The organism is Biformimicrobium ophioploci (genome assembly GCF_030270605.1).
Classification (GTDB): Bacteria; Pseudomonadota; Gammaproteobacteria; order Pseudomonadales; family Cellvibrionaceae; genus Biformimicrobium; species Biformimicrobium ophioploci.
Map to the genome: position 1 here is coordinate 1 of NZ_BSYJ01000003.1, position 115,343 is coordinate 115,343.

At 58.5% G+C, this 115,343-nt stretch carries 94 protein-coding genes and 1 other RNA gene (1 of these 95 running past the window's edge); 49 read left to right on the forward strand and 46 right to left on the reverse strand.

Annotation, left to right across the window (positions count from 1 at the left end; genetic code table 11):
* Positions 1-507: 507 nt before the first annotated feature.
* The 6 genes from QSJ80_RS06765 (at position 508) to QSJ80_RS06790 (ending at position 10,155) form a co-directional block, all read left to right on the forward strand.
* Positions 508-1,110: an HNH endonuclease gene (locus tag QSJ80_RS06765; protein WP_285763667.1), complete on the forward strand. Its 603-nt coding sequence runs from the start codon at positions 508-510 to the stop codon at positions 1,108-1,110.
* A 67-nt stretch (positions 1,111-1,177) separates the two neighbouring features.
* Positions 1,178-2,977 carry an FAD-dependent oxidoreductase gene (locus QSJ80_RS06770; RefSeq protein WP_285763668.1) on the forward strand — a complete coding sequence of 600 codons (1,800 nt, stop codon included), beginning with the start codon at positions 1,178-1,180 and terminating at the stop codon, positions 2,975-2,977.
* A 36-nt stretch (positions 2,978-3,013) separates the two neighbouring features.
* Positions 3,014-4,882 carry a 2-oxoacid:acceptor oxidoreductase subunit alpha gene (locus QSJ80_RS06775; RefSeq protein WP_285763669.1) on the forward strand — a complete coding sequence of 623 codons (1,869 nt, stop codon included), beginning with the start codon at positions 3,014-3,016 and terminating at the stop codon, positions 4,880-4,882.
* Positions 4,879-5,928 (forward strand): 2-oxoacid:ferredoxin oxidoreductase subunit beta, encoded by a 1,050-nt coding sequence (locus QSJ80_RS06780; protein WP_285763670.1) that lies wholly within the window; start codon positions 4,879-4,881, stop codon positions 5,926-5,928. Before QSJ80_RS06775 ends, QSJ80_RS06780 begins: the two co-directional genes overlap by 4 nt.
* Before the next feature lie 286 nt (positions 5,929-6,214).
* Complete coding sequence (locus QSJ80_RS06785; protein WP_285763671.1) at positions 6,215-7,924, forward strand: amidohydrolase; 1,710 nt, start codon at positions 6,215-6,217, stop codon at positions 7,922-7,924.
* A gap of 233 nt (positions 7,925-8,157) precedes the next feature.
* Positions 8,158-10,155 (forward strand): hypothetical protein, encoded by a 1,998-nt coding sequence (locus tag QSJ80_RS06790; protein WP_285763672.1) that lies wholly within the window; start codon positions 8,158-8,160, stop codon positions 10,153-10,155.
* On the opposite strand, the gene QSJ80_RS06795 is transcribed toward QSJ80_RS06790, so the two are convergent.
* From QSJ80_RS06795 to QSJ80_RS06825, 7 genes are all read right to left on the reverse strand, one after another.
* Complete coding sequence (locus QSJ80_RS06795; RefSeq protein ID WP_285763673.1) at positions 10,149-11,153, reverse strand: D-alanine--D-alanine ligase; 1,005 nt, start codon at positions 11,151-11,153, stop codon at positions 10,149-10,151. The two genes, QSJ80_RS06790 and QSJ80_RS06795, sit on opposite strands and share 7 nt — an antisense overlap.
* A gap of 30 nt (positions 11,154-11,183) precedes the next feature.
* Positions 11,184-12,035 (reverse strand): penicillin-insensitive murein endopeptidase, encoded by an 852-nt coding sequence (gene mepA, locus QSJ80_RS06800; RefSeq protein WP_285763674.1) that lies wholly within the window; start codon positions 12,033-12,035, stop codon positions 11,184-11,186.
* A 34-nt stretch (positions 12,036-12,069) separates the two neighbouring features.
* Positions 12,070-13,158 (reverse strand): histidinol-phosphate transaminase, encoded by a 1,089-nt coding sequence (gene hisC / locus QSJ80_RS06805; RefSeq protein ID WP_285763675.1) that lies wholly within the window; start codon positions 13,156-13,158, stop codon positions 12,070-12,072.
* A gap of 63 nt (positions 13,159-13,221) precedes the next feature.
* On the reverse strand, positions 13,222-14,265 hold the full coding sequence (locus QSJ80_RS06810) for an FHA domain-containing protein (protein ID WP_285763676.1): 1,044 nt from the start codon (positions 14,263-14,265) through the stop codon (positions 13,222-13,224).
* Positions 14,256-15,557 carry a S1C family serine protease gene (locus QSJ80_RS06815; protein WP_285763677.1) on the reverse strand — a complete coding sequence of 434 codons (1,302 nt, stop codon included), beginning with the start codon at positions 15,555-15,557 and terminating at the stop codon, positions 14,256-14,258. The genes QSJ80_RS06810 and QSJ80_RS06815 overlap by 10 nt, the downstream gene beginning before the upstream one ends.
* Before the next feature lie 169 nt (positions 15,558-15,726).
* Entirely contained in the window at positions 15,727-17,544 is a 1,818-nt protein-coding gene (locus QSJ80_RS06820; protein ID WP_285763678.1) for a trans-sulfuration enzyme family protein, read from the reverse strand.
* A gap of 37 nt (positions 17,545-17,581) precedes the next feature.
* Positions 17,582-17,752 (reverse strand): hypothetical protein, encoded by a 171-nt coding sequence (locus QSJ80_RS06825; protein WP_285763679.1) that lies wholly within the window; start codon positions 17,750-17,752, stop codon positions 17,582-17,584.
* Positions 17,753-18,102: 350 nt separating this feature from the next.
* On the opposite strand from QSJ80_RS06825, the gene QSJ80_RS06830 reads away from it, so the two are divergent.
* Positions 18,103-18,561, forward strand: coding sequence for a DP-EP family protein (locus tag QSJ80_RS06830; protein ID WP_285763680.1), 459 nt, complete (start codon positions 18,103-18,105; stop codon positions 18,559-18,561).
* On the opposite strand, the gene QSJ80_RS06835 is transcribed toward QSJ80_RS06830, so the two are convergent.
* The 14 genes from QSJ80_RS06835 to QSJ80_RS06900 form a co-directional block, all read right to left on the reverse strand.
* A complete protein-coding gene (locus QSJ80_RS06835; RefSeq protein ID WP_285763681.1) occupies positions 18,562-21,078 on the reverse strand; it encodes a serine/threonine-protein kinase in 2,517 nt (838 codons plus the stop codon).
* Positions 21,079-21,174: 96 nt separating this feature from the next.
* Entirely contained in the window at positions 21,175-23,784 is a 2,610-nt protein-coding gene (locus tag QSJ80_RS06840) for a serine/threonine-protein kinase (protein ID WP_285763682.1), read from the reverse strand.
* A complete protein-coding gene (locus QSJ80_RS06845) occupies positions 23,771-25,156 on the reverse strand; it encodes a serine/threonine-protein kinase (RefSeq protein WP_285763683.1) in 1,386 nt (461 codons plus the stop codon). The genes QSJ80_RS06840 and QSJ80_RS06845 overlap by 14 nt, the downstream gene beginning before the upstream one ends.
* A 13-nt stretch (positions 25,157-25,169) precedes the next feature.
* Positions 25,170-26,132 (reverse strand): FHA domain-containing protein, encoded by a 963-nt coding sequence (locus QSJ80_RS06850; RefSeq protein WP_285763684.1) that lies wholly within the window; start codon positions 26,130-26,132, stop codon positions 25,170-25,172.
* A gap of 221 nt (positions 26,133-26,353) precedes the next feature.
* Positions 26,354-27,562, reverse strand: a complete 1,209-nt coding sequence (locus QSJ80_RS06855) for a methyltransferase (protein WP_285763685.1) — start codon at positions 27,560-27,562, stop codon at positions 26,354-26,356.
* A gap of 64 nt (positions 27,563-27,626) precedes the next feature.
* Positions 27,627-28,814, reverse strand: coding sequence for an ABC transporter permease (locus QSJ80_RS06860; RefSeq protein WP_285763686.1), 1,188 nt, complete (start codon positions 28,812-28,814; stop codon positions 27,627-27,629).
* A gap of 2 nt (positions 28,815-28,816) precedes the next feature.
* Positions 28,817-29,974, reverse strand: coding sequence for an ABC transporter permease (locus tag QSJ80_RS06865; protein WP_285763687.1), 1,158 nt, complete (start codon positions 29,972-29,974; stop codon positions 28,817-28,819).
* Positions 29,971-30,669 (reverse strand): ABC transporter ATP-binding protein, encoded by a 699-nt coding sequence (locus QSJ80_RS06870; protein WP_285763688.1) that lies wholly within the window; start codon positions 30,667-30,669, stop codon positions 29,971-29,973. Before QSJ80_RS06870 ends, QSJ80_RS06865 begins: the two co-directional genes overlap by 4 nt.
* Positions 30,670-30,726: 57 nt before the next feature.
* A complete protein-coding gene (locus QSJ80_RS06875) occupies positions 30,727-31,764 on the reverse strand; it encodes an efflux RND transporter periplasmic adaptor subunit (protein WP_285763689.1) in 1,038 nt (345 codons plus the stop codon).
* A 134-nt stretch (positions 31,765-31,898) separates the two neighbouring features.
* On the reverse strand, positions 31,899-33,365 hold the full coding sequence (locus tag QSJ80_RS06880) for an Hsp70 family protein (protein WP_285763690.1): 1,467 nt from the start codon (positions 33,363-33,365) through the stop codon (positions 31,899-31,901).
* A gap of 90 nt (positions 33,366-33,455) precedes the next feature.
* Positions 33,456-34,871: a patatin-like phospholipase family protein gene (locus QSJ80_RS06885; RefSeq protein WP_285763691.1), complete on the reverse strand. Its 1,416-nt coding sequence runs from the start codon at positions 34,869-34,871 to the stop codon at positions 33,456-33,458.
* Between the two features lie 71 nt (positions 34,872-34,942).
* A complete protein-coding gene (locus QSJ80_RS06890; protein WP_285763692.1) occupies positions 34,943-36,214 on the reverse strand; it encodes an OmpP1/FadL family transporter in 1,272 nt (423 codons plus the stop codon).
* A 131-nt stretch (positions 36,215-36,345) separates the two neighbouring features.
* Positions 36,346-39,171 carry a 7TM diverse intracellular signaling domain-containing protein gene (locus tag QSJ80_RS06895; RefSeq protein ID WP_285763693.1) on the reverse strand — a complete coding sequence of 942 codons (2,826 nt, stop codon included), beginning with the start codon at positions 39,169-39,171 and terminating at the stop codon, positions 36,346-36,348.
* A 96-nt stretch (positions 39,172-39,267) separates the two neighbouring features.
* A complete protein-coding gene (locus QSJ80_RS06900; RefSeq protein ID WP_285763694.1) occupies positions 39,268-39,708 on the reverse strand; it encodes a c-type cytochrome in 441 nt (146 codons plus the stop codon).
* 177 nt (positions 39,709-39,885) lie between these two features.
* Between QSJ80_RS06900 and ggt the strand changes: the two genes are divergently transcribed.
* From ggt to QSJ80_RS06915, 3 genes are all read left to right on the forward strand, one after another.
* Positions 39,886-41,559 (forward strand): gamma-glutamyltransferase, encoded by a 1,674-nt coding sequence (ggt, locus tag QSJ80_RS06905; RefSeq protein WP_285763695.1) that lies wholly within the window; start codon positions 39,886-39,888, stop codon positions 41,557-41,559.
* A gap of 329 nt (positions 41,560-41,888) precedes the next feature.
* A complete protein-coding gene (locus QSJ80_RS06910) occupies positions 41,889-44,219 on the forward strand; it encodes a DUF1631 family protein (RefSeq protein ID WP_285763696.1) in 2,331 nt (776 codons plus the stop codon).
* A 259-nt stretch (positions 44,220-44,478) separates the two neighbouring features.
* Entirely contained in the window at positions 44,479-44,961 is a 483-nt protein-coding gene (locus QSJ80_RS06915; protein WP_285763697.1) for an acyl-CoA thioesterase, read from the forward strand.
* 49 nt (positions 44,962-45,010) lie between these two features.
* Here the strand turns inward: QSJ80_RS06915 and QSJ80_RS06920 are convergent, their stop codons facing one another.
* From QSJ80_RS06920 to QSJ80_RS06930, 3 genes are read right to left on the reverse strand one after another with little or no spacing between them, the layout of a single operon-like run.
* Complete coding sequence (locus QSJ80_RS06920) at positions 45,011-46,432, reverse strand: cryptochrome/photolyase family protein (RefSeq protein WP_285763698.1); 1,422 nt, start codon at positions 46,430-46,432, stop codon at positions 45,011-45,013.
* A 24-nt stretch (positions 46,433-46,456) separates the two neighbouring features.
* Positions 46,457-47,194: an SDR family NAD(P)-dependent oxidoreductase gene (locus QSJ80_RS06925; protein WP_285763699.1), complete on the reverse strand. Its 738-nt coding sequence runs from the start codon at positions 47,192-47,194 to the stop codon at positions 46,457-46,459.
* Complete coding sequence (locus QSJ80_RS06930; RefSeq protein WP_285763700.1) at positions 47,184-48,203, reverse strand: YbgA family protein; 1,020 nt, start codon at positions 48,201-48,203, stop codon at positions 47,184-47,186. The genes QSJ80_RS06925 and QSJ80_RS06930 overlap by 11 nt, the downstream gene beginning before the upstream one ends.
* Positions 48,204-48,279: 76 nt before the next feature.
* Between QSJ80_RS06930 and QSJ80_RS06935 the strand changes: the two genes are divergently transcribed.
* The 8 genes from QSJ80_RS06935 (at position 48,280) to QSJ80_RS06970 (ending at position 58,385) form a co-directional block, all read left to right on the forward strand.
* A complete protein-coding gene (locus QSJ80_RS06935) occupies positions 48,280-48,816 on the forward strand; it encodes a lipocalin family protein (RefSeq protein ID WP_285763701.1) in 537 nt (178 codons plus the stop codon).
* Positions 48,817-48,949: 133 nt separating this feature from the next.
* Entirely contained in the window at positions 48,950-49,630 is a 681-nt protein-coding gene (locus QSJ80_RS06940) for an ABC transporter ATP-binding protein (protein ID WP_285763702.1), read from the forward strand.
* The gene (locus QSJ80_RS06945) at positions 49,618-50,580 is read left to right on the forward strand and encodes an HlyD family secretion protein (protein WP_285763703.1); all 963 of its coding nucleotides are present in this window, start codon (positions 49,618-49,620) and stop codon (positions 50,578-50,580) included. Before QSJ80_RS06940 ends, QSJ80_RS06945 begins: the two co-directional genes overlap by 13 nt.
* Positions 50,577-51,608, forward strand: coding sequence for an HlyD family secretion protein (locus tag QSJ80_RS06950; RefSeq protein ID WP_285763704.1), 1,032 nt, complete (start codon positions 50,577-50,579; stop codon positions 51,606-51,608). The genes QSJ80_RS06945 and QSJ80_RS06950 overlap by 4 nt, the downstream gene beginning before the upstream one ends.
* Positions 51,605-52,816, forward strand: coding sequence for an efflux RND transporter periplasmic adaptor subunit (locus QSJ80_RS06955; protein ID WP_285763705.1), 1,212 nt, complete (start codon positions 51,605-51,607; stop codon positions 52,814-52,816). Before QSJ80_RS06950 ends, QSJ80_RS06955 begins: the two co-directional genes overlap by 4 nt.
* Positions 52,816-54,087 (forward strand): ABC transporter permease, encoded by a 1,272-nt coding sequence (locus tag QSJ80_RS06960; RefSeq protein WP_285763706.1) that lies wholly within the window; start codon positions 52,816-52,818, stop codon positions 54,085-54,087. The genes QSJ80_RS06955 and QSJ80_RS06960 overlap by 1 nt, the downstream gene beginning before the upstream one ends.
* 39 nt (positions 54,088-54,126) lie before the next feature.
* Positions 54,127-56,619, forward strand: a complete 2,493-nt coding sequence (locus tag QSJ80_RS06965) for an acyl-CoA dehydrogenase (protein ID WP_285763707.1) — start codon at positions 54,127-54,129, stop codon at positions 56,617-56,619.
* Positions 56,620-56,675: 56 nt separating this feature from the next.
* Positions 56,676-58,385: a Na/Pi cotransporter family protein gene (locus QSJ80_RS06970; RefSeq protein WP_285763708.1), complete on the forward strand. Its 1,710-nt coding sequence runs from the start codon at positions 56,676-56,678 to the stop codon at positions 58,383-58,385.
* A 30-nt stretch (positions 58,386-58,415) separates the two neighbouring features.
* Here the strand turns inward: QSJ80_RS06970 and QSJ80_RS06975 are convergent, their stop codons facing one another.
* A complete protein-coding gene (locus tag QSJ80_RS06975) occupies positions 58,416-59,297 on the reverse strand; it encodes a MaoC family dehydratase (RefSeq protein ID WP_285763709.1) in 882 nt (293 codons plus the stop codon).
* A 116-nt stretch (positions 59,298-59,413) separates the two neighbouring features.
* A complete protein-coding gene (locus QSJ80_RS06980) occupies positions 59,414-60,097 on the reverse strand; it encodes a type 1 glutamine amidotransferase domain-containing protein (RefSeq protein WP_285763710.1) in 684 nt (227 codons plus the stop codon).
* Positions 60,098-60,248: 151 nt separating this feature from the next.
* Here QSJ80_RS06980 and QSJ80_RS06985 point away from each other — a divergent pair, with 151 nt between their 5' ends.
* Entirely contained in the window at positions 60,249-61,106 is an 858-nt protein-coding gene (locus tag QSJ80_RS06985) for a hypothetical protein (protein ID WP_285763711.1), read from the forward strand.
* 77 nt (positions 61,107-61,183) lie between these two features.
* Here QSJ80_RS06985 and QSJ80_RS06990 read toward each other — a convergent pair whose 3' ends face one another.
* Together QSJ80_RS06990 and QSJ80_RS06995 are read right to left on the reverse strand one after the other, a co-directional pair.
* Complete coding sequence (locus QSJ80_RS06990; protein ID WP_285763712.1) at positions 61,184-63,097, reverse strand: DUF885 domain-containing protein; 1,914 nt, start codon at positions 63,095-63,097, stop codon at positions 61,184-61,186.
* 194 nt (positions 63,098-63,291) lie between these two features.
* A complete protein-coding gene (locus tag QSJ80_RS06995; RefSeq protein WP_285763713.1) occupies positions 63,292-65,202 on the reverse strand; it encodes a DUF885 domain-containing protein in 1,911 nt (636 codons plus the stop codon).
* A 177-nt stretch (positions 65,203-65,379) separates the two neighbouring features.
* On the opposite strand from QSJ80_RS06995, the gene QSJ80_RS07000 reads away from it, so the two are divergent.
* Positions 65,380-66,579, forward strand: a complete 1,200-nt coding sequence (locus QSJ80_RS07000) for an APC family permease (RefSeq protein WP_285763714.1) — start codon at positions 65,380-65,382, stop codon at positions 66,577-66,579.
* A gap of 71 nt (positions 66,580-66,650) precedes the next feature.
* Positions 66,651-67,382, forward strand: coding sequence for a glutathione peroxidase (locus tag QSJ80_RS07005; protein WP_285763715.1), 732 nt, complete (start codon positions 66,651-66,653; stop codon positions 67,380-67,382).
* A gap of 51 nt (positions 67,383-67,433) precedes the next feature.
* Here the strand turns inward: QSJ80_RS07005 and QSJ80_RS07010 are convergent, their stop codons facing one another.
* Together QSJ80_RS07010 and QSJ80_RS07015 are read right to left on the reverse strand one after the other, a co-directional pair.
* Complete coding sequence (locus QSJ80_RS07010; protein WP_285763716.1) at positions 67,434-68,912, reverse strand: serine hydrolase domain-containing protein; 1,479 nt, start codon at positions 68,910-68,912, stop codon at positions 67,434-67,436.
* Between the two features lie 277 nt (positions 68,913-69,189).
* Complete coding sequence (locus tag QSJ80_RS07015; protein WP_285763717.1) at positions 69,190-69,975, reverse strand: outer membrane protein OmpK; 786 nt, start codon at positions 69,973-69,975, stop codon at positions 69,190-69,192.
* Positions 69,976-70,269: 294 nt separating this feature from the next.
* Here QSJ80_RS07015 and QSJ80_RS07020 point away from each other — a divergent pair, with 294 nt between their 5' ends.
* Complete coding sequence (locus tag QSJ80_RS07020; protein ID WP_285763718.1) at positions 70,270-70,611, forward strand: zinc ribbon domain-containing protein YjdM; 342 nt, start codon at positions 70,270-70,272, stop codon at positions 70,609-70,611.
* A gap of 23 nt (positions 70,612-70,634) precedes the next feature.
* Here QSJ80_RS07020 and mnhG read toward each other — a convergent pair whose 3' ends face one another.
* From mnhG to QSJ80_RS07085, 13 genes are all read right to left on the reverse strand, one after another.
* Positions 70,635-70,952 carry a monovalent cation/H(+) antiporter subunit G gene (gene mnhG, locus QSJ80_RS07025; protein WP_285763719.1) on the reverse strand — a complete coding sequence of 106 codons (318 nt, stop codon included), beginning with the start codon at positions 70,950-70,952 and terminating at the stop codon, positions 70,635-70,637.
* A complete protein-coding gene (locus QSJ80_RS07030) occupies positions 70,942-71,280 on the reverse strand; it encodes an MrpF/PhaF family protein (RefSeq protein WP_285763720.1) in 339 nt (112 codons plus the stop codon). The genes mnhG and QSJ80_RS07030 overlap by 11 nt, the downstream gene beginning before the upstream one ends.
* On the reverse strand, positions 71,280-71,753 hold the full coding sequence (locus tag QSJ80_RS07035; RefSeq protein ID WP_285763721.1) for a Na+/H+ antiporter subunit E: 474 nt from the start codon (positions 71,751-71,753) through the stop codon (positions 71,280-71,282). The genes QSJ80_RS07030 and QSJ80_RS07035 overlap by 1 nt, the downstream gene beginning before the upstream one ends.
* 19 nt (positions 71,754-71,772) lie before the next feature.
* Positions 71,773-73,278 (reverse strand): Na+/H+ antiporter subunit D, encoded by a 1,506-nt coding sequence (locus tag QSJ80_RS07040; protein ID WP_285763722.1) that lies wholly within the window; start codon positions 73,276-73,278, stop codon positions 71,773-71,775.
* Positions 73,279-73,285: 7 nt separating this feature from the next.
* A complete protein-coding gene (locus QSJ80_RS07045; RefSeq protein WP_285763723.1) occupies positions 73,286-73,666 on the reverse strand; it encodes a Na+/H+ antiporter subunit C in 381 nt (126 codons plus the stop codon).
* Position 73,667: 1 nt separating this feature from the next.
* Positions 73,668-74,087 carry a Na+/H+ antiporter subunit B gene (locus QSJ80_RS07050; RefSeq protein ID WP_285763724.1) on the reverse strand — a complete coding sequence of 140 codons (420 nt, stop codon included), beginning with the start codon at positions 74,085-74,087 and terminating at the stop codon, positions 73,668-73,670.
* Positions 74,084-76,351, reverse strand: a complete 2,268-nt coding sequence (locus QSJ80_RS07055) for a putative monovalent cation/H+ antiporter subunit A (protein WP_285763725.1) — start codon at positions 76,349-76,351, stop codon at positions 74,084-74,086. Before QSJ80_RS07055 ends, QSJ80_RS07050 begins: the two co-directional genes overlap by 4 nt.
* A 60-nt stretch (positions 76,352-76,411) precedes the next feature.
* Positions 76,412-77,956 carry a glycoside hydrolase family 10-like protein gene (locus QSJ80_RS07060; RefSeq protein ID WP_285763726.1) on the reverse strand — a complete coding sequence of 515 codons (1,545 nt, stop codon included), beginning with the start codon at positions 77,954-77,956 and terminating at the stop codon, positions 76,412-76,414.
* A 217-nt stretch (positions 77,957-78,173) separates the two neighbouring features.
* Positions 78,174-78,529: a transfer-messenger RNA gene (gene ssrA / locus QSJ80_RS07065) on the reverse strand.
* Between the two features lie 71 nt (positions 78,530-78,600).
* On the reverse strand, positions 78,601-79,245 hold the full coding sequence (locus QSJ80_RS07070; RefSeq protein ID WP_285763727.1) for a glutathione S-transferase family protein: 645 nt from the start codon (positions 79,243-79,245) through the stop codon (positions 78,601-78,603).
* A gap of 99 nt (positions 79,246-79,344) precedes the next feature.
* Positions 79,345-80,691, reverse strand: a complete 1,347-nt coding sequence (locus QSJ80_RS07075; RefSeq protein WP_285763728.1) for a sodium-dependent transporter — start codon at positions 80,689-80,691, stop codon at positions 79,345-79,347.
* Between the two features lie 84 nt (positions 80,692-80,775).
* Entirely contained in the window at positions 80,776-81,252 is a 477-nt protein-coding gene (gene smpB / locus QSJ80_RS07080; protein WP_285763729.1) for an SsrA-binding protein SmpB, read from the reverse strand.
* A 60-nt stretch (positions 81,253-81,312) separates the two neighbouring features.
* Complete coding sequence (locus QSJ80_RS07085) at positions 81,313-82,743, reverse strand: sodium-dependent transporter (protein ID WP_285763730.1); 1,431 nt, start codon at positions 82,741-82,743, stop codon at positions 81,313-81,315.
* Positions 82,744-82,969: 226 nt separating this feature from the next.
* On the opposite strand from QSJ80_RS07085, the gene QSJ80_RS07090 reads away from it, so the two are divergent.
* The 3 genes from QSJ80_RS07090 to QSJ80_RS07100 all read left to right on the forward strand — a co-directional run bounded on the left by QSJ80_RS07090 (position 82,970) and on the right by QSJ80_RS07100 (position 84,649).
* Positions 82,970-83,407, forward strand: a complete 438-nt coding sequence (locus tag QSJ80_RS07090; protein WP_285763731.1) for a type II toxin-antitoxin system RatA family toxin — start codon at positions 82,970-82,972, stop codon at positions 83,405-83,407.
* 42 nt (positions 83,408-83,449) lie between these two features.
* Complete coding sequence (locus QSJ80_RS07095; RefSeq protein WP_285763732.1) at positions 83,450-83,782, forward strand: RnfH family protein; 333 nt, start codon at positions 83,450-83,452, stop codon at positions 83,780-83,782.
* A gap of 162 nt (positions 83,783-83,944) precedes the next feature.
* Positions 83,945-84,649 carry an RT0821/Lpp0805 family surface protein gene (locus tag QSJ80_RS07100; protein WP_285763733.1) on the forward strand — a complete coding sequence of 235 codons (705 nt, stop codon included), beginning with the start codon at positions 83,945-83,947 and terminating at the stop codon, positions 84,647-84,649.
* Positions 84,650-84,766: 117 nt separating this feature from the next.
* Here QSJ80_RS07100 and QSJ80_RS07105 read toward each other — a convergent pair whose 3' ends face one another.
* The gene (locus tag QSJ80_RS07105) at positions 84,767-85,114 is read right to left on the reverse strand and encodes an outer membrane protein assembly factor BamE (RefSeq protein ID WP_285763734.1); all 348 of its coding nucleotides are present in this window, start codon (positions 85,112-85,114) and stop codon (positions 84,767-84,769) included.
* Positions 85,115-85,261: 147 nt separating this feature from the next.
* Between QSJ80_RS07105 and fur the strand changes: the two genes are divergently transcribed.
* Both fur and QSJ80_RS07115 read left to right on the forward strand, forming a co-directional pair.
* Entirely contained in the window at positions 85,262-85,669 is a 408-nt protein-coding gene (fur, locus tag QSJ80_RS07110) for a ferric iron uptake transcriptional regulator (protein ID WP_285763735.1), read from the forward strand.
* A 100-nt stretch (positions 85,670-85,769) separates the two neighbouring features.
* A complete protein-coding gene (locus QSJ80_RS07115) occupies positions 85,770-86,600 on the forward strand; it encodes a crotonase/enoyl-CoA hydratase family protein (protein WP_285763736.1) in 831 nt (276 codons plus the stop codon).
* Between the two features lie 6 nt (positions 86,601-86,606).
* On the opposite strand, the gene recN is transcribed toward QSJ80_RS07115, so the two are convergent.
* Positions 86,607-88,262 carry a DNA repair protein RecN gene (recN, locus tag QSJ80_RS07120; protein ID WP_285763737.1) on the reverse strand — a complete coding sequence of 552 codons (1,656 nt, stop codon included), beginning with the start codon at positions 88,260-88,262 and terminating at the stop codon, positions 86,607-86,609.
* 158 nt (positions 88,263-88,420) lie between these two features.
* On the opposite strand from recN, the gene grpE reads away from it, so the two are divergent.
* The 16 genes from grpE to QSJ80_RS07200 all read left to right on the forward strand — a co-directional run bounded on the left by grpE (position 88,421) and on the right by QSJ80_RS07200 (position 108,037).
* The gene (grpE, locus tag QSJ80_RS07125; RefSeq protein ID WP_285763738.1) at positions 88,421-89,005 is read left to right on the forward strand and encodes a nucleotide exchange factor GrpE; all 585 of its coding nucleotides are present in this window, start codon (positions 88,421-88,423) and stop codon (positions 89,003-89,005) included.
* A 136-nt stretch (positions 89,006-89,141) separates the two neighbouring features.
* Complete coding sequence (gene dnaK, locus QSJ80_RS07130; protein WP_285763739.1) at positions 89,142-91,079, forward strand: molecular chaperone DnaK; 1,938 nt, start codon at positions 89,142-89,144, stop codon at positions 91,077-91,079.
* Between the two features lie 137 nt (positions 91,080-91,216).
* The gene (dnaJ, locus tag QSJ80_RS07135; RefSeq protein ID WP_285763740.1) at positions 91,217-92,338 is read left to right on the forward strand and encodes a molecular chaperone DnaJ; all 1,122 of its coding nucleotides are present in this window, start codon (positions 91,217-91,219) and stop codon (positions 92,336-92,338) included.
* A 480-nt stretch (positions 92,339-92,818) separates the two neighbouring features.
* Complete coding sequence (locus tag QSJ80_RS07140; RefSeq protein WP_285763741.1) at positions 92,819-93,157, forward strand: hypothetical protein; 339 nt, start codon at positions 92,819-92,821, stop codon at positions 93,155-93,157.
* A 311-nt stretch (positions 93,158-93,468) separates the two neighbouring features.
* On the forward strand, positions 93,469-93,954 hold the full coding sequence (locus QSJ80_RS07145; RefSeq protein WP_285763742.1) for a DoxX family protein: 486 nt from the start codon (positions 93,469-93,471) through the stop codon (positions 93,952-93,954).
* A gap of 65 nt (positions 93,955-94,019) precedes the next feature.
* Positions 94,020-94,991 (forward strand): glutathione S-transferase family protein, encoded by a 972-nt coding sequence (locus tag QSJ80_RS07150; protein WP_285763743.1) that lies wholly within the window; start codon positions 94,020-94,022, stop codon positions 94,989-94,991.
* A 14-nt stretch (positions 94,992-95,005) separates the two neighbouring features.
* Positions 95,006-95,887 (forward strand): pirin family protein, encoded by an 882-nt coding sequence (locus QSJ80_RS07155; RefSeq protein WP_285763744.1) that lies wholly within the window; start codon positions 95,006-95,008, stop codon positions 95,885-95,887.
* An 83-nt stretch (positions 95,888-95,970) separates the two neighbouring features.
* On the forward strand, positions 95,971-96,768 hold the full coding sequence (gene dapB / locus QSJ80_RS07160; protein WP_285763745.1) for a 4-hydroxy-tetrahydrodipicolinate reductase: 798 nt from the start codon (positions 95,971-95,973) through the stop codon (positions 96,766-96,768).
* A 140-nt stretch (positions 96,769-96,908) separates the two neighbouring features.
* The gene (locus QSJ80_RS07165) at positions 96,909-97,538 is read left to right on the forward strand and encodes a YfiR family protein (RefSeq protein WP_285763746.1); all 630 of its coding nucleotides are present in this window, start codon (positions 96,909-96,911) and stop codon (positions 97,536-97,538) included.
* Between the two features lie 351 nt (positions 97,539-97,889).
* Positions 97,890-99,041: a glutamine-hydrolyzing carbamoyl-phosphate synthase small subunit gene (gene carA, locus QSJ80_RS07170; protein WP_285763747.1), complete on the forward strand. Its 1,152-nt coding sequence runs from the start codon at positions 97,890-97,892 to the stop codon at positions 99,039-99,041.
* Positions 99,042-99,201: 160 nt separating this feature from the next.
* A complete protein-coding gene (gene carB, locus QSJ80_RS07175; RefSeq protein ID WP_285763748.1) occupies positions 99,202-102,438 on the forward strand; it encodes a carbamoyl-phosphate synthase large subunit in 3,237 nt (1,078 codons plus the stop codon).
* Positions 102,435-102,911, forward strand: a complete 477-nt coding sequence (greA, locus tag QSJ80_RS07180; RefSeq protein WP_285763749.1) for a transcription elongation factor GreA — start codon at positions 102,435-102,437, stop codon at positions 102,909-102,911. Before carB ends, greA begins: the two co-directional genes overlap by 4 nt.
* A 107-nt stretch (positions 102,912-103,018) precedes the next feature.
* The gene (locus tag QSJ80_RS07185; protein ID WP_285763750.1) at positions 103,019-104,320 is read left to right on the forward strand and encodes an NCS2 family permease; all 1,302 of its coding nucleotides are present in this window, start codon (positions 103,019-103,021) and stop codon (positions 104,318-104,320) included.
* Positions 104,321-104,483: 163 nt separating this feature from the next.
* The gene (locus tag QSJ80_RS07190; RefSeq protein ID WP_285763751.1) at positions 104,484-105,896 is read left to right on the forward strand and encodes a hypothetical protein; all 1,413 of its coding nucleotides are present in this window, start codon (positions 104,484-104,486) and stop codon (positions 105,894-105,896) included.
* A gap of 98 nt (positions 105,897-105,994) precedes the next feature.
* Complete coding sequence (locus QSJ80_RS07195; protein WP_285763752.1) at positions 105,995-106,894, forward strand: glycerophosphodiester phosphodiesterase family protein; 900 nt, start codon at positions 105,995-105,997, stop codon at positions 106,892-106,894.
* A gap of 252 nt (positions 106,895-107,146) precedes the next feature.
* Positions 107,147-108,037, forward strand: coding sequence for an MBL fold metallo-hydrolase (locus QSJ80_RS07200; RefSeq protein ID WP_285763753.1), 891 nt, complete (start codon positions 107,147-107,149; stop codon positions 108,035-108,037).
* A gap of 93 nt (positions 108,038-108,130) precedes the next feature.
* Here the strand turns inward: QSJ80_RS07200 and QSJ80_RS07205 are convergent, their stop codons facing one another.
* Positions 108,131-109,180, reverse strand: coding sequence for a 3-hydroxyacyl-CoA dehydrogenase (locus QSJ80_RS07205; RefSeq protein WP_285763754.1), 1,050 nt, complete (start codon positions 109,178-109,180; stop codon positions 108,131-108,133).
* Between the two features lie 222 nt (positions 109,181-109,402).
* Between QSJ80_RS07205 and QSJ80_RS07210 the strand changes: the two genes are divergently transcribed.
* The 6 genes from QSJ80_RS07210 to QSJ80_RS07235 all read left to right on the forward strand — a co-directional run.
* Positions 109,403-110,491: a DUF937 domain-containing protein gene (locus tag QSJ80_RS07210; RefSeq protein ID WP_285763755.1), complete on the forward strand. Its 1,089-nt coding sequence runs from the start codon at positions 109,403-109,405 to the stop codon at positions 110,489-110,491.
* Positions 110,492-110,660: 169 nt separating this feature from the next.
* On the forward strand, positions 110,661-111,116 hold the full coding sequence (locus tag QSJ80_RS07215) for an aminoacyl-tRNA deacylase (RefSeq protein WP_285763756.1): 456 nt from the start codon (positions 110,661-110,663) through the stop codon (positions 111,114-111,116).
* Between the two features lie 151 nt (positions 111,117-111,267).
* Positions 111,268-112,494: an acetyltransferase domain-containing protein gene (locus QSJ80_RS07220; RefSeq protein WP_285763757.1), complete on the forward strand. Its 1,227-nt coding sequence runs from the start codon at positions 111,268-111,270 to the stop codon at positions 112,492-112,494.
* A gap of 118 nt (positions 112,495-112,612) precedes the next feature.
* The gene (locus QSJ80_RS07225) at positions 112,613-113,848 is read left to right on the forward strand and encodes an MFS transporter (protein WP_285763758.1); all 1,236 of its coding nucleotides are present in this window, start codon (positions 112,613-112,615) and stop codon (positions 113,846-113,848) included.
* 78 nt (positions 113,849-113,926) lie between these two features.
* Positions 113,927-114,406, forward strand: coding sequence for a glutathione peroxidase (locus tag QSJ80_RS07230; RefSeq protein WP_285763759.1), 480 nt, complete (start codon positions 113,927-113,929; stop codon positions 114,404-114,406).
* Between the two features lie 201 nt (positions 114,407-114,607).
* A protein-coding gene (locus QSJ80_RS07235; RefSeq protein WP_285763760.1) for a 2-isopropylmalate synthase crosses the window boundary here: on the forward strand, positions 114,608-115,343 show its 5' end (the start). Its footprint extends 818 nt past the window's final position; 736 of the gene's 1,554 nt are visible here — the first part of the coding sequence; it begins with the start codon at positions 114,608-114,610; its stop codon lies off the right edge, out of view.

A 115,343-nucleotide genomic window follows, 5' to 3' on the forward strand; every position in this document is an offset into this window, starting at 1 on the left:
CTCGGGCTAGGAAGCTTGAGCGGCGTTTTTACTTTTGGCGCAAGCATAATCCATTCCGTTGTACAGCCAGGCTTGCCTCTCCGTCTATTTACGCGCCACTTTTTCCTCCGAATGACGCTTCTATCCCCTATTTTTATGGGCCTCGGTTTACTATTGATTGGTATTCATCCTTTGTTTGTACCCGCGTTTTCCGGTGCGGAGCGCACGGACCGGGTGAGATGAGCAAGACGACAAAGACGAGTCAGACGGCTAAGACGAGTAAGACAAGTAAGAAAAGGAGGGTCGCGCGTTCAGCGTTCGAGCCAGGAACTACAGCAGGCATCCGACTGCTTCCTTTCGCTGGATAGGAGGCCCGCACTGGGATGACGGTCCTATAGGGCCCGCTGTCACCATCGCGGCCGATCGCGCGCCCGTGGCCCATGCCAACGCAGCCTTATTCTCAAGAGCCCTGGAGGATCATTCCTCCGGGGCTTTTTTTGCGGTTCGCCACGTGGCGGGAGCGGGCGCATGACAGCCCAGCCGAGAATCCTGCGCCTGAACCTGGCGGGACAGCCACTGGAATGGCTGGGCTGGGAGCAGGCGGCATGCCTGTATGTGCGCGAGCTGGTTACCTGGGAGCTGGGCGGCATTGTGCGTCGGGTACAGGGTGGTACCAACCGCCTTACCGGCAAGCGTTCGCAGTTGCAGCTGGCATCGATCATTGCCTGCGGTGGTGCGCGTATTGCGGAGCCCAGGCGTCGCCCGCCACTGACCAATGCCGCGTTGTTTCTGCGTGACGGTCGCTATTGCCTGTACTGCGGTAACCGTTTTTCCGCAGCGGCGCTGACGCGGGATCATGTACATCCAATTTCCCGCGGTGGGCGCGACATTTGGGAAAACGTTGTGAGTGCCTGCCGGCGTTGTAACCAGTTCAAGGGCAATGCCCTGCTGCAGGAGCTGGATATGGAGCTACTGGCGCTGCCATTCTGTCCGAATGCTGCGGAATACCTGGCGCTGGTGAATGGTGACCGGATACGCGGGGACCAGATGGCATTCCTGCGCTCGCAATTTAACAAGCGGCGTGAGGCGCGCTGGTCCAGGTTTGGCCCGGACTCGGTTTGCATCCTCTAGGGCCGCACTAAAAAAATTAACGCAATTCGTATTTGAATTACGGCGCATACCAACAACAGGTAGAAAAATGGTTAAAGCCACGGATACGGCCAATCCCGAATACTTCCACCGCGTGGTGGATTGCCAGTATGCCTGCCCGGCACACACGCCGGTGCCCGAATATATCCGCCTGATCGCGGCGGGACGCTACACCGACGCCTACATGATCAACTGGGAATCCAATGTGTTTCCCGGCATCCTCGGCCGCACCTGTGACAGGCCTTGTGAGCCCGCGTGCAGGCGTGGTCGTCTCGACCAGGAGCCGGTGGCGATCTGCCGCTTGAAACGTGTTGCCGCCGACATGAAGGAGTCTGTGAAGGCGCGCCTGCCGCAGCCAGTGCAGGAAAAGAACGGCAAGCGCGTGGCGCTGGTGGGGGCCGGACCGGCTTCCCTGACCGTTGCGCGGGACCTGTTGCCGCTGGGTTATGCGATCGATATTTATGACGAGCAGCCTGCGGGCGGCGGTTTCATGCGTAGCCAGATTCCATCCTTCCGTCTGCCCGAGGAAGTGCTGGATGAGGAAGTGGGTTACATCCTGGACCTGGGCGCCGTCACTCACTTTAACCAGCGGGTAAACAGCCTCAAGGGTCTGCTCGCCGAACAGTACGACGCGGTCTTTATCGGCAGCGGCGCGCCGCAGGGGCGCGACCTGCAGCTGCCCGGGCGTGCGGAAGCCGATGCCAATATTCATTTGGGTATCAACTGGCTGGCCAGCGTTGCGTTCGGGCACACGGAGTCGATTGGCAAGCGGGTTATCGTGCTGGGCGGTGGCAACACTGCCATGGACTGCTGTCGTACTGCACTGCGGATGGGCGCCGATGAAGTAAAAGTGGTCGTGCGCAGCCCGCGCCCGGAAATGAAAGCCTCACCCTGGGAAATCGAGGATGCCGAGCGCGAGGGCGTGCCCATGTTGCAGAACCATGTGCCGCTGGAGTTCGTGCTGGAAGAGGGGCGTCTGGTGGGCATGCGCTTTGACCGTGTGCGCCCCGTATACGCTGACGATGGCCGCCGTACCCTGGTGTCCCTCGGCGAGCCGCCGGTACTGATCGAGTGCGACGACGTCTGTGTCGCAATCGGCCAGGACACTGCCTTCCCCTGGATCGAGCGCGACATCGGCATCGAATTTGACCAGCACGATCGCCCGATCGTCGACAAGGCCAGCTTCCAGTCCAGCCTCGGTAACGTATTTTTCGGTGGCGATGCCGCCTTCGGGCCAGAAAACATCATTACCGCTGTGGCACATGGCCACCAGGCGGCGGTTTCTATCGACCTGCTGTTGCGGGGGCAGGACGTCAACCTGCGGCCACCGCCCGGTACCAACCTGATCAGCCAGAAAATGGGCCTGCAGGAATGGACCTATGACAGCGCCGTCGCCATGGATGAACGCTACCGCGTACCACACCGGGACGTGGCGGAAAGCCTGCATAACCGCAAGCTGGAAGTGGAGCTGGGGTTCGAGGCCGCCAGCGCATTCCGGGAGGCGCAGCGTTGCCTGAACTGCGATGTGCAGACCGTCTTTACCGAGACCAAATGCATCGAATGTGATGCGTGCATTGATATCTGCCCGACCGACTGCCTCACCTTTACGCCAAAAGCGGAGACGGAAAAGGAATTGCGGCAGGTTACACGCGTGCCCGCGCGCAACCTGGAGCAGCCGCTCTATGTCTCGGATGACCTGCCTACCGGGCGGCTCATGGTGAAGGACGAGGATGTATGCCTGCACTGTGGTCTCTGTGCGGAGCGCTGCCCCACCGCTGCCTGGGATATGCAGAAATTTCTTTACCACGTGACCAAGGCTGGTGAGGCCAGGGCAGAAGAAGCGGTGTAGGAAACATCGTTGCAGGATCATGCAAGCAGGAAAAACATGAAAACGATCAGTGCGCTCAATGATTTTGTTGTTCGCTTTGCCAATGTCAACGGTACCGGCAGCGCGAGTGCGAACAACCTTTTTGCCAAGGCTATTTTCCGGATGGGGATTCCGGTTTCCCCGAAGAATATCTTTCCTTCCAATATCCAGGGGTTGCCAACCTGGTATGAGGTTCGGATCAGCGAGTCGGGTTATACCGGCCGACGCGGCGGTGTGGATATGGTGGTGTGCGTCAATCCGCAGAGCCTGCCGGAGGACATTGCCAGCGTGGAGCCGGGCGGCTTTTTCCTGTATGACAATTCCAAACCGCTGCACGATGAGCATCACCGCGACGATATCCACTACCTCGGCATACCGCTTACCAGCATCTGCCTGCGGGAGTATACGGATCCGCGCCAGCGGCTTCTGTTCAAGAATGTCATCTATGTGGGCGCGCTGGCGGCGCTACTGGATATCGAGTTCCCGGTCCTGACCGGACTGATCGAGGACCAGTTCAAGGGCAAGGAAAAACTGCAGGCGCCCAACGTGCATGCGCTGGAGCTTGGCTATAGCTATGCACGCGAACATTTTGACTGTCCGTTGCCAATCCGGGTGGAGCGGCGCGATAGTATTGGCGAGCGCATCCTGGTGGATGGCAATACCGCCACCGGGTTGGGCGCCATCTATGGCGGTGCGACACTCGCTGCCTGGTACCCCATCACCCCGTCTACCTCGGTGGTGGAGGCGTTCGAGAAATACTGTAATCGCCTGCGAATCGACCCGGGTACCGGCAAGAAAAATTTCGCCGTGGTGCAGGCAGAGGACGAGCTTTCCGCAATGGGGATGGCCATCGGTGGTGGCTGGAACGGGGCGCGTGCCTTTACCGCAACTTCCGGCCCCGGTATTTCATTGATGAGTGAATTCCTGGGGCTTGCCTATTTTGCCGAGGTGCCGGCGGTACTGGTGGATGTTCAGCGGGCTGGCCCCTCAACCGGTATGCCGACCCGCACCCAGCAATCCGACATTCTTGCCTGCGCCTACGCTTCCCACGGCGATACGCGCCACCCGCTGTTGATTCCGTCGTCGCCGCAGGAATGCTTCGAATTTATGGCACAGGCCTTCGATCTTGCCGAACAGTTGCAGACCCCGGTCATCCTGCTCAGCGATCTGGATCTGGGCATGAACGATCACCTGTCCGAGCCGCTGCAGTGGCATGAGGGCCGCAAGTTCCGCCGCGGCAAAGTGCTCGATCACGATCAGCTGGAAGCGCTGGAGGAGCCATTCGGGCGTTACCTCGATGTGGACGGTGATGGTATCCCGCAGAGAACCCTGCCGGGCACGCATCCAACCCGGGGGGCATTCTTTACCCGCGGTACTTCCCGTGATGAATATGCGCGCTACACGGAAAAGAGCGATGCCTATGTCAAAAATATGGACCGACTCACGCGCAAGTGGCAGACGGCGCGCACCATGGTGCCCGCATCGCGGTTGCAGGAGTCGGCCGTGGCCACCAGCCTGGGGGTGCTGTTCTTCGGCACCAGCCGAGAATCCACCCTGGAAGCGGTGGACCAGCTCGCGGCAGAAAATATTTATCTCGACTGCCTGCAGCTGATGGCATTCCCATTCGACGATATTGCCGAGCGCTTTATTGAATCCCACAGCATTGTCTTCGTTGTCGAGCAGAACCGGGATGGCCAGATGCGCAGCCTGATTATGAATGAACTGAATGCGGCACCGGAAAAGCTGGTGCCGGTATTGAATTATGATGGCTACCCGATTACCGCGCGCTTTGTGGCGGATGCCATTGCGGTCAAACTCTCGCGGGAGCCGCAGGGCGAAACTGTCGGCAAGAAAGTGGTAGGAAAAGTTGTCGGAGGTGCACTATGAGTTACCTCAAGCCCGGGTTCAGTCACCCGCATCACCAGCAGAACAACCTTGGCCTGTATCGCAAGGATTATGAGGGCGCACTTTCCACACTGTGCGCGGGATGTGGCCACGACTCTGTCAGCGCCGCGATTGTGCAGGCCTGTTTCGAGGCAGATGTGGAGCCACACCGCGTAGCCAAATTGTCGGGAATCGGTTGCTCCTCCAAGACCCCGAACTATTTCCTCAACCATGCCCACGGCTTCAACTCCGTGCATGGCCGTATGCCGTCTGTTGCGACGGGTGCGTGTATGGCCAACCGCGAACTGATTTACGTGGGGGTCAGCGGTGACGGCGATACCGCGTCCATTGGTATGGGCCAGTTTGCGCATGTGGCGCGGCGCAACCTGAACATGGTTTACCTGGTGGAAAATAATGGTTGCTACGGTCTGACCAAGGGGCAGGACTCCGCCACAACGGATATGGGCTCTGTCAGCAAGGCCGGCAGGGCTTCGCCGTTCGAGTCCATCGACCTGGTAGCACTTGCCCTGCAGCTGGGGGCAACCTATGTGGCGCGCGGCTTCTCCGGCGACAAGGAGCAGCTGGTGCCACTGATCCGGGGGGCGCTGGCACATCGCGGTTTTGCCTTTATCGACATTATTTCCCCCTGTGTGACGTTCAACAACAACCCGGGTTCGACCAAGGGTTACGAGTATGTGCGCGAGCATATGCAGGCGGTGGGGCAGGCGGACTTCATTCCGGTGCGCGAGGAGGTCACGGCCAGTTATGAGCCGGGCTGTTCTGTGGAAGTGGCGCTACACGATGGCTCTGTATGCCTGAACAAGATTGATCCTGAACTGGATATCAGTGATCGCGCCAGTGCGCTGCGCCTGCTGGATAGCTACAAGGAGCGCGGCGAGATCCTCACCGGACTTTTGCATGTGGATCGCGATTCCGAGGATTTGCACGATACGTTGGAGACCGCGGACCGGCCGCTGCGGGACCTTTCCGAGCAGGACCTGTGCCCGGGGCAGGTGGCGCTGGACAGTATCAACCAGAGTTGCCGATAGATTTTCCATGAACAGGCCCCTGGGCGGTCGCTCGTCCGTTTGGGCATTTCGAAAACGCATAAATACATCCATGTAGCTCCGGCGCGCATGTCCATGTGCGCGACGGTTTCGAAATGCCCGCTCGGCCGGGCAACCTGCGGTTCACATATTTGTGATTCATCGCCCCCAAAGCGCCCTTGCCGAAAGATTTTCTAGTTTAATCACGTTAAAATCCGCGCCAATTCCTGCCCGCAGGCGCGCTTTCGCTCCCGTTGGTCAATACTGATACGAACAAGGGGGCCTTTTCATGCCGGGTAGTTCGGGCATTGCAGCGAGGTTGCTGCTGCTGTTTCTTGTCTTTCTGGTTGGTAGCTGTGTCACACCACGGCCGACCGGCACCGCTGACACCATCCTCCGCGGCGGTACCCTGATCACCCTCGACGACAAATACAAGGATGCCACTGCCATCGCGGTGCAGAACGGCCGCATCCTTGCGGTCGGCAGTGAGGCCGATATGGCCGCCTATACCGCATCCCATACCGAATTCATTGAACTGGAAGGGCGCACGCTGCTGCCGGGCTTTATCGACGCCCACGGGCACCTGATCCAGCAGGCGATGGCACGTGCTGTCGCCGGTCTCAAGCCGCCACCGATGGGCACGGTCCGCGATATCAGCAGCCTGCAACAGAAGCTGCGTGAGGACGGCAGTAATCACCCCGGCGGCAACTGGATCCTTGGCTTCGGCTACGATGAACGCCAGCTGAAAGAGCGGCGCCATCCCACTCGCTGGGACCTGGACCGGGTCAGCAATACCCGGCCGGTAGTGGCGGTGCACCTGTCGGGCAGGATTGCGGTGGTGAACAGCGTGGTGCTGCAGAAGCTGGGACAGCAGGCCTACAACCCGGTAGCCGGTGCGATATTCCGCAAGGACCCCAGGACCGGCCAGCTGAACGGGGTGATCGAGGAGCGCGCAATGGATGTGATTGCGGACCTGATCCCGGCTCCCAGTGCGCTCAAGGCCGTGGGCATCCTGAAGGAAGTGCAGGACGACTATCTGGCGGCGGGCATTACCACGGTGCAGGATGGCTGGGCGACCCTGAGCGCGATTAAGCTGTACCGTGCCGGCGCAGATTTCGGCATGCTGAACCTGGATATCGTCGCCTACCTGCCTGCGAGCACCCTGGATATGGTGGATGCAGACGATTACCGGCCGGAGCCCTACGAGGGTCGTTTCCGCATTGGCGGGGTCAAGATGGTGGTGGATGGCAGCAGTCAGCTTGGCAGTGCCTACCAGAATGCACCCTACATGAAGGTGTCGGCCAAAACGGGGGATCGCGGCTTTCTGCTGACCCGTGAGGAGCAGCTGGACCTCTGGCTGCGCCGGTATGCCCAGCAGGGTTGGCAGCCGCTGATCAGTGCCAGCGGTGACGCCGCGATCGATACCGCCATTGAGGCGATCGACAAGGCCGGGGGTGGCGAGCGCCTTTCCAGCCCGGTGATGGTCGCGCCACAACTGATGAGCAGGGCTCAGGCACGCAAACTGGCCAAACAGGACGTGGCGATCTCTTTCTCGCCAGTGCAGATTTACTACTGGAGCGACTGGCTGGCGGAAATCCTCGGTACCGAAAGGGCGCGCGCATTCGGTCCGGTTGCCACTGCCATTGATGCCGGTGCCCTGGTCACGTTGAACAGCGAAACCCCGGCGGCCGGACCGGACATGATGCAGCTGATCTGGAGTGCGGTGACGCGCGCCAATCGCGATGGTGTGAGCCAGCCCAGTGACGAACGTATCAGCGTGGAGCAGGCGCTGCGCGCCGTGACGCTGGACGCGGCGCGCCAGTATGGCGAGGGTGAGCAGAAAGGTTCACTGACGCCGGGCAAGAGCGCGGACTTCGTCATACTCGAGCAGAACCCGCTGCAGGTCGATGAGGCGGCCCTGCCCGCGATCGAGGTACACAGCACCTGGAAAGACGGTGAGCAGGTCTACCCGGAGGAAGATCCGCTGGGCTTTTTCTGACCATTCCCCCAACCCGCCAGTCACCCTGACAGGGCCAGTTCGCGATTCGCAAATGGCGCGTGACTGGCCGCCTACGGTTGCCACTCAACTATGTTGCATAAAGCCACTATGGATTTATGCAACGAATGCGGCGACTGACAACAAGCTATACTCCTGGCGTCTTTTTTATTTACCGGAGAGTCATTCGATTCGCACGCGGTAAAGCGGTCCTTTTTTTCCTTCTTCTGGCGAGTTTGCTGGCCGCTGGTTGCGATAAAAGCTCCAGCAGTGATTCGCCGCCGCCCCCAACCCCGGTTACGCCGACCACCACCGGCGGCAATACAGGCACTGATACAGGCGTTGTCCCCGTAGCCGGCACCGGCGACCTGACCCTGTCCGGGCAGGTAACCTATGACAGGGTGCCACATTCCGGAACCAGCCTCTGCTATGGCTGCACACGCCGGGAGCCGGTACGCGGTGCCGAGGTGGACCTGTTGGGTGCCGGTGGCGAGCGTCTCGCCCGCACCCGCACGGATGCCAACGGTAATTATGCATTCAGGGTGGACCCCGGCTTGCGGGTTCAGGTGCGGGTCAATGCACGCTATGCCAGTGCCGGTGTGCCCGGCTGGGGATTCAGCGTGACGGATAACACCAGCGGCAATGCGCTCTATGTGCTCGATGGCGAGTTGGCAGACAGCGGCGAGTCTGACAGTACGCGCAACCTGCATGCCCTCTCCGGCTGGGGCGGTGATGGTTATAGTGGCGAGCGCGCCGCAGCCCCCTTTGCCATTCTCGACACCAGTTACCAGTTCCTGCAGGCTTTGCTCGCCATGAATGGTGAGCTGGTATTGCCGCCGATGCAGTTGCGTTGGAGCGTGAACAATCGACCTGTCAGTGGCAGCACCAATATCAGTACCGGCGCTTTCCCCAGCAGTTTTTTTACCGGCGGCAATGTCTACCTGCTGGGTGCGGAGAACGTTGACACCGAGGAGTATGATCCCGCGGTCATCCTGCACGAGCTGGGTCACTACCTGGAAAATGCACTGGCCCGCTCCGATTCCATGGGGGGCTCTCACGCTGTCGGCCAGGTCCTGGATATGCGCGTGGCCTATTCCGAAGGCCTGGCGACCGCCATTGCCGGCCTTACCGGCAACTTCTCCATGTATATCGATTCCACCGGTAACCGCCAGCAGGGCGGGTTCCGCTTCCCGATCGACACCAATCCCTACGGCGCGAAAGGCTGGTACAGCGAGGGCAGCGTACAGACCCTGATTTACCAGCTGCTGCGAGACCCCGCCGGGCCCGGTATCCGTGGCCTGCTGGAAACCTTTGCGGACAGCGGTTACCGCAACACCGAAGGCATGATGTCCATTTACCCGTTCCTGCACCGGATGCGCGCACTGTACCCGGATTTCGTCCAGACCATCGATGCCATGGCGGCACAGCATGAGGTCTTTGGCAGCGGTGTATTCGGCGAGAACGAAACCAATGGCACCCTGGATCTGCCGGTGTATGGGGCACTGGTGCCCGGTGTGAGCCAGGTTGGCTGCAGCAGTAACGGTTACGGCGAGTACAACAAACTGGGCAACCGGCGCTATTACCGCCTGGCTTTATCGTCGCGCCGGCAGCTGGATATCGAGGCGATGGACAGCGCCGGCGGCAATTCTGACCCGGATATCATCGTCTACCGCCGGGGGCGGCCGGTGGCACGTGCCAATGGCAGTGCGAGTGGCGTCGAACGACTTTCGACGACCCTGTCTGCCGGGGAGTATGTGGTGGAACTGCACGACTATAACAATCTCGACAACGAGGGCAGCACCGGTGGTGAAACCTGTTTCGACCTGAGTGCGCGCAAGCCCGGTGCCACCGTATCCATGGCGGCGCAGCCGGCCAGGCTGGATAACGCGGGCGCTACCGCCAGGCTGCCGGTCAAGCTGTTCAGTGCACCCGGCAGCCAGTTACAGGTGCAGGTGACGGCGCAGGACGGGCTCAGCCTGGGCCAGAGTGAGTACTGGCTCGATGGCAGTGGCGAGATAGAAATCGATCTGGTGGCGATGACACCGGGGCAGCACTTTGTCGACCTGCATGTGCAGCAGGTGGATCGCCATGGTCGCCACAGCCACCAGAGTGTGAGTGTGCCGGTACAGGTCGGCGCGCCGGTATCCATGGGCGACCCGGTACAGGCAGGGCGCCTGCAACAGCAGGGCGATGTGGTTTACCGGGTCATGCGGGCACAGGAGCAGCGCTACTGAGCGCGCGCCAGCCGCCGCACCTGGCTACAGAGGTAATCGGAATAATCAGTGCCCGCGTTCATTACCATCTTTGGGAACATGGAGATCGGGGTCATGCCGGGAAAGGTATTGATCTCGTTCAGGTAGATGTCGCCGTCCTCGGTGAGGAAAAAATCCACCCGTGACAGGTCCTTCAGTTTGAGGCTTTCGAATACCCGGTAACTGTATGCCTCGATGGCATCGAGCTGTTTCTGCGACAGCCCCTCCGCCATGACCTGGGTGGAGGAGTGGCTGCCTTCCGAGTACTTTTCTTCGTAGGTATAGAACGTATCTGCCGGTGCCAGGATTTCCCCGGGCGGTGTGGCATGGATGGCACCCTTGTATTCGTACACGGCCACTTCCAGTTCGCGGGCACGTACGGCCTGCTCGATCAATACAAACGGCGAGTAGCTGAAGGCTTCGCGCAACGCCTTGTCCAGCTCGCCGCCATCGCTGACCTTGTAACAGCCGACGGATGAACCCTGGTTGGAAGCCTTTACAAAAATGGTGCCCCAGCGCGCGAGCGCTTCACGGGCTTTGTCGAAATCGGTTTTGTCGAGTCCGGTGATGAATTCATAGGGGGTGTTGGGCACACCCAGTGCGGTGAACCAGAGCTTGGAGGTGACCTTGTTGAAGCAGATCTTGCTGGCCTCAGGGCCGCAGCCGAAGTAGGGCACGCCCTGCATTTCCAGCGCGGACTGGAAATCGCCGGTTTCTCCCGGGTAGCCGTGAATGGATGGCACCACGCAGTGCACCGGCCAGTTGTCGGCGCCGTCGTTTGCGCGAAGTACACCGTGCTGCAATAGCCATTCTTTCTGCCCGGCATCGAGCAGGCGGCCATCTGCGGTCATCTCCACGCGGCGCAGCGCAATATCATCGGCCTGCAGCTGCTGCGCGATAAAGTCCGCCGTGCGCAGCGACACCTCGTGTTCGCTGCTGCCGCCGCCACAAACCAGTAATGTATGGATTTTTTCTGTCATAGGTTCGGCTAATTGGGTGCCGCTCGTCGATCAGGGTGCCGCCAGTACCGCCTTGCACTGCTGTGGCAGCTCCGGCTTCTTCGGCGGCTTCGGGTCCTTTTTCTTCTCGCCTCTTAAGATTGCATAAAAGTCGTCGCTAAACCACCACTTGAGGCCGCCACATGGGTCGCCCTTCGGTGGCGCCTGTGGCTTGCAGTTATTCTGTCCTTCCGGGCACTTCAGGCGCACATGGAAATGGTAATTGTGTCCCCACCAGGGGCGCACCTTGCGCAGCCATTCCTTGTCACCGGTTTCACGCTTGCACATCTGGCGCTTGATGGTGGGGTGTACAAAGATACGCTCGACGCGGTCATCGCCGGAGGCGAGGCGCAGGATGCCCAGGTATTTGTCGTCCCAGTTCTTGTCGATCAGCTTGTGCTGGCCGGCATCCGCCAGTGGCGTGGGCGGCATGGAATTGCGTTCTTTGTCGGTGAGCGGGCGCTCCTCCGCGCGCGGGTCCTGGTGGAACCAGATGTCTGCATCGAGCCCGCCCTGATGACTGGCGTGACCGCTGGTAAATGGGCCGCCGCGCGCCATGGCAATATCGCCGATCAACAGGGTGCCGAGCCCGGCCTCGTGTACATTGCCAGCGAAGTCCTTGAGGAAACGCACCATCACCGGGTTGCCGAAGTGGCGATTGCGCGCGGTACGGACCAGCTGGAAACCGGTGCCCTCACGGGGCATCTGCTCGGCACCATCGAGGCAGCCGTTGGTATAGGTGCCAATGGTCTGCGGGATACGCTGGGTGGGGTTTTTCTTCGCCTCCCAGGGGTTATTTGCCGCCGCCGGCCCTGCAACGAGGGCGGCGAACAGCAACAACAGTGGGGTTTTGCGGGGGATCATCCGGCGCCTTTTAAACCGTGATTACTGGAAGCAATTATAGGTCGCCCAGAAGCCGCTCGACGGCGCCCAGGAAGGTGTCCATTTCCGCGTCAGTACCGATGGATATCCGCAGGAAATTGCTGATGCGGGGCTTGTCGAAGTGGCGTACCAGCACACCTGCCTTGCGCAGGCCCGCATAGATTTCCGCGGCCGCCACTTTACCGTGCTGCGCGAACACAAAATTCGCCGCCGACGGCACCACGTCGAAACCCAGTGCGGCGAGTCTTTCGCTGACGCGCTCGCGGGTGCTGATCACCTTGCCAGTGCAGTCATCAAGCCAGTCGCGGTCACCGATGGCCGCTTCCGCAACCACCTGGGTCAGGGTGTCGATGGGGTAGGAGTTGAATGAGTTCTTGGCGCGATTGAGGCCGGTGATCAGGGCCGGGTCGCCCAGTGCATAGCCGAGGCGCAGGCCCGCCAGCGAGCGGGATTTGGACAGGGTCTGCACCACCAGCAGGTTGGGGTAGCGGTCGATCAGCTGTGCGGCGCTTTCGCCGCCAAAGTCGATATAGGCCTCGTCGACCAGCACCACCCGGTGCGCATAAGCTTCGAGTAGATTTTCAATGTCGGCCAGGCCAAGCAGGCGCCCGGTGGGCGCATTGGGGTTGGCGATGATCAGGCCGCCGGCTTCTGCAGCCGCCCCAGCCAGCGCGTCTACATCGAAACTGAAATCCTGGCACAGTGGTTGTGTGCGGAAAGGCACCTCGAAGAACTGGCAGTAAACCGGGTAAAAACTGTAGGTGATATCGGCAAACAGCAGCGGCTGCTCGCGCTTGAAGAATGCATAGAACGCATGGGCCAGCACCTCGTCGGAGCCGTTGCCGACGAAAACCTGTTCTGGCACCAGGTCGAACTGGCCGGCGATGGCCTTGCGCAGGCTCAGCGATTCCGGGTCCGGATAGAGACGCAGCGCTTCCAGGTGTGCATCGCCCGCCAGTGCGTGTGCCACCCGCGGCGAGGGCGGGTAGGGGTTTTCATTGGTATTCAGCTTGACCAGCTTTTCGCCGCGAGGCTGTTCGCCGGGCACGTACGGCGACAGCCGGGTGACGGCCTCGCTCCAGAAAGGGCTACTCGTAACGCTCAAGGGGGTGCTCTCTAAAATCCTGGTGATCCGCAGCGCCTGCATCCTGCGCTGCGGTGCGGCAAGTCAGTTTTGCGGGGCTCCGACCTCGCTTTCTTCCGGCGCGCCATTCTTTGCCACGCTTTCTGACTTGTCTTCTTTCTTCGGTTTTTTCTCTGGCAGCTCGATATCGAACAGCTCGTCGGAACGGTCGATAAACTCCTCCATGCTCACAGGCGGGCGCAGGCGCCGGCTGTCGTGCTTGAGAGTGGTGGAGTATACCGGGCGGCCGACAAAATCACTGTCGAACTGCGCACGTTCAATGGCGCCGAGGCCGAGGAAGCCCCACGGGACTACCAGGCTGACCACCCAGCGCCAGGTCGGGGTCAGGTTCAGCGACAGGTACAGTGCCAGCCACAGCGCCGCGGGCAGCAGTATGCCAAGTATCAGCATATTCAGGGTTGGGCCGCTGTCACCCAAAGAGAAGTTGAAGTGCAGCAGGCCGGACAGCCATTCCCAGCCGGTGAACAGCAGTGCCACCAGGCTGATGATGGCGAAGTGTGCAAGGAAACGGCTGTCCTGTCGCACCAGGTAACCGAGGAACGACCAGACGCTTGCATAGATGGCAAGGCCCAGAAAAGTGGTCACCAGCATCTGCAGGTTGTCCTTCCACTCAATCTCGGTGGCCTGGGACAGGTAGTTATCCGCCAGGGTGGTGCCGCCGATCAGCAGCAGCAAAATAGTCAGGACCGCCGGGTGGGCAATACGCTCGATAAAGTCTTCCATCGAGTGCAATGGCTGTGCCGGCGCAACTTCCGCAGCGCTGTCCACCAGGCGCAGGTGGGTTTTGCCGATGATCAGTTCGTCGCCGGATTCGATCACACGGGGCCCTTCGACGCGCTTGCGACGCGCGCGGCCGTGGCGGTACCAGGTGCCGTTGAGCGTATCCAGGTCCTGCAGGCGGATGCCCTCTTCGTCGCGGGTCAGGCGCAGGTGATGTGCGTCCAGGTGGGTGTCGCCCAGGATCAGGTCGTTGTCATAAGCGCGACCGATGGTTGCGCTCTCGCCTTCGAAGCGGTGGCGTTCGGAAACCCGGCCGATCTTGTTCAGTACTTCAATAATCAGTGCCATTGGATTTCACTCGTAAACTTGCGGGTAAAGGCGTCGGCGGATTCACGGGTAAAGCCGGACAGGGTGAAATGGCTGACCAGGCCCTGGTTGTCGTGGTCCACGGTCAGGCTGAGGTAGAAGATGTCATACAGGTCCGGGTAATCGCGGTAGCGACGCACGCAGTAGGTAGTGCGCGCAATCACCGGGCTCTCTTCGGCCTGCTCTTTACTCGTGCGCGGCTGCTCGGTGAACTGTTGCTGGCACTGGAAGTTGCTCACGTCGTCCTCACCGGCGCGATTGCCGGGGAAGAAGCTACTCATCTGGCGCTCGTACTCGCTGTAGAAGCGGGTGGGGCTGAGGTCACTCGCGTCGAGCCAGAAAAACTCGTACTCGACACGGCCGGTGTTGAACTCGTCCGCGAGGTATACGGTGTCCTGGCCGGTGCAGCCCTTGTCGATGCGGCGTACCGGGTTGTCCTCGTCTTCCTCGCTGCTGCGGCCCCAGCACTTGATGGCCGGTACCACTTCACCAACCACATAGGCATTGCCCAGCTGGCGACGCTGCCAGTCTGCAGACAGCACGTTGTCCATGATGTGCTGCTGGTTGTCCTTGAGCTGCTTGTAGATCACCTTCTTGAAGTCGGAAACCGGCGCCTGGCGCTGCTCGTAGTCCCGCTTCAGTTTCGCCAGTTTATCGACCGGGACCAGGAAGCTGATCTGGTTGCCGGCGGTGGCAACATTGATGCCCACCACTTCGCCGCGGGTATTGATGACCGGGCCGCCACTCATGCCGGGGTTTACCGAGCCGGAAAAGTGGATGCGGTCGTAAAAGCTGCCGGAGGCAATACCGTTGTAGGTGCCGGGAACCACGGTGGTGCCCAGGTCCAGCGGGTTACCCATGGCGACGATGATTTCGCCGCGGCGCGGGGTCTCTTCTGCCAGTGCCAGAAAGTCACGGCCGGCCTCGTCGTGGCGCAGCAGGGCCAGGTCGTTGATGACGTCCACGTCGAGCAGTTCCAGCTTGCCCTTACTGCCGTCTTCCATCAGGTATTCCAGCCGGTATTTGCCCGGGTGGCGGATGAACTCGGCGATCACGTGGTAGTTGGTGGCAACCAGCCCGTCGGCGCGGATCTGGAAGCCCGAGCCCAGTCCGGACTTGGAGTTGGAGGACTTCTCGATGATACGGATCTGGTAAAGGCTGTCGCGGTGGTCGCGGTACAGTTCCTCATAGCCTTCGGCGTGAACCCTGCCGGACACCAACAGGACCAGCGCGACAGAGGTATATACAAGCTTGGAAAATATGCTTCGGGACATCGCTTTTCTTATATTCGCGCGATCTCACCACCGGGCCTGAACCCGTGCGGCCGCCGCGCCGTACTGTAATAGGTTCTGGTTACAGAATAACCAGAGTGCGTTACAGCATAGTACGGCGATTGGCGGGGGGCGGCAAGTTGCCGGCCCGGCGGCTGCCTGCGAATTTCCGCTAGGAAAGGTAGGTCTCCACGCCGGGCATGGCCTCGGCAATGCGCCCGTGAATTTCCGTATAGACACCGCGGAACAGGTTGTCTGCCTCCTCGGGCGACATGAACTTCTCGCTGAACCCCGGTGCGACCGGGTCCAGGTGCATGCGTGCGCAGAGGATGAAGTGTGCAATCAGTTCCGCCACGTTCTCGTCGCCCACCGATATGCGTGTGGTGGTGGGGTAGATGGCGGCATCGCGCATGGCTTCCGGTGACAGCTCCGAATGCGAGGTGAGCGCCGGGCACAGCACCATAGTGTTGGTCTGGCCGATACTGACCTGCTGCGAGAAGGCCGGCTCCAGCGTGTCGAAGAAACGCTTGAAGGCTTCCACCGGGATCTGCGCCGCTTCCATGTCGATGGTAAACAGTGCAGAAGGCAGGCCGTGGCGCAGCAGCTGTGCGCGGACCCGGCTGTTTTCATTTTGCGGTACCGCGTGCGAGTTGACCCGGATATCCGGGTGGCTGGCGAGGAAGCGCGCCAGGCAGGTGGCATTGATGCCCTTGCGCACCATGCGCAGCTCCAGGGTGCGGATGCCCTGCAACACCTCGAACGCCTTGTCCGCATCCAGAAAGGCGCCCTTGATGTAATACACATCCCAGAACATGGTCTGCTCCCAGGAGATATCACCCACGCTATCCCCCTTGGGGATAAACATACGGTGGTTCTCGCCGATCACCACGCCGGCGGTGGCGGCGCCGGAGCCGGAAATGTCCTTGGTGTAGCTGTGCACCACAAAATCCGGCCGCTCGATCTTTTCTGCACGTTGCAGTGGCTGGTACAGGATGGGGGTGGCCAGGGTGGAATCCAGGCTCACCAGTAGCCCCGCTTCGTGCGCGATGCGGCTGATGGCCGGCACGTCCAGCATATAGCCGTGCGGGTTACAGGGGGACTCGAGGTAAACGTGTGCGCGCTTGCCCGCTGCCAGTTGCTCGGCCTTTTCCTCGAGCACCTGATCCATAAATTGCTGGAATTCCTCACCGCTGTAGCCATCGAACCAGCACAGCTCGATCGCCATCTTGTCCTTGCGCGCAAAGTGGTCCTGCAGCAGCTGGTGCACGCCACCATAGATGTTGCGGCTCACGATCAGGATATCGCCATGGCGCAGCTGGTTGGACAGCAGCGCATCGATGGCGGCCATACCGGAATTGAAATTCCAGGCCAGGTACTCTCCAGCATGGGGGCCGCACTCCAGGTCCACAATCGTATTCGCGAGAGAGATGGAAGTGGGGTTGAGCAGGCGCGAATAGATCTGGTGCGTGGGTTCCTTGCCCTGGAAAGCGTCATCGATCCATTCGGTGCAGGCATAGATATAGGTGGCGGTGCGCACGATCACCGGGGTGGCAGAGAAGATTGCCGGCACATTGTCGAACAATGGGTAGCCGCCACGCGCCGCACTGCTGAAACCTTCGCCCTGCAGGCTCTGGAAACTCTTGCGCATGGGGTTCTGCAGCGTATCCAGCAGCTTGGCCAGCTGGAAGCTCATAAAGCGCTTGGCATTGAAGAACGCGATACGGTCGCTGCGGTCCAGCTTGTCGATACAGTCCTGGGTAAGTTGCCACAGCTCGGCGATATTGGCCTGCGCGCTGTAGAGCAGTTGCGCGGTGGCGCCGAGCAACTGACCCTGCTCGCTGTTCGGGTTAATACCGAAGTGGGACAGCTGTTCCATTGCCAGCGCGCTGGCACTGGCGGCCTGGGTGGTGTTGCGCCGCGGCGAGAGCAGGCGGGCGCTCTGTACCTGGGCAGGGGACATCTGCGAAGCGGGAGTATTTGTTATTGGCATGATTTTCTACCCGAAATGCGGCTGGTCTTGTTCAGAGTTATAGCAGGAAAAAGGTTTCAGTTGAAACCAGTGTCTTGCTGCCCGGTAAACCGGCCTGCCAGGCTTCTGTAATGCGCAGTAATCGACATTGCCGGGGGAGGCGCATAAATTCCACCATCAGATGGGTGCAGTTGCCATCGCCGGGCTTTCTCGCTGTCCGGTGCGGCATATCCATCAGCTTCCGACGGACCGGAGGTGAGCTGAAAAGATACGGCAAGGGACGCAACGCCGGATCGACTGTCACGGGTTCAGAGCCTACTGCCTGTAACAGTGGATGCGATCCACCGGTGCAAGGAAGCACCAAACTCGCTCTTGATAGTGTTGTGAGGTACCCGTTGATGGTTGGGACCATCTGCACCTTCAACCGGCATCGCGTAAGTGGTGCCGGTTTTTTTTATGGGCAGCCGTGATTACAGTGCTGCACAATCGGATTTCGGCGGTTCGGCAACTACTGTATGCTGGGCCGGCCATCGGCAATGAACATGTAATGGATCAAATAAAAAATACAGGAGTGAACTCATGAGCGATTTAGTGTCGACCGCAGATCTGATAGTGCCAGAAAATGGTGCTGCGCAGGTGGATTACACCCTGACCCCTGCTGGAGATGGTGAGCAATGGACCTTAACGAATGCTCAAGGCATTGCGGTAGAGACCATCACTATTGATTTTGAGGGGGTGAAGGAAGGCGGTAGTGAAAAATCCGGTGTTGCGACCCTGAAAGTCAAAATGGAAAGCACAAGTCTAAGATTTGCTGAGAATGGCAGCTCGGACGGACTCGAATTTTGTGGCGAGGTTAACGAGGGGAAAAAAGCGCTGAAGAAGTCAGAAATCACCTCTGATGACGGCCGTACCCTCAGCATCAAGGTAAAGGCCAAGAAAAAAAGTCGGGCCAACTTCTCCTATAAGTGGCTGGCCGTGGACGGGGCCGGAACCCCTGTTTGTTCTGCGGACCCCAAGATTATTGTTCAGCCCCAGTAATCATTCGCATACCTTGCTGATACCTGGACGTGTTGCGCCCGTATGGGCGCATACTTGCCGGTATGCTGGCAGGTAAAAGAAACGGTAGTCCATCCCCTGCTCGAGCAATTCCTGCAGGTAGAAGGCTGCGGACTGATAGTCCTCCGCGAGCGAGAAGATCTGGGTCGCAAAGTACTTAACATAAGTATCTTCGGGCTGCTCTTTGAGCAGAGCCAGAATTTTCGCAGAAGCTTCCGAGACGTCTCCAAGATAAGCCAGGGATGTTGCGTGATAAATGCGCTCCTCAAGGTCTTGCTTGCCAGACGTCTTGTCTTTTATGTGTGTGAAAGTCTCCAGGGCTTTTTCTTTTTCACCCACCATTATGTAGGCTTCTGCCAGGTTACCCAGCACAGAAACATAGTCTGGCGCAAGTGAAAGTGCCTTCAGGTAGGTGACGAGTGCCAGCTGATGGTTGCCCTGTAGTGCTTGCGCGGCCCCGAGGTTTGAGTAGGTGTACACATTCCTGAAATCCTCCGGAATGGCATTGATCAGGCGCTCACCTTCCTCAAAATTTCCGGTCTCGATATGAATGGCAGACAGGGTTCCATAAGACTGCCAGTGTTCTGGATGCAGAGCGATGTTTCTTTGCAGCGTAGCGGACACGCCATCGTAGTCACCACTGCCGAACTGGTTCAGGGCAATCAAATAGTAGTTTTCCGCAGAGGGGTTCATGGCTGCAGCTTTTTGTGCGAAAACAATACCATTCGTATAGTCCCCGTGCCCGTATAATACCCTTGAGTAGCTGGCCAGTAGGTTATGGTCGGGGTTTTTGATTGCGTTTATTTTTTCGCCAGCTTGAAGGAGTTGGTGCTCATTTGCTTTATTGCTGAGAAGCTTCACTTCCAGTTCGATGATGAATTCTTCAGGCAACTTGTTTTGCAGCGCCAGATCGAGAAGCTGATAAGCCCTTTCCAGTAGCTCCGGATCTTTAGAGGTACTGTAAAGTCCGGTAGCGACCTCGATGGCGGAGCGGTAAAGCTCTTCATTTGTTGGATAACGACGAATCAGGGAACGCAGCTGATGTAGATCCTCAGCCTTTACGTCCAGGTTTTTCAGGCGTGAAAGGATATCGAGATAGTGGGGGTAATCTCCTTCATCCATCATGCGCTGTTCAGAGCCATCTTTGAGGTAGGAGGCCTCAAACAGGCCTGCGGCAACATCCTGGATGCGGCTTGCAGATTCCGCTTTTCGGTCCGGGAGTATGACGAAGTGGTTGTCGTTGAGTATCAATCCATTGGATGGTGACAGTTGCTGTAACTCGGTCTGGCAACGCTGCTCGGCGCACTCAAGCCGCGCAAAGAGTGCATGGGTTACGCCTTTGTCACGTAATGCTTTGAGCTGCTCGTCCAGATTCTGCTCTTCTTTGGGGCTAAAGCTCACCAGGGCGGTATTTTTCAGTTGGTTGGCGGCGCTTCCCAGGGCCTGTCGGACCATGGCCTTTGTGAGTGCAGGTGCGTCGCCTTCAATTTGCGGTGGGAGTATGGCGATATATTGCGGTTCCAAGCGTGTCACATATTCCCATCCCAGATATCCCCCGGCGCCGATGATTACCGTAGCAGCGGCAGTCGCAACTCTTCGCCAGAAAGGGTTCTTCGGCTTGCGCAGCAGCTCTGTTACCGTAGCGGAGATCTCCCCCTCGGTATTGTTTGTCGGTACTCCACGCAGAAGCAACAGCGCCTGTGTGACAAACTCGATATTGTCAGGGCGTTTTTCCGGTTTTTTTTGCAGTAGCCTGTCGAGCAAAGATTCCAGCGGCGCCGGGATATTCGGCCAGGCCTGTTTTGGCGGCACCGGGGGTTCATTGATGACCCGGTTGGAGTAGGCCAGCGCATTGGATTCATCCCCGAATGGCTTGCTGCCGCAGATCAGTTCATAGGCAATCACGCCAAAGCTGAAAATATCACTGCGCGCATCCAGCTCCTGCCCCAGCGCCTGTTCGGGCGACATGGCCGTGACGGTACCGGCAATATGGTCTGCGGCAGTGATGGTGGCGCTGGGCAGCTGGCGGGACTTGGCGATGCCAAAATCGGTGATTTTTGCATCACCGCTATTGGTGATGAGGATATTGTCGGGCTTTAAATCACGATGGATCATGCCCATATCATGGGCCTTTTCCAGGCCCTTGGAGATTTGGATTAACAAATCGATTTTGTCAGAGAGCGGGGCATTGTGCTCGCGCATCCAGTGTCGCAGGGTGCTGCCCTCCACATACTCCATCACAAGCGCCAGTTGGCCACTCTCGTCAATGACGTCATGCAGTTGCACGATATTGGGGTGATTGAGCTGTGCCAGCAGCTGTGCCTCGCGGCGGATACGGGCCTCGGCATTGCCGCTGGTGGCTTCTGCCTTGAGGCACTTGATCGCGACCTTGCGACCAAGCCTGGGGTCCCGGGCAAGGTAAACAACGCCCATACCACCTGCCCCCAGAGTGGATTCAATCTGGTAGCGGCCGATGTATTGCGGAGTTGCAGTGTCCATAATATCTCTTTTTTAACTCTATCCCGGGTGGAACACTTTGGCTGATCTGGTGTAATTTATCCTGCCGGCACCTCGATTGATAGCTTCCCTGGCAGGTTAGCCGTGTTTGCCACCCGCGTGACATACCGCCGGGTAGGCATCGCGAATACTCTCAAAAGCGCTGTCCCCGCAGACCCGGTCAAAATAGGGGGTGCTGAACCATATCGGGCTCAAGCCCTGTTCGATGGTCTTGCGGATATACACTTTGGCCGAGGTAATGTCCTCGGTGAGGATATAAATCTGAGCGCGGTTGTAGTTCATAAAGAAATCATCCGGGGCAGAATTCTGTGCAGTCAACAGCGCAGTAATGGCTTTTTCGTGGTCGCCAATCAGCGCCCATGCCCTGGCGACCATTAGCTGGCCCTCCCAGTCTGTGCGCTCCCCCAGAATGGCTAGCGCCGCACGCGCCTCTTCCAGAGCGGCTTCTTCATCGCCCTGACCCACTGCGATTTCTGCGAGGTAAAGCGACAGCTCAGCATCCTGTGGAGACAGGGCTTGCAGCTGCCTGAAGCAGGTATTTGCGTGATCGAATTGCCGCTCCACGTAATAGGCAGTGCAGAGGTTGAAAATATCAATGGGGCTGCGCTTATCCGGATGTATTTCGGTAAGCAGTTCGATGGCCCGGGCGGGGTGTCCGCTGTCCATTTCCGTCGCCGCCAGCAGTGAGGTCACCTTGTTGTCTTCCGGTGCTAGCAGGCGCGCTGTGGCCAGAAGTGTGCGGGTTGCGGTGTGGTCACCAATGGCAGAGTAGGTGCGAGCCATTTCATAGGTGTACAGATAGCTTGGTCGTAACCGCGCGGCACTGCGGATGGCAGTCAGCGCATCTTCGTACTTGCCGCGACGATAATGCCACTGGTAGAGCAGGTGATAGAAGCCCGCCCGGTCTTCGAAATTCCGCTCCAGCTGCGCGAGGCTGGCCAGTACCTCGGCCTCATTGTCCCGCAGGATTGCCAGGCGCAGCCAGGCGCGCTGCCAGGCGGTATTCTTTTTTATTTCCGGCGGCGCCTGCCACAGGAAGTGTTGCAGGTCGTCGAGTACGTTGTAGTCCTTGAATTGCCCATAGTGCTCGATGGCAAGCCCTGCGTAGAGGTCATAGACAGGGCTGAAGGTCGGCGCAGCCTCGCGCAGGCCCTCCAGTTCATCCATCATGCTGCCCAGCTCGCGCAGGCGGTTCTTGCGCGCAAGCACAGCCAGGTAGCGGCGGTAATCCGCTTCCGAGATTTCCAGGCTGGTTGCACCCTCCTGAACCGGTGCCTCGGGCAGGAGGGTATCCAGCTGGTGCTGCAGCAGGTAATAGTTCTGCAGCGGGTCGTCGAGCTCGACCGTTGTCTTGCTGGTTTTGTAGGGGATATCCAGACCGGCTTGGTACAGGTTGATCTCCACTTCGCACTGGCTGCGCTGGCAGGCAACTACCGGTTGTATCCAGTGTTGTGCCCCGGCCCAGGCGGCCCGCTGTGTAGCCGGCAAGGATTCCAGGCCCTCCAGTTCATAGTCCGGTACCAGGCTGAGCCCGCGGCGCAGCGACAGGTTGCGGCGCAGGTTGGCGCGCAGGCTGTTGTCGAGCAGGTTTCTGTGCTCGGCGCTGAGGTCACTATCTCTGAACTCGGTGGGCTCGAGAGTGACGTAGTTGCCGCCGCTCCGCGCGTGTAGAGGGTTCTGGTAGTCCCGCAGCAGGAAAGCGGCAGAGGCAGTCGCGATCGCGGTAATTCCAGCCAGTGCCCAGAGCTTTTTTGTCTTGCGGCGTCGGCCTAGGCCCGCAAGGCTACTGGAAAAGTAGATGTCGGCGGTCTGGGTATCGCTGAGATCAAAATCTGCCGGTGCATCCGCCGGCATTTCATCGGCGATACGCTGCAGGCATGTCTCGACCTCGGCGGCGCTAGCGGGGCGCTTGTCTGCGGTCTTGGCCAGTAACTGCTCGAGAAGCCGGTAGAGTGGCTTCGGCAGGCCCGGTACCAGCTTTGCCGGCGGTATCGGGTCCGAGTGGATAATGCGGTCCACGATCACAATGGGGTTGGCATGCTCGCCGAAGGGGTGCTGACGGCAGATCAGTCGGTACGCCAGTAGCCCGAGTGCGAACAGGTCACAACGATGATCCAGCGGCATGCCCAGCGCCTGCTCCGGTGAGAGAGCGGAGAAGCTGCCGGCGACGTGGTTCTCCCGGGTTAGCTGGTCGTTACTGGTTTCGCTGGAGGCGATGCCAAAGTCACTGATCTTGGCAGTGCCGTCACTGGCGATCAGGATGTTTTCCGCTTTCAGGTCCCGATGCACGATCCCTGCCGCATGGGCTTTTTCGAGACCTTTGCAGATCTCGGCAAGGATCCGCAGTTTCTGTTGCAGGTTGGTCTCGTGCTCACGTAGCCACTGCCGCAGGTTGGCACCTTCGACATATTCCATGACCAGTGCGAGGCCGTGCTCGCTCTCCACCACATCGTAGATCTGCACGATATTGGGGTGGTTCAGCTGTGCCAGCAGCTGCGCCTCGCGGCGGATACGGGCTTCTGCCTGGGTGCCGGTCTTGTCCTTGCGCAGCAGCTTGATGGCGGCATTGCGTTGCAGGCGCTGGTCCCTGGCCAGGAAAACCTGCCCCATGCCGCCGCGGCCGAGGCAGCGGACGATTTTATAACGGCCGATGGATTCCGGTGTGGTGTGGTAATCAGGAGTCTGCATACTGCTCCCCGCTGCCGATGTCGCCCAATAGCTGGTCGACGATGCGTGCCAGCGGTTCAATATTGTCGTGTGGTTTTGGTACCAGCAGCGTGTCACTGCGACTGGTGAGGACTTTACCGCTGGCGCGCTCTACAAGGTCCAGGGTGGCGATACAGCGCTCCCTGGTGCAATCCAGCCGGCTATAGAGTGTCAGTGGTGCCGCGCGAGGGGGCGCCTGGACCGTAATGCCGGAGTTTCTTCCGACCGCTTTATGGAGATGTTCCTCAGCGACTTCCGCTACGGCAGCGCGTTCGGCGGGCGGCAGGGAGCCGCTGACCCTGACCGGCGGCAAGCCCAGTGCCATTTTTCCGGACTGGACGCCGGTCCGCTCCAGCCAGTTCGGCAGCCACAGCGCCGCGAACAGCATCACCGCGCAGCTGAGGGCAATCACGAAAAGAGTGGTGTGGTTGATCATGCTTTGGCGCGCGCCCGGGAAACTTTGCTCACCAAAAAAAGCTTCTGTGGTGGCCGAGGCGGTCTCGGTGAGTTCTGTCTCCAGCGCCTCGCGGGCCTGCTGCTGGATTGCAGCCAGCTCCTCGGCAACGAGGGCAGCACTGAGCGGGCGCTTCTCGGGGTCTTTTTCCAGCAACTGATCCAGCAGCTTCGATAGCCCGCGGGGTAAACCTTTTATAACGCTGCCCGCGGCGGGATGGCGCGCGTGAATAATTCGGTCCACGATGACAATGGGGTTGGGATTATTGCCGAACGGCCCCTGGCCGCACAGCAACCCATAGGCCAGCATGCCAAAGGCGAACAGGTCGCAGCGCGGGTCCAGCTCCGCACCCAGTGCCTGCTCGGGCGACATTGCGTAGTAGCTACCGGGTACCCGGTCCTGGGTGAGTCCGCTTTCCTCGTTGAAGCTCCGGGCGATACCGAAGTCCACGATTTTCACCGCGCCGTTTCGCTTTACCAGCACGTTATCCGGCTTCAGGTCTCGGTGAATAATGCCGTTGGCGTGTGCCCTGGTCAGGCCGCTGGCAATCTGCACCAGCAGGCTGAGTTTCTGTGAGAGGGTGGGGTGGCGATAGGTTTGCCATTCCGTGAGCGTTTCACCCTCTACAAACTCCATGACCAGTGCACAACCGGTATCAGTTTCCAGTACGTCGTAGATCTGGGTAATGGCCGGGTGATTGAGTTGCGCCAGCATCACCGCTTCCCGGCGAATGCGCTGTAACGAAACCGGTTCGGAATGCTCCGGGTCAAGTTGCTTGATGGCTACTTTGCGGCCCAGGCGCTCGTCCAGTGCGGCGAACACCCTGCCCATACCGCCACTGCCGAGCTCTTCAAGGGTCCGGTAGCGATCGCCGATAGGTGGAACCGGGGTTTCTGGCATGCTCGAAGCCTGGTCAGACTTGTTCTGTTTCCAGGACTTCCTCGCCTTTGCGCATCAGGATCTTGTTGCAACCAATGCGGATCTCACCGGCCCGCCGCTGCAACAGGTTGGCAGCATCGATGGTATCCGGCACCGCCTCTTCTATCTGGCGGCGCAGGCGGAAAATCTGGATGTTGATATGGTTGTGCGCAAGCCCCAGCTCCTGCGCCAGCACATCCATGGCAATCCAGCCCTGGGACTGCTCGTCCAGGCCTTTTTGCTGGTCCTGGTAGCGGCAGCGTGCCAGATGCAGAAGCAGGTAGTGGTGTGTGCGCCTTTGCAGGTCGGCTTGCAGCTGGTCGTGCACCAGCTTCAGGGAAACATGCTCTTCATTGAGGCTGACATCGAACTGCAACTGGAATGCGTTGATATCGAGCTTGTTGAGCGCCAGCTCCTGCGTCGGCCGCTGGTGGTCCGGCAGGAACAGCTGCCAGCTGCGGCCACCCGCGCGAACGGTCTCGCCATGTTCAATAACAGCGGGTTCATGGGCAAGGCCGTGCACCAGGGACTCCAGTAGCCATTGCCCGCTGGCCGGGTTGAAATACAGGGCGGCTTCCGGCTCATCCCTGTCGGGGAGCATCACGTAATTACCGACCGGAGTGGCTTCGCCGCTGTCTTCATCAAGCAGCAGGGGGGTGGGTGGCTCAAGGCTTTCAACCCGCCAGGCGGGGTTCCCCGGGCGGCCAAAGCGAATTTCATCGCCGACGCTCAGTTCCTGGTTGCGCGCGGGCACCAGCTGCTGCTTATTGATCCAGGTGCCATTACGGCTCAGGTCGCGCAGGCTCCAGTGGTCACCATTCCAGAGGATGGCGGCGTGGATGCCGGAAATTTCCGGGGTCGCGATACAGGTGTCCACCACGTCGGTCTTGCGACCAATTGTGTGATGGGTCATCAGATAGACGCGCGCATGTGTTTGCGGGTTACGGATGCTGGCCATAACGCGAATAAGTCCCCCAAGTGCGGCATGTTGCAGGCGGCTGCCAGATGGCGGGTGCCTGCTTGTTATATGTCTTATGGCAGTTGTTTATACCGTAAGGGAGTGTAATTGCAACAGTGTTGCGATGGGTTATTACAAACTGATACCAAGGTACAATATGTTGTGCAGTTTTCTGCACCTGAATTGGTATTCCGGTCGGAACTTGATCACAAAATTGCCTGTCAGCGGTGTGCATCCAACAGCAGGTTGCGTGGGGTCAGTGCGGGTGGACAGAATTGCAGCAGCCGACACTGGTAGCCGTTTTCCTCGAGGAACAACACCCGGTCCAGTGCCAGCCAGACTTCCAGCGGGCGCCGGAACAGCATCCGCACCAGGTCCTCGCGGGAGCGTTGCCGGAAAAGCGCCAGCCCCTCACGTTCGAACCGGAAGAAGTCGAGGTTTTCTGCCAGGGATAACCCCTTCAGCTCGGCGCAGTGCCGGCAGAACGCTTCAAAGCTGCCTTTCAACAGGCGGGTGGGCAGCGACGGTACAGGCATATATTGCCCAGTGCCGGTGATTTGCTGCTGCAGGGCGTCGAACCCCAGGCGCCAACTCTGCATCTGTGCGCGTTGTCGCCGTTGCCTCGCCGGTGCTGTTTCTGTCTGGCGCACCGCGTTGCGCAATTCTTCGCGTGTGAGGTGCAGGCCTGTAACCCGGCCACTGCCGGACATGGGTTGGTACTGTTCGGGACCGTAAAGGTGATAACAGCAGGGCGACAGGGAAATCCGGCATGTGCCTGCATCTACTCCCTTTTCCAGCATGGTGACATGTAGTCCTCCACAAGCATGTAGGCCGAGCAGGTGGGTTTCCGGTTTGAGCCAGACGGCACTGGGCTCCGCAAGCACATCGCACTCGTGCAGGGATTGCGGGTAATCCAGCTTGCGTGCCAGTTCCTCCCCTTCTCGTACCAGGGTGCTGTCAATTTCCAGCGTATCGACCCGGCTACCGTAGCAGGCGTGCAGGTAACGCCCGAGATGCCCTTTGCCACCACACCACTCCACGACCTGCTGGCCGGCATCCCCGAGTGCGGTGCCGAAGGCGCGGATCTGGTCCGCCTTGCGCCCGGGTACCCCCACATGCCAGCGGCTTGCCCCGGCCGCATCGCCATGTAGTGCGGTGACGGCGGAATGCAGTGGCAGCTGGTGACGTTCAAGCGCGCAAAGGTGTTGCAGCTCGGCGGTAAATGGCAGGAACGGGCTGAAAAAGTCCTGCAGTTGCTGGTCGCACCCCTGCAGGAGGTCGACCTGCTCATCGCTCAGGGCCTGCAGGGCGTCATGAAGCGCAGGGTGCTGCCACTGGCGCGGCTCACCCTTGAAGGGTACCGGGCGCCAGAAGTGGGCTTCTTCACTGAGCAGTGCACCGAGCTGCTGGAAACGTTGGAGGTGTGACAAGGGGCAATAACCGCGTAAAAACCGTACCGGTTAATTTTACGCGGTTAGTGCCAGATGTGCTGCATCAGCCGTTGGCGCGGAATGCAGCCACCACCGGGATGCGCGAAGCACGCCAGGCCGGGAAGAGGCCGCTGAGCAGGCCGATCACCAGTGCCATGACCATGCCGCGGGCCACCAGATCTGTGGATAGTTCGAAGCTGAATACCACCTGGGTGAAGCTGCCGCCAAGCGTGGAAGCGCTCATGCCATCGAACAGCAGGAAAGCCGCCAGGGCGCCGAGCAGCCCGCCAGCAGCAGCGAGCAGCATGGCTTCGGCAAGGGTTCCGGCAAAAGCGGACAGGTTGCTGAAACCCAGGGCGCGCAGGGTAGCGATCTCCCCGGTGCGTTCCGCTACCGATGTGTACATGGTATTCAGTGCACCGGCCAGTGCACCAAGAGCCATGACGACGCTAATGAAAAGCCCGAAGAACGCCATATAGCGCAGCTGTTTGCCCTGCTCGGCGAAGAAGCTGGCTTCTGTTTCCACGTCCAGATTCAGGCGTGGATCCTGGGCAATGTAGTCACGGATTGCGTCGATGGAAGCAGAAGATTCAATTCGCGCGCGAATGGTCTGGTAGCTGCTTCCGCGGTTATACAGACTCTGGATAACCTTGGCATCGGCCCAGGCCTCGCTCTCGAAGACGTTGCCGCCCGTGCCGAAGATGCCCACTACCGTCCAGACGTTCTTGCCGAAACGGAGCTCCGAGCCCACGCTAAAGCCTTCAAACTGGGAGGCAACACCGGCACCGACCACCATTTCGTTGGTGCCGGGGGTAAACATGCGTCCCTGCTGTATTTCGAAACCCTTGCGCATGCCTACGCCGGTGACATCGAGCCCGCGCAGAGGGAGGTTGGCTTCCGTCTGCGACGATTTCTTGATCCCGTCGAGAATGACATACAGCTCCGCAGACACCTGCGGCGTATTGCCCTCCTTGAGTACGCCCGGAGCATCGCCAACCAGGTTGACCTGTTCGCGGGTGACGGTGCTGTTTATTTCGGATGCCGATCCACTGCGGGTGAAAATTGCCACGTTGTCCGAGCCTGCGCCCTCCAGTGTGGCCTCAAACCCCCTTGCCATGGCGAGGAAGGCAAGCAGGATGGCGACCACCACGGCACTGGCAATCACCATTGCCAGCGACATCCACAGTCGTTTCGGCAGGCTGCGGATGTTCATGGCGACGACAGCGGAGATTTGAGAGAGTAAAGATCCCATGACTAACCCCTTGCGAATGCGGTTGCGAGGTTGAGGCGCATGGCCTTGAATGCCGGCAGCAGTCCGGTAATGAGTCCCAGCGCGAGCATGTAACCCACAGCCTGGACGGCGATCTCCGGCGTCATCACCAGCCCCGGCAGGAAGCGCGCCATGGCAGCCTTGGCGCCCTCGATCAGCAGGTAGGCCGTGCCGAGGCCCGCCAGCCCGCCAAGCAGCGTCACCAGCATGGATTCCGCCAGTACCATGCGGAAAATCCTGCTGGCGTTGAAGCCCAGGGTTTTCAGCACCGCGATCTCGCCGGTGCGCTCGCGGACCGCAAGTGCCATGGTGTTGCCCACCAGCACCAGGATGGTGAAGAAAGCCATGAAAACGACCCCGAAGATGATCAGGCCAATGTTGCCGATCTGCTCGATGAACGCCTTGTTGAAGGCTTTCTCCGTACTTGTGTCGGTCTCCGCTGACGAGTTGGCAAACATTTCATCGATGCGTTTTGCTACCTGCTCATTGAGTGCCGGGTCCTTGGTGGTCAGGCCGATCCATCCAACCGAATCCGTATTCCAGCTGTTGGTTTCGCGAAAGTACTGGTAGTGGAATACCGCGGAGCGGGTATCCATCTGCTCATCTTCACCGGTGTAAATGCCGGAGATGTTGAAGTCCCAGGTCTGGCCACCGTCCTTGTGCGAGAAGATATTGGAGTTGAGAGGGATCTTGTCCCCGACCTTCCAGCCAAACTGCTCGGCAATCGCCTTGCCCACCAGCAGGCCCTGCCGGTCGCGCAGCCAGTTTTGACGCTGCTCAGGTTCCACCAGCAGTTCCGGGTAGACATCGAGATAGCTTTCCGGCTCTGCCGCGAAGGTAACAACCTGCTGCTTCGGGTCCTGGTAATAACCGCCGAACCAGTTCTGGAAGGTTACTTTTTCCACACCCTCGACGGAGCGGATTTTCTGCACATAGGAGATGGGTAGCGGGTTGGTGAAGTTAATCCGGTTGACCACTACCAGCCGGTCGTCTGCCGACATTTCCACACCGGAATCCAGTGCGCCCTTGAGTGCGGTCACCGCACCGTAGAGCAGGAATGCGATAAAGATCGCGAAGCAGGTCAGGAACAGGCGCAGCGGCTTGCGCGTCATGTTCTTGTAGATGAGGTAGAGGTCGGTCATACGATTTCTGCCTCCCGCTCGACAAACGCACCCTTATCCAGGTGCAGGGTGCGGCCTGCATATTTTGCAGCGCGCGGGTCGTGCGTCACCATGACGATGGTTTTGCCATGGTCGCGGTTCAGGATCTGCAGCATCTCCAGAATTTCGTCCGCGGTGGTGCGGTCCAGGTCACCGGTCGGCTCGTCACACAGGATAAGCTTGGGGTCGGAAACAATCGCGCGCGCAATCGCCACGCGCTGCTGCTGGCCTCCGGACATTTCACCGGGCATGTGTTTGGCGCGGTCTGCCAGCCCCACCAGAGTGAGGGCGGTCTCGACAAACTGGTTTCGCTGCTTCTTGTTGAGCTTGGTCAGCAGCAGCGGCAGTTCCACATTGCGCGCGGCGTTCAGCATCGGCATCAGGTTATAGAACTGGAAAATAAAGCCGATATTGTTTGCACGCCAGCGGGCCAGGTCGCCTTCCCCAAGGTTGTCGACGCGCTTGCCGTCAAACAAAATCTCGCCGCCGCTGGGCTGGTCGACGCCACCGAGCATATTCAGCAGGGTGGTCTTGCCAGAACCCGATGGGCCCATAATCGCAACGAAGTCGCCCTTCTTGATTTGCAGATCAAGGCTTTCGAAGATGGTGATGGTTTCCTTACCGCGGGTGAACTTCTTGGAAATTGCCTTGAGGTCATACAAGGTTTCACTGGCCATATCGGGTTCCTGTTTTTATAAATTCTTAGAGATTTTGCCGCAAACTGAATAATCGTTTTATGAAGTTTGCAAGAAGGCTACTTTTACGCCCATGTCCGGCAGGATGCGGCTGTCGTTGGCATCGATGCGAATGCGTACCCGCACGGTCGCCTTGGCACGGTCCGCAGTGGGAATGATGGCTATCACGGAAGCGGGGATATCCCACTCCGGGTAGGCGTCCAGATTGGCAATCACTTTCTGTCCGGTCGACACCCGGCCGATGAAGGCTTCATTGACGTCCACCTCGATTTCCAACGACGCCATGTCCACCAGGGTGCAGATGCCGGTGCGGGTAAAACCGCCGCCGGCACTGCTGGGCGCGACAATCTCCCCGGGCTGCGCATTCTTGACGGTCACGATGCCGGAGAACGGGGCACGGATGGTGTGGTCCTCGAGACGCTCGCGCTGACGCTGCACCTCAAGTTTTGCAACCTTGATATCGGCGCCGGCGCTTTCCAGGCTGGCTTGCAGGCGCGCCACCTCGGCTTCTGTGGCGGTACGCTCTGCTTCACTGGTGAGGTTGCGGCTGGAGATCCTGTCGAGGCGCTGCTGGCGTCTCTGCGCCTCTGTGAGCTGAGCCTGCACGCTGTTGCGTCTTGCCTGCAGCACTTCTACCTGGGCTTCGGCCAGCTGCAAGCTGACCCGGGCCACGGAATCATCCAGAGTGGCCAGCACTTCGCCTTCGCTAACCGACATGCCTTCTTCCACATTGACAGCGGTGATCAGGCCCATCGTCTCGGCGGAAACTGTCGCCATGCGCCGGGCAGTGATGTACCCCGACGCATTCAGGATACGCTCTTCATCGGATGCAATGATCCCGGACGGGGCAGGTGCGGTGTTAGCCCCTGGCTCCGCAATCTTTTCGCCGGTTTCGATTGTAATGGGCGCAGGCTTTGAGGTTTCGGGGCCAGAGAGCAGGGCGGCAGTAATTGATGCTGTCACCAGCGCGGTACCGAGTGCGGTCAGGAAGACAGGCTTGATCGGGATTGCAGGTGCCGGCGCCTCTTCCTCACGATCTATTTTTAACTGGTTGAGCAGTGAACTGGTATCTGACATGGCCTGACTCGTACAAAGGACAAAAGATTGCCCCCGTACCAGCAGGCTGGGTTAACTCTGGCAAAAAACAGCGCGATAGGGAATGAAAAAAGTGTGAAAAATTGATCTTTTCGGTAAGAGCGGAAATTTCCGGGTCAGGCCGGTTGCCCCAACCCGAAATAATCGGCAATGGCGAGCCCCACAGCCACTCCGGTAAACGGATCGTGCTCGACCACTTTGCCGGGGAAACGTCGCTCCAGGATATTGATGACAGCCGGGATCAGACAGGAGCCTCCGGTGCGCAGCACCAGGTCGACTTCTTCCGCGTTGATTCCGGCGACATCCAGCGCAGCCTGGATGGACTGTTCGAACTGTTGTAGCTTGGGCGCGATGATGGATTCGAACTGGTCGCGTGTGATTTCCAGTTCCACATCGATCTCCGGGATATCCAGGATCGCGCTGTCCTCGCGGGACAGGCGCGCCTTGAGGTTCTTGATCTCCTGGATGATCAGGTAACTGTGGTTCTGGGTAATGACTTCATACAGGCGCTTGAACTTGGTCGCGCCTTCATCGCCCTGTTCCATACGGTTCATCACCGGTGTGGTGTAACGGTTCTGGTTGAGCAGGTAGCTGACGGCCCAGTTGGTGAGCAGGTCCTCGTACTCAAAGAACGGGAACGGCGTTTCGATGTCGACGCCGTCACCACGACGGCGCCAGCTTTCGCCCTTGCCCAGTAACGGGAAGATCAGCGCGCGGAACACCGCCTGGTCCAGGTGGTCGCCGCCGAGGCCGATGCCGTGTGTGGCGAGTACTTCGAAGCCGTCCGCGCTCTTGCGCAGCAGGCAGAAATCCAGGGTGCCGCCGCCAAAATCCACTGTCAGTACGGTACGGCAGGGCGCTTCCGGGTTCGCGGTAAGGTAGCTGAGTGCAGCGGCGACCGGCTCCGGGTAATAGCTCTGGTCGGACACGCCGGCATGACGATAGGACTCGCCCAGGCGCTGTACGGCAATGTCGTTGTGGTCTGCCTCGCGGCCCTCGAAATTCACCGGGCGCCCGAGGCTGGCGTGGTTACCGGGTAGCGCCTTGCCGGTGATCTTGCGCAAGGAGGCCTGGATGGACTGGCGGATACGCACCAGGATGGGCGTGATCAGTGCCACCAGGCGGAACGGGCGGTCGAACACCATCAGGCGCTCCGAAGCCTTGTCGCCCAGCAGGCGCTTGGTGCCGCGGAACAATCGTCCCTTGGCGCCCGCATCATTAAAGGGCTGGCCGAAGACCTTTTCGGTCTCGGTTTCCTGCTGGTGCTGGCTCAGTTCGTCGATGCTGCCGGTGGAGGCGTCGCCAAGGTACTCCGCACTGAATTCCACCCGGCGCCCGGTATTGCTCTCGATATACAGTTCGATCGCGTCCTGGCCCGTGGAGGTGACAAACTGGCGGTCGATAAAGCTGGCAGACGGCATGATGGGGCCGCTGCGCTCCAGTGGCACCATGGTGACGTTGCGGCCATCGTAGATGGCAGCGACGCTGTTGCTGGTGCCGAAATCGATACCGATACCGAGCGGCCTTGCCGGTTGCACGCCACCGATTACGGAGAGGTTCTCTGTAGGGGCGGATTCGGGCATGGCCAAGGATTCTCCGGCTGTAGGGTTCAAAATATTCAGGGGGCCGGCATTTTCTGTCCCGCCCCGATGCTAGTCAAGCGGTGGGCCGGGTTAGCGGGGCCCGGTGCCGCCGGCATCCCTCAGGAAGCGCTGGAACTCCGGGTTATTGCGCAACAGCTTGCGCCCGGCCGCGATGAGCCGGTCCACCTCGTCATGCTTGAGTTCGAGGCTGGTTGGCAGTTTGTTGAAGAACAGCTTGGCCTCCTTTGAGGGAATACTGGCGAAGCTGATCTCCACAAAGTAGACCTGCTTCGGGTAGCCGAGCTCCGCGGTAATACGCTCAAATTCCCGGGCTTTCTCCCGGAACAGCTCTTTGGTCTTGCGGCTGGTTTCCTCAAGCCCCATGTTGGTCAGTGTGCTGGCCGCCTGGATCGCGCCGGGCTTTGCCGCCGACAGGCCGATCTCGGAATCTGTGCTCACCTCCGCATTGACGAGGATAACGAGGTTCTTTTCCGGGGCGTTGGCGATCTGCCGGATAAAGGTCTGCTCGTCGGTGAGTGCCATATGCTCCAGCAATGCACGCAGCCCCAAATTGTCGGCCACACCACCATCGACCAGGTGAATATAGGGGCGCCGCACCAGTGCCGCGTAGGCCTCGCGACGGTTCACAAGGCCGAATACCAGGGGACGGTCCTGCGGTGTTACCTGGTACTCACTGGTGGCCACATTACCGGTAGCGCGCAGGAAACTCTTGGGCACCCCGCAGTTGCCGTTGAAGTTGTTCAGCACAACCGTGGGAAACGCGACCGGTACCGCGGACGATGCGGTGACGGCCCGCGCAACACTGAACTCGTCCAGGTCTGAACAGAAAAAGTCGAAGTAATCCTGCGAGAATACAATGCCGAGGCCGGAGTAGAGGTCGGTTGCGGTGATCGCAACAAACGGGAGGTCACCTTTAGACAGGTCCGCATAGGTAGCGCCCTTGAACAGCAGCTGATCGTAATATTCGATCGCGAGCTCGGTCCTGTCGTAGCCGCCGAAAAGCAGCCGGCCCCAGTACATGGGGTTGAACAGGCGCCGGATCAGGGTGCTCTGTACACCGGATTTGAGAAAGTCTTTTTCGTAATCCTCGAAAATCCGCTCACCGTAGAGGCCGTAGTAGGCGGCGGTAAAGCTGCCGCCGGAGACGGATGAAATCAGGTCGACCTCGCTAAGCAGGGAGGTTGATTGTGCGGATGCCGGTGCATCGCTTTCTGCAGCCGGGTAGCCTGCAGGTCCGTCCGGGATACTGGTGTCCCGCAATTCTTTCATTACACCGTAACTCAGCGCGGATGCACGGGTGCCGCCGCCGGAGAAGGCCAGGATTACCTGGTGATCGCCGTAGCTCTGGGAAAACAGGGATGGACGATAGCCACTGGATTCATCCAGATAAGGAATAGGCGGGTTTTGCGGTGCCCGTGTGGCGGCACAGCCGGCCAGTAGCAGGCAGCCAAGCAGCAACCCCAGTGGTTTTTTTATTGTTTCCATACGCCGGGGAGTATAGGGCTCGCACAAGGGAAGTAAATCCTCGTGCGAGCCGCTGCAGCTTGCAGGCCTGCTCAGAAGCGCATATTGATGGTCGCCGAGAAGAAGTGTGCGGACACATCCTCGTAAGTGCCGTAGACGTCGCCGTTAAGCGGGCCGCCTTCCTGGTCCAGGTCCAGGTCGCCGTTCCAGCGCAGGGTGTATTGCAGGCCGAGCTCCATGGTCTCAGAGAGCATGCGCCGGCCGCCGGCCCCAAAGCGCCATTCGTCCCCCACCGGGAGATCGACCGTACGATTGCTATCGGACAGCATGCCCTCGTCATAGGCGATACCGAAGGAGACTTTCCAGCAGTCCACCAGTGTCTCCGCGCCGATTGCCGCGTGCCAGGTATCCTCGTAGCCGCGGTCAACCGTCACGCTGGTGGCTTCCTCTGCGCGCAGGCTGATTTCCACCAGCCCGAACTCTGACCAGTCCTGCCAGCCGATATTGCCGAGGATTGCCCAGTTGTTGTCGAACTGGTGATAACCACTGATCATCGCCGTCTGCGGAACTTCCAGGCCGAGCCTGAGCCTGGCGCCCTGCAGGCCGTTTCTCTCTACCGCCGCGCCCAGGATCGGGCCCAGGTTCTCAAAGGTGAGGCGATCCGTCGGATCGAATTCGATACTGGATGTGTACTGGAAGCCGAAGCGGGTCTCCGGGCAGGGTTCGTACAGGATGCCGAAATTGGCGCCCACATCCCAGTTGGTATCCTCGAATTTGAGGCGGCCATCCGGCAGGTCACCCTGCAGGCTGATATTGTTGATCCCGACTTTCTGCTCGAAGATCGAGTAGAAAAAATTGACCCCGAGACCCACAGAAACGGTATCGGTGAGCTGGTAGGCAACCGTCGGGGCAATGTTCAGCCCCAGCAGTATGACTTCCTGCAGACGGTAGCGGCCGGCCCAGTCGCTGTCGTACTCCAGCGGTGAGCCGAAGTTGCCGTACATGCCGATGCCCCATTTCCAGCGCTCGTCACCTTCTCCAACATAAAAAACCGAGGCCGCCGGCACAAAGCCCACCGGTTCTCCGCCACTGCCACCTTCAAATGTGGTCAGGTCGCGGTCCAGTGAAAGGGATATGTCGCTATACACCGCGGCGCCGCCAGCGAGCAGCTCATGCCCTTCAAGTCGCATCATGCCGGCCGGGTTTGAAGCGATGGTGGAGGCATCATCGGCCCTGGCGCTGCGCCCGGCTGAAGCGTAACCGGTATCCGGAGATCCGTATTCGTAGAGCAACAGGCCGCTGGCGTGGCTTACGCTGGCAACGGAAAGCATGCATGCAGTGGAGAGCAGATTACGCCTGAACATGGTGGTTTGGTTCCATAAAACAGCTACAGACCAAAAAATTGTAGGCGTGCGGGAGGCGTTTTTTTCCGGCGCGCAAAAAACGCCGCCACCATTTGGGACAAATGTACCGGGGCTGTCGCTTTATACCTCGGTCAGGCGCCGGATAATACGGAAGCTCTCTGCCGAATACAGTCCCGTAATGCCCCAAGCAGGTCAGCGGATGTTACCGGCTTGCTCACAGTTGTGAAGATTTCAACGCCGTACCGAATCTGTTGTGGCCTGTCTTCATTGCTCATCACGATGACGGAAGCGCCGGCCTCAACCGCAGATTCGAGGCAGGCTACGGCCTCCGGCGTATCCGGTTGCTGCCCGACGAGCACCACTTCCGGCTGGAACTCCGCGAGTTCAACGGCATTTTTTGTTGCGTCTACCGTTGCCCCGGTTGCCTCGATGGTGGTCGCCAGGAATTTGCGTACCACCGGGCTGTCCTCGATCAGCGCAATTCGCTTGCCTGCCAGGACTGCACAGCTACGCGCGCTGGCGGCTTCCTCGATCAGCCTGACCAGCGCATCGCCAATCGCCTGGGTTTTTTCACGCCGGGAGAGGCACGGCCCGCGCCAGCGATTGCTGATTTCCCTCAGGCACTGTTCGTCGATGGTGCTTGCCAGCAGCAGTCGGCGGGCGCCTCCAAAGGCGGGCGTATCGTCCGGGTTACTGTTGTCGCCATTGCAGTCCAGGCCGATTACGACGGCGTCGAGCGGTCTGCGGGTATCCGGTAGCAGTGGGTCCAGCTCAACGACTTCAAATCCGATGGATAGGAGGATGTTTTTCAGCTCGCCATCGCATAATTTACTGTTTTCCAGCAAACCCACGCGATAAGACAGTGAGGCCCGATTGTCGATGATGGGTGGGCCCGCAGCTTCCGCTTTTACCCTGGCACTGAACGCCGTGCCTCGATGCAGTGTGCTTTCCAGCTCGATATTGCCGCCCATGGCGGTAGCGAGTTTTTTACAGATCAGCAGGCCGAGCCCTTCACCCTGTAACTCTGGTTGTGCGTCTGCGGGCTGACGAAGCTGCTCCAGCAGCGCGTCCTGCTGGCTCCTGGTCATGCCAATACCGGTATCGCGCACCACCAGCTCCAGTTCGCACAGGTCACCGGTTCGGTTGCGTATGCGACATTCGACACGCACACCGCCGCGCTTGGTGAACTTGATGCCGTTGCCCACCAGGTTGGTCAGCAACTGGCTGAGCCGGGCTTCATCGCCGTTGATAAATTGCGGGATCTCCGGGTCCAGCACCAGGGCCAGCTCCAGCCCCTTGGCGTAGGCAGTGGGGGCGAGTTGCGAGAGTGTGTAGTTCAGGCAGCGGGAAAGATCGAAGTGGCGATGGTCCAGCACCAGTTGTCCCGCTTCAAAGCGGGAGATATCCAGCAGGTCATCTATCAGGCCGATCAGCTGCCTGGATGAAGACTCGATGGTGTTGACCTGTTCGTTCTGTATCTGGTCGAGCGAGGATTGTTTCAGCATCTGTGCATAGCTGAAAATGCCGTTGAGGGGCGTGCGCAACTCGTGGCTGACACGGGCCAGAAAATGCGATTTGGAGTCGCTGCGGGCCAGCGCCTGGCGGTGACTGGCGCGCAACTCGATGTTCTTGAGCTCGAGGGTTTCCAGTGTGGACTTGAGCTGGGAGGTTCGCGCGTCAACTTCCATCTGCAGGCGCTGCAGGAATTCGTTTTTCAGCTCGTGCGCCTCGCGTTCCTTTTCCAGCGATTGCTCCTGAAGCTGGAAGTGCTCGTTGCGTTGCGTGCGCATGCGCGAAGCCAGCGCCAGTGAGAGCAGCAGGACTTCCAGTACAGAACCGAACTGGGCCCCGTTTAACGTCAGTGAATTGAGGGGCAGGATATCCATCATGGCCAGGTTGATGGCGAGTGTACCGAGCATGAAAGCTGCCCAGGCAATTGTGAATATTTTTGCCGGGAAAAAGCCGTTCATCCAGCGCAGGATGCCCGCTCCCATCATCAGCAGCGGCAGGGTAACGCCTACCGCCAGCCCGATGATCACGCCAGTGGAGTATGAAATAAACGGGGCCAGCAGGGCGCCGATCAGGCTGGCTGCACTGATCCCCAGCAGCAGTTTCCCCAGCCAGCGATGGTGCTGATCCAGCTGCAGGAACTGGTAGCAGAAAAGCGGGCCAAACACGCAGGACAGCAGGGTAAACAGGGGAATGGCGAGGTTGTTCCACTCGGTTTGCGTGGGCCACAGGAACTGCGCGCCCATGCCGTGCAGGCTGACCTGGAAACACAGGTAGGAACCCACATAGAGCACATAGAACAGGAAACTCTTTTCGCGGGTGAACTGGTAAATGACCAGGTTGTAGATCAGCATGCAGACCATGATGCCGATATACAGTGCCTGCAGAACCAGGTCTTCCTGGTCGCAGGTGACAAATTCGTCCTGGGTGAGAAGCGCGATTGGCAGGTTTACCGGGCCCTCGGAGACAACCCGTAAAAAGTAGCTGGCGGTCTCGCCCGGTTCCAGCTCTATATCAAAGACATGCTTGCGGTGCGGCGTGCTGCGCTGGCTGATGGAAAGCATGTCGCCAGACTTGCCAATACGCTCGAGCTCACCATTTTCAAGGCGGTAGATCGCGATGAAATCCAGTGGTGGGTTGTCGATGTTCAGCTTTTCGCGGACCTCTCCTTCGGTGCCATTGCGGACGCTGAAGCGAAACCACAAGGCCTGATCGCGGAAGCCGAAATTGGGCAGGCGCTGGCTGACCAATTGCCAGTGCTCGTCTGCTTCCTCGAGGATGTTACGCGGTTCTTCCCGGCCGTTATGAACCTGGAGGGGCTGGACCAGGTCCAGCTGGCTGCCCGCGGAGGCAGGCAATGTGACCTGTGCGGAGGCGGCACTGGCCCACAGGGAAACAAAGAGGGTTACTAGCAGGAAGCAGGCCCGCAGAGCGTGACGGTAACGCATGACGGTAAATCTTTATTATTTCCTGAGCACGTTACCGGAATCCCCTTGTCGCGCCAAGGGTTATACGGCTGCAAACCGCTCCTGAATCGCCCCCGGTCAGTCCTGACTGTCGTTGTTGCTGTCGGGCTGACCTGTCTGATTGGTCATGAACAGGATCAGTTCCCTGAACTCCGCTTCGGAGCAGTCGAAGCAGAGCCCCTTGGGTGGCATGCCGCGGAAGCCATCCGTGGTGCTCTTCAGCAGCGTGGACATGCCTTTTTCCAGCCTGGGAGCCCAGGCTTCCGCATTGCCGGTCAGGGGTGCGTTGACTGCGCCGGTGGCGTGGCAGTTGTAGCAAGTGCGCTGGTAGGTTTGAGCAAGTTGCGGATCGGCGGGGCGCAGCCGTTTTGCCGCGGCCACCGGGTTTTCGGCTTTTTTGGAAGGCTGGGGTTGCCCGCCTGCCGGGCTGGTGCCTGAAGGCGCGCCGGGCGCGGCATCGCCCCCGCAGGCGCTGAGGCATATCGCCAGAGCGGTAATCATGAGCCGGTAACGCAGCATATTCGGTCCCTGTTACTGGTTTGCTGGATCTTTATCAGGGACTTTAGAGAGTCTGCCTGTGCGGCGTCAATCAGTTGCGAGGCTGGCTTGCGTTTGCCAGCTGGCCCCAGTAGGTTGACGGCTTCCAGTTATAAAAACAGGCCGCATCCCCGGGGCCGTGAAAACAAGGAGACAGTGGTGCGATCAGTCATTCTTTCCCTTCTGCTGCTGATGACAGTACCGGTAGCTCTGGCGGGCGAGCGCGAGGCTGCAGTGGCAATGCCGGATCGCTTCAGCGCGGAGGTTGCCGGTGCAATCCTGCAAAATGGTGGTAACGCGGTGGATGCCGCTATTGCAGCGCAGTTTGTACTTGCGGTGACGCTGCCGGAGGCGGGCAATATCGGCGGCGGTGGCTTTATGCTGATTCACAAGGACGGCAAGCAGGACTTCCTCGATTACCGGGAAATGGCGCCGGCGGCTGCGCATCGGGATATGTATCTGGACAAGGATGGCGAGGTGATCCCGGACCTGTCGGTGTACGGTATCCTGGCTTCCGGCATACCCGGCACGGTGCAGGGTATGTGGCAGGCGCACCACAGGCACGGCAGCATGCCGTGGGCCGAGCTGGTGCAGCCTGCCGTTGACCTTGCGGCAAAAGGCTTCGCCGTCCCGGAGCCGCTTGCCCGCTATGCCACGTCCTATGCAAGGCACGTGGGTGGCAAGCACCCGAGCGTGAATTTCGGCCGCTATTTTGGTGAACTGGAGGCCGGCAAGGTCTTCCGTCAGCCGGAGCTGGCGCAGACCCTCAAGGGCATCCGTGATGACGGCGCAGACGGTTTTTATCGTGGCGAGACGGCGAAAATCATAGCCCGGTTCATGCGTGAAAACCGCGGCCTGATTACGGAAAAAGATCTGGCGGCCTATCAGGCAAAGTGGCGTGAACCGATCGTGACCAACTGGCGGGATATGCAGCTGGTGTCTGCGGCACCACCCAGTTCCGGCGGTATTGCGGTGGCCCAGTGGCTGAAAATGTACGACCTCGCCCGTCCCCCGGAAGAGCCGCCGGTGCACAATAGCGTGGCTTACCTGCACCTGCTCGCGGAGGTCGGCAAGCGCGTGTTTGCCGATCGTGCGGAATACCTGGGGGACCCCGATTTTTATGATGTACCGGTCGCGCGGCTGATATCCGATCAATACGTCGAGCGCCGCAGTGGTGAAATCAACCTCGCAGCGATTTCTGATACCCCGTCGGTCAAGCCTGGCCTCACTGAAAGTGAGGAAACCACGCACTTTTCCATCGTCGACCAGTGGGGCAATGCCGTCTCCAATACCACCACCATCAACCTCGGCTTTGGCAGTGGTGTGGTGGTTGAAGGGGCCGGTTTCCTGCTGAATGACGAGATGGATGATTTCAGTGCGAAGCCCGGCGTGGCGAATGCGTTTGGTGCACTCGGCGGCGTTGCCAATGAGGTCCAGCCCGGCAAGCGCATGCTGTCTTCCATGACCCCGAGCATCCTGCTGCAAGATGGGCAGGTGCGTATGGTGAGCGGCTCTCCCGGGGGTACCACAATTATTACCAGTGTGTATCAGTCGATTCTCAATCTGGTGGAGTTCGGTATGGATGCGCAGCAAATTGTGGACACCCCCCGCTTTCACCACCAGCTGTGGCCGAAAGATACCATCCGTTATCAGGCCGGGCTGGACAGCAGCGTTGTGAAAGGCCTGCAGGGAATGGGCTATCGGATGCAGGAAAACGGCTTTGGCGACCTGCAGGTGATCGTTCGGCGTAACGGCGAGCTGGAGGCGGCATCACAGTCGACCGGGCGCGGAGCGTCCCGGGTGATAGCCTTCGCGCCCCTGGCCGTTCAATAGGCTTCCTTAACGTGACGTGATAGTCGCTCTGGTGCGCGCGTACTGCGCAGTCGCGCCAAAGCGGCATTTCCTGACATTTGTGCAGAATTACGGGACATTACGTCAGGAAAACCGTTATTTTTGGCGCAGAAACCGGCTTTGTGCGATGTAAAAAAAGGCGCAGCAGGGCTAGAATACCGCCATGGCCATCAATGTATCGGTGGCGCAAAAAATACAGAATTATTAGAAGCTTATCAGTAGGTGCAGCTGTTCCGGTTCCGGGGCGGCAGCAGGCCGCCAGCGGTGATCCCGGGGAGGCCAGCCTGCATTGGACGTCACACGAGTAGGATATGGATATCACTTATCGCCCGGGCGAGCTTCGCAACCCCGACTCACTGGATATGGAAGGAACCACATCCGGTAGCGCGGCTCAAGACAGCCCATTACACACCAGCCCACCCCAGAAAGCCGCCGCAAGACCCGCGGAATTCCACGGTATCGTCAAGAAAGTGTTCGAAGCCACGGAAGACTGGCTGCTCGAACAATTTTCTGCGATTTTCGCCGACGTGGATGACACGCTGTTTACAATGGCGGAAAAAGCCCAGTCGCAGGCCGACCAGGATACGGTATTCGCCGATCTGCGCACGCTGCGCATGGAAAAGACCCGCCTGGTGGAAACTGTCATCTCCCAGATCCGCGAGTGCTTCCACCGGCCGCAGGAGCCCAGGAGCACGATTGCGGCGGAAGAGGGGCCCACTGGCGAGCTGTCGCTGGTGCAGGATGCCGACCTGGAACAGGAGGTGATCGTCAAGTCGCTGGTCTCCAACGCCTCACGCGATTTGATGACCCCGATTGCCGAGCTGTCACTGCGCCTCGATTCGCTGTTGCCGGGCAAGGTTTACGACGAGAACCTGCCGATTGGCCCGGCCATCCTTTGTGAACGCCTCATCGATTCGATGCAGCCGCTGAACATCTCCCTCAAGACACGTCTGGTTTTCCTGAAGAAGTTTGAAAAGCAGATGATGCTGAAGCTGGGCGAACTCTATGAGACTTGTAACAGCGCACTGGTAAATGCAGGCGTGCTGCCTTCGCTCAAGAACCCGCACCAGCGTCGCCAGTCCCCGGGCTCCAATACAGCACGGGCAAATGCCGCCAAGGCACTGGCAAAGGCGCTGGGCGTTTCCCCGGACGGTGATGGTCAGTTCCAGGTACCGGCATTGCCGGGCTTCCAGGCGGCACTGGCCGGCATGGCAGGTGGTGCCGTTCAAGGTGCTGCGGGCCAGGGCGGCGCTGGACAGGGCGGCGGATTCGGTTTCGCCCCGGGGCTGATGCCGGTGGGACAGGGTGCCCCCCAGCTACCGACCCAGAACCTGTTGCAGTTCCTCGGTGAGCTGCAGTTCCAGATTCCGCAGATGGCACAGCCCGAGGGGCAGGTGCTGGATATCAACGCAGTACTGACAGAGCAGCTGGTTACGGCCAAGCGCAGCGCTTCGCTGGGCAAGCTGGATAACGAAGTCATTCGCCTGGTGGATATGCTGTTCTCCTTCGTGCTGGAGGACCGCAACCTGGCGGACCCGATCAAGGCGCAGCTGGTCCGGCTGCAGTTACCGTTCCTTAAGATTGCTGTCGCAGACAAGGCGTTCTTCGCCAAGGCCGGACACCCGGCGCGCAAACTCCTGAACGAGGTTGCGGATGCGGCGATCGGCTGGCAGCTGCCGGAAGACTATGAAAACGATCCGCTGTTCAAGGCGGTGCGTGAAGTCGTGGAAACGGTCATTGCCGAATTTAACAGTGACCAGCAGCTGTTTGAGAAGTTGTTGCAGGAGTTCCGCGCCTACTGTGCCCGCGAGAAGAAGCGGGCCAGCATGATGGAGCGCCGGACCGTCGAGGACATCGAGGCCCGCGCGCGACTGGAGCTGGGGCGCAAGAAAGTCTGCACGGTGATCGACGCCATCCTGAAGGACCGTCAGTTGCCGGACTTTGTCGAGCGGATGCTCAACACCGAATGGCGCAACCTGTTGCTGCGCACCTGCCTGCAGCAGGGTACAGGTAGCACCGCCTGGCGCGACCGCGTGGCAATAGCGCGTGACCTCGCCTGGAGCGTCACAGCGCCAATGCCGCAGGCGGCCGCGCAGATCGCCAAGCTCAAGGAAAGCCTCCTCGGTCGTATCAAGGTAGAGCTGCACACCATGTCCCTCAAACAGGGCGACAAGCAGCAGTTCCTCGACCAGCTGGAATTCTTCTATGTGAGCCGGGCAGAGGCGAGCAAGGAAGACGTGGTGCCGCGACCGGTTCGCGAGGTCAAGCCGGTGCCGGAGGCGAAGGACATCGAGCAGTTGGCCGAGAAGGCCACGCTTAAGCCCACCCCGGAGCCGCGCAAGGTTGAGGTGGTCGACAAGTACTGGCAACAGACCATGCACCTGAAAAACAGCTGGTTCCGTCTTTCACTGCCGGAAAAACCTTCCGTGCGCTGCCGCCTGGTGGCGATGATCAAGGATACCGACCAGTTTATGTTTGCCAACCGCAATGGGACCAAGGCCGCGGTATACAGCCGCCTCGAGTTTGCCCAGGCACTGCATGACGGCATTCTCGAACCGCTGGAAAACGGTCCGCTGTTTGAGCGCGCGCTCAAGTATGTGGTCGGTAATATCGGTGAAACCGAGCTGAAGATCGCGGTCTAGATCGCCCTTTTTTGTTCACTTCGAAGCCGGCGTCAGGTTACCTGACGCCGGCTTTTTTCATCTGGCGGATTTTTCCAAGGTGGTCTGACCCGGTCTTCGCAAATCGCGAACGTTGTTTCTCTGTTGCCCTGCACTTGTGCAGGCAGCACCGCGCTGGCGCAGCGCAGCCGGAAGGTGACCGCAGGTTTCACCGCATTTGCGCGGGATACCGCTGCTTTTCCCCGCATTTTCACTTGGCATATTTCCTGCAATCCCTCAGGTGCAGGCATCATTTCCGGGCCTGCGCAGCGAAGTAAAACTGGAGCTCAACGTGAAATACTATTCGAGACATTTTGTAAGACCCTGTCACCTGAACCCGGCCGAAGTGCTGTTCGGCGGCCAGGCCCTGGCCTGGATTGACGAGGAAGCCGCGATTTTCGCCGGTTGCCAGATGGGCACTTCGCAACTGGTTACCAAGGCCATGTCGGAAATTGATTTCGTAAGTTCGGCCCGTTGTGGCGATGTGGTGGAGTTTGGCATCGAGGTTGTTGCCATCGGGCGCACATCCCTGACTCTGCGCTGTGAGATGCGCAACAAGGAGACCCAGGCCCGTATCGTCAACGTAGAGCGTATTGTCATGGTGGCCCTGGATTACGCCGGCAGGCCGACGTCACACAAACTCACCGGAGCAACACCGGATGAGATCGGGGCGCCGCTACGCGCGGGTGGTGCGGCAGTTTGGGCGCAGACACGCAGTGCCTGAGGTGTTATTGACGGAGCAAAGTAGAGTGGGGGCTGGCTTCAGCCCTCCTTCAGCCTTCTTTCAGTGCATTGAAGGCAGCCAGTGCGCGCTCGCGTGAGAAGCGGAGCTCGACAATCGGCGCGGGATAACTCTCGCCAATTGTCACGCCGGCCTCTTCCAGTATTTCCTCTGGCGCCTCCCACGGACGAAACAGGTACTTCTCTGGCATCTTCGCAAGCTCGGGTACAAAGTGCCGGGTGTACTCTCCTTTTGCATCGAATTTTTCACCCTGGGTAATCGGGTTGAAGATGCGGAAGTAGGGCGCCGCATCTGCGCCACAACCGGCCACCCATTGCCAGCTCGCACTGTTGCTGGCGAGATCCGCGTCTACCAGGCAGTCCCAGAACCAGGCCTCGCCATGGCGCCAGTCCAGCAGCAGGTTTTTGACCAGAAATGAGCCCACGATCATGCGCACACGATTGTGCATGTATCCGGTCTGCCAGAGCTCGCGCATGCCGGCATCGACAATGGGGTATCCCGTCATGCCGCGCTGCCAGGCTCGTAATGCCTTATCGTCTTTTTTCCACGGGAACGGATCGAACTTACTGTGCAGGTTTTTGCGCGGCAGGTCGGGAAACTGATACAGCTGGCTGTAGGAGAACTCGCGCCAGCCGAGTTCGCGCTGGAAGTGCTCAATGTTGGCATCACTGCCTGCGTTTCCTGCTGCATGCCAGACGGAGCGCGGAGAAACCTCGCCCCAGTGCAGGTGGGGCGACAGCCGGCTTACGGATTCGAGCGCGGGGAAATCCCTGCCCGCCTTGTAGTCGGGCAGGCCGTTTTTGATAAAGTCGTCCAGCCTTTCCATTGCGCCCTCTTCACCCGGTTGCCAGTGCGACCTGAGAGTTTCGGGCCAGGCGTGTTGCGGCAGTAGCGCAAGTGCCTCGAGGGGCTGGTCTTCACAGGGTTCGCCGTAAACCTGCAGTTGCTCCGGCGCCGGTTTGGGGCGGCCCACGGCCGGGCCATTCTGGCGAGCGTTTTTGTAGAAGGGTGTGAACACCCGGTAAGGGGTGTCGTCTCCCTTCAGTATCTCCCAGGGTTCCCACAGCAGCCGGCCGTTAAAGGTCTTTACCGGGACTTCAATGGCATCCAGGGCCTTGCGCAGCGTCTCGTCCTGTTTCGCCTGCCAGGGTTCGTAGGCACGATTGAAGAAAACACCGGTCACTTCATGCTGGTCGCACAGGGCGGAAATGACCTCGACGGCGTCACTCTGGTACAGGCGTAGCTTGTTGCGTAATGACCGGTTCAGCGCTTTGAGGGAATGATGTAACCACCAGCGGCTGGCCGCGCCCGGCGCGTCTTTCCCGGCCGCATCATCATCGAGGATAAATACCGGCAGTACCCGGCCAGCCTCCGCAGCTGCGGCAAGGGCAGGATTGTCCGCAAGACGCAGGTCCCTGCGAAACCACATGATGACGGGATTTCTGGCTGGCATGTGAAGTTCTCCGGGATTCTGTCTCTAGTAGGGAACCTGTTGCCCGTCCCAGGCAAAGACCTTGCCGGAATCAGAAGCTTCCAGGCCATCCAGCACCTTGAGTAACTGGCCGGCGGAATAGTCTGCATCAAACAGCTTGCCCTCCGGCACGTTGCTCTGAAACGGTTTGGACAGCGCGCTGTCGACGGTACCCGGGTGCAGCCCGGCGATTATCCCCTGGTCATTGAGGCGCGCCAGTTCAATGCTGGCGGTTTTCAGCAGCATGTTGAGTGCGGCTTTGGAGGCCCGGTAGGCATACCAGCCGCCCAGCCGGTTGTCAGAGATGCTGCCGACCCGCGCTGAAATCGCCGCAAAGATCGCCGGACCATCGCGGCGCAGTTTGGGGAGGAAGTGTTTGGCAACCAGCGCCGGACCGAAGGTGTTGACCCGGAAAACCTGCTCGAGGCTCCCGAGTGATATATCCGCCAGGCGCTTTTCCGGCCTTACTTGCTCGCCGTGCAAGATGCCGGATGCCACGATCACCAGGTCGAGCTGGCCGTGTTCGCTGGCCGCAGCTGCCGCCTGCTCAATCGACGCTTCATCTCCGAGATCAAGGGCGCAGAAGCTGGCATTGTCCGGAAGTGAGGACAGTGGCCTGCGGGCGCAGGCACTGATATGACAGGGTTGCAGGGCTGACACGTGCCGGATGAAAGCACTCCCAAGTGCGCCACTGGCACCGATGACGGCGGCGTTCAGGGGGCGGTGCAGCCGCTTAAATAGCATTGGTCAGGCCGAGCGACTGGGGATACGGCTGCAGGTAGCGTTGCGCGCGGATATAGTCACTGCCGGCCTGGTCGATATAGTGACTGAGCAGGGTCAGGGGCACCACCAGCGGGACTTCGGCCTGGCGGTAGCGGTGAATCGTATCGAGGATATTCTGGCGCGCTGGCGCCGGCACATCCTTTTTCAGGTACCCGAGAATATGCATCAGGGTATTGGTGTGGTTGCGGGTACTGGCGGGTTTCTTGATCGCCTCCATAAACGCCTCAAAGTACTCCTGTACCAGGGTGCCGAGTGGCTGTTTGCCAGCATCCGCCAGCAGGTGACCCAGGTCCCGGGGTGACTGCTGGTGGTGCGCCATCAGCACGTACTTGTAGCTGCTGTGAAACTGGATCAGCTTGTGGTGGCTGGGCTCGGCGAGTACCTCCTGGCGGAAGTTATGATGGGCATAGACCCGCAGTACGAAATTCTCCAGCAGGCGCGCATCGTGCAGGCGCCCTTCCTCTTCCACCGGCAGCAGCGGGTATTTCTCCATGAGCGCCGCGGCAAAAAATCCGCTGCCTTTTTCATCATAGGGGTAGCCGTTGTCGCGATAGATCTTGACGCGCTCCATGCCACAGCTGGGGGAATTCTTCATCAGGATATAACCGTCGAGGCCGTCGAATTCATCGAGCTTCGGGTTGACCGCGTTCATGAGCTGGTCGGTAAGGTCGACGCTGGCATCGTCGCTCAGGGTCAGGCGCGGCGCCTCGGGTGAGCCACTCAGGCGCATGGTGGGGCGCGGGATGCCGAAGCCGGCAGCAACTTCTGGGCAGAAAGTGCGGAAAGTGAAAAACTCGCTGAGGGTGCGCAGGCACAACCTGGACTGGCTGTGGCCACCGTTGTAGCGCACTTCATAGCCCGCCAGGCAGGCGCTCAGGCCAACCGGGATCTTGCCGGCTTCGCCGACGTCTGCTTCCACGGTGCTCTCATTGCGGACTTCCAAGACCGGAATTTCTTCTTTTTTTGCCATTACCTGCGGACCTTCTGGGTTGCCTCAACGCATAATAAAGTATGACTCAATGGATTCGCCTATACCGGAGCCGACAATGTCGCTGATTCGAACGTCCAGATTGGTGCTCGCCATCGCTTTTGCCGCCACGCTTGCCGGTTGTACCGGGGTCCCCGCGGGGGTAGAGCCGGTAAGGGATTTCGAGCTGGATCGCTACCTGGGGCAATGGTACGAGATTGCGCGCCTGGACCACCGCTTCGAGCGGGGTATGAGCCGGGTTACGGCCGAGTACTCACGCAAGCCGGACGGCAGCGTGAAGGTAATCAATCGCGGCTATCTCGCCGATGAAGGGCGCTGGAAAGAGGCCGAGGGCAAGGCGCGCTTTGCCGGTGACCCGTCCGTGGGGCATCTGGAAGTGTCCTTCTTCGGGCCATTTTATGGATCCTACGTTGTATTTGAACTGGAACGTGAGGGTTACCAGTATGCGTTTGTGACCAGCAGCAGCCGCTCCTACCTGTGGTTGCTCGCGCGGACACCGCAGGTGCCTGATGCGGTGCGTGATCAATTCCTGCAGAGGGCCGGGCAATTGGGCTTTGATCTGGAGCAGCTGATCTGGGTTAAACAGCCACGCTAAAGCACCCGTACCGTGCCGCCATGATAATTGATGTAAATGCAGGTAATTTGCACAACTTAACTTTAGCCCTTTGTTAGTATCCGGTTTAATCGGGTTCTAATAACAATCTATTCGTAAATACAAAGGGTGTATTGTGATCAGGGTGAGCGATATTTGCCGCACCTACGGCGAGGGACAGGCCATGGTGACCGCCCTTGCCGGCGTCAGCCTCGAAATCGGGACCGGTGAATTTGTCGCAATCATGGGGGCGTCCGGTTCAGGCAAGTCCACCCTGATGAATATCCTCGGTTGCCTCGATCAGCCCACGCGCGGCCAGTACTGGCTGGACGGGCACGAGGTCCGGGACTTTGACGATGACACCCTGTCAGATATCCGCAATCGTCATATCGGCTTCATCTTCCAGACCTTCCACCTGTTGCCGCGCCTGAGTGCGGTCGAAAATGTCGCACTGCCACTACGCTATGCCGATGTCGACAAGGAGGAGGGCAGGGCGCGAGGCCGGGAAATGCTGTGTAAGGTCGGCCTGGCACACCGCCTCGACCACAAGCCGTTCGAAATGTCGGGTGGCCAGCGCCAGCGCGTGGCAATCGCCCGGGCCCTGGTCAATAACCCGAAAGTAATCTTTGCCGACGAGCCGACGGGTAACCTGGACAGCAAGACCTCGCTTGAGATCCTGGACCTGCTCTCGTCCCTGCATGCTGAGGGCCAGACCATCGTGATGGTGACGCACGAAGCGGAAATCGCTGCACGGGCGGAGCGGGTGATCCGCATGAGTGACGGCGTTGTAGTGGAGGACAGCCTGTGCACCGCTTGATCAGCATTGCCTTACTGGGTTTTTCCTGTGTTATCCATGCACAATCGCCCCTGCTCCTGACAGGGCAGTTGCAGACCCGCGAAAAACAACATTTCATCGCCCCGCACACCAAGACGTGGCGGGTACAGATCGAATGGATGATGCCGGAAGGCAGTGTGGCGCAGCCGGGCGACATCGTTGTGGTGTTTGACGGCGGCTCTATCCAGTCCTCCATCGATTCCCTCACCTCGCAGCTCAACACCCAGTTGGAAACCTTGCAAAAGCAGGAGATTGAGCAGCAGCAGAACGTTATTGAAAAGGAATTCGGCCTGCGCCGTGCAGAGCTCCAGCTGCAGAAGGCCGAGGTGGATGCGGGTGTGCCCGAGAAATTCCTGAGTTCGCTGGATTATGAAAACTTCCAGCTGGAAAAGAAAAAGGCAGAAACCGAGGTGCAGAAGGCGCGCGAGCAATTGCAGCAGGCGCAGCTGGCAAAGAAAGTGGCGCTTGAGAAGCAGCGCCTCACCATCGCCAATACGGAGAGGTCGCTGGCGAATGAGAAAGAACAGCTGGAGCGCATGAGCCAGCGCGCGGACCGGGTGGGTCCCGTAGTCTATGGCAAGCACCCATGGCGGGGTGACCCGATTTATGTGGGCATGACAGTGAACCCGAACTGGGAAATCGCCCAGATTCCCGCCTTAACCGATACCTTCGTTGAAGTGTGGGTGCATGAAGTGGACGTCGATCGCCTTGCCAGCGGCCAGGGGGCAAACCTGGTGTTTGATGCCTTCCCGGGCCTGGCATTAGAGGCAGAGCTGGTAGCGGTGGAAACCCAGCCGGAGAAAATGCAAGCCATCGGCCCCGGGCTCTATTATCGTGCCGAGTTTGCCTTCGAGGCGCCGGAAACCAAGACCCTGCTACCGGGTATGAGTGCAAGGCTGGAGATGGAACTGGAACTGGAGGGGCGGCAATGAGAAACAGGCTGCTGTATATCTCTCTGTATTCGATAGTCGTTCTTGCAGGGTGCACCGATGAAGTGCGTGTTCAGTCTGTGGCCGGGGAGGAGGCTCCGCTCCTCACCTCGACTGGTGAATTCGCCTCGGCCCGTAGCGTGACTGTTACAGCGCCGGCCATTTCCAGAATGTGGAATTTCAACATCAAGCGCATGGTTGGGGAAAACACCGTGATCGACAAGGGCACCATGCTTGTTGCGTTTGATGACAAGAATGTGCGGGACAGGTTGCTGGAAAAGCAGTCTGAGCTTGAGCGCGCGAGAACCGAGCTGAAAAACAAGGTCAGTGAAGAAGAGAAGGTTCGCCAGGATGATGCCCTGAATATAGCGGAAAAACGCGCGGGCTTCGAGAAAGCGAGGCGCAAGGCGGAGATTGTCGACCAGTCCCTGTCCAGGAATGAGCGAAAGAAAGCACAGATCGATTTCGAGATCGCAGAGAATGAACTGGCGCTGGCCAGGCAGCTGGCGGAATTCCGAGAGACGTCCGGGGTGCTGAATATCGGTCTCATCGAGAAGAAGGTGGAGTTCCTTGAGGCGGAGACAGCCCAGCTGTCGAACGAACTAAAGCGCCTGCGGGTGCGCTCACCCATTGCCGGTTCGGTGCAGTACCTGCCTGATTGGCAGGGAGAAAAGCCAGCCGTTGGCGAAACTGTCCGTCTTGGGCAGCCGGTCCTGAAGGTTTCCGTTCTCGACGAGATGCAGGTGATTACCCAGGTGGCAGAGTCGGAACTGGGACGTATTGCCATTGGCCAGCCGGTGGAGATTGTGCTCGAGGGCAATGCGCTGTCATCGGTGGAGGGACGGGTGGAGAAAATCGGTGGCGTCGTGCGTGACAAGTCCAAGGGTGACAATCGCCGCGTGGTGGACGTGCTGCTATCTCTCGAGCGACAGGATACGGAGACCTTCCGGCCGGGCATGACGGTGAACGTGGAATTTCTGGCGGCAGAGCCGGTCAATGCAGATGCGGAGATTGCGGGGCGAGAAGAATGAAGTGCATTTCGCTGAGTGCCATTTTGGCTAGCGCTGTGTTACTGGGTGGGTGCGAGCAGGAGGCCCGCGAGCCGATCCTGCACACCGTTGCAATCGCAAGCAAAAGTGTACGGGTTCCTGCTGCCGGGGAAGTAGAAGCTGCAGAAATGACAGTTATCACAGTTCCGGCGGCTGGTGACGGACAGAAGTATGTTGCCTGGTTGGCTCCGGAATTTACCCAGGTCAAGGAGGGCGATGTCATTGCCCGCTTCGATGGCGAAATGATGATGAAGGCGCGCCTGGATGAAACCGGCAAGCTGGCAATAGCCGAGCAGGAACTGCTGGAAAAGAATGCCGAGCTTGGGGTGGAGTTCAGGGGGATCGAGCTGGACAAGTACCAGACCGGCGAGGAAAAGACCTTCACCGAGCAGTTTTCCGTGCAGGATGAAACCATCAGGAGTCGCCTGGAAATCCTTGAGGAGCTGGAAAACATCGAATTCCTGGATACCAAACTCGACCACCTCGACTGGAAGGAGCAGCGCTTTGGCAGTGAGGCCACCGGAGAGTTGGATGTGCTGCGCATGAAGCAGGAGATGTATCGCGACAAGGTTGTGCGCCTGGATGAGGACCTTTCCGGCCTGGAAATACGGGCGCCGCATGACGGTATGCTGACCTACCAGCGTAACTGGCGCGGGGAAAAGCCGCGAGTGGGAAGTTCCCTCTGGCGTGGCCACAAGATTGCCAGTCTGCCGGACCTCAGTGTGTTGCAGGCGAAGCTCGCTGTGCTGGAAAAGGATGCGCTGGGGCTGGCACCTGGCCAGGAGGTTTCCCTGTGGCTGGAAGTGGCGCAGGAGCAAAAATTTAAAGGCACGGTAAAGGAAGTCAGTGGCTCCCCGGCGTCAAGGGAGCGTGGCAATCCACAGAAGTATTACGATGTAACCGTCAGTATCGAAAAACCCTATCCAGCGGGTGTGAAGATCGGAAGCCGGATACTTGCCGAAATTATTGCATCCCCCGAAAGTGAGAAGCTGTCCATTCCCCTGCAGAGTGTTTTTTATGAGGAAGAAAAGCCTTTTGTGTACCTGTACGCGGATGGCAGCTTCCAGAAGCGGGTAGTCGAACCCGGCAAGCCCAGCCTGACCCATGTGGAAATACTTTCCGGGCTGCAGGGCGGCGAGCGTATCGCCCTGTTCGATGTTGCGCCTGAGCGGGACGGAGCCATGTACTGATGACGATGAAGCTAACGGACTTGCCGAAGGATCTGCGCGCGTTTGCCGGACAGGTCCAGGAAGCACTTGCTGAGTTGCGCCAGCATAAATTGCGCACCTTCCTTACCCTGCTCGGTATGATATTTGGTGTCGGTGCTGTGATTGCCATGCTGAATATCGGCAAGGGTGCCGAGAATGAAGCGCTGCGCATGATCGAGACAATGGGTTTGCACAACCTGATTGTAGAAAGTCGCGATATCGAGGAAGAGGAGCTCTACGAGCAGCGCAAGAAATCCACGGGACTCAGTATCCAGGATGGCGAAGCTGCAATTGAGACCCTGCATTTTATCGAGGCATTCAGTGTCAGGCGCAGGATAGAAACCTACAGCGTATACAGCGATTTTGGTACCAGCGATGCCGCGGCGCAGGGCGTCAGCCCGGAGTTCTTCCGCCTGTCTGAGTTTCATCTGGCGGGGGGCAGGCTGCTTGATGTCAGCGATGAAAACGCATCGTCACAGGTGGCCGTGCTGGGGGCGTCCGTGGCCCGGCAACTGTTCGGGGAGCGTGAGGCGCTCGGCCAGCTGATCAAGATCAACCGGCTCTGGTTCCGGGTGGTCGGTGTGCTTGAATCCCCGTTTTTCGATGGAAAGGACTTCCAGGGGGTCAAGCTCGGCGGTGAGCAACGCCAGGTCTTTATCCCGTTCAGTACGGCCCTGCACCGGTTTCCGGCAGAGAAACTGGCAAGCGAAGTCAGCGAACTGCGTTTCCGGCTGGCCGATGAAGTTGATGCCTCAGAGGCGGCACTTGCGGTGGATCATCTGCTGAAACGTCGCCACAACGGTGTAGACGACTATGCACTGGTGGTGCCCGCTGCGCTGATGGCGCAGAAGATGGAGACCCAGGCGATCTTCAATATCGTCATGTCTTGCGTGGCGGGTATATCCCTGCTGGTCGGCGGCATTGGCATTATGAACATCATGCTGGCCACGGTGCTGGAGCGCACACGCGAGATTGGCCTGCTGCGCGCCATAGGCGCTACGCGGAAGGACATCCGCAACCAGTATATGGTGGAGAGTTTTACGGTCGCCATTCTCGGTGGCATGCTCGGTATCCTGTTTGGCGTGCTGCTTTCCGAGATTATTGCGATCTATGCCAACTGGGCGGTGTCCTGGTCTGCTGGCGCTATTTTTCTCGCATTTTCCGTTTGTGCCTGTATTGGCTTGCTGTTTGGTGTTTATCCGGCGGTAAAAGCTTCCCAGTTGAACCCGATAGACGCGTTGCAAAGCGATTGATGTAAGCTTTGTTATCAAACAGAGTTTGCGGAGGCTGGCATGAGCCTGCTGTTTTTCTTTCTTGCGATCATCACACTGCTTTTCCTCGGGGTTGGTGGCGTGCGGGGGTTTGTTGTGCTGGCACTGGCGACGCTGCTTGGCGTCTCCTTTGATGGTTGGCATTTCTTTTCACTACTCATTTCTGCACTGCTGCTGTTTGGCGCCGCAATTCTCGTGTTTCCCAATGATTTGCGTCGCGACAAAATCAGCAAGCCTTTGCTGGCGCAAATCCGCGGCATGCTGCCGGCCCTTTCTGATACCGAGCGGCAGGCACTGAAATCCGGCACCGTCGACTGGGACGGCGAGCTGATTTCCGGGCGCCCGGACTGGGACAAGCTGCATGCCTACAGCCATGGGCAGCTTTCGGAGGAAGAGCGCGCATTTATCGACGGCCCGGTGAATACGCTGTGCGCAATGGTGGATGACTGGCGTATTACCCATGAGCTCCTGGATTTGCCTGCGGACGTCTGGCAGTACATGTCCGATGAGGGCTTCTTTGGCCTGATGATCCCGAAGGAATTTGGCGGCAAGGGTTTTTCCGAGGTGGCGCATTCCGAAATCGTCATGCGTCTCTCCACGCGCAGTGTGTCCACTGCTGTCACTGTCATGGTGCCGAATTCACTGGGGCCGGCCGAGCTGATCCTGGAATACGGCACCGACGAGCAGAAGGGTTACTATCTGCCGCGCCTTAGCAAAGGCGAGGAAATTCCCTGTTTTGCACTGACCTCACCGGTAGCAGGCTCCGATGCCGGGGCCATTCCGGACAAGGGTATTGTGTGCAAGGGCGAATGGCAGGGCGAGGAAGTCCTCGGGCTGCGGGTGACCTGGAACAAGCGCTATATCACGCTGGCGCCGGTGGCGACATTAATCGGCCTTGCCATCAAGGTGTATGACCCGGAGGGCCTGCTCGGCGGTGAGGAAGACGTTGGTGTCACCTGTGTCATGGTGCCGTCTGATCTCGACGGCGTGAATAGCGGCCCGCGCCACCTGCCAATGAATACGCCATTTATGAATGGGCCCACCTGGGGTAGCGACGTCTTTATCCCCATGGAGCAGGTGATTGGCGGCCAGCCGATGCTGGGCAAGGGCTGGATGATGCTGATGGAGTGCCTGTCCGTGGGCCGCTCTATTTCGCTGCCCGCGCTGGCAACGGGTTCTGGCAAGTTCTGCAGCCTGTCTGCCGGTGCCTATGCAAAAGTGCGCGAACAGTTCGGCCGTTCCATCAGCCAGTTCGAGGGGATTCAGGAGGCGCTGGAACCGGTTGCGGGTTTCACCTACATGATGGATGCGGCGCGCCTGCTGACGGCCTCGATGCTGGATCGGGGAGTACGGCCCTCGGTGCCGTCCGCATTGCTGAAGTATCGCAATACCGACCTGATGCGCATCATCGTCAATCACACCATGGACGTGGTGGCGGGGCGTGGCGTGATCACCGGCCCGCGTAACTTTATTGCCCGGGCCTATCAGGCGGTACCAATCGGTATCACGGTGGAAGGCGCCAACATTCTTACCAGGAGTTTGATGGTCTTTGGTCAGGGTGCTATCCGTTGCCACCCTTATGTACTGGAGGAAGTCGAGGCCGCCGAACAGCAGGATGAAGCCCGTGCGGTAGAGCAGTTCGACCGGGTCTTCTATCGCCATGCAGCCCACTCTGTGGGCAACGGAATTCGCGCTTTCGTATTGGCACTGACCCGTGGCCATTTCTCCGAGGCGCCGCGCAAGGGCAAGATCCGTTCCTACTATCGCCAGCTGAATCGTTTTTCCGCGGCCTTCTCGCTAATGACAGAAGTCAGCCTGTTCAGTATTGGCGGCGGCCTCAAGGCGCGCCAGCGCCTGTCGGGGCGGATGGCGGATTGCCTGGTCGGCCTCTATTACGCCTCCGCAGTGATCAAGCAATGGCATGAGGAGGACTACCCGGAGGCCCATCGCCCGCTGGTGGAATGGAGCCTGATGCGTTGCCTCAACGATTGCCAGAACCGCATGCGCCGCGCCATCGACAATTTCCCGGTGGCTGCTTTGCGCTGGCCCCTGAAAATACTCATTATGCCCTGGGGCAGCGGCTATTTGCGCAAGCCTGATGACAAGCTGGGCGCGAAGGTTGCCAGGCTGATCGTGGACGACAGTGATGTGCGCGATCGCATCACCCGCGGGGTTTATCAGTCCGATGACCCGAACGATGCGCTTGGGAGGCTACTTAATGCCTATACCCTTGCCAATCAGACACAGGCCCAGCGGGAAGAGTTGCACAATGCCATCCGCAAACGGGATCCCGACGAGCTGGATGGCATTGCAATGCTGATGGGCCACGAGCGCGAGGCGCTGGTGGATTGGGCCATCGACAACAAGATACTGGATCGCGAGGACAGGGCCCAGATGGTAGAGGCTCTGACGGCGTTGTACGATGTGATTCGCGTGGATTCATTTGATGCCGAGGGCATTCGGCAGAAGGCTGCGGCAATCAAGGGTACACACAGGATCGTGGAAAGGGACTGATCGCAAGAAGGAGTTTGGTCAGGCGTGGAACTGATAGTAAGAAGTAAAAAACAGGAATGACCGGGACCGAAGCATTTACTGTAACCGGGATGATACTCGGCGGCCTGGGGCTGTTTCTGCTGGCCGTAAGCATGATGACCGATGGCCTGCGTCAGGCAGCAGGCGAATCACTGCGCAAGATACTCTCCGAATGGACCAGAACTCCGCTCAGGGGCGTTTTCTCCGGCCTGATGATGACGGCCATCGTACAGTCCTCCAGTGCCGTTACCGTCGCTTCCATTGGCTTCGTCAATGCCGGCCTGATCGGCATGCGCAAGGCGTTGGGGATTATTTACGGCGCCAACATCGGTACGACCATGACCGGCTGGCTGGTGGCGCTGGTTGGCTTCAAGGTCAATATCCAGGCGTTCGCCCTGCCGATGATCGGTATCGGCATGCTGTTACGCCTGACGGGCCGTGATACGAGGCGTGCCGCGATTGGCCTGGCGCTGGTGGGATTCGGGCTGTTCTTTGTCGGCGTGGACGTGCTCAAGACCGCTTTCGAGGGCGTGGTGGAATCCCTTAACCTGGCGAGCTTTGGTGCCGAGGGCGTGCGCGGCATAGTAATTTTTCTGTTCCTTGGCATCGCCATGACGGTGCTGACACAGTCTTCGAGTGCGGCAATCGCGCTCGTGATTACTGCGGCCTCCACCGGTGTCGTTGGGCTCCATGCCGCGGCGGCCATGGTGATAGGGGCAAACGTTGGCACCACATCGACGGCGGTGCTATCAGCCATTGGAGCGACCTCCAATGCCAAGCGCGTTGCCTTTGCCCAGGTGTTGTTCAACGTGGGTACGGCCATTGTTGCGCTGCTCATCCTGCCCCTGATCTTCTATATGGTCGACCACATCGGTACCGCGCTGGAAATGGAGGCCTCACCTGGTGTGCGGCTGGCCCTGTTCCATACGGTATTCAATGTGCTCGGCGTGTTGCTGGTGTTTCCGCTCAATGATCGCCTGGCCAGGTTCCTAGAGACCCGCTTCGTAACGTATGAAGAGGTGGAGTCCAATCCGCGTTACCTGGACAAGACGATTGCCGTTACGCCTGTGCTGGCGGTGAATGCGCTGGTAATGGAGCTCAAGTCCATCGGGGAAAAAGTTGCTGCGGTGGCGGGCAAGGCGATGAACCCGGCCCAGGCGGATATTCCCCGTATTGGTGTAGAGGTGGGCGTGATCCAGCGCCTGTCGGGTTCCGTCACGCGCTTTGTGGTGCGCCTGGAGCGGGGCTCTCTGGGCGAGGGCGTCACACGTCAGCTCGCCAGCCTGATGCGGGTAGACCAGTACCTGGTGACCTGTGCCAACCTTTCCCTGAGCATTGCCAAGAAGCGCAAGGCACTGGGTAACCTGCACAGTGAAGTGCTGGATTACAACCTGGACGCTTTCTGCAAGCTGGTTGAGGACCTGATGGGCGTGCACCTGTTCGAGCAGGATTTCGAGACACTCGAGGGTTTTGACGAGCAGTTCTACCATGTACAGGAAGTGCACGACCAGCTGAAAGCCGAATTGCTGATGGCTGGGACTGCCTCGCGCCTGCAGATCAATGAAATGATGTCGGCCATCGACCTGCTGGCCCGCATACAGCAACTTTCGCAGCAGTGGTTCAAGGCAATCAAGACGCTACAGCGCCTGCATGCTGAGTCCGATACGGAAGCGGGCAGTGGTGACGATGACGAAAACGCGGGCAGCGAAGGCGAGAATCCCGGTGAGGAATCCGGGGCCCTGGCCTAGGGATATCCGCTGCCCCGGAGTTTAGGCTGGTTACTCCTGTGAGGGAGCCGTAAAGTTGAGCGAGCCGCTAAGGTGCGGTTTGCGCCCCTTGCCGTCCTTCAAGGCAAACTCGAAAGCCCCGGACTCGCCGCGGTACATGAACCTGACTTTGCCAGGCAGGTAGACTGGCAGCTTGAAGGTGACTTCCGCAGTTACCGCACCCTCGTAATTGCGCGGCATGAGTGCAGCAAGAATACGGCTCTTGCTCCACATCCCGTGGATGATGTGGCGACGGAAGCCCATTAATTTGGCGGTGAGCGGGAACAGGTGAATCGGGTTGTAGTCCCCGGAGGCAGACGCGTATTCGCGCCCGAGCGTCGCCGGCAGGTCCCAGTCTACGCTGTACTCAAACGTTTCTTCCTTCTGCGACGGGCGTGATTGCCTGGCGCCGCTGCCGCCCTTGCGTACCAGGATGACGCTGACGGCCTCCCAGACCAGCTCATTACGGCTGCGTGCCTCGGTGATGAGGTCAATTTCATAGCCCTTGGCAACCTGGCGCGCATCGCCCATCTTTACCTGGAAATCCAGCGCTTCTTCCACGCCGATTGCACGATGTTGCTCGATGCGGTTACGCAGGTGAACGGCCCCGATCGGGGAGAAGGGGAACTCGGGTTCCAGCATCAACTGCAGGTGCAGGGGGAATGCCATCACCTGGGGATAGGTAACGGGCAGGAAGCCTGTTTCCGGCAGGTCACAGACCTTGCGGAACCGGGCCAGCTTTGTCGGGTCCGCCAGGGCCCCCTGCACTTCCAGTTGCAGTGGCTGGAATTCGGCCACGCCCTGGCTTTGCTTGCGGGTGAGGGCGGCCCGCACCAGCACTGTTGGCAGTGCCGGGATGGCCTTGATTTCTTTGGTCCTGATTGCCGTACGCATAACCGAATCCGCTGGTAAAAATTGCGCCTTGTAAGGAGGCGTACTCTAGAGGAATCACCTGCTGAAATAAATGCCCGGTTCTGACCGAATCAGTGGCGGTAGTCGCGTTTGCCGGATCAGGCGGCCCCCAGTTTCTCCAGCAGGATCTCGGCGGCTTTCTCCGATGAAGCCGGGTTCTGGCCGGTGATGAGGTGGCCATCGTCGACCACGTGTACGCTCCAGTCTGGGCCAGTGGAAAAGTTGGCGCCGCGTGCTCTCAGATCATCCTCAAGCAGAAACGGAACGATTTTGGTGAGGCCAACGGCCTCTTCCTCGGCATTACTGAAGCCGGTGATCGAGCGCCCGTTCACAAACAGGGTGCCATCGGGCTGACGCACATTACGCAGTACGGCCGTAGCATGACAAACCGCTCCAACATATTTGCCGGCATCGATCATATTTTCTATCAGCCCGATCGAATGCGCATCTTCGGCCAGGTCCCAGAGTGGACCATGCCCGCCGGGGTAGAAGACCGCATAAAAGTCTTCGGCTTGGACTTCGGATAATTTGAGCGTATTCGCGAGCTCGGCTTTGCTCGCCGAATCCTCGTTGAAGCGCACGGTTGCCCGGGTCTGGTACTCCGGCTCGTCGCTTTTGGGGTCCAGCGGCGGCTGCCCGCCAGCGGGAGAGGCCAGAGTGATTTGTGCGCCGGCATCCTTGAACGTGTAGTAGGGGGCGGCGAATTCCTCCAGCCAGAAGCCGGTCTTTTCACCAGTGCCACCAAGTTTATCGTGAGACGTCAGCACCATAAGAATACGCATAAGTCAAAATTCCTCGCTTGTGTGAATGATCAACAGGGCAAAACGGATGAATCCCGTGCCGAAAGATCAAAATTGTGTTGCAGTCCGATAGTCCGGCGGGCTGGAACAGGGTAATTATTATCTTCCCGCAAGATTTTGCACGGTTGCAAGAATGAAACAAATAGTCCAAATACTGGTACTGTCGTGGGTGCTTGGTGGTTGCTCCGCTCCTGCGATTTATTCCAATACCCCAGTGGCCACGGGTGAGCAGGTAGTTAAGGAGGTTTACGGGCAGCCGGTAATATTTTCCGAGGGGCGGCACCTGCTCGCGTTGTCTACCGATGAGATTATCTATGATGCGGAAGCAGAGGCGCTGTTCCTGCGCTTCTGGGCTTTTAACGGCGGTACAGAAGATCTCCTGCTCGACAGAGCGGATGTGCGGGGCTTTCTTCATAATGCAAACGAAAGGGTAAGCATTCCACTGATGTCCCAGGATGAAGTGAATCTCTGGCGGGAAGCCAAGACTACCCGCAAGATCCTGAGCGTAACGTACTACACCAATCACACGCCGGTTTCATCTCCTCTGTATTTTGATACTGCACTGCAGGACGTCGCTTATGCAAACCGGGGTGGGGTTGGGGGAATGTTATTGCAATCGAATGAACTGGGTTCCGGGGCACGCGCGATAAATGGTGAGAACGGCGCGCAGTCGACGAGCGGTATTCTCCACTATTACAAGTATTTTCCAGAGTACTATGTGGGATCGCCGGGAGGCGATAACCCGTTCAACAAGACATTCCGGAAAATAACTTACCGGAAGACCGTGCCGGCTCCGCGAATGATATTTGGTGACCGGATGATACCCGCAGGGGAAGTACAGGGTGGTTTTATTGCGCTGGATATGCGCAACGCCAGTCGCAAAGACCCGGCGATTCTGACGTTGCAGGTCAAACTGGGTGGCGAACAGCACCTGTTCAACATCCGTCAGGACAGGATTCCGCGGGATGAGGTGGCAGCACTCCTTGAATAGGGTGCCGCAACTGCTCGATGGGGCTTTCAGGAAGGCACCAGTGCGATACTGGAGCCTCCCACTTCAGCAGCCTTCTGTCAGGCGGCGTCTTTCTGTTCCCTAATCCAGTGCTCCACGCGCTTCTCCAGCATGGGCAGGGGGAGGGAACCACCACCGAGTACGGTATCGTGGAAGCCGCGAATATCGAATTTTTCGCCAAGCTCGCCTTTCGCTTTTTCGCGCAATTCCAGGATCTTCAGCATACCGCTCTTGTAGGACGTAGCCTGGCCCGGAATGGTCAGGTAGCGCCGTACTTCAGAGCGGATTGCACTGGCCGGGATGGCGGTGTTTTGGAGAAGGTAGTCTTCGGTCTGCTTCTGGCTCCAGCCCTTTGCATGCAGGCCTGAGTCCACTACCAGGCGAGCTGCGCGCCAGACTTCCGAGTTGAGGCGGCCGAAATCCATCAGGATATTTTCGAATTGCCCCATCTCCTTGGCCAGCTGTTCGGAGTACAGGGCCCAGCCTTCTATGTAGGCACCGAAGCCGGCCTGGGTTCGGAATTGCGGGATGCCTTCCAGCTCCTGTGCAATGGAGATCTGCATATGGTGGCCGGGGCTTCCCTCGTGATAGGCCGTGGTTTCCATTTTGGTCTTGGAGTAGGCCCCCATGTCAGACATATGTATGTAATAGGTGCCGGGGCGTGAGCCATCTGGTGTCCCGGCCCGGTAGTGCGCCGCACCGCCATCAACCTCTCGGAATTTCTCCACCCTTTGTACCTCGAGTTTGGCTTTGGGCAGAATGCCGAAATACTCGGGTAGCTTTTCCTCGATTTCCGCGAGGAAACCACGGGTATCTGACAGGTAGCCTTCGCGTCCTGCGTCAGTGTTCGGGAAGTAAAGCGACTTGTCGTCACGGATATAGGTGAAGAAATCCTGCAGGGTGCCTTCAAAACCGGCAGCCTGCTTGATGGTTTCCATCTCCTTGTGGATACGGGCAACTTCATCGAGTCCCATCTGGTGCACGGCATCTGCACTGATATCGAGGGTGGTGTGATTGGCGAGGCGGTTTTTATAGTAGGCCTCGCCATCGGGCAGCGCCGATACACCGCGGGGCTCGACATCCGCATTTCCCTTGTCGCTTTTCAACCAGGCAATGTAGGCATCATACGCAGGCTCGAATGTTCCAGTAAGTGCGGTGCTGGCGGCAGCTTCCAGCTCGGCAGCGGCCTCTTCATCGATCTTGCCGGCCTCCTGCAGGGCCTTGATCTTGCCCTTCGCATCCCTGAACAGCGGAGCTTCACCTTCACCATTGAACGGTGCGCCGGTAATCACTTTCTGGGCACGCTGCTGTGCCAGATCGTAGATAAACTGCGGCGGGCGCACACCATCTGCGGCGGAGAGTTTGGCCCGTTCGTGCAACTGGGTGATGGCGCGGCCGATTCCGGCAATACGGGCAATGTAGGCCTGCATGTCTTCAACACTCTCCACCTTGTGGATGCTAATCAGGAATGACGGTAGAGATGATTCCGGGCCACCTAATTCGTTGGCAAAGTAGCGGTGGCGCCGGAAGGCGTCGTTGGCCTTGTCGCGCTCGTATTCGAATACCCAAAGGTCGTAGGATTCCTGTGCCAGGGGCGGGAGCCGATCATAGTCGAAGCTGGCCTTGAGTTCCGCGACAGTTTTGCCAAACCACTGCAACTGCCCGGCCGCCGCCTCCTCGCTCATATCGTCGATCTGGTCATACAGTGCTTTGCGACCGAGGCGACTTAGCTTCATCGGGCTGAACTGCAGCTTTTCCTCGTATTTTGCATCCAGCCATTCGGTCAGGCGCTCGGCCTCTGCGGTGGGGTCTTTAACTGCGGCATCGTCGGCCGCCACGTCGTTCTGGGCTTTTGTTGCCTGTTCTGCATCTATGCCCGGTGCCTTGTCCCCCTGACAGCCACTCAGAACGGCCAGGGCCAGAATGCCGGGGATCAGGGAAATGGCTTGTTTGGTTCGTATGTTCCTTTTCATATTTCTTTTTATTCTCCTTTTCATTCTTGCTTTCATATTTCCTGTTTCTTGGCCTCTTTCGGGCCCTGTCAGAAACTCGGGGATAACTTTTGCACGATTGGCCGGATTAGTCGAATTGTGGGCCCGCCGTCGGGCAATAAAAAACCCCGACTCTTGCGAGCCGGGGTTTACGCATGGCGCTAACGGTCTGCCGATCAGGACTGCTTGACGCTCTCGATCCAGCGGTCCAAGCGTTTTTCCAGCATCGGCAGTGGCAGGGAGCCGCCACCGAGTACGGTATCGTGGAAGCCGCGAATATCGAATTTGTCGCCAAGCTCGGCTTTCGCTTTTTCGCGCAGTTCCAGAATCTTGAGCATACCGATCTTGTAGGAAGTCGCCTGTCCCGGGTAGGTCAGGTAACGGCGCACTTCCGAGCGCACCGCGCTCTCAGGGATCGGTGCATTCTGCAGGAAGTACTCTACGGCCTGGTTCTGGGTCCAGCCTTTGGCGTGAAGGCCGGTGTCTACCACCAGGCGTGCGGCACGCCAGATTTCCGCGGTCAGGCGACCGAAGTCCTTGTAGGGATCAGTGAACTGGCCCATTTCCTTGGCGAGCATTTCGGAGTACAGCGCCCAGCCCTCGATGTAGGCACCAAAGCCCGCCTGGGTGCGGAACTGCGGGATGCCTTCCAGTTCCTGCGCGATCGAGATCTGCATATGGTGGCCGGGGCTACCTTCGTGGTAGGCCGTGGTTTCCATGTCGTTCTTGGAGTAGGCGCTCATATCGGACATATGCACGTAGTAGACGCCCGGGCGGGAGCCATCCGGTGTGCCGCCCTGGTAGTGCTGGGCACCGCCGTCGACTTCGCGGAAGGGTTCTACGCGCTTCACTTCGAGTTTGGCCTTGGGCAGGATGCCGAAGTACTCCGGCAGTTTCTTCTCGATTTCGGCGAGGAATGCGCGGGTGTCGGAAAGGTAACCTTCACGGCCCTCATCGGTGTTCGGGTAGTAGAATTGTTCGTCATCGCGGATAAAGCTGAAGAACTTCTGCAGGTCACCATCAAACTTCACCTGCTCGCGAATGGCTTCCATTTCCTTCTGGATGCGGGCAACCTCATCCAGGCCGATCTGGTGTACCTCGTCCGCGCTCAGGTCGAGGGTGGTGTAGTTGGCCAGGCGATTCTTGTAGTAGGCTTCGCCTTCCGGCAATGCCAGCACTCCGCGGGGCGCTTCGTCGGCATTTTCGCGGTCGGCTTTCAGCCAGGCGATAAACTCTTCGTACACCGGCTTGAACTTATCAGTAAGCGCGGCGCTGGCGGCAGCCTCCAGCTCGGCGGCAGTCTTCTCGTCGATCTTGCCGGCTTCCTGCAGGGTCTTGATCTTGCCCTTCGCGTCCTTGAAAAGCGGGGCTTCGCCCTCACCGCCAAACGGTGCACCGGTAATCACTTTCTGGGCGCGCTGCTGCGCCAGGTCGTAGATAAACTGCGGCGGGCGCACGCCTTCAGCAGCGGAAAGCTTGGCGCGCTCATGGATCTGGCCCATGCCGCGGGCGATGCCTTCGATACGGGAGATATAGGCCTGCATGTCTTCCAGAGTATCGACCTTGTGGATACTGATCAGGAAGGAAGGCAGGGCAGACTCGGCGCCGCGCAGCTCGTTGGCGAAGTAGCCATGGCGCTTGAACGCGTGATTGGCGCGGGCCTGCTCGTACTGGAATACCCACAGGTCGTAGGATTCCTGCGCAGCCGGGGGCAGCTTGTCGTAATCGAAGCTGGTTTTCAGCTCGGTTACCGTCTTGCCGAACCAGTCCAGTTCGCGCTCTTCCGCCGCTTCGCTCATGTCATCGATCTTGTCGTACTGTTCCTTGCGGCCCAGGTAGCTCAGGGACATGGGGCTGAACTGCAGCTTTTCTTCGTATTTCGCATCCAGCCATTTGGTCAGGCGTGCGGCCTCGGCGGCGGGGTCCGCCGCGCTTTTAGCGTCATTTGCTATCGTCTCAGTAACGGCCTGCTTTTGTGCTTCGGGTGCTTTTTTACCCGCGTCAGGTGCCTTCTCGCCCTGGCATCCGGTCAGGATTGCCAGTGCCAGCAGGCTTGGAATCAGGGGGCTGTGCAGCTTGGTTCGCATGTCTCAGTGCCTCTGTCAGGTTCGATGTTTAATTCGGCGGCTACTTTGACACGAATCGCTGGCGGAGTCGACGCAGGCACTTTCTGGCCGAAAAGTGAGCGGGATCAAGGGCGACACCGGCCTGATGTGGATAATGGTGAATGAATGTACAGATCATAAAAATACTTGGGAAACTAAATGGCTGAACCTGTTGCCCTGAAGCGATCCTTGTCACTGCCGGTGATCAGCTTCTATGGCATTGGCACCATCATCGGTGCCGGGGTCTATGTTCTGGTTGGCAAAGTCGGCGCGGAAGCCGGGGCGCAACTGCCTTATGCCTTCCTGCTGGCGGGTTTGATCGCCGCTTTTACTGCGCTCTCCTACGCAGAGTTCTCCTCTCGGGTCCCGACGAGCGCCGGCTCCGCCGCCTACATCCATGAAGCCTGGCACAGGCGGCGCCTGACCCAGTTTGTTGGCCTGATGGTGGCCGCTACCGGGATTGTCTCTGCCGCCACGATCGCCAACGGGTTTGTCGGGTATCTGGAAATTTTTGTGCAGGTGCCCGGCTTCCTGGCGATCACCGGGCTGATTGTGCTGTTGACCCTGATCGCACTGTGGGGGATCAACCAGTCTGCACTGACGGTCACCCTGATCACGCTGATCGAAGTGGGGGGGCTACTGTTCGTCATTTATGCCACACGTAACAGTGCACCCGTGCTTGCATGGGGGGAAATCTTCACAGTGCCTGAACGCGGAGCGCTCGCTGGTGTGCTGGTGGGCAGTTTCCTGGCCTTTTACGCTTTTATCGGTTTTGAGGATATGGTCAACGTGGCAGAGGAGGTCAAAAACCCCCGTCGCGCGCTGCCGCTGGCCATCCTGATCGCCATCTGCTGCTCGACATTCCTCTACATGGCACTCGCCGCCCTGGCAGTGCGCACCATGCCGGTAGCAGAGCTGGCAGAAAGCAGTGCGCCCCTCGCGAGCATGGTGAAAAATGCCGGTTATTCACCGGGGTTTATCGGCGTGATCAGCATGTTTGCAGTGGTAAACGGAGCACTGGTCCAGATCATCATGGCTTCGCGCCTCCTGTACGGCATGGCCAAACGCGATCTGGCCCCGCAGGCCTTTGCCCGCATTCATCCCAAAACCCATACGCCTGTATTAGCCACCATTTTGGTGGGGGTAATCATACTGGCGCTGGCGCTGTGGTTCCCGTTGACCGTGCTGGCCAAGGCCACCAGCTTCATTATGCTGGTGGTCTTCTGCCTGGTGAACATTTCCCTGATACGGATCAAGCTGCGCGGGGATGCCGCGGATGCCGGCCTGATCTGTTTTCCGTTGTGGGTACCAATAGTAGGGTTCCTGCTGTGTTTTGCGCTGGTATTGCTGCAGATTTAGACCGGTGAGCTGGTCGGCTGCGCAACATATGACTACATTTTCTCAAAATCGATCGATCGGAGGAGGCCACAATGCTGGCAAATAAAGAAGGTGAAATGGTCCCGCAGGTGACCTTTATTAATCGCAAGGACAACGACTGGCAGAAACTCACCAGCGATGAAATCTTCAAAGGGCGCAAGGTGGTGCTGTTCGCGTTGCCGGGAGCATTTACCCCAACCTGTTCCTCCACTCACCTGCCGCGATATAACGAGCTGGCGCCGGTGTTCAAGGCGGAGGGCGTAGATGCCATTTACTGCCTCTCCGTCAATGACGGTTTCGTCATGGAGTCCTGGTGTGGAGACCAGCATGCCGGCAATATCGAGTTCCTTGCGGACGGCAACGGCGCCTTCAGCGAGGGCATGGGTATGCTGGTGGACAAGAGCGATATCGGTTTTGGCAAGCGCTCCTGGCGTTATTCGATGCTGGTGAACGACGGCAAGATTGAAAAGATGTTTATTGAGCCGGAAGAGCCGGGCGATCCCTTCAAGGTATCCGATGCAGATACCATGCTGAACTACCTCAACCCCAATGCAACGCAACCGAAGCGCGTTGCCGTCTTTACCAAGCTGGGTTGCCCGCATTGTGCCAGGGCAAAGGCGTTGCTGCGCGAGCACGGGATCGGGTTCGAGGAAATCAGCCTGTCCGGGCACGGGCTTAGCTATTCGACCCTGCAGGCCGTGACGGGGCAGGGCACTACGCCGCAGGTTTATATCGATGGCCGGCGGATTGGTGGGGCCGATGACCTGGAAGAGTACCTTTCTTAAATCGGATGGAAGCGGGCGTCTAGGCGCCCGCTTCCAGTCTCCGGTCGACGTCTATTGAGTCCTGTCCCAGTATTGGCCATGCTGCCAAAACCTCACCGCCCGGCCGTTGTCATCCATGTCGAAGTGGACTGTATATAGATTGTCGCCTTCCTTGGAGAGTACCCGGAAAACGTTGTCTTCCTCATGCTTGAGCATGAGGGGACGTCGGTTCGGGTTCTCGGCAAACAAGCTGATTCCCTTTAGGCCCTTGGAAGTCTCGGCGATCGCCAGGCGAACAGGCCAATCTGACAGGCCATAAATACCGGTGTACATGGTCAATAATTGCGCGTCCGGGGATTCGATAACAGAGGTGTCTTTATCATTTTCCTGCTTTTTCTGTGCCGCAGAAATTGCCGGAGAAACCAGTGAAATAACCCCCTTCGCCAGAGTTGAAGGATTCACATCATTCACATTGACCATCCCGATAACAGCCAGCTTGTCTTTCGGGCGGGTGAGAAACACCGTCCGGTAGCCTGGGCAATAACCGTTATGGCCAATGAATGATTTACCGTCTATGTCGCTGAATGCGAAACCAAGACCCCAGGTCGCGCCTTTTCCATCTGGGTCTTTCCAGTGGATACGCTGCATTTCCCGCAAGGTTGTGGACTTGAGAATCTCGGTGCCGCCTTTTTCCAGTAGACGAAACTGCCAGCTGGCAAATTTTGCAAGGTCATTGACGCTTGAGGCAAAGCCGGCGGCCGGCGCGATACCATTCGTCGTATATTGTCCTACAGCCTTCCTAACGCCTGAGCTATCACGGAGCATGTAGCCCGCAGAGAAGTTGCCCCCGTATTCGGATACCGGAAGATCGGTGGATGTATTACGCATTCCCAGCGGATTCAGGATTCGAGATTGGATGTACGCTGCATAGGGTTCACCAGACGCGGCTTCAATGGCCTCTCCGGCAAGGCTCATCCCGAGATTGGAATACTGGAAATGCTGGTACGGGCGATAAAGTGGTTCCTGGTTTGCTACGCCTTCCTGCAGCGTCTGCCGGCTGGGGAAGTTGACCTCTGTCCAGTAGGGCGTGATTGCTTCACGGGGTAGGCCGGCCACGTGGGACAGGATGTTGCGCAGGTTTACGGCCTCTTCGGAATCAGAGTGATCCGGTATTTCAAACCAGGGGAGAATCTCCTTTAGCGGCTCATCAATGGAAAGCTTGCCCTCATCCCGCAATTGCATCACGCCGATGCTGGTGAAAAGTTTTGAAACTGAGCAGATGCTGTACTTGGTTTCCGGGGTGGCTGGCACTTTATCCGCGAGGTTTGCGTAGCCGAACCCTTTTGACCAAATTACTTCCTGGTCGGAAACGATCGCAAAGGAAGCCCCTGGTACACCATCATACTCAAGTTGTGTCTGTAGCCAGGCGTCGGCCAGGGCAATTCCAGCCTGGACGTCCTTATCTTCGCTGACGTTCGCCATGCTACCGGTGGCTGTTAATGTGAATGTTGCGCCAAGCGCAAAACCCTTTAACCTCTTGTTGATCCGCATGATATTTCCCTATAGATGAGGACTGCTCTGTTGGTCGAATGATCGATATTACTGGCATCGTCATTCCAACTGGCGGATTGATTCACAGATTTCTGTTGGAATAGGGATTTGGACGCCAGGCAGGCTCTGGCGGAAGCCTTTGTGTGGATGCGATTGCGGCCAGAAAGTTGGGTTTCTCAAAAACCCCTGCCTGAGGGCGGGGGTTTTAGGGCAGGACGTGACGCTCAAAAGAAGGCGCACCTTTGAATAGGGGGACCTTTAAAGAGGGCGCGTGACCTTAAAAGTGGTATTTCACCAACAGGTTCAGGTTCCGCTCATTGGAGTCGATACCGAAGGTGCCATCCTTGATACCGAACTTGTCGTTCCAGTGAACATACTCAAGGCCGGCGTACAGTGACTTGGGCTTGCCCCAGTTTGCGCCGACATCCCACTTCAGCTGGGAAGTGAAGTTCAGGCTGGGGTGAGCATCTCTGGCCGCGCTGGCCCAGTCGATAAAGCCGTCGTAGACAAATTCTGCAGTGCCCAGCTTGAACGGCGCTGCCCACACCAGGGTCAGTTGCTCATTGTTGGCCTTGTCTTCGTTGTTGCGGTGGTAAACGTTTGCCTGGACGAACGCGAAACCCGGTACCTGCAGGTCGAAGCCGACACCGGTGAGGGTGTTCATAAAGTGTGGTCCGGTGGCGGTGAGGCGGTCCGGATCTTCAAAGTTGCCCAGCTCGATGGTGCCCGCCACCAGCACGTCTTTCACCGGTCCCCAGGACAGCTCCTTGCCGCCGAGCTTGCCGAGGCTCAGGCGCGGGGAGATTTCTGTGTAGAGTTCTTCGGAATCATCGCTGGACTTGAGGTAGTCCGCGAACATGAACACGTCACCCCAGCTGTGGCCACTGACGTGCTCGAAGGTGATGACGCTGCGGCTGGAGTCGTCGGTACCCAGGCTGTAATGAACTTTGTAGTCGTCGCCGCTCAGGGCGCTCAGGCTGTTGTCCTGCCAGAGCATTTTCGCCTGTGCGCCTGTGGTAACCAGGCCGGTTGCGCAAGCCAGTAGCAATTTTGGGAAGCTCATCGGGTACCTCGTTAGTGAATCGCCCTTGTGGGATTAACTCCGTGGGCGCGGCACAATGCCAGCTGTACAAAAAATATGCAAGAGGTTCCGGCTTATGGAGAAAGGAAGCAAAAAAATTCCATATTCACCCTGTTGGCGGAACAAAATGCCAAGTTAGCTTGCAGTATGTTGTGCTGGGGATGAAAACAGCGGAGCTGAGAGATCCTGGGTCATTTGGCCTTACAATGTGCCATCTCTTGTATGGCTGCCGCCGTGCGTTATCAGGCGTTTACAGTTGAATCTAGTGAGAATGTTATGAGCTCGAATTTACCGCCATGCCCTAAGTGCGGCTCTGAATATGTCTACCAGGACCAGGCGCTATTGATCTGCCCGGAGTGTGCGCATGAATGGAATCCGGCAGAACCCGAGCAGGACGAAGATGCCTTGCTCGTGAAGGATGCAAACGGCACGCAGCTCAGCGAGGGTGACAAGGTCACCCTGATCAAGGACCTGAAGGTCAAGGGATCCTCACAGGTCCTGAAGATTGGCACCAAAGCCACGATCAAGCGCTTTGTCGACGGTGACCACGATATCGACTGCAAGATGGATGGTGCGGGCGACATGATGCTCAAGTCGCAGTTTGTAAAGAAAGCGTAGACTGGGTCACTCCGGATTCAGCTTCACTCCTCGCCATCCGTCTTGGTTCCCTCCCACGACTTGACCTGTTCACGGTAGGCTGCCCGACCAATCACATGGGCACCTACCGGTACCGTGATTAACAGGAACAGGATGGCGATCACCGCTTTTGCGGTAATCTGAATATCTTCAAACAGGAATGCCACTGCAGCCAGAAGTAGTCCGCAACACAGCGTTGCGGCTTTTCCCGAGGTGCTCATGCGCGTGTAGATGTCCGGCATGCGGATCAGTCCGAGCGCGGCAGTGAAGCCAAAGAAGCTCCCGGCAATCAACAATACGATGGTCAGAATCTCACTCAGCATCGCGCTTCTCCTCCGCTGACCGGTTTCGGGTATCGATGCCCGTCCGCTCGATGAACTTGGCAAATGCCACGGTAACCAGGAATGCGACCAGTGCCAGCGCAATGCCTGCGTCCAGATAAACTGCCCGGCCCGATGTCACCGTCAACAGCGCGCAATAGGCAACCGCCAGAATATTCAGGATGTCGAGTGCCACCACGCGATCGGCTAGTGTGGGCCCGCGCGCGATCCTGAGGATGCAGAGCACGAGCGCGGCCAGCATCAGCCAGGATGCCGCGCGGATGGCATAACCGAGTAACAGGGACTGTTCTGCGAGGTTCACTTCAGGCATCAGGACATGGCCTCCCGCACCCGGTATTCGAATCCCTCGCGGATCTCCCTGCGGAACGCCTCCGGGTCCTCCACGAACATCGTATGCACGATCATCGCATCGTTTTCCGGGGTGACGTCCAGCACCAGGGTCCCGGGCGTGAGGGATATAAGGCTGGTCAGTACCAGTATCTGGTTGGGGTCGCGGATTTCCAGGGGAACCCGCATGATGCGTGGTGTACTCAGCATTTTCGGGGACAGTACTTCCTGGGCCACGCGCAAGCTGGACAGTACGAGTTCACGCAGGAAAAACACCGAAAGGGAAATGGTTTTCGGTACCCGGCGAAAGTATTTCTCGCGCGCGGACTGGAAGTTGGAAACCTGCAGGGCCGCATAGCCGATGATGAAACCCACCAGAAAATTCATCAGGGAGGCACTGCCGGTCAGTGCCGACCAGGCGATGGCGAGGAGCGTGTTCAGTAGGAAAAGGTTCAAATGTCCGCCTCCCGGTCAGTCATTTTGCATAAGTGCCGAGCACGGCCGTCACATACTCTGCTGGTTCCAGCAGGTCCCGTGCTGCCAGCAGGGAAAATTCGATAAACGGTTCCGGCAGCAGGCCGAGCGACAGGGTAATCAGCGCAAGCACCACAATCGGTCCCAGGTGCATTGCGCGCACAGAGGGGCGCAGTTTCCCGAGTGAGTAATCACCGGCAGCCGGGTGCGGTTTCCAGAAGGCCTCGGCCCAGATCTTGCTCATGGAAAACAGGGTCAGCAACCCGGTTAACAGCGCAATCGCGCAAACCCAGTAGGCAGCCTGTTCGAGGCTCGATTTGATCAGCAGGAACTTTGCCCAGAACCCGGAGAGCGGTGGAAAGCCCGCAAGACTGAAAGCGGCAATAAAAAACAATGCGGCAAGAATAGGCGCAGCGCGATACAGCCCGCCAATCTCCCGGAGTTCATAGCTGCCGGTCAAACGGCCCGCAGTGCCACATATCAGGAACAGATTCGTTTTGGCCACAATATTGTGAACCATGTAAAAAATCGCACCGGCCAGCGCTAGTGGGCTGTTCAGTGCCAAACCCAGCACCAGGAATCCGATCTGGCTGACGATATGGAAGGACAGGATCTTCCTGAACTCATATTGTGCGGCTGCGCCCAGCACGCCCGTCACCATTGTGAGCAGGGCAACCGCCAGCAGTAGTTCGTGTCCAAAACCATCACCGGCCGGAAACAAAAGGGTAAAGGTGCGGATGAGTGCGTAGACGCCGACCTTTGTTAGCAGACCGGCGAATACGGCAGTCACCGGCAGTGGCGGCGCATGGTAGGAAGCCGGCAGCCAGAAAAAGAGCGGGAAGATGGCGGCCTTGATGCCGAAGGCACAGATAAAAAGTACACGCAGCAGATCCATGGCGACAGGCGCGTCCATTACTGCCAGTTCACGGTGTAACTCCGCCATGTTGAGTGTGCCGGTCAGGCCATATAGCAAACCGATACCGGTCAGCATCAGCAGGGTCGACACCAGGTTCATGGCAACATATTTCGTGCCGCCGTCCAGCTGCACCGGCGTATTGCCGAGCACCAGCAGGGCGAACGAGGCAATCAGCATGACCTCGAACCAGACATACAGGTTAAACAGATCGCCGGTCACAAAGCTGCCGCAGACACCCGCGAGCAGAAGCTGGTAAAAGCAGTGATAGCCGAGCAGTTCACGTTCGCGATCGATTTCAGCAAGCCCGAATATCGCCACCGCGAGGCCAATGGTCGCACTGACCAGGAGCATGATTGCGCTCAGGCGGTCGGCCACGAGGGTGATGCCAAACGGTGCGGACCAGTTACCCATTTGCGCAACACGCACACCGCCGGACTCCACCATTGCCAGAATCAGCAATGTCACGCCGAACAGCAACAGGCAGCTGAACACCGAAACCAGTCGCCCGGTGTTTTCATGCTTGCGCCCGAGGTAGGCGACCATCGCCGCCAGAATCGGAATCAGGAAAGGTAGTGCCAGTATCCAGCTCACGTATGTATTAACCCTGAGCCTCTTCCATTTTCTTTTCCTTTACCGGCTCGGCCTCGCGTATCTGGTCCGAGTCCAGGGTCTGGAATTGCTGGTAGCTGCGTGTCAGCAATGCGAGCGCAAACGCGAGCAGGCCGAAGCCGATCACGATGGCGGTCAGTATCAGGGCCTGCGGCAGCGGATTGGCGACCGGCAGCGGTGGTTCCATCATGCCCGGAGGAACGAGCGGCGGGGTTGCGCGGGTCAGGCGGCCAGCAGCGAGAATCGCCAGGTTCGCGGCGTTACTGAGCAGCACCAGCCCGAACAGGTAACGGAGGAGGTTGCGTGCCAGCATCAGGTAAACACCGGTGGCAACGAGTATGCCCACCAGTATGGCGAGGGCTGTTTCCATTTCAATCATTCTCCTCGAGTGCGAATACGAGTGTCAGCACGGCCCCGAGTACAGACAGGTATATGCCCACATCGAACAGCAGTATGCTGCTTACCGGCAGGCCTTTCTCGGTTTCACTGCCGCCAAGGAACAGCCACTGCCCGGTGAAGGGTGCATCGCCAAACAACCCGGCAATGACACTGGCGATACCGGCAATCAACAACCCGGCGGCGGCGAGGCCCTCCGGGCTGATACGTAGAGCCTGCCGCGCGGCTTTGACGCCCCAGGCCATGGCCAGCAGCGTGAAAGCGGTTGCGGCTACCAGCCCGGCAATAAAACCACCACCAGGCTGGTTATGGCCCCGTAGCAGCATGTAAATCGAAAACATCAGTAGCAGCGCGACGAAGGTTCGGGTGGCCGTCTGCAGGACGATGGACTTCATCGGCGTCGCCCTCTCAGCGTGTACCCAACCAGGGTGGCGGCGGAAAGGGCGGCGGTGAACACCACTACCACCTCGCCAAAGGTATCCAGCGCCCGGAAGTCCACCAGGATGACGTTGACGATATTGCGGCCGAATGCCTCCGGCATGGAGTTCGCGACAAAATAGTCGCTCGATGGGCTGCTGAATGGCTGCTCTATCACAGCGAGAATGGTGATGGTGACGACTACGCCCGCGGCTATGGCGATGAGTGCATCGAGCCTGCGAAAGCGTGTCGCATGCCGGCCGTAGGAAAGTGGCAGCCGGTGCAGGGTTGCCGCAATCAATACCAGGAACAGCGTCTCTACCAATAGCTGGGTGATGGCAACATCCGGCGCCCCGAAAAACAGGTACAGCAGGGCCACGCCAACGCCAAGCGCACCCAGGGCGCAGACCGCTGCCAGCGGCGCACTCACACTACTGGCCATGACGGCGCCGGCGGCCACCAGTAGCATGGCGGTCCACTCTTTGACATTGAGAGCCGGAATCGCAACCGAAAGGCTCAGGTTGTCCTGGCGTATCAGCGCAAGCAGCAATGCCGCGGTAGCTGCGAGAAAGATAACCCGCAGGTAGCGGCGCAGGATGCCGTGTTGCAGCCAGCGCGTCTGGACGTCCGCGAGGCGCTTGAGGCCCTCAAGAAGTGCGTCCCAGATCCGGTCGGCGGTGGTGGGAAAGAAGGACAGCAAAAAAGCGAGGAACGCGCGCAGCGGCCGCTGATACAGGTATGCACAGACGCCCAGCCCAAACGTCAGGATGCTCATGATGAGCGGTACGTTGACGCCGTGCCAGAGCTTCAGCTTGACGATCTTGGGTTCCCCCAGGAGGGTGACAACTGCGGGTTGGACCAGGCCTTCGGCGATCAACGGTGTGAATAGGCCGAACGTCAGCCCAAGAGTGCTCAGTACCAGCGGCCCTATCCACAGAGACCAGTGTGCCTCACGGATGTCGTCGGACTTGGGGCGTTGTCGGCCGATAAAGGGCTTCAGCGCCAGGGTGCCGGCCACCGTCACCATCAAGATATTCGCGAATATGGCAGCACCTGCCACCAGCGTCGGTTCCGTGGCAATCGCCAGTGCCCCCTCATACTTGAGCTCCTTGCCAATGAATCCCAGAAAGGGCGGAAAACCCGCCATGGAAATCGCCGCCGCCCCGGCACAAAACCAGGTGACGGGCATGAGCTTGCCGAGCCCACCCAGGCGGTCCAGTTCGCGGGTACCGGTCTGGTGGTCGATGATGCCGACCACCATAAACAGGGATGCCTTGTAAAAGGAGTGCACCAGGATAAAGGTGATTGCCGCGGCAATGGCGACTGAATCATCCGAGCCAAAGAACATGGTGATGGTGCCCAGCGCCACGACGGTGGTGTAGGCAAGCTTGAGCTTCAGGTCGGTCTGCCGTACTGCCAGAATCGCAGCGAGTGTTGCGGTGATGGCGCCCACGATAGTGAGTGTCCACTCCCACAGGGGCGTAGTCCCCAGTACCGGGTGCAGGCGCGCCATCAGGTAGATGCCAGCCTTGACCATGGTCGCCGAGTGTAAGTAGGCACTCACTGGCGTGGGTGCGGCCATCGCATTCGGCAGCCAGAAATGGAACGGGAACTGTGCCGACTTGGTAAAGGCTCCCAGCAAAATCAGGACCAGAATCGCAGGATAAAGGGAGTGGCCGCGTACATAGTCGCCTCTCGCCAGGATTTCCTGCAGATCGAAGGTGCCGGCGGTGTAACCCAGCAGGATCAGCCCGGCCAGCAGGCACAGGCCACCCATGGTGGTGAGCAGCAGCGCCTGCAACGCGCAGCGACGCGCACTCGCCTTATCGTGGTTGAAACCGATCAGCAGGTAGCTGGAGATGGTGGTCAGTTCCCAGAAGATAAACAGCGTGATCAGATCTGCCGCAAGCACCAGACCGAGCATGCCCACCATAAAGAGCGCCAGATAAAGAAAGAAACGCCGCAACATCGGGTGGCCGCGCAGGTAGGCGCCGGCGTATATGGCCACGAACACGCCAATCAGGCTGATCAGCAGGGCGAAGAGCAGATTCAGGCCATCGAGAAAAAAGCTGAATTCGATGCCGAGGCTGGGTACCCAGGGGAAAGAGACGGACTTGACGTTACCCTCGGCGACAGATCCCCACTGGGTAATCAGGAATAGCAACGGAATGGCGGGCAGCAGCGGGAACACCAGCCCCAGAAAGCGTCCCGCTCCAGCGGCATCGCTGTGGGGCCTGTCCATGTCGTCTGCCGCCATTTTCTTGGTTCACTACATCAGTACCAATAAAAATTGTGGCAGAATTTATCGGGTATGCCCGATGTGGTGGTTAATACGCTCGCTCTCCAGACCATTGCGATCTACGGCCAAGACTGCAACGGCAGTGATTTCATCTTCCCGATTGAACCGGTGCCCTAGCACATCACGGGTAAGAATTTTATAGCGCCATTTCCCGTCCGTTTGGTAGTAAAGCAACCAGCGGGCTGTGGCTTCATCACTCTGGGGCTGCCAGCTGACAGTCAGCCCGTCAGCGTTTGATTGATAGCGCACTTCTGGCGCTAGTGGAGGTGTGCTATCCAGCCAGGGCGAGGCGGGGATCAGAGCCTGGTGATAGAACACCGTATCTTTCAATAATTGCGCAAACCTGGGATTGTCACTCACCGTTTTGACGTTCCAGAAAACCTGCCCGGTTTGCTCCTGCAACAGTGCACGGGTGAACTGGATCTGGTTAATGATCTCGTCGGTGCCCTGTTTCGTTGCCACCTGATTACTACTTAACCCCGGCCAGAGATGGCGCTGCTGGTGGTTTTCACCCTGCCACCAGGCAAGCAGTATCGGATAGCTTTGTTGAATGCGGTTGATGTTCCAGTACAGCTGGGGCGTGAAGTAGTCCAGCCAGCCTTCGTTCAGCCACAGCCTTGCATCGGCATAAAGCTCCTCGTACTGGTCAAATCCGGCGATGGTTTCCGGGTATCCGGGGCGCCATATACCAAAGGGGCTGATACCGACTTTTACATGGGGCTTGATACGTTTTACTTCGCTGTAGATATCTTTAACAAAGCGATTAACAGCATCGCGGCGCCAGTCAGATAATCCAAGCTTCCCGCCCTGTTGCTGATAGGCCTGGTAACTGTCGCTGTCAGGAAACGGCGCGCCCTGATTGTAGGAAGGGTAGGGATAGAAATAGTCATCGTAGTGAATGCCATCGATATCGTAGCGCTGCACTATGTCCGCAATCACCGCCAGCGAATGCGCAATGGTCTCTTCCCGGGTGGGTTCCATCCAGTACATGCCGTTGGCTAGCTTGGCGATCAACTCCGGCTTTTTGGTTACGAGCGAATGCTCGGATACCGGGCCGCCTTCCGTGTGGTGGGCACGGTATGGATTGACCCAGGCATGCAGCTCAAGACCCCTCTGGTGTGCCTGTTCCACCCAGAAAGCGAGAGGGTCATAGAGGGGCTCTGGGGCCTTGCCCTGTTCGCCGGAAAGATAGTAAGACCAGGGTTCAAGCTCGCTCGCATAAAGGGCGTCCGCCTGCGGCCGAACCTGGAATATAACCGCATTCATATTTGCCGCAGCAACTTTATCCAGCAGGGCGATGGCCTCCTGCTGTTGTTGCTCGACGGGCAGTCCGGGCTCGCTGGGCCAGTCGATATTGGCCACCGTGGCCACCCAGGCCGCGCGGAATTCCCTCGCCACCGTCTCCCGCTCGGCCTTGCCGTAGGCCGGTAACTCCGGGCCGAACCAGCGTGGGTATTGCCAGAGTGCTATCGCCAATACAGCGATGATGGCGGGGTAAATAAAGCGGTTCAGAAGTTTTACTGGTGGGATGCCGATCAATGGGTTCATGATTGGATTAGTTGGTGTGTGATGCCGCTATTATTCAAAGAGATTCAGAGCAAGGGAAGGCGCGCGGGAGTCACCCCACCAAATCCGCAAAAAATCTGTGCAAATAATTCAAATTTGGTGAGTCGCTAACTTTGGGAGTTAGGTAGGCTTTCAGAGGTAAAGCTTTATTCGTCGCCAAACGAAAAAAGCCCCAGTCTTGCGACTGGGGCTTTCTGATTGGTGGAGATGGGCGGAGTTGAACCGCCGTCCGTCAGTGGTCCACCATGCGCTCTACATGCTTAGTTCCATCTATTTTATTTAGCCGTTAACAGCCCGATGGGCAGGACGTTAACAAGCGAGCCTGTAAAAGTTTTAGTTGATCCACCCCAGGCAAGCTTCACAACGATCCAGTTCTATTTAACAGTTTTTAGCGCGGTACTGGCACCTTGCTAAGAACCGTCGCGGCATTAAGCCGCGAGAGCGTAGTTGTCGTCGTTGGCAACTAACAAAGTACAGCTTTGGATTAACGTGATTGGCTGCCATCACGGCATGCACCCATGGTTTCTTCACCAGCGTCGAATCCAAATCATCCCCGGAGAAGATACCTTTCGGTCCCTCGAATTATACACATCTGTGACGGCGCTGGCAGCTGTTTGTTGGCGACGCTATTCCCCCAGGAACTTGGCATCCGCGTCAATCCGCGCAGCAAATAGCGGGTGTTGGAATAATCGCTGCAGATAGGCGCTGAAGCGAGGATAAAGTTGCGCGTCAGGCTGGAAGCCGGCGTGGCGCGCATTCAGCATATTGCTGCCCACCGCGAAATCCGCCACGGACAGTCCGCCATTAAAGAAGTGGTCATCCGGTACCTGGGACTCCAGATAAGTCAGTACCGGCGGCAGGGTTTCGTTCAGATTGCGCTGGACCCGCTCCTCGTCCGGCTCATGCTCCAGCAGCAGGCGCTTGATGACCCGCTCAAAAAACAGGGGCGGGCCGGTGACCTCTGCCAGTTTTGTGTCGCAGTACTCTTCTATCCAGCGCGCGCGGGCGTGTTCGATCATGCTGTGGGGGTATACCGGCGGATCCGGGTACCGGTCTTCCAGGTACTCACAGATCACGCTGGAGTCGCTGATGGCGAGCTTGTCGTCGCGTAGTGCGGGGATTTTGCCGAGCGGGCTGAATGCCAGGAAGTCTTCCGGTGGTTCCATGGGGGTGACCGGAATATTGGTGTAGTCGATTTTCTTGCGGTCCAGGGTGAGCAGGACCTTGCGGACGAATGGCGAAAGGGGAACGCCGTAAACGATGGTGTTCATGCTGCACTCCTTCCGGGCATCGCTTCCCCGGAAGTGGCCCGCCTTGTGGCGGGCCTTTTGCAGAGTTATAGGTTGCGCGCTTTAGACCTGGTAGTCCGATCAGAGAATGGTCTGCGCGAACGCCATCAGGATCAGGGTCGGGCACACAATCTTCACGTAGGTCGGCCAGATCTTCCAGAACAGGCTGTCCTCGATGTGCGGGTCGCCCTGTTTCAGTTCGGTCAGCAGCTGGTTGCGGTTGAAAATCCAGCCGGCAAATATGCACAGCACCACGCCCAGCAGGGGCTGGCCCCACTCCGTACTGATACTGATGACAAGCCCGAACAGGGTGTCGAAATTGAAGATGATCAGGCTGCTCATGGCGAAGATTGCCAGGCCCACCAGAATGGTAGCGACCTTGCGGGACAGGCCCAGGTTCTCGATGGAGAAGGCTACCGGTACTTCCAGCATGGAGATGGAGGAGGTCAGTGAGGCCACCACCATCAGCGTGAAGAAGGCAAAGGCTACCAGCAGGCCAACGCTGCCCATGGTCTCGAACAGGGCAGGCAGCACCTGCAGAATCAGGTCCGGGCCGGCAATCAGGCTGCCGTCGGCCGCAAAGATGTCGGTGCCGGCTTCCTGGGCCACGTACATGGCCGGGATGATCAGCAGGCCAGCGGTGAAAGCGATGCCCAGGTCTACCAGGGTTACCACGGCGCCGAGGCGCGGCAGGCTTTCCTGGTGGCTCAGGTAGGAGCCGTAGATGAGCATGGTGCCTACACCAATAGACAGGGAGAAGAATGCCTGCCCCATGGCCGCCAGCAGCATCTGGGGATTGAAGTGGTCAAAGTTCGGCATCAGGTAGGCCTCGAGGCCTTTCGTCGCGCCCGGTTGCGTCAGTACGTAAACAATCAGCAGTACCAGCAATATCAGCAGGGAAGGCATCAGCAACGTGGACCAGCGCTCAATGCCTTTTTCCACACCGCCCATGATGATCAACATCGTCAGGCTGCTGAAGATGGCGGTGAAAATCAGATTGCGCTCGGTACTGCCACCCGTCATCCACTCGGACGCCCCTGTCATGCCGAGCATGGTTGAGACCGGCTCGGCCATATGGGAAACCATCCAGCCTGCCACAATCGCGTAGAAACTCAGGATCAGCGAGGCAACGATGATGCCGCTATAGCCGGCCAGGGTGCCCACCAGGCGGCTGATGGGGCCGGTGGAAATGGCCTGCAGGGCCTGCACCATGTTGCGCCGCGCGTGTCGGCCGATGGTGAGCTCCGCCATCAGTGCAGGGTAGGCCAGCAGGAACGCGAGGATCAGGTAGACAACAACAAATGCGGCACCGCCATTGCCGGCAGCCTTGGTCGGGAAGCCCCAGATATTACCGAGGCCTACGGCGGAGCCTGCGGCGGCCATTACGAAACCGACGCGGGATTGGAACTGACCTCTGGGTGCACTCATAGTTTTGCTCTCGTTGTCATTGTTATTTTTCTTTGTTTTCAATCCTGAACCGGCGTGCCCTCGGTTTAGTGGCGCTGCCCGGGATCAGAAGTCCTTGCGCAGAAGGCGCTGTTTCTGACGGTTCCAGTCGCGCTCTTTCTCAGTGTCGCGCTTGTCGTGCTTGGCCTTACCCTTGGCCAGGCAGACCTCGCACTTGACCAGGTGTTTCTTCCAGTAGATGGCCGTGGCCACGCAGGTGTAGCCCTTCTGATCCACCGCCGCCATCAGCTTTTCGATCTCGTTCCTGTGCAGGAGCAGGCGACGGGTGCGCTCCGGATCCGTGACAAAGTGGGTCGAGGCCTCTGGCAATGGCTGGATGTGGCTGCCCAGCAGCCAGGCCTGATTGTCCTTGAAGATCACATAGCTATCGGTCAGCTGAACCTTGCTGGCTCGGCAGCTTTTGACCTCCCAGCCCTGTAGCTCGAGTCCCGCCTCAAAGCGTTCCTCGATGAAGTAATCGTGCTTGACCTTCTTGTTCAGCGCGATGGTGTTGCTGGGTTGCTTGGGTTTCTTCTTGGCCATTAATTTCAATCAGTGAGGGCGCGGGCGCCCTCGTTACCTCTCCAGATTGCCGACAGCTGCCTAGAACAGACTGCTACCGAAGAATTTCAGTGCGACCGTATTGATGAATACGAACAACAGGATCGCCGGGATAATACTGCTGAGCATGAAGTCGACATACTTGCTCCATGCGGAACCGGCAAAGGCCGGGTCGCCTTCCTGCAGTTCAGCGTGGAATTTCGCCTTCTTCCAGCGATACATCACGAAGATACAGATAAGGAAGCCGTTGAGGGGCAGGATGGTGTCATAGAACACGATCTCAACCAAGTCGAAGAAGCTCTTATCGGCACCGGCCAATGAGACAAATTTGGTCAGCCAGTCAGCCATGCCAAAGGACATGGCGCAGAGGATCGCTAGGGCGAACTGTACGATGGCGATGGTGAGGATTGCCTTCTTACGTGGCATGCCTGCCTCGTCGCGCAGGGTAGCGACCGGTACCTCAATGATGGAGACCAGCGAGGTGATTGCCGCGACCAGCACCAGTGCGAAGAAGAGCGCTGCAACGATGCTGGCGCCCACATAACCGATGTTGGCCTGCAGCGCGAGGAAGATCTTCGGCAGGAAGAAGAAGATCATGCCGGCAGAGGAGTCACTCAGCTCGGAGGTATCGATCTCCGGGTTGAAGTGGAAAATGGCTGGCAGGATCAGCAGGCCCGCGCAGAATGCCACCCCGGTATCGCACAGCGCCACCAGGCGCGAGGAGCTGGCGATGGAATCCCGCTTCTTCATATAGGATCCATAGGTGATCAGGATGCCCATACCCAGCGACAGCGAGAAGAATGCCTGCGCCATGGCCTTGCTGATCACGTGGGCATCGATCTTGGCGAAGTCCGGTACCAGGTAGTACTTCACACCCTCGAAGGCGTTCTCCAGGGTGAGGACGAAGATCACCAGCGCCACCAGCATTGCAAACAGGGCGGGCATCAGGGTCTTGGCGGCACGCTCGATACCGTCCTTCACGCCGAGCAACAGGATGCCGTTGATTACCAGCATCAACACCGCCAGCAGCCCGAACACGGTCTTGGTGTTGATGAACTGCATGAAGTAGCCATCGGTGGTGAGCTGGTCCAGGTTGCCGCTGAGGGTGGCAATCAGGTAACCCAGCACCCACACCGTGACCACCATGTAAAACACCGCGATCATGAACGGCGTGATCAGTGCCAGCCAGCCGGGTATACGCCACAGGGTCGAGCCGCCGGACAGTTCACGATAGGCGCCGACCGGGTCTTTTGCGGTTTTGCGGCCGACAGCCAGCTCGGCCATCATCACCGGCAGGCAGATAAAGAATACAAACAGGGCGTACACAAACAGGAATGCACCGCCGCCGCTCTTGGTCGCCGCAACGGGGAAGGCAACCAGGTTGCCAATGCCGACAGCCGAGCCGGCAGCTGCCAGGATAAAGCCAAGGCGCGAGCCGAAAGTTTCGCGTGATGTGGATGGGCTTGCGGACATAATACTCTCGTTATTATTGGGTATTTATTGTGCAGTTCGCCGCATCGGCGCGGCGCGGCATTCAAATGCCGTGGTTATGGGGTCGGATTGTTACAGGAAACGGCGCCATTGAGTAGTAACCTTGCCAATTTAAAGGTGCCGCGCGCGCGTCTCCCCGGGTGGCTGGTCAATCGCAACCCGGGCAGCATAGAATCTGCGTCTGTCGTGTCCCCGAGGTGAACAAACTTTGACCCATATTGAGCGCAGCGCGCTGGTGATGTTCAGTGCAGAGCAGATGTTCGACCTGGTAAATGATGTGGAGTGCTACCCGGAGTTCCTGCCGGGCTGTGTGGGAGCGCGGGAGATCGCGCGTTCGGATCAGGAGCTGCAGGGTGAGCTGCAGCTTTCAAGGGCAGGAGTAAAGCAGGCATTTGTAACCCGCAATCTGCTCGAGCGTCCGACCCGCATGACCATGGAGCTGGTAGAAGGGCCATTTACCTCGCTGCGCGGCGAATGGCGCTTTACCGTCTTGGCGGAAGACGCCTGCAAAGTGGAATTTGAACTGCATTTTGAATTCAGCAGCCGGATCCTGGCTGCCACGGCCAGCAAACTGTTCAGCGGTGTGGCGAATGATATGGTGGATGCCATGTGCCGGCGTGCCGAACAGGTTTACGGCAAACAATAAAGCGGGCTTTTATCAGGCCGGTAAGGCAAGGACAGATAAACGATGACGGATATAGACCCTATCGCAGTGGAAGTGGCCTATGCACTCCCGGATGAGCAGAAACTGGTGCGGCTGCTGGTCGAGCCGGGCACGACGGCGCTGCAGGCGCTGGCACGTTCCGGTATTCCGGAGGAGTTCCCGGAAGTGGACCCGGAAACAGCGAAGCTGGGGATCTTCGGCCAGGCGCTTGGCACCAAGGGCCTGGCGGCCGCAAAGGAGTATGTGATGCAGCCGGGCGACCGGCTCGAGATCTATCGCCCGTTGATTGCGGATCCGAAAGAGGCGCGCAAGAAACGCGCTGAAAAGGCCAAAAAAGCCGCTAAGGACAACCAGTAAGCCGCCTACCATCTCTGCTAACGCCGTTATAAAAGAGAACCCCTTCCCAACTTTTCCAGCTGAGCGCAGTGACCTGCGCTCAGGATGATAAAGTGTGCGCCAAATACAGGCCTTCAATCCAGAAATTGAAGCAGGCGTCTAGCACATGAAAAGGGGGACAAAATGAAGGCAACTACCGCGTTTATCGTTGCGTTACTGACGTGTGGGGCGACCGCCTCCGCACTTGCGGAGCCGCCGGAAGGGCGCGGCTGGAAAAAGCACAAGCGCTATGCAGCCAAAGAAGAATTCTGGGACGGAAACTGCAAGGTCAAGCGCAAATGGAAGCGCGATGGCAGCTACAAGGAAGAGCGCGAGTGCCGGCCAGTCCGCCACCGCGCAGCTGTGGCAGTTGCACTGCCACCCTGGTTTGACGAGCGTGCACCAGAGCCTGAATATCACCCCGAGTGGCGCCCGGAAACTACCCGTACTGTGAGTCGCTGCAACAGTCAGCAGGTGGGTAATGTGCTGGGTGGCCTGATTGGCGGAGTGATCGGGCACCAGATCGGGGATGGCCGTGGCAATACCGCTGCAACCATCGGCGGTTCCATTGCCGGAGTGCTCATCGGTGGTGAGATTGGGCGTCGTATCGACAGCCGTAACCAGGCCTGTATGGCTCAGGTTCTTGAGTTTGCACCTGAGGGGCAGCGGGTATCCTGGGAAGGCGTGCAGGATGGCCTTCAGTACGCCGTCACCCCCGGGACCGTAAGGCGCCAGGGAGATCAATACTGTCGCTCTTATACGGCGGAAGTGCTCGGTGAGGAGCAGTCGCAGGCAATACCGGGAGTGGCCTGCCGCAACCAGGACGGTTCCTGGGTGCAATCGTTCTGATTCAAGCCGGACCTGAATCAAAAGCGGCCCTGCAAAGGGCCGCTGTTCTGACCCGGCCCGTGTCTTGCGGGCCGCGGCCTGGGCGCTCTACCTAATTCGAATTTGGGATGGAGCGGCTTATCTACCCGGAGCGCCGGCGTAGAGGGTGCCTTCGTAGTTGACCAGCTTGTCGTCTTCGAAAAACACGGTGAAGCGGTGCTGTGTGATCTCGTTACGCGGGCTCTGGTAACGGTATACATACTCCCAGCGGTCCGGGTTGAAGGTGTCCTGGATCAGTGGGGTGCCCAGGACGAACAGCACCTGGCGGCTGGTCATACCCACCTTCAACTGGTCCACCATTTCCTGCGTGACGATATTGCCCTGCTGTACATCAATACGGTGTACGCCGGGAAACTTGAAGAAACTGCAGGCGCTGACCAGAGTCGCCGCGGCTACGATGCCGGTGATGCTTTTTAGAGAAGGCATATCTTTGGGGTTCCGATAAATCCAGTGACGGGGGATAATACCCGAACTGTTCGAGGCCTGAGAAGGCCCAATTCCATACAAAATAAAGGGGTTTGCCTGCCATGTCGGGCAAGATCCACGCATAAGACCAAGGGGACAAGCCAGCAGATGTCGACTGAGAACCAGGAATTACGCAAAGCCGGCCTCAAGGTCACACTCCCGCGTGTAAAGATACTCCAGATCCTGGAAAGTTCCGAAGAACCGCATCTGAGCGCGGAAGATGTATACAAGATGCTGCTCGATGCCGGTGAGGATGTCGGCCTGGCCACGGTATACCGGGTGCTGACCCAGTTTGAGGGTGCGGGCCTGGTGGAACGCCACAACTTCGATGGCGGCCACTCCGTATTCGAGCTGGATCGCGGTGAGCACCACGACCACATGGTTTGTGTGGATACCGGCAAGGTCATTGAATTCCACAACGAGGAAATCGAGCGCCTGCAGCAGCAGATCGCGGAAGAGCACGGTTACGAACTGGAAGGCCACAGCCTGGTGCTGTACGTGAAGGAAAAGCAGTAGCCGCTGGTCCTTAATACCCCTCGCGGTAACAGTTTTAGCCACTGTTACCGCACCATCCCCGTGATAATTTGCCTCAAAACACCCGTTTACTGAGGCGCCTATGTCCCTTCCACAGATCCTACCCGAACTCACCACCCTGCAAGTCACGCTGGATGAGGGTGTCGCTATTGTCACCCTGGACCGGGCCGACAAGGCCAATGCCATGAGTCAGTCGATGTGGGAGGAACTGGAACAGGTATTTCGCTGGCTGGATGAGGCGGCGGAAGTGCGGGTAGTGATATTGCAGGCCAACGGCCGCAATTTCTGCGCGGGCATGGACCTGATGCTGCTGGCCTCGGCGCCCGCGGAATTTGGTGAGGACATCGGCCGAAACGCGGAAGCCCTGCGCCGCAAGATCCTCTGGTTCCAGACGGTGCTGAGTGGTATCGAGCGTTGCCGCAAGCCCGTGCTCGCGGCGATCCACGGCAAATGCCTGGGCGGCGCCATCGATATGATCACCTGCTGTGATATGCGCTACTGCACGGAAGACGCCAGCTTCGCGGTCAAGGAAACTGAAATCGGCATGGCGGCAGATGTGGGCACCCTGCAACGGCTGCCGAAACTGATTGGTGACGGCATTGCGCGGGAGCTTTGTTACACGGCGCGCGAGCTAGGCGGTGCGGATGCCGAGCGTATCGGTCTGGTTAATCGCACCTTCGGGACGCAGGAGGCGCTATTTGAAGGGGTGCTGGATATCGCGAGGACCATTGCCCGCCATTCGCCGCTGGCGGTCCGCGGCACCAAGGAGATGATCCTCTACAGCCGCGACCACAGTGTTGCCGACAGCCTCAACTATGTGGCCACCTGGAATGCCGCCGCGCTCATGTCCGGTGACTTGCAGAAGTCACTGGAGGCCAAGTTGACTGGCGCGGCGGTGACCTACGAAGACTGATCCATTCTAGACGCGTGTGAGCATATCCTGCGCATGGGCGCGGGATTGCTCGGTTGGCTCGCCGCCGAGCATGCGCGCGATCTCGTCCGTGCGTACATCGTTGGTCAGTTCGCGCAGGGATACAAATGCGCTGCTGCCGTCGCTGTGCTTTTCCACCAGATACTGCTGATGCGCCTTGGCCGCAACCTGGGCGAGGTGGGTCACGCAGATCACCTGCCCCCTGTCGCCGAGCTTGCGCAGCAGGCGCCCGACCACGTCACCGGTGGCGCCGCCAATACCCACATCCACCTCATCGAATACCAGGGTGGGGGTCTGGGAGGTCTGTGCGGTAATCACCTGGATGGCCAGGCTCACCCGTGACAGTTCACCGCCAGACGCCACCTTCGCCAGCGCCCGTGCCGGCTGGCCCGGGTTGGTACTGATCAGGAATTCGACTTCTTCCACGCCGGTGGCGGCGGGCTTGTCTGTGGTGGACAGGGCGATTTCCACCCGCGCATGGGGCATGGCCAGGTCGGCCAGTTGCTTGTTGATCTCTTCCGCCAGCGTGGTGGCTGAGGCCTCGCGCAGGGCGGTCAGTTCTGCTGCAGCCTTGCGATAATCGGCCTCCAGTTTGCCGGATTCTGCTTCCATCGTCTCCAGCGATTCAGCGCCACCCATTTCCTCGAGTTCCGCCTGCAGCTGTGCCATGAGTTCCGGCAGCTCGGAAGGCTGCAGGCGATGCTTGCGAGCAGCCTGGTAGATGGCGGTAAGGCGCTCCTCAACTTCCTGCAGGCGCGCCGGATCCATCTCGAAACTGTCGATATGGCGGGAAACGTAGGCCGCGGCCTCGTCTACCTGGATACGGGCGCTTTCGATCAGTTGTGCGGCCTCGGCCAGCGATGACGTGTGCTCGGACATGCCGCCCAGAATCTGGGTGGCGCGGTACATCTGCTCGGCAATATCGCCCTCTCCACCATTCAGCAGTGCGGCCAGCTGGTAGCTGCCCTGCAAGATGGAGCCGGCATTGGCCAACTGGCGCTGCTCACTTTCCAGCTCCTCGAGCTCTCCGGACTTCAGGTCCAGTTGCTCCAGCTCTTCCAGCTGGTACTGCAGCAGCTGGCGCCGGGCTTCGGATTCCTCGGCGTTGTCTGCGAGCGCGCGGTAGCGGCGGTAGTGGTCCTGCCAGGTCTTGAAGGCAATGCGGGTGCGGGCCGCGATATCACGCGCACCGGCATAGGCGTCCAGCAACTGCCGGTGTGTGTCTTTTTTGAGCAGGGACTGGTGCTCGTGCTGGCTGTGGATGTCGATCAGTTGCTCGCCGAGTGCGCGCAGCTGCATCAGGGTCACCGGCTGGCCATTGATATAGGCGCGCGAGCGGCCCTCGCGGGTAATCACCCGGCGCAGGATTACTTCCTTGCCGCTCTCGTCCAGCTCCTGGTCTGCCAGCCACTGCACAGCTTCCGGGAACTTGGCGATATCAAAGGTGGCGTGGATGTCGGCCCGTTCGGCCCCGGCGCGGACCAGGTCCGCATTGCCGCGGTCGCCGAGCGCAAGCCCCAGCGCATCCAGGGTAATGGACTTGCCGGCGCCGGTTTCGCCGGTGATGGCAGTGGTGCCCTGGCGGAATTCCAGCTCCAGCTGGTCGACCAGGGTGAATTGGCTGATGGATAGATGCAGCAGCATGTTCGGGCCGTTCGCTATCAAACTAGTGGTTGTTTATACAGTATTTGGAAGAGTGCGCCAAGAGGGCTTGAAGGGCGGCGCCGAGGCCCCATATAGGGTGCATCGAGCTTTTCGAAGCGCCAACAAGACAGAAGCACCAAGCGGCTACGGAGATAACAGTGTCGAAAAAACACACCGAGCAACAGCCAGAATCCACCGAAGAGACCAAGGTCGAGGCGGCCGAGCAGGCTGAGGCCCCGGTCCAGGACCTGAGCGACGAGACCGAGGACGAGCTGGCCACCCTGCAGGAGGAGATTGCCAGCCTTAACGATTCCCTGGCCTCGGCCAAGGATCAGGCCCTGCGCATGCAGGCCGAAGCCCAGAACGCGCGCCGCCGCGCCCAGCTGGACGTAGAGAAGGCGCACAAATTCGCCGTGGAGAAGCTGCTCAGGGACCTGTTGCCGGTGGTGGACAACCTCGAGCGCGCGCTGGCTGCCATCGACCGTGAAGATGAGGCCATGAAGGCCGTCATCGAGGGTATCGAGCTGACCCACAAGTCCTTTATGGACACACTGGCCAAGAACAGTGTCGAGGTGGTAGATCCGGCCGGCCAGCCATTTGATCCGGAACTGCACCAGGCCATGACCCAGGTGCCGAACCCGGAACTGGAGCCGAACACCGTGATGGACGTTTTCCAGAAGGGCTACACGCTCCACGGGCGACTGGTGCGCCCGGCCATGGTGGTGGTCTCCAGGGCGCCTTGAGTGAAGTTGCGGGGAGCTGAAAAAGACCCCTTGAAAAGTGCGGAACAGCACCAATATACGAACCAACAGAATTGAAACGTGTGCTCAGTGACCAGACTACAGAGCCGCGACCAGGAATTTAGAGAGGACACTTCAGATGGGTAAGATCATCGGCATCGACCTTGGCACCACCAACAGCTGTGTGGCTGTACTGGATGGCGAAAAGGCCCGCGTTATTGAAAACTCCGAAGGCGATCGCACTACGCCTTCCATCGTGGCATTCACCCAGGACGACGAAATTCTGGTGGGCCAGTCGGCCAAGCGCCAGGCAGTGACCAACCCGCAGAACACCCTGTTCGCGGTGAAGCGCCTGATCGGCCGCAAGTTCTCCGACGACGTTGTACAGAAAGACATCAAGATGGTGCCGTACAGCATCGTCGCAGCAGAGAATGGCGACGCCTGGGTTGAAGCCAAGGGCGACAAGAAGGCACCGCCGCAGATCTCCGCTGAAGTCCTGAAGAAAATGAAGAAGACCGCCGAGGACTACCTGGGCGAGTCAGTTGATGCTGCGGTAATTACCGTTCCGGCTTACTTCAACGATTCCCAGCGTCAGGCCACCAAGGATGCCGGTCGCATCGCGGGCCTGGATGTAAAGCGCATCATCAACGAGCCGACCGCGGCTGCGCTGGCGTACGGCATGGACAAGTCCGGTGGTGACCGCACCATCGCGGTATACGACCTCGGTGGTGGTACTTTCGATATCTCCATCATTGAAATTGCCGACGTCGATGGCGAGAAGCAGTTCGAAGTACTGTCCACCAACGGTGACACCTTCCTCGGTGGTGAAGACTTCGACATGCGCCTGATCGACTACCTCGCGGAGGAGTTCAAGAAAGAGCAGGGCATCGACCTGAAGGGCGATCCGCTGGCCATGCAGCGCCTGAAGGAGGCTGCGGAAAAGGCCAAGATCGAGTTGTCTTCTTCCCAGCAGACCGAAGTCAACCTGCCGTACATCACAGCAGACCAGACCGGTCCCAAGCACCTGGTTGTGAAGCTGACCCGTGCCAAGCTGGAAAGCCTGGTTGAAGACCTGGTGAACCGCTCCATCGAGCCGCTAAAAATTGCGCTGGCCGATGCAGACCTGTCCGCATCCGAGATCGACGAAGTGATCCTGGTTGGTGGCCAGACCCGTATGCCGCTGGTGCAGAAGAAGGTTTCTGACTTCTTCGGCAAGGAGCCGCGCAAGGACGTGAACCCGGATGAAGCGGTAGCCATGGGTGCTGCGATCCAGGGCGCGGTTCTGGCTGGCGACGTAAAAGATGTTCTGCTGCTGGACGTAACCCCGCTGACCCTGGGTATTGAAACCATGGGTGGCGTTGCGACTCCGCTGATCGAGAAGAACACCACTATCCCGACGAAGAAGTCCCAGACTTTCTCCACAGCGGAAGACAACCAGACAGCTGTAACCATTCACGTGGTACAGGGTGAGCGCAAGCAGGCGTCCGGCAACAAGTCCCTGGGCCGCTTTGACCTGAGCGACATCCCGCCGGCACCGCGCGGCATGCCGCAGATCGAAGTGACCTTCGATATCGATGCCAACGGTATCCTGCACGTGCATGCCAAAGACAAGGCGACCGGCAAGGAGCAGTCCATCGTGATCAAGGCCTCCTCCGGCCTGTCCGATGACGAGATCGATCAAATGGTGCGCGACGCCGAGGCGAATGCCGAGGCCGACAAGCAGTTCGAAGAGCTGGTGACTGCGCGCAACAGCCTCGACGGCATGATTTCTGCGAGCAAGAAGACTCTGGAAGAGGCCGGTGACAAGGCCAGCGCTGAAGAGAAGTCTGCGATTGAAGCAGCCATCAAGGAAGCCGAGGAAGCCGTCAAGGGCGACGACAAGGCTGCGATGGAAGCGGCTACCGCCAAGCTGACCGAAGCTACTGGCCCGGTTGCGCAGAAGATGTACGCCGAGCAAGCCCAGGCTGCAGAAGCCGGTGCCGAGCCCGGTGCGCAGGACAGCGCGGAAAAGTCTGCGGGCGACGATGTGGTCGACGCGGAGTTTGAAGAAGTTAAGGAAGAGAAGAAGGATAACTAATTCACGCAAGCGGTTTCGCTTCTGAATGATATCCGGGCAGGGGGCGCGCTGAATCACAGTAGCGCCTCTTTGCCGTTATAAAGAACCTGATTTTTTTGCAGCTCAGTAGCAGCAATAGACGAGACAGTTGAGGCGATATGTCCAAACGCGATTATTACGAAGTGCTCGGGGTAGAACGAGACGCGTCAGAGAAAGACCTGAAAAAGGCCTATCGCCGGGTGGCCATGAAATACCACCCAGACCGCAACCCTGATAACAAGGAAGCGGAAGACAAGTTCAAGGAAGCCAACGAGGCTTACGAGGTTTTGTCCGACTCCGAAAAGCGCGCGGCTTACGACCAGTTCGGCCATGCGGGCGTTGAAGGCCAGGCCGGTGCGGGTGCCGGCGGCTTCGGCGGCTTCTCCGATATTTTCGGAGATGTGTTCGGGGACATTTTCGGTGGCGGTGGTGGCGGTCGTCGTCGCGGCCCGCAGCGTGGTTCCGATATCGGCTATGAGCTGAGCCTGGATCTAGAGGACGCCGTGCGCGGTACTACCGTGAAGATCCGGGTACCGACCCTGGTCAACTGTGGCACCTGTCACGGTTCCGGTGCCAAGGCCGGCAGCAAGCCGACCACCTGTGGCACCTGTGGTGGTGCCGGCCAGGTGCGCATGCAGCAGGGCTTCTTCTCCGTGCAGCAGACCTGCCCTAACTGTCGCGGCAAGGGCACCATCATCAGTGACCCGTGCACCAGCTGTCACGGCCATGGCCGTGTCGAGGAAACCAAGACCCTCTCCGTCAAGGTGCCGCCGGGTGTGGATACCGGTGACCGCATTCGCCTGACAGGCGAGGGCGAGGCAGGACCGGACGGTGGTCCGGCCGGCGACCTGTATGTCACCGTGGTGGTGCGCGAGCACGATATTTTCCAGCGCGACGGCAAGAATCTGTACTGTGAAGTGCCGATCAGCTTTGTGACCGCAGCCCTCGGCGGCGAGCTGGAAGTGCCGACCCTGGATGGCAAGGTGAAGCTGAAGATCCCGGCGGAAAGCCAGACCGGCAAACTGTTCCGCCTGCGTGGCAAGGGTGTTACCCCGGTGCGCGGTGGCTCTACCGGTGACCTGTTGTGTCGCGTGGTCGTCGAGACTCCAGTGAACCTGTCTACCAAGCAGAAAGAGCTGCTGGAGGAGTTTGAAAAGACCCTGTCGGAGAAGAAAAACTCACCGCGTCAGACCGGGTGGTTTGAGGGGGTGAAAAATTTCTTCGGCGACATGAAATTGTAATCAGCTTAAATCTACTGCGCGCAGCCAATGCTGTGTCGGGTGGTGCTCAAAATCCTCACGTACTGCGTGTACGCTCCGGTTTTTGCGCTCCAGCCTCCTTGCCTTGACTGCGCTCGTTACGATTTAAGCCTGATTACTGATCGCAGGAAGGTCAATAGCGCTTCAAGCGGGCTATTACTAAACTCCTAACGCGCTCGCGGCGGCTTAAGAGCGATTACGATTTTTTGGGTAACCAATAGCGCTTCAGTCTGATTCTTTCTGCACCATATTGGTGCTTACGCCAAATCTCCCGCCATTCTGGCACTTCTGTTTACTCTCTGAACAAGTGTGAATCTAGCGATTGTTTCACCTGAAACCGACTGCTAGTGTTGATTTCGATGTCTGATGTAGAGATGTAGCGCTTCGGCGCTGACACGGCTGTTGTGCGTGTGCATGTGCCGGGGTACCCAACTTAATACCTATAAAATAAGGGTCACTCTCATGAACAAGATCGGAAACATTGCATTCCTGCTGGCGCTGGTTATGGCCGTCATTTCCACTATTGGCGTTGAAGCGCTGAATAACTTCATGTGGATCATTGCGCTGATGGGCGCGGTATTCGCGATTTTCTCCCTGAAAGACGATAACGCCATGGTGCCGGTGGTGCTGGCTGTAGGCCTGTCCATGATGGCTGGCGGCCTAAGTGGTATCCCGGCTGTAGGCGGTTACATCAGCGTCTTTGCTGGCCATATGGCTGCCTTTATGGGCGCTGCAGCCCTGATCGTGGCGCTGCGCTGGCTCTGGAACGAAGGCGATGTGATGGGGCTTTTCTCCAAGTAAGTCTTCAGGTAAGCGTGTACTTCGCTGCCCGACTCGCTCGGGCAGCATCTCTCCTTATTTGCCTGGCCTCTTTTGTTCCTGGCCTCCTGTTTTCTTAAATTCCCTGACCTACTTCTGCCGGCCATTTACCGTTGAATCAATTCGCTAGCGGAAGCTTCCGTTACGGGAGCTATCAAGGCTCATCCGGTAGTGGGTCTAGCATTCAAAAAATTTGACCATATACATCAGAATGTTCCGATTTTCTCTCCCTCCGGAATCCTTAGAATGCCTTATATCGAATGAAAACACGGCGAATATCTAAGGAGACTATTGTGAATAAATTTGAATCTTCCTGGTTTAAGACCATTCTGGGTACTGAAGCGGGTCCCGCCGCACTGGTATTGCGGGTGACTGTGGGGGTGATCCTTGCGGCGCACGGTGCGCAGAAGCTGTTTGGCTGGTTCGGCGGTTATGGTCTTGAGGGCACCGGCCAGTGGATGGAGTCGGTCGGTTTTGCGCCGGGCTACCTGATGGCCCTGCTGGCTGGGCTGGCGGAATTCGGCGGCGGTATCGCCTTGGTGCTGGGCTTGCTCACCCGTCCTGCGGCGGCGGTGGCGGCATTTGCCATGGCGATGGCAATGACCGTACACCTCGGCAACGGCCTGTTCGTCAGCAATGGCGGTTATGAGTTTGCTTTACTGTTGCTGTCTGCCAGTGTGGCGCTCGTCTACATGGGTGGCGGTAGCCTTTCCGTCGATCGACTGATTGCGAAGGTAAAGGCATCCGACGATGCGCTGCAGTTACAGCCGGCGTATTAAGTTGGTCACGGATTTGTATTGCGAACTGAATCAGAGCAGGCAGAGAAACTAATAAGGAGGCCGATATGGGCTTGTTGGTAAAAGGTGAGTGGCACACCGACTGGTATGACACGGAAGCAAGTGGTGGTGAGTTTGTTCGTGAGCAGGCACAGTTCCACGGCAACATCGGGGACGATACCTTCCCGGCTGTGGCGGGCCGCTACCACCTGTTCGTATCGCTTGCCTGCCCCTGGGCGCACCGCACACTGATTTTCCGCAAGCTCAAGAAACTTGAGGACGTTATTGGTGTTACCGTGGTTAAGGCTGAGATGCTCGACAACGGCTGGGAACTCGGTAAAGCCGGGGAGCTTGAAGGTGCACTGGAAGGCGCTGTGCCGAGCCCGGTAGAGGGAATCGAGTATATGCACCAGCTGTACACCAGGCATGATCCCCAATATTCCGGGCGTGTGACGGTGCCGGTGTTGTGGGACAAGGAAACCAATCAGATTGTCTGCAATGAGTCTGCCAAGATAATTCGCATCCTGAACAGTGCTTTCGATAGCCTCACCGAAGTCCGGGAAGACTACTATCCGGAGCCTTCGCGCGATGAGATCGATGAGGTCAATGCGTTTGTCTACGATGCCATCAATAACGGCGTCTACAAGACCGGCTTTGCTACCGCACAGGACGTGTACGAGAAACACTACCGGGCCCTGTTTGATGCGCTGGAGACACTGGAAACCCGGCTGGGCAAGCAGAGATACCTGGTTGGCGACCAGATCACCGAAGCCGACTGGCGCCTGTTTACCACATTGATCCGGTTCGACTCTGTCTATCATGGCCACTTCAAATGTAATCAGCGGCAGATCGAGAGTTACCCGAATCTCTCGAACTACCTGCGCGATCTCTACCAGCAGCCTGGCGTGGCCGAGACGGTGAATTTTGGCCATATCAAGACGCACTATTACTACAGCCACGATACGATCAATCCAACGCGTATTGTGCCGCTGGGTCCCGATATCGATTACGGCCGTGCGCATGACCGCCGCAGTCTCTGAGTGGAAATAAATTGATGAGCAATTCCGACGTGACAACTTTCCTGAAGTCGAGAAGTCTACTGCAGGCAATCCCGAGCATGCGGGCCAAGGACGGGGCTGGTGTGCGTATTCGCAGAAATATTGCCACCGGTCCGCTGCAGGCTTTTGATCCTTTCCTGATGCTGGATGAGATCTATTCGGACGATCCGAATGATTACATTGCCGGTTTTCCCGAGCACCCGCACCGGGGCTTCGAGACAGTGACCTATATGCTGGAAGGTCGCATGCGCCACCGCGATCACCTTGGTAACGAGGGGTTGCTGGTACCCGGCAGTGTGCAGTGGATGACAGCGGGGCGCGGCGTACTGCACTCCGAAATGCCGGAGCAGGAGTCCGGGCGAATGCACGGTTTCCAGCTGTGGATCAACCTGCCGGCGGCAGAGAAAATGTGCGATCCGAACTACCGGGAGTTTTCTCCGGATGACCTGCCGCGGGCTGCATTCGGTAATGACAGTGAGGCGGTGGTGATCGCGGGTGATTTCATCTTGAATGGTGAGCGCATTGCGGGCCAGGTGCAGGGTATCAGTACTGAGCCGGACCTGTTCGATATCCGCCTTGGTGCCGGGGATAGCCTGGATTTACCCATCGCCGCCGGCAAGCGGGCATTGATCTATATGGTAGAGGGCCAGGCCGAAGTGGGTAGCAAATCAACAGCAAAGGTGTTGCCGGAAAAAAACCTCGGTTTGCTGGAGGATGGTGACCAGTTGCAGCTATGTAGCAGGGACGGCGCACGCCTGTTGCTACTTGCCGCGCGACCGTTGAATGAACCGATTGCGCACTGGGGACCGTTCGTCATGAATACCCGTGAAGAGCTGGAGCAGGCAATGCGGGACTTCCGTTCGGGAAGTTTCGTCTGACTGGCCGGGGGCATTCCGGAAAGCAGAGCAAGCGGGTAAACTGCGTCGACTCGTTGTAACGGAAGCACAGGGAACGTATCGAGATGACACTCAAGGTAGCAGTAACCGGCGCGAGCGGCCGTATGGGTCGCTTCTTAATTGAAGCCGTGCAAGCGGTAGAAGGTGTGGAACTCGGTGCGGCAATCGTGCGCCCGGGCTCCTCACTTTTGGGCGCTGATAGCGGCGAGATGTGCGGCCTCGGCCGCAATGGCCTGGTCCTCTCCAGTGAGCTGGATCCATCCAGTTTTGATGTCCTGATTGATTTCACTTCCCCCGAAGCGACGCTTGCAAACGTGCACTTCTGTGCGGAGCACGGCAAGGGTATCGTGATCGGCACCACCGGTTTTACTGCAGAGCAGAAAGCGTATCTCGACGCTGCTGCGGAAAAGACACCGCTTTGCATCGCGTCCAATTTCTCCACCGGTGTCAACCTGGTTTTCAGTCTGCTGGAGATTGCCGCCCAGGTGATGGGTGACGAGGCCGATATCGAAATTGTCGAGGCGCATCATCGCCACAAGGTGGATGCGCCTTCTGGTACGGCCCTGAGCATGGGTGAGGCGATTGCCGATACACTCGGGCGAGACTTGGAAAAAGTGGCCGTTTACGGGCGCGAAGGGCAAACCGGCGCACGGGACAGGGACACAATCGGCTTTGCCACGGTGCGCGGTGGTGACGTGGTGGGCGAGCACACTGCAATGTTCCTGTGTGATGGCGAGCGGGTGGAGGTCACCCACAAGGCGTCGAGCAGGATGGCCTTTGCGCGCGGTGCGGTACGGGCGGCCCAGTGGTTGCACGGACGTGCGCCCGGTAAATACAGCATGCGCGATGTGCTGGAGATCTGATATCGCTGTCATGGCGTGAGGCTGCGCCCGCTTCAGAAAAAAAGAGACACAATTCGCAAATTCGGATGGCGGGAGCCCGTCCCCAGACTACCCTTGGAAGCACTGCCTTTTAACGAACTCGCCAGTGACAGGGGTGCGCAATGGGAAACGACCGTGTAGACACGGTAATTGCGATCAACAGTACTTTCGTCCAGAACCCGTTGTATGCGGGTCGGCCCCGAGAGATTTCCTTACTGACTTTTCTTTTCTTCTCCCTGATTTTGGCCCTGCTTGCGGCCCAGCCGGCCCGCGCGTCCGTATCGGATTCCGATACCGGTCGCCGCCTGATCGTCGACTACACCATGCATATGGCCCACCACGTTGAGTGGCCCCTGGAAGTTTTTGTCGGTACCAATGCACCGTTCCGGATTTGCATGATGGGGCAGGACTTTCTCGGCGAGGCGCTCGCTGACCGGCTGAAGTTTCACCGGGTGCGCCAGCGCAAGGTGGAGCTGCAATACCTGGCGGCCGACGACCACCGCGGTGCGCGCAAATGCCAGATCCTGCTGGTGGGTGAGCGCTCGCCGGATGGTGTGGCCGAACTCGCGCAGGATCTCGACTTCTTCCCGGTGCTCACCATCAGCGATATGCCCAAGTTTGCCAACTACGGCGGCATGGTGGGTTTTGTGGAGCAGGGCAGCATGGTATCGCTGCAATTCAACAAGGTGCAGATCAGGAATGCCGAGCTGAAATACAGCAGCAGCATCGCGCGTCTGGCCAAAAGTAATTAGCTGCCAAAACGGCTAGACAAAAACTGGTCACTTCGCTTAGAATCCCCGCCGGTTAGCAGGCAGCACGGACCAAGCGTTCATTCGCCGGGTGTAGAAAAACCCGCCAGTCCGGCCCGCGCCCACCTACACTTGTCCCTGTACCACCCCGGTTGGGTGGGGGGAGTGGAATGTTGGAGCCAAGACTGCAAGAAGAACAGTTAAAAGCGAGATGAGGCGAAGGTTTCATCTCGCTTTTTTGCAAACTGGCTCCGGCAAATTACCCAGATGTAACACGGTTTGGCGTGCTCACCGATTTGGTTCAGGTGGGCGCGGCGGCCTCGCTCGGAACACGTTTCGGACCTGGAGGTTGAATTGACTACTGGTACCTTTCAGCGAAAGCAGCAGCCCGCACTGCTGATTCTCGCGGATGGCAGCGAATTTCACGGTACCGCCATTGGCGCAACAGGTCAGTCTGTTGGCGAAGTGGTATTTAACACATCCATCACTGGCTACCAGGAAATCCTCACGGATCCCTCCTATGCGCGCCAGATAGTCACCCTGACTTACCCCCACATCGGCAACACCGGCACCACTCCCGAAGACGAGGAGTGTGAGCAGATCTGGTCTGCTGGCCTGGTGGTGCGGGACCTGCCGGCGCTGGCCAGCAACTTCCGCAATGAGCAGGACCTGAGTGGCTACCTGAAAAAACACAACATCGTCGGTATCGCCGATATTGATACCCGTCGCCTCACCCGCATCCTGCGTGACAAGGGTGCGCAGAACGGCTGCATCGTTGCCGGTGACAATATCGACAAGGCAGCGGCGCTGAAGGCGGCACAGGAATTTGAAGGCCTGGTCGGCATGGACCTGGCCAAGGTCGTTACCACTGAATCCTCATACAAGTGGGAAGAGGGCTCCTGGGCGCTGGGCGAAGGCCATGTCAATGCGCCGGCAGAGCGCCCCTACAAAGTGGTGGCATACGACTTCGGTGTGAAGCGCAACATCCTGCGCATGCTGGTAGACCGCGGCTGCGACCTCACCGTGGTGCCGGCAAAAACTCCTGCCAGTGAAGTGCTGGCCATGAATCCCGATGGCATCTTCCTGTCCAATGGCCCGGGTGACCCGGAGCCATGCGACTACGCCATCGATGCCATCACCGAATTCCTGAAGACCGACATTCCGGTATTCGGCATCTGCCTTGGCCACCAGCTGCTGGCCCTGGCGTCTGGCGCCAAGACCGTAAAAATGAAATTCGGGCACCACGGCGGTAACCACCCGGTGCAGTGCCGCGAATCCGGTCGCGTCATGATCACCGCGCAGAACCACGGTTTCGCGGTGGATGAAGACACGCTGCCTGACAACCTGAAGGCCACCCACGCGTCACTGTTCGACGGATCCCTGCAGGGCATCCACCGCACAGACAAGCCGGCGTTCAGCTTCCAGGGGCACCCGGAAGCAAGCCCTGGCCCGCAGGACGCGGCGCCGCTGTTCGATCACTTTATCGAACTGATGGCAGCGAAGTAGCAGTACGAATTGCAGGCGCGCTCCGGGGCGGGGTGAGAAAACACTTGCGGCCCTCCGCAGTTTTCGAAACCCGCACCGGTGACGCGCCTAAGACAAGATCGACACTGGAACCGGCCAGAGCCGGGAAAGAAGACAGAATATATCCTTAGCGGACGACGAAATGCCAAAACGCACAGACCTGAAAAGCATCCTGATCATCGGAGCCGGCCCTATCGTGATCGGCCAGGCCTGCGAGTTCGACTATTCCGGCGCCCAGGCCTGTAAGGCCCTGCGCGAAGAGGGTTACCGGGTAATCCTGGTCAACTCCAACCCGGCCACCATCATGACCGACCCTGCCATGGCCGATGCCACCTACATCGAGCCGGTTGAATGGCAGACCGTGGCCAAAATTATCGACAAAGAGCGCCCGGATGCGATCCTGCCCACCATGGGCGGCCAGACCGCGCTCAACTGTGCGCTGGCGCTGGACAAGCACGGCGTGCTGGAGAAGTACGGTGTTGAACTGATCGGTGCGGACAAGGACGCGATCGAAAAAGCGGAAGACCGCGACCTGTTCGACAAGGCCATGAAGAAGATCGGCCTGGAAACCCCGCGCGCGAAGATCGTGCACTCCATGGAAGAGGCCAAGAAGGTTCCGGAAGAGTTTGGCTTCCCGGTAATCATTCGCCCGTCCTTCACCATGGGCGGTTCGGGCGGCGGTGTGGCCTACAACTGGCCGGAGTTCGAGGAAATCTGCAAACGCGGTCTCGACCTCTCCCCGACCAACGAACTGCTGATCGACGAATCCCTGCTCGGCTGGAAAGAGTACGAGATGGAAGTTGTCCGGGACAAGAACGACAACTGCATCATTATCTGTTCCATCGAGAACTTCGACCCGATGGGCGTACACACCGGTGACTCCATCACCGTGGCGCCGGCGCAGACCCTGACCGATAAGGAATACCAGCTGATGCGTAATGCATCCCTGGCGGTACTGCGCGAGATCGGTGTGGAAACCGGCGGCTCCAACGTCCAGTTCGGTGTGAATCCGGATACCGGCCGCATGGTGGTGATCGAGATGAACCCGCGGGTTTCCCGCTCCTCCGCGCTGGCCTCCAAGGCGACCGGTTTCCCGATTGCCAAGGTCGCGGCCAAGCTGGCTGTCGGCTACACCCTCGACGAACTGCAGAACGAAATTACCGGCGGTGCGACCCCGGCCTCGTTCGAGCCGAGCATCGATTATGTTGTTACCAAGATTCCGCGCTTCACCTTTGAGAAGTTTGGCGAGGCCGACGCACGCCTGACCACCCAGATGAAATCTGTGGGTGAGGTTATGGCGATTGGCCGCACTTTCCAGGAGTCAGTGCAGAAAGCGCTGCGCGGCCTGGAAGTGGGATCCTTTGGCTTTGAGCCGAAAGTGGATCCGGGCGCTGACGGCGCCATGGAGAAACTGCGTCGTGAGCTGTCCACCCCGGGTGCCGAGCGCATCTGGTACGTGGCCGACGCCTTCCGCGCGGGTATGAGCGTGGAAGAAGTATTTGAACTGTCCAAGATCGATCCCTGGTTCCTGGTACAGATCGAGGAGCTGGTGCAGATCGAGGAGCCGCTGAAGAAGGTGCCGATGTCCGCGCTGAACCGGGATGACATGCTGTTCCTGAAGCGCAAGGGCTTCTCGGATCGCCGCCTGGCAGACCTGCTCGGCGTAGGCCAGAAGACCGTGCGCGAGTTCCGCCACAAGCTGGAAGTCTTCCCGGTATACAAGCGCGTAGATACCTGTGCGGCTGAATTTTCCACCAGCACCGCTTATATGTACTCGACCTACGAGGAAGAGTGTGAGGCGCAGCCCTCTGATCGTGACAAGATCATGGTACTCGGCGGCGGCCCCAACCGTATTGGCCAGGGCATCGAATTTGACTATTGCTGTGTGCACGCCGCGCTGGCGATGCGCGAGGACGGTTACGAGACCATCATGGTCAACTGTAACCCGGAAACGGTATCCACCGACTACGACACTTCCGATCGCCTCTACTTTGAGCCGGTCACCCTGGAAGACGTGCTGGAAATCGTGCGCGCAGAGAAGCCGAAGGGCGTGATTGTGCAGTTTGGTGGCCAGACGCCGCTGAACCTGGCGCGCTACCTCGCCGCCGAAGGTGTGCCGATCATCGGTACCACCCCGGAGCAGATCGACCGCGCGGAAGACCGCGAGCGCTTCCAGCAGATGATCATGCGCCTGGGCCTCAAGCAGCCGCAGAACGCCATCGTGCGCTCCGTGGGTGAGGCCATCTCGGCAGCCAAGGACGTTGGTTACCCGCTGGTCGTGCGTCCTTCCTATGTACTTGGCGGCCGCGCGATGGAGATCGTCTACAAGGAAGACGAGCTGCTGACCTACATGACCGAAGCAGTGCAGGTCTCCGATGAGGCACCGGTTCTACTGGATCACTTCCTCAACGCAGCGATCGAAGTGGATATCGATGCGGTATCCGACGGCCAGGACGTGGTGATCGGCGCGATCATGCAGCACATCGAGCAGTGTGGTGTGCACTCCGGTGACTCCGCCTGTTCCCTGCCGCCCTACAGCCTGCCGGCGGACGTGCAGGACAAGATGCGCGAAGAGGTCAAGGCGATGGCGCGCGAGCTGGGCGTTGTTGGCCTGATGAATACGCAGCTGGCCTACCAGGACGGCGAGATCTATGTGATCGAGGTGAACCCGCGCGCGTCCCGTACCGTACCGTTCGTGTCCAAGTGTATCGGCACCTCGCTGGCCAAGATTGCCGCGCGCTGCCAGGCCGGTATCAGCCTCAAGGAGCAGGGTTTCACTGAGGAAATCGTGCCGGATTACTTCTCTGTAAAAGAGTCTGTTTTCCCGTTCAACAAGTTCCCGCACGTGGACCCGATCCTCGGCCCGGAAATGAAATCCACCGGTGAGGTGATGGGCGTTGGCGAGACCTTCGCCGAGGCATTCGGCAAGGGCTGGGTCGGCACCGGCCAGAGCCTGCCGAAGTCCGGCAAGGCATTCGTATCCGTGCGCGACTTCGACAAGAAAGACGTTGTGCCGCTGGCGCGTGACCTCGTCAACCTCGGCTTCCAGCTGGTCTGCTCGCGTGGTACCGGCAAGGTGCTCAAGGATGCCGGTCTCGAGGTCATGACCGTCAACAAGATGAGTGAAGGTCGACCGCACATCGCCGACATGATCAAGAACGACGAGATCGACCTGGTGGTGAACACCACTGAAGGTCGCCAGGCCATCCGGGACTCTGCCGATATCCGCCGCAGTGCGGAACAGCACCGCGTGTGTTACACCACCACCCTCGCTGCGGCCAAGGCGCTGGCCATGGCGCTGCAAGTGGGGCAGGATTCGGATGTATATCGCCTGCAGAGCCTGCATGAGCGGGTAGTGAAACTGGGAGGAACAGCTTGAACCGGGTACCAATGACAGTAGAGGGCGCCGAAGCGCTCCGCGCGGAGCTGGAAAACCTGAAAAAGGTCGAGCGTCCGGCGGTGGTGACGGCAATCGCCGAGGCACGGGAGCACGGCGACCTCAAGGAAAATGCCGAGTACCACGCGGCCCGCGAGAAGCAGGGCTTCATTGAGGGACGTATCAAGGACATCGAGTCCAAGCTGTCCTATGCCCAGGTGGTAGACGTGAAGGCCATCGAGCCGAGCGGCCGGGTGATCTTCGGCACCACGGTGACCATCATCAACTGCGAGACTGACGAGGAAGTAACCTACAAGATCGTCGGTGATGATGAGGCCGATGTGAAAGCGCACAAGATTTCGGTGAATTCACCCATCGCACGTGCACTGATCGGTAAGGAAGAGGGGGATGTCGTCAATGTGCAGACCCCGTCCGGCGGCATCGAGTATGAAATTGACGAAGTCGAGCATATCTGACGTCAGTCTTTACTCGAATGTCTGAAAACGCCCGGCCCTGCCGGGCGTTTTTTTTTACACGTCTATGCTTGCCTTGAACTCTCGTAGCAATTTGGCGCGGATCAGGCATGGCCGACCTCCTCGAAAGACTCTTCCACCTGAAACACAGCGGCACCACCGTGCGAACCGAGCTGCTGGCGGGCCTGACCACCTTCATGACCATGGCCTACATCATCTTCGTCAACCCGTCGATGCTGTCGCAGGCTGGCATGGATCATGGTGCGGTGTTTGTCGCCACTTGCCTCGCGGCGGCTATCGGCTGCCTGGTGATGGGTTTCTTCGCAAATTATCCGGTGGCACTTGCGCCGGGCATGGGTCTCAATGCTTTCTTTGCCTTTACCGTAGTCGGACAGATGGGCTACAGCTGGCAGACCGCGCTCGGGGCCGTTTTCATCTCGGGTACCATTTTCTTCCTGTTGAGCGTCTTCAAGATTCGCGAAATGATCATCCGCTCGATCCCGCTGGCGCTGCGCTCGGGAATTGCGGCGGGCATTGGCCTGTTTCTCGGCTTCATTGCGCTGCGCAACGCCGGCATCGTTGTAGACAACGAGGCAACGCTGGTCACTATGGGTGACCTGGCGGCCTGGCCGCCCATCATGACCATATTCGGCTTTGTCCTGATCACCGCGCTTTACCAGAAGCAGGTCGTGGGATCCGTACTGATCGGGGTGCTCTCGATTACGTTGCTCAGCCTGCTGGTGGGTGAGGTGGAGTGGCAGGGGGTATTTGCGCCGCCGCCGAGCATCGCCCCGACTTTCCTGCAACTGGATATCCGCGGCGCCCTGGACGTGGGCATGGCCAGCGTGATTTTCAGCCTGCTGTTTGTCGATCTGTTCGATACCTCGGGTACGCTGCTGGCCGTGGCCCAGAAGGGCAAGCTGTTCAACAAGGAGGGCAACCTGCCGCGCATGGGCCGCGCGTTGATGGCGGATGGTACCGCCTCTGTGTTCAGCTCACTGCTCGGCACGTCGAATACCACCAGCTATGTAGAAAGCTGCGCCGGTATTGCGGTGGGTGGCAAGACCGGTCTCACCGCAGTAGTGGTGGCGATTCTGTTTCTGCTGGCGCTGTTCTTCGCCCCGCTGGCCGGGACAGTGCCGGCCTATGCCACAGCGCCAGCGCTGCTGTTCGTCGCCGTATTGATGACACACAGCATTGTGCATATTGACTGGCACGACATGACCGAGGCTGCCCCGGTCATTATCGCCGCCATCACCATGCCCCTCACATTTTCAGTCACCACCGGAATTGCGCTCGGGTTTATCACCTACACCGCAATCAAGCTGGTCAGCGGGCGATGGGAACTGCTCAGTCCGATGCTTATCGCGCTCTCGGTGCTGTTCGTTGTGAAGCTGTTTATCTTTCCCTGACTGGCCCTGATTCACAGCTGCGACAGGCTGCGAATTCCTCCTGCGGACGTCGAGAATAACTTTTTGGCATGGGATGCCGCACGTTTTCCTGTATTTCAACAATACTGTTTGAAAACGCCATAAAAATCGTCAGCTTCGGCTGACATCTTGAACACCGGTTCCCATGATTATCCTGAAAACAATACCAGTGTGGGCCTGGGCCCTGATTATCCTGGCCGCCATGTATCTCGCCCGCGCGCACATGCATCGCGCCATTGCCGCGCTGGGCAGGGGCCTGCATCACGTTTCTCGCCTGTTTGCTTTTGCTGCCTCCCGGGCTTCCGAGCGCATCAGCGCGCGCAACCGCAGCCTGTTACTGGAAAGCGGTGCGGCCGAACGCGCGCAGCTTATTGAATCTGAGCTGCACAGTGCGGAGCGGGAGGTGCGCGGATCGCTCGCCAGCTATCCCGCGCTGGAGCGGCGGATCAGAGAGCATCTCGATGCACTGGAGCGGGATTACCAGGAGAGCCATGAGGTGCCTCCGGAACCCACCAGCTGGGGCCGGGCCGTGGCCGCAATTGCAGAGATTCCCGCCAGGAACGACCCGGTGGTTGGGGACGTGCTTGAGACGATTCATTACTCCATGCGCAAGGCGGAAAAGAAGTCTCTGGTTGCCTACCGGGATGCGGCGGAGGACCGGCACCACCTGCTCAAGCGACTGATGCCGGCCTGGCGCCGGGTCGGAAACGCGCTGCTGGGCGCAACACGGGCGATTGACTCACTGAATCGTCGCGCCCGGCGTATCGACCAGCATGTGGAAGCCTACAAACAGATACGCGAACAGCAGGCTGCGCCTGAGCGAAGGCTGGCTGTGTCCGCCTTCACCCGTTTTGTCCTGACCAGTGCCCTGTTGCTTGTAGCCGCTGCAGCGGCGGCCGTTCAGTTTCGGCTGGTTGCGCAGGCGCTCCCCGGGCTGGGTGCGGTGCCGGTGGGAATAGCAGACATCTCCCTGCCGGCTGTTACCGCAGGGGTATTGATCGCGGCGATGATTGTCGCCGGGCTTGTGGTTCTGGAGAGTCGTGGAGTAACGCGCTTTTTTCCCGCGATCCGTGCCATGGATGTCGATAGCCGGCGCACAGCAGCCTTTGCTGCCGCAGGACTGGGTTTTGCGATTGCCGCTGTGAGTGCGCTGCTTGCCGCGCGCTCACCACAGGGCGCGCTTTCGCCCGCGTTACCGGATGTGGCGGGGATGACAGCGTTGCGCGGCGCGCTCGCATTCCTGATGGCTTATGTGATGTTTTTCGCCGCAGCGCCTCTGGAGAAGTGGCTGTTTAGCAGTCGCATCCTGCTAGGAGGGATATTGGCTTTTTCGCTGCGCGGCCTGGCCTTTGCGTCGCGTCTCTCTGGCAATCTTGCATTGCGTTTTGTGGCCCTGATGGTGATTGCCTATGACATTGTTATTTTTCTGCCGCTGTGGCTGGAGCGTGTGATTGCAGACTCGTTCACGTCGCGCGGCACAAGTACGCCCCGGCGGGACAGGGTCGCACTTCAACCGGTTCCTCTCTGTCAGCCCGCGCGTGACGGCGGTACCCCCTGACCGCTGCGCGGTGTTGGCAACTTTGCTTGGTCGTTGTTGTATTTTCCCAATCATTGCGGCACTCTTTGAGTGCCGTTTTTTTATCGTCGCCGCCTTTCATGCTGAAAAGAATTCTGTTGTTGGTGCAAGGCCTGTTTGCCCTGGTTGTGTTGCTGGTGCTACTGGCAAAATTTGTGTTGCCGGGCCTGCGCACGGTGGAGCCCGTTGCGTTCTTTGAACGCTTCGGCCAATACCCGCTGGTGATTTCACATGCGGATGATTCCGGGATTGGCCTTTATCCCGGCAATAGCATGCTGTTCCTTGAGGAAATGACAAAGCTGGGCGTGGATGTCCTGGAGATGGACGTGCAGCTGACTGAAGACGGTTATATCGTGCTGATGCATGATGAAACCGTTGATCGGACCACAGAGGGCAGCGGCGAGATCTCGCAGATGACACTGGCGCAGTTGCGTCAGTTGAATGTCGGGTACAACTGGAGCAAGGACGGCCAATCCTACCCCTATAGAGCAAGCCCGCTACAGATCCCCACCATAGAGCAGGTGTTTACCGAGTTTCGTGGCTGGCCGATGATCATAGAGATCAAGCCATCCAGCCCGGAGCTGGGGCGGCGGCTGTGCGAAACCGTCAGTACCTACCTGAAAGAGAAGGAAGTAATGGTTTCAACGCGCCACCAGCATGTCATGGACGCATTCCGTAAGGATTGTCCGCGTGTGGCGACCGGTGCGACGGAGAACGAGGTGCGCAGGTTTGTCTACGCGAGTCTCGCGCGTCTCCCCGAACTGCTCGAGCCTGAGTACCGTGCGCTGCACATTCCCATGCGCAGCGGCAATATCGAACTGGTTAACCGCAGGACGCTACGGCATGCCAACAAGCTGGGCTTGCAGACCCACGTGTGGACCGTGAATCAGGAACCCGAGATGCGCAGCCTGGTTGAGTTGGGGACCGAGGGCATTATGACCGATCGGCCGGACCTGTTGTTGCAGGTTCTAGATCGGTAGAGCGCTGCCAAACAGCACGGTGCCGTAAACCAGGGTTAGCAGCAGTGGTGGTACGATTTTCTTAGCCATTCCTTGGCCTTCCTCTTTGCTTTATTTTTATCTGTCCGCTGGCTGGGAAGATTTAAAGCCCAGCCCCTAACTTATAGCTGTTGGCGCCCGATTGATGTCTATTCACGTGCCAATTTGTTTAAACATGTGTAAATTGGCTCGTAAACAAACCTGTAGAATAAAATTTTTCTCAAGGAGGCCATTATGAAGCGATTTTTATTGCCGGCGCTGGCACTGCTGGCGCAGCCGGTTTTGGCGCAGAATGACATGTCGGAGGTCGAGATAACCACCGAGCAAGTGGCGGAAAATATTCACATGCTGCAGGGACGCGGGGGTAATATCGGCGTCTCTGTTGGTGAGGACGGTGTATTTATGGTCGATGACCAGTATGCGCCGCTGACTGGCAAGATTCTCAAGGCCATCTCTGAACTGTCCGACAAGCCGGTCCGCTTCGTGATCAATACGCACTGGCACGGCGACCATACAGGGGGCAATGAGAACCTGAGCGGTGAGGGCGCGCTGATTATCGCCCATGAAAATGTGCGCAAGCGCATGAGCGCGGACCAGGTGATGGAGGTGTTCAAGCGCACCGTGCCCGCGGCCCCGGAGGCGGCCCTGCCCGTGATCACATTCACCGATGCGACCACTTTTTACTGGAACGATGAAGAGATCCACGTGTTCCACATCGATCCGGCGCACACCGACGGTGACTCGATCGTACACTTTCGCAAGGCCAATGTGATTCATATGGGCGATACCTTTTTCAACGGCAGCTATCCGTTTGTCGATACTTCAGCCGGGGGGGATATCGATGGTGTGATCGCCAATGCCGAGCGCATTATGGCGCTTTCCGACGAGAAGACCCGCATTATCCCCGGGCACGGGCCGCTCACGGATAAAGCGGGCCTCACGGCCTACAGGGACTTGCTCGTGGAGCTGCGTGACCGTATCAAGGCACTGGTAGACAAGGGCATGAGCCGGGAAGCGGTGATCGCTGCGAAACCGACTGCAGAATACGACGAAAAGTTTGGTCAGGGGTTTATGAAACCGGATATCTGGACTGGTATCGTATACGATTCCCTTACAGGAAACTGATTGATATCTCGGAAGCGTCGGTTGAGAAAGCCCAAGTCTAATTGGTGAGCGGGTGCCCCTGTCACGTGCAGAAGCAGGGGCATCCGAACCCTGCTATTTGTTCAAAACATTGCGAACGATTTCATTTACCATTGATTTGTCGGGAACTTCAAGGAAGTTTTTCGCTAAAAATTCCGGCTTCGGATAAGTGTAATAGCCCTCACCGCCGAGCATGCCCTGTTTTCCCTTGTCGAGGAAGTGGGTCTTGATGTAATCGGCGTTTTTTTTCATTTGTTCATCGTTATCGTGTTCGCCCCAGTGGTGCAGAATATCGTAACAAGTTTTCATGCCGATGATATCCATCATGCCGCAAGGCCCAAATTTGGTTCCGCGGTTGACGATCATAAACGTCCGGTCGATTTCTTCTGGCCTGGATACGCCATTTGTAATCAGGCTTTGGGAGGAATTTAGCAGGGCAACCAACCAGGTGTTGAGCACGTAGCCGTTTTTTTCCTTCAGTACTGGTATTGGTACCATACCGATTTCTATCGCGAACTCGGTGATTATTCGTACCGTTTCCTCTGATGTATCTGGATGAACCATGATTTCTGCAAGATTGCTGATCCAGATTAGGTTGGCAAAATGCAATGCGCAGAATCGGTCTGGACGACCTGTATGCTGTGCAAATTCCGACGGTAGCAGGGTCGAGGAATTTGTCGCCACGATCGTGTGATCGGGCAGATATTTCGCAAGCTTCTCGTAGAGATCGATCTTGATTTTGGGTATTTCCGGGACCGCTTCAATAACGATATCGGCAGAATCGCCAGCATCCTGAAGGTCAGTGGTATAAATGATTCTTCGTCGTGTTTTTTCGATGTCTGAGTTCGAAGCGCCCAGATCCTTAATATATTGCTGTGCGTAGTTCGCGTGTGTCTTGCGGCAGCGTTCAAGGGATTCCTCGGAAATATCATAAATGGTTACATTTTTGCCCTTGAAGGCGCTGTGCCAGCCGATCTGCCCGCCGAGAACGCCGGCGCCGAGTACGCTTAGTTGCTGTGTGGATTGAGTCATCTTAGGACCTTTGTGAATTAGGCTGATCCAGCAGTGCTGTCTTGGCTCTGCGCTGGTCTGGAGGTCGTGATACCCAGGCGGATCTCTGGTCACATGCCTTCATTGGCACCAGAGGCTGAGTGATTAGTGGTATCAGGATAGGCGATCCGGTTTCTAGTTGCAGAATGCCGTGCCAGCACATCTATCTGTTATTCGTGCGGGCCTTATGACCGGCTATTCCAAATAACAGTCTAATCTTTGTGGAAAGTCACGCCAGAGCGCCTAACCTTTCTGTTATTCCGATTGTGGGAATTGTGCAACCGCGGGGTGCGGAAAATGACTGGAATTTTAGACTTAGTAACGAAGAACCTGACCTCTGACGCTGTTGGCCAGCTCGGCAAGCTGGCGGGCATTGGGGGTAGTGAAACCAAGACCGCACTGGGGAGTGCAATACCAGCAATTCTCCACCAGATGACGCGTGCCGGTGAAACAGAGCGCGGTGCCAAGGCCTTTGGATCTGCACTCGACGATGCCAGCAGTGGCGGGATTGGTGACTGGATGTCGATGCTGACGGGCAACTCGGACAACCTCCTGAAAATGGGGGCGAACGTGCTGGGCAGTATTCTCGGTGGTGAACGCCAGACATCAGGGCTGGTGAATGTCCTGAGCCAGTTCCTGGGGCTTGAAAAGTCGGGCATGGGTAAATTGGTTGCAGCTTGCGCACCGATGATCATCAATGTGCTTGCGGGACACCGCCGCAAGGCGGGGCTGGATAACGCGGGCATGTTGTCGTTGATGAGTTCGCAGAAAAGCGAGTTTGATAACGCGATGCCGACAGGCCTGTTAAGCCAGATCAACAAGGTCGTGCAGTTCGCTGATCGCTCGGCGGAAAATGTGGAGCGTGCTGTGGAGCAGCCTGAGCGCCGAGGCGGCATCCCCTGGTGGGGCTGGGCGGCTGCGCTGGCCGGTATTGGTTTACTGTTTTTCGGTTCCGGTGACAGAAATGCGCCAGAAGTGGCCGACGTGCAACCGCGCGATGAGGTCAACCAGACGGCGGTGGCACCGGAGCCGGAAGTCTCTTCCGAGATGGCAACCAGCGCCCAGCCGGGCATGCAGCCCGGTGAGCGTGCCACTTTCAACGATGTAATGTCGACTGCATCCAAAGCCGCCATGGAAGCGCAGGCGGGTAATATCGAGGAATGCATCGAGCACATGCACGAAGCCAACAAGAAGCTCTCTTCTGCCATGGAGAACATGGACCCCAATGAGCTGCAGGCTCGCACTGAAGAGGTCAAAGCTTTTGTTGCAAAACTGAGAAGCATAGAGGCGGAAATTGAAAGCTCTCCTGAGGGCAATCCCGCTTTGTGCCATGAAATTGCCACCTTCCGCAGTCAGCTGCAGGAGCGTTTCGGCATCACTGAATAGATCTGCAGAGCAGGTCAGTTTGAGAGAGCCCGCATCAGCGGGCTTTTTCATGACTGTGTCCCGCGCAGAGTCATGCTGTTACCTGTGCACACAGCGGCGAAATATAATGTCTGTAGCGCTTCTGTGTGAAGTGAAACTTTTTTGTAGCGGCGGCAATCTGGAGGGGACTATGGCTAATAAAAAATTGATCGATTACCTCGAGCAAAATCATGTGCACTATGAATCCCGGCACCATGATGACTCGTCTACGGCATTGGAAACCGCGCGCAAGGCCCATGTTCCTAGTCATGAGCTTGCGAAAACTGTACTGGTAAATGTGGATGGTGAGCTGGCCATGGCTGTGCTACCGGCAGACGAGCGTATAGACCTGGAAAAAGTCAGACAGACAGCACGTGCGCGCCGGGTCACGCTAGCCACCGAATCTGCCTTTGAAGAGCGTTTCGATGACTGTGAAGTGGGTGCCATGTCCCCGTTTGGCAACCTGTACGGTATGGATGTCTATGCCAGTGATCACCTGGCTGAGGATGCGCAGATTGCTTTCAGTGGCGGTACGCATCACGAGGTGATCCAGCTCGCCTACCGGGATTTCGAGCGACTGGTGCACCCGAAAATTGTGGCGTCCTGAACCGATTCGACGTTTGAAAGCATAGTTGGAGGAAAAGAGCCCGCGATAGCGGGCTCTTTTCGTGAGCTCTCTGTTATCGGATGTTATTGCACTCTTTCCCTAAGGGGTACAGGATTAGGATCCAGACAGCCAGCTGAAGAAAGAAATAATAATGAACCAGACGACATCGGTAAGTGCGGTATCCCTGGAAAGCACCGGAGAGAATGAAGAAACGGTTTCAGTTTTGAAATCACGCCTTCCATCGATCGACTTCGCTCGCGGCCTGGTGATGGTCATCATGGCGCTCGACCATGTGCGGGATTACCTATCCAGCGCTCGATATGGCCTTGTCGGTTTTGCCGAGGCTGATGGTGCTTACTTTTTTACACGCTGGATAACACATTTCTGTGCCCCTCTTTTCGTGTTGCTGGCGGGAATTAGTGTCGGACTTATGCATGCAAGCCGAACACCCAGAGAACTCAGTATGTTCCTGCTTACAAGAGGCATCTGGTTGATCCTGATAGAACAGACCGTAATGGTGTTTGGTTGGTCATTTGGCGGAGGCCAGGGTTACGCGTTGTTGCTGGGTACTCTTTCTATGATTGGCTTTTGCATGCTTAGCATGGCTGCATTTATCTGGTTGCCGAAGCGTCTGCTATTGGTGATGTCCCTGCTGATGATATTTGGCCACAATCTCCTCGATGGAGTACTACCGATGGAGGCCGCAGCAGCTCAAGGTAATGTACCGGTCTGGTATGCTCTGCACGAGGATTTTTTCACTTTTTCCCTGGGTGTACCTATGGCGGTTGTTTACCCTCTGATTCCTTGGGTTGCAGTCATGCCGCTCGGTTACCTATTGGCTGACTTGTACAGCGGCCCTGAACTAGAGCGTCGACGCACGCTGGTCCTCGCAGGCGCTGCCTGTGTGGCCCTCTTCTTCGTCCTGCGGGGTTTCAACCTCTACGGTGATCCTGAACTCTGGTCGACTCAGGAGAGCCTCAGTCTCACTCTGGTGTCATTTTTTAATGTGGAAAAGTACCCACCATCTCTGTTATTTCTGCTGATGACCCTTGGGCCCGGCTTACTGCTTATGGCGTTTTCGGAAAGGTTGCGAGGGCCGCTCGTTAAGGTGATTACAACCTTCGGCAAGGTGCCATTTGCTTATTACATCCTGCATATTTACCTCGCGCATTTGCTGGCACTTGCGCTTGCGGAGTGGCAGGGCGCTGGCTGGCGCGCGGCAGCTGTAGGCTGGTGGGAGTTTCCGGAGGGATTTGGAGTATCCCTGCCACTGGTCTACCTGGCCTGGATTCTGGTGGTTGCTTTGCTGTACCCATTCTGTCGCTGGCTTGCTGCAGTAAAAGCCCGCCGTCGCGATTGGTGGCTCAGCTACTTGTAGGTTTGGTGGCTTGTAGGTTTGTTGGTGTTCGAATCAGGGATGGAGGTAACAGTAGCCTTAAGATTGCATTCCCCCGTGCAACAACCTAGTCTGCGTCGATCAATTGGAGAGTTCGAAGATGGACGCAGTTCGGGCACGGGGCATACTGGCCGGTGTAATCCTCATATCGCTGGTCAGCACGGCCGGCATCGCACTGCCGTATCCGATTCTCTCCCCATTATTCCTGACCGGCGAGCCGACACCGCTCACTAATTATCTTGGCCTGCCCCCCAAGCTGTTACTCGGTATCCTTCTGGCGCTGTACCCGCTCGGTATGCTGGTGGGTGGCTCCATTATCGGTGCTTTGTCGGACCGTTACGGGCGCCGGCGTACCCTTTCGATCACGTTGGGGTTGGCGGCATTGGGATATGTGGCAACCGCCCTTGCTGTGGTTCAGGAAAGCTTTCCGCTGTTTGCGCTGGCACGGCTGGTTACAGGGTTCTGCGAGGGTAATATCGCGGTTGCCCGGGCTGTTGCACTGGACCTGCACCCGCATGTGTCGCGCGAGCGCGCAATGGCACTGGTTTATGCGGCGAGTTACGCGGGCTGGCTGATAGGCCCGCTGACTGGTGGCTATCTGGCTCCGCTGGGAATCGACACAGTGTTTTACGTGGCGGCCACTGCCATGGCGCTGAGCATGGTGGTTATTGTGGTGGTGCTGCCGCGTGATCGGGTCGCTGCGGGTGCAGGCGCGGCACCGCCGAAGCGGCTATGGGACGCGATGCGCGAAGACAACTCTGTGCACCTGCTGCGGGAACCGGCCATCGCACGCATGATGGGGTATCACTTCCTGTTTACCCTGGGGCTCAACACCTTCTACGAGATGTATCCGTTGTGGCTGGTAGAAGCGCAGGGGCAGGGCAGCCTGGAAATCGCCTGGACAACAGTGGTGGTTACCGCCTTTATGATTGGTACCAGCGCACTGGTGGTAACGCCGGTGGCGCGGAGTATCGGCGGCGAACGGGTGGTTGTCTGGTTTACGGTTTTGCTGGGTTTACTGCTATTGATGTCCCCACTGATTGAAGGCGTGGGCCTGTATGTCGGCTTTGCCTGCGTGGGTGTTGCGATCGCCTTTGTGAATGGTGCCTTTCCCAGTTTGATGTCGGCCCGCTTCGGTGAGCGAGGCGAGGGGCGTGTCATGGGGCTGCTGGTCACTTCTTTCTGTCTCGCCAACGTATTGATGGCACTGGGCGGGAGCCTGCTGGCAATGTTGAATATCCACTGGCCTATGTTACTGGCGGGTGTGCTTTGCCTGCTAGCCGCTGGCTGGTTTGTATGGGTACAAAAGCACGCTGCAGGAGCCGCGGTAGAGTGAATATTTTTGAGGCTAAATGTCACTGTTACTGGGCCCGGCTTCGGGGCAGAATGGCTGCATAACGACAAGGAGGAGAATATGGGTTCCGTTTACGATTTCAGTGCCAAGACCATTTCCGGCGAAGAGCAGTCCATGCGTGATTTCGAGGGCAAGGTCTTGCTCATCGTCAACACTGCGTCCAAATGTGGCTTTACCCCCCAGTACAAGGGTCTGGAAGCCCTGTACGAGAAGTACCGCGAACAGGGTTTTGAGGTGCTCGGGTTCCCCTGCAACCAGTTCGGCCAGCAGGAGCCGGGTGGCGAAGAGGAGATCCAGCAGTTCTGCGAGCTGAACTTCGGCGTATCCTTTCCGATGTTCGAGAAGGTGGACGTCAACGGTAAGGATGCCCATCCGCTGTTCGAGCACCTGAAAGAGAAGGGCCCGGGTATCCTCGGCAGCCGGGCTATCAAGTGGAACTTCACCAAGTTCCTTGTGGGCCGCGATGGCGAGGTGATCCAGCGCTACGCGCCCAAGGACAAGCCGGAAAACCTGACGGCGGCCGTAGAGGCGCAGCTGTAACCAGTTCCTGCTCCCGAAATCTTGCTCCCGGCTGGCGGAATTAAGGACAATTTTGCTCCACCGCCAGCCTCTGGGAGAGAAAACCACTTTCTTGCCGCAGGGAGCCTGTAGCCTGTTGCGGCGCTTTGTGCACAGCCGATATAGTCGGGCGTTTATGTCTCCAAAATAGTCTAACGATAAGAGTTAAAAGGGATCCGGGCGATGAGCGACGCTGCCACCCAGAAAGACAAGCTGGTTATTTTTGATACAACCCTGCGCGACGGTGAGCAGAGCCCCGGCGCCTCCATGACCCGCGAGGAAAAGATCCGCATTGCCAAGATGCTGGAGAAGATGCGTGTCGACGTGATCGAGGCAGGCTTTGCCATTGCCAGCCCCGGCGACTTCGAGTCGGTGCGTTCCGTCGCGGAGGTGATCAAGGATTCCACCGTCTGCTCCCTGGCCCGAGCGGTCAAAGCCGATATCGAGCGTGCCGGTGAGGCCATCAAGCCGGCCAATTCCGGCCGTATTCACACCTTTATTGCCACCAGCCCAATCCACATGCAGTACAAGCTGCAGATGGAGCCGGAAAAGGTGCTCGAGCAGGCGGTCAATGCGGTCAAGATGGCACGCAACTTCACTGATAACGTGGAGTTCTCCTGTGAAGATGCCAGTCGCTCGGAGTTCGACTTCCTGTGCCGTATTATCGAGGCCGTCATCGACGCCGGTGCTGGCACGATCAACCTGCCGGATACCGTCGGTTACGGCGAGCCGGGCGAGTTTGGGGCCATGTTCGGGAGCCTGATCAAGGCGATCCCGAATTCCGACAAGGCGATCTTCTCCGCCCACTGCCACAACGATCTTGGCCTGGCGGTGGCCAACTCCCTGTCCGCCGTGATGCACGGTGCTCGCCAGGTCGAGTGCACCATCAATGGCCTGGGTGAGCGCGCCGGCAATGCGT

Coding starts and splice junctions, on each gene's coding strand:
- QSJ80_RS06830 (WP_285763680.1), top strand. CDS start 18,103: ATGAGCGATTTAGTGTCGACCGCAGATCTGATAGTGCCAGAAAATGGT.
- recN (WP_285763737.1), bottom strand. CDS start 88,262: ATGCTGCTGCATCTATCCATCAGCCAATTCACCCTGGTCGACCAGCTG.
- QSJ80_RS06765 (WP_285763667.1), top strand. CDS start 508: ATGACAGCCCAGCCGAGAATCCTGCGCCTGAACCTGGCGGGACAGCCA.
- QSJ80_RS06980 (WP_285763710.1), bottom strand. CDS start 60,097: ATGCGTATTCTTATGGTGCTGACGTCTCACGATAAACTTGGTGGCACT.
- QSJ80_RS07085 (WP_285763730.1), bottom strand. CDS start 82,743: ATGTCCGCAAGCCCATCCACATCACGCGAAACTTTCGGCTCGCGCCTT.
- QSJ80_RS06840 (WP_285763682.1), bottom strand. CDS start 23,784: ATGCAGACTCCTGATTACCACACCACACCGGAATCCATCGGCCGTTAT.
- QSJ80_RS07105 (WP_285763734.1), bottom strand. CDS start 85,114: ATGCCTTCTCTAAAAAGCATCACCGGCATCGTAGCCGCGGCGACTCTG.
- QSJ80_RS06890 (WP_285763692.1), bottom strand. CDS start 36,214: ATGTTCAGGCGTAATCTGCTCTCCACTGCATGCATGCTTTCCGTTGCC.
- mnhG (WP_285763719.1), bottom strand. CDS start 70,952: ATGCTGAGTGAGATTCTGACCATCGTATTGTTGATTGCCGGGAGCTTC.
- QSJ80_RS06860 (WP_285763686.1), bottom strand. CDS start 28,814: ATGGGATCTTTACTCTCTCAAATCTCCGCTGTCGTCGCCATGAACATC.
- QSJ80_RS07005 (WP_285763715.1), top strand. CDS start 66,651: ATGCTGGCAAATAAAGAAGGTGAAATGGTCCCGCAGGTGACCTTTATT.
- QSJ80_RS06810 (WP_285763676.1), bottom strand. CDS start 14,265: ATGGCACTGATTATTGAAGTACTGAACAAGATCGGCCGGGTTTCCGAA.
- QSJ80_RS06885 (WP_285763691.1), bottom strand. CDS start 34,871: ATGGAAACAATAAAAAAACCACTGGGGTTGCTGCTTGGCTGCCTGCTA.
- QSJ80_RS06985 (WP_285763711.1), top strand. CDS start 60,249: ATGAAACAAATAGTCCAAATACTGGTACTGTCGTGGGTGCTTGGTGGT.
- QSJ80_RS07185 (WP_285763750.1), top strand. CDS start 103,019: ATGGCCGACCTCCTCGAAAGACTCTTCCACCTGAAACACAGCGGCACC.
- QSJ80_RS06820 (WP_285763678.1), bottom strand. CDS start 17,544: ATGCCAATAACAAATACTCCCGCTTCGCAGATGTCCCCTGCCCAGGTA.
- mepA (WP_285763674.1), bottom strand. CDS start 12,035: ATGATCCCCCGCAAAACCCCACTGTTGTTGCTGTTCGCCGCCCTCGTT.
- QSJ80_RS06925 (WP_285763699.1), bottom strand. CDS start 47,194: ATGCTATTTAAGCGGCTGCACCGCCCCCTGAACGCCGCCGTCATCGGT.
- QSJ80_RS06775 (WP_285763669.1), top strand. CDS start 3,014: ATGAAAACGATCAGTGCGCTCAATGATTTTGTTGTTCGCTTTGCCAAT.
- QSJ80_RS06825 (WP_285763679.1), bottom strand. CDS start 17,752: ATGCCGCACCGGACAGCGAGAAAGCCCGGCGATGGCAACTGCACCCAT.
- QSJ80_RS07050 (WP_285763724.1), bottom strand. CDS start 74,087: ATGAAGTCCATCGTCCTGCAGACGGCCACCCGAACCTTCGTCGCGCTG.
- QSJ80_RS07030 (WP_285763720.1), bottom strand. CDS start 71,280: ATGCCTGAAGTGAACCTCGCAGAACAGTCCCTGTTACTCGGTTATGCC.
- QSJ80_RS07190 (WP_285763751.1), top strand. CDS start 104,484: ATGATTATCCTGAAAACAATACCAGTGTGGGCCTGGGCCCTGATTATC.
- QSJ80_RS07060 (WP_285763726.1), bottom strand. CDS start 77,956: ATGAACCCATTGATCGGCATCCCACCAGTAAAACTTCTGAACCGCTTT.
- QSJ80_RS07230 (WP_285763759.1), top strand. CDS start 113,927: ATGGGTTCCGTTTACGATTTCAGTGCCAAGACCATTTCCGGCGAAGAG.
- QSJ80_RS07150 (WP_285763743.1), top strand. CDS start 94,020: ATGGGCTTGTTGGTAAAAGGTGAGTGGCACACCGACTGGTATGACACG.
- QSJ80_RS07070 (WP_285763727.1), bottom strand. CDS start 79,245: ATGAACACCATCGTTTACGGCGTTCCCCTTTCGCCATTCGTCCGCAAG.
- QSJ80_RS06975 (WP_285763709.1), bottom strand. CDS start 59,297: ATGCGTACGGCAATCAGGACCAAAGAAATCAAGGCCATCCCGGCACTG.
- QSJ80_RS06865 (WP_285763687.1), bottom strand. CDS start 29,974: ATGACCGACCTCTACCTCATCTACAAGAACATGACGCGCAAGCCGCTG.
- QSJ80_RS06990 (WP_285763712.1), bottom strand. CDS start 63,097: ATGAAAAGGAACATACGAACCAAACAAGCCATTTCCCTGATCCCCGGC.
- QSJ80_RS06795 (WP_285763673.1), bottom strand. CDS start 11,153: ATGACAGAAAAAATCCATACATTACTGGTTTGTGGCGGCGGCAGCAGC.
- dnaJ (WP_285763740.1), top strand. CDS start 91,217: ATGTCCAAACGCGATTATTACGAAGTGCTCGGGGTAGAACGAGACGCG.
- QSJ80_RS06880 (WP_285763690.1), bottom strand. CDS start 33,365: ATGCCCGAATCCGCCCCTACAGAGAACCTCTCCGTAATCGGTGGCGTG.
- carB (WP_285763748.1), top strand. CDS start 99,202: ATGCCAAAACGCACAGACCTGAAAAGCATCCTGATCATCGGAGCCGGC.
- QSJ80_RS06935 (WP_285763701.1), top strand. CDS start 48,280: ATGTCGCTGATTCGAACGTCCAGATTGGTGCTCGCCATCGCTTTTGCC.
- QSJ80_RS06920 (WP_285763698.1), bottom strand. CDS start 46,432: ATGCCAGCCAGAAATCCCGTCATCATGTGGTTTCGCAGGGACCTGCGT.
- QSJ80_RS07195 (WP_285763752.1), top strand. CDS start 105,995: ATGCTGAAAAGAATTCTGTTGTTGGTGCAAGGCCTGTTTGCCCTGGTT.
- QSJ80_RS06930 (WP_285763700.1), bottom strand. CDS start 48,203: ATGGCAAAAAAAGAAGAAATTCCGGTCTTGGAAGTCCGCAATGAGAGC.
- QSJ80_RS07045 (WP_285763723.1), bottom strand. CDS start 73,666: ATGGAAACAGCCCTCGCCATACTGGTGGGCATACTCGTTGCCACCGGT.
- QSJ80_RS07100 (WP_285763733.1), top strand. CDS start 83,945: ATGAAGGCAACTACCGCGTTTATCGTTGCGTTACTGACGTGTGGGGCG.
- QSJ80_RS06950 (WP_285763704.1), top strand. CDS start 50,577: ATGAGAAACAGGCTGCTGTATATCTCTCTGTATTCGATAGTCGTTCTT.
- QSJ80_RS07155 (WP_285763744.1), top strand. CDS start 95,006: ATGAGCAATTCCGACGTGACAACTTTCCTGAAGTCGAGAAGTCTACTG.
- QSJ80_RS06850 (WP_285763684.1), bottom strand. CDS start 26,132: ATGGCCAGCATCCGTAACCCGCAAACACATGCGCGCGTCTATCTGATG.
- QSJ80_RS06970 (WP_285763708.1), top strand. CDS start 56,676: ATGACCGGGACCGAAGCATTTACTGTAACCGGGATGATACTCGGCGGC.
- QSJ80_RS07215 (WP_285763756.1), top strand. CDS start 110,661: ATGGCTAATAAAAAATTGATCGATTACCTCGAGCAAAATCATGTGCAC.
- QSJ80_RS06995 (WP_285763713.1), bottom strand. CDS start 65,202: ATGCGAACCAAGCTGCACAGCCCCCTGATTCCAAGCCTGCTGGCACTG.
- QSJ80_RS06875 (WP_285763689.1), bottom strand. CDS start 31,764: ATGTCAGATACCAGTTCACTGCTCAACCAGTTAAAAATAGATCGTGAG.
- QSJ80_RS06895 (WP_285763693.1), bottom strand. CDS start 39,171: ATGCGTTACCGTCACGCTCTGCGGGCCTGCTTCCTGCTAGTAACCCTC.
- QSJ80_RS06960 (WP_285763706.1), top strand. CDS start 52,816: ATGACGATGAAGCTAACGGACTTGCCGAAGGATCTGCGCGCGTTTGCC.
- QSJ80_RS07225 (WP_285763758.1), top strand. CDS start 112,613: ATGGACGCAGTTCGGGCACGGGGCATACTGGCCGGTGTAATCCTCATA.
- QSJ80_RS07075 (WP_285763728.1), bottom strand. CDS start 80,691: ATGAGTGCACCCAGAGGTCAGTTCCAATCCCGCGTCGGTTTCGTAATG.
- fur (WP_285763735.1), top strand. CDS start 85,262: ATGTCGACTGAGAACCAGGAATTACGCAAAGCCGGCCTCAAGGTCACA.
- QSJ80_RS07115 (WP_285763736.1), top strand. CDS start 85,770: ATGTCCCTTCCACAGATCCTACCCGAACTCACCACCCTGCAAGTCACG.
- QSJ80_RS07220 (WP_285763757.1), top strand. CDS start 111,268: ATGAACCAGACGACATCGGTAAGTGCGGTATCCCTGGAAAGCACCGGA.
- dapB (WP_285763745.1), top strand. CDS start 95,971: ATGACACTCAAGGTAGCAGTAACCGGCGCGAGCGGCCGTATGGGTCGC.
- smpB (WP_285763729.1), bottom strand. CDS start 81,252: ATGGCCAAGAAGAAACCCAAGCAACCCAGCAACACCATCGCGCTGAAC.
- QSJ80_RS07020 (WP_285763718.1), top strand. CDS start 70,270: ATGAGCTCGAATTTACCGCCATGCCCTAAGTGCGGCTCTGAATATGTC.
- QSJ80_RS07165 (WP_285763746.1), top strand. CDS start 96,909: ATGGGAAACGACCGTGTAGACACGGTAATTGCGATCAACAGTACTTTC.
- QSJ80_RS06845 (WP_285763683.1), bottom strand. CDS start 25,156: ATGCCAGAAACCCCGGTTCCACCTATCGGCGATCGCTACCGGACCCTT.
- QSJ80_RS06900 (WP_285763694.1), bottom strand. CDS start 39,708: ATGCTGCGTTACCGGCTCATGATTACCGCTCTGGCGATATGCCTCAGC.
- QSJ80_RS06870 (WP_285763688.1), bottom strand. CDS start 30,669: ATGGCCAGTGAAACCTTGTATGACCTCAAGGCAATTTCCAAGAAGTTC.
- QSJ80_RS06835 (WP_285763681.1), bottom strand. CDS start 21,078: ATGGACACTGCAACTCCGCAATACATCGGCCGCTACCAGATTGAATCC.
- QSJ80_RS06955 (WP_285763705.1), top strand. CDS start 51,605: ATGAAGTGCATTTCGCTGAGTGCCATTTTGGCTAGCGCTGTGTTACTG.
- QSJ80_RS07095 (WP_285763732.1), top strand. CDS start 83,450: ATGACGGATATAGACCCTATCGCAGTGGAAGTGGCCTATGCACTCCCG.
- QSJ80_RS07010 (WP_285763716.1), bottom strand. CDS start 68,912: ATGCGGATCAACAAGAGGTTAAAGGGTTTTGCGCTTGGCGCAACATTC.
- QSJ80_RS07140 (WP_285763741.1), top strand. CDS start 92,819: ATGAACAAGATCGGAAACATTGCATTCCTGCTGGCGCTGGTTATGGCC.
- QSJ80_RS06785 (WP_285763671.1), top strand. CDS start 6,215: ATGCCGGGTAGTTCGGGCATTGCAGCGAGGTTGCTGCTGCTGTTTCTT.
- QSJ80_RS07210 (WP_285763755.1), top strand. CDS start 109,403: ATGACTGGAATTTTAGACTTAGTAACGAAGAACCTGACCTCTGACGCT.
- QSJ80_RS06910 (WP_285763696.1), top strand. CDS start 41,889: ATGGATATCACTTATCGCCCGGGCGAGCTTCGCAACCCCGACTCACTG.
- QSJ80_RS07000 (WP_285763714.1), top strand. CDS start 65,380: ATGGCTGAACCTGTTGCCCTGAAGCGATCCTTGTCACTGCCGGTGATC.
- QSJ80_RS07055 (WP_285763725.1), bottom strand. CDS start 76,351: ATGGACAGGCCCCACAGCGATGCCGCTGGAGCGGGACGCTTTCTGGGG.
- QSJ80_RS06815 (WP_285763677.1), bottom strand. CDS start 15,557: ATGTCCCGAAGCATATTTTCCAAGCTTGTATATACCTCTGTCGCGCTG.
- QSJ80_RS06770 (WP_285763668.1), top strand. CDS start 1,178: ATGGTTAAAGCCACGGATACGGCCAATCCCGAATACTTCCACCGCGTG.
- dnaK (WP_285763739.1), top strand. CDS start 89,142: ATGGGTAAGATCATCGGCATCGACCTTGGCACCACCAACAGCTGTGTG.
- QSJ80_RS06965 (WP_285763707.1), top strand. CDS start 54,127: ATGAGCCTGCTGTTTTTCTTTCTTGCGATCATCACACTGCTTTTCCTC.
- QSJ80_RS07200 (WP_285763753.1), top strand. CDS start 107,147: ATGAAGCGATTTTTATTGCCGGCGCTGGCACTGCTGGCGCAGCCGGTT.
- QSJ80_RS06780 (WP_285763670.1), top strand. CDS start 4,879: ATGAGTTACCTCAAGCCCGGGTTCAGTCACCCGCATCACCAGCAGAAC.
- QSJ80_RS07015 (WP_285763717.1), bottom strand. CDS start 69,975: ATGAGCTTCCCAAAATTGCTACTGGCTTGCGCAACCGGCCTGGTTACC.